Origin of the sequence: Halomonas sp. Cn5-12 (genome assembly GCF_021532545.1) — a bacterium.
GTDB lineage: Bacteria > Pseudomonadota > Gammaproteobacteria > Pseudomonadales > Halomonadaceae > Vreelandella > Vreelandella aquamarina.
The window spans coordinates 1-115,343 of record NZ_JAKGAY010000005.1; the positions used below are offsets into that span (position 1 = coordinate 1).

Annotated in this window: 100 protein-coding genes, 9 tRNA genes and 2 pseudogenes (1 of these 111 running past the window's edge); 50 read left to right on the forward strand and 61 right to left on the reverse strand. The window is 57.5% G+C overall.

The genetic code is table 11. The annotated features are described in order from the left end of the window. Window positions 1-238 precede the first annotated feature (238 nt). The 8 genes from L1249_RS04335 to L1249_RS04370 all read right to left on the reverse strand — a co-directional run bounded on the left by L1249_RS04335 (window position 239) and on the right by L1249_RS04370 (window position 6,478). Window positions 239-1,092 (reverse strand): IS5 family transposase gene (locus L1249_RS04335; protein WP_137095258.1). Its coding sequence is split into 2 segments (ribosomal slippage): window positions 239-750 and window positions 750-1,092, totalling 855 coding nucleotides; the frame shifts between segments, so codons are not numbered across the junction. Window positions 1,093-1,475: 383 nt separating this feature from the next. Beyond that, a complete protein-coding gene (locus L1249_RS04340; protein WP_058576897.1) occupies window positions 1,476-2,348 on the reverse strand; it encodes a GGDEF domain-containing protein in 873 nt (290 codons plus the stop codon). A gap of 178 nt (window positions 2,349-2,526) precedes the next feature. Beyond that, a tRNA-Ser gene (locus L1249_RS04345) sits at window positions 2,527-2,614 on the reverse strand. Window positions 2,615-2,721: 107 nt separating this feature from the next. Then, window positions 2,722-3,228: a YiiD C-terminal domain-containing protein gene (locus tag L1249_RS04350; protein WP_044630779.1), complete on the reverse strand. Its 507-nt coding sequence runs from the start codon at window positions 3,226-3,228 to the stop codon at window positions 2,722-2,724. A gap of 32 nt (window positions 3,229-3,260) precedes the next feature. Continuing rightward, on the reverse strand, window positions 3,261-3,821 hold the full coding sequence (locus tag L1249_RS04355) for a nitroreductase family protein (protein WP_044630778.1): 561 nt from the start codon (window positions 3,819-3,821) through the stop codon (window positions 3,261-3,263). Between the two features lie 29 nt (window positions 3,822-3,850). Next, on the reverse strand, window positions 3,851-4,684 hold the full coding sequence (gene queF, locus L1249_RS04360; RefSeq protein WP_044630777.1) for an NADPH-dependent 7-cyano-7-deazaguanine reductase QueF: 834 nt from the start codon (window positions 4,682-4,684) through the stop codon (window positions 3,851-3,853). A gap of 61 nt (window positions 4,685-4,745) precedes the next feature. After that, a complete protein-coding gene (locus tag L1249_RS04365) occupies window positions 4,746-5,519 on the reverse strand; it encodes an ABC transporter permease (RefSeq protein ID WP_044630776.1) in 774 nt (257 codons plus the stop codon). Next, window positions 5,516-6,478, reverse strand: a complete 963-nt coding sequence (locus tag L1249_RS04370; protein WP_044630775.1) for an ABC transporter ATP-binding protein — start codon at window positions 6,476-6,478, stop codon at window positions 5,516-5,518. Before L1249_RS04370 ends, L1249_RS04365 begins: the two co-directional genes overlap by 4 nt. Window positions 6,479-6,802: 324 nt before the next feature. Between L1249_RS04370 and L1249_RS04375 the strand changes: the two genes are divergently transcribed. Next, window positions 6,803-6,955 (forward strand): hypothetical protein, encoded by a 153-nt coding sequence (locus tag L1249_RS04375; protein ID WP_228169093.1) that lies wholly within the window; start codon window positions 6,803-6,805, stop codon window positions 6,953-6,955. After that, window positions 6,939-7,088: a hypothetical protein gene (locus tag L1249_RS04380; protein WP_228169094.1), complete on the forward strand. Its 150-nt coding sequence runs from the start codon at window positions 6,939-6,941 to the stop codon at window positions 7,086-7,088. Before L1249_RS04375 ends, L1249_RS04380 begins: the two co-directional genes overlap by 17 nt. Window positions 7,089-7,130: 42 nt before the next feature. Here L1249_RS04380 and L1249_RS04385 read toward each other — a convergent pair. The 6 genes from L1249_RS04385 to L1249_RS04410 all read right to left on the reverse strand — a co-directional run bounded on the left by L1249_RS04385 (window position 7,131) and on the right by L1249_RS04410 (window position 7,690). Continuing rightward, window positions 7,131-7,205 (reverse strand) — tRNA-Gly (locus tag L1249_RS04385). Window positions 7,206-7,240: 35 nt separating this feature from the next. Next, window positions 7,241-7,316: transfer RNA gene (locus L1249_RS04390), tRNA-Glu, on the reverse strand. A 4-nt stretch (window positions 7,317-7,320) separates the two neighbouring features. Next, window positions 7,321-7,395 (reverse strand) — tRNA-Gly (locus L1249_RS04395). A gap of 39 nt (window positions 7,396-7,434) precedes the next feature. Next, window positions 7,435-7,510 (reverse strand) — tRNA-Glu (locus L1249_RS04400). A gap of 4 nt (window positions 7,511-7,514) precedes the next feature. Next, a tRNA-Gly gene (locus tag L1249_RS04405) sits at window positions 7,515-7,589 on the reverse strand. 25 nt (window positions 7,590-7,614) lie between these two features. Then, window positions 7,615-7,690 (reverse strand) — tRNA-Glu (locus tag L1249_RS04410). 463 nt (window positions 7,691-8,153) lie between these two features. On the opposite strand from L1249_RS04410, the gene L1249_RS04415 reads away from it, so the two are divergent. The 8 genes from L1249_RS04415 to htpX all read left to right on the forward strand — a co-directional run bounded on the left by L1249_RS04415 (window position 8,154) and on the right by htpX (window position 16,628). Beyond that, window positions 8,154-9,257, forward strand: a complete 1,104-nt coding sequence (locus tag L1249_RS04415; protein ID WP_062373665.1) for a TRAP transporter substrate-binding protein — start codon at window positions 8,154-8,156, stop codon at window positions 9,255-9,257. A 1-nt stretch (window position 9,258) separates the two neighbouring features. Next, the gene (locus L1249_RS04420; RefSeq protein ID WP_062373662.1) at window positions 9,259-9,768 is read left to right on the forward strand and encodes a TRAP transporter small permease subunit; all 510 of its coding nucleotides are present in this window, start codon (window positions 9,259-9,261) and stop codon (window positions 9,766-9,768) included. Window positions 9,769-9,771: 3 nt separating this feature from the next. Further along, window positions 9,772-11,097, forward strand: coding sequence for a TRAP transporter large permease (locus L1249_RS04425; RefSeq protein ID WP_062373659.1), 1,326 nt, complete (start codon window positions 9,772-9,774; stop codon window positions 11,095-11,097). 27 nt (window positions 11,098-11,124) lie between these two features. Further along, window positions 11,125-12,711 carry a gamma-glutamyltransferase family protein gene (locus L1249_RS04430; RefSeq protein WP_062373656.1) on the forward strand — a complete coding sequence of 529 codons (1,587 nt, stop codon included), beginning with the start codon at window positions 11,125-11,127 and terminating at the stop codon, window positions 12,709-12,711. Between the two features lie 147 nt (window positions 12,712-12,858). Then, the gene (gene msrB / locus L1249_RS04435) at window positions 12,859-13,257 is read left to right on the forward strand and encodes a peptide-methionine (R)-S-oxide reductase MsrB (protein ID WP_044627782.1); all 399 of its coding nucleotides are present in this window, start codon (window positions 12,859-12,861) and stop codon (window positions 13,255-13,257) included. Between the two features lie 94 nt (window positions 13,258-13,351). After that, complete coding sequence (ylqF, locus tag L1249_RS04440; RefSeq protein WP_044627783.1) at window positions 13,352-14,305, forward strand: ribosome biogenesis GTPase YlqF; 954 nt, start codon at window positions 13,352-13,354, stop codon at window positions 14,303-14,305. 55 nt (window positions 14,306-14,360) lie between these two features. After that, a complete protein-coding gene (locus L1249_RS04445) occupies window positions 14,361-15,608 on the forward strand; it encodes a pyridoxal phosphate-dependent aminotransferase (protein WP_062359276.1) in 1,248 nt (415 codons plus the stop codon). Between the two features lie 114 nt (window positions 15,609-15,722). Continuing rightward, window positions 15,723-16,628 (forward strand): protease HtpX, encoded by a 906-nt coding sequence (gene htpX, locus L1249_RS04450; protein WP_062359277.1) that lies wholly within the window; start codon window positions 15,723-15,725, stop codon window positions 16,626-16,628. Between the two features lie 78 nt (window positions 16,629-16,706). Here htpX and pdxB read toward each other — a convergent pair whose 3' ends face one another. Continuing rightward, the gene (gene pdxB, locus L1249_RS04455; protein WP_058576907.1) at window positions 16,707-17,852 is read right to left on the reverse strand and encodes a 4-phosphoerythronate dehydrogenase PdxB; all 1,146 of its coding nucleotides are present in this window, start codon (window positions 17,850-17,852) and stop codon (window positions 16,707-16,709) included. 84 nt (window positions 17,853-17,936) lie between these two features. Here pdxB and L1249_RS04460 point away from each other — a divergent pair, with 84 nt between their 5' ends. Beyond that, the gene (locus L1249_RS04460; RefSeq protein ID WP_058576952.1) at window positions 17,937-18,218 is read left to right on the forward strand and encodes a WGR domain-containing protein; all 282 of its coding nucleotides are present in this window, start codon (window positions 17,937-17,939) and stop codon (window positions 18,216-18,218) included. Window positions 18,219-18,251: 33 nt separating this feature from the next. On the opposite strand, the gene L1249_RS04465 is transcribed toward L1249_RS04460, so the two are convergent. Then, a complete protein-coding gene (locus L1249_RS04465) occupies window positions 18,252-18,587 on the reverse strand; it encodes a glutaredoxin family protein (RefSeq protein WP_044627787.1) in 336 nt (111 codons plus the stop codon). Between the two features lie 34 nt (window positions 18,588-18,621). Then, window positions 18,622-20,832, reverse strand: a complete 2,211-nt coding sequence (gene rlmKL / locus L1249_RS04470; RefSeq protein ID WP_062373653.1) for a bifunctional 23S rRNA (guanine(2069)-N(7))-methyltransferase RlmK/23S rRNA (guanine(2445)-N(2))-methyltransferase RlmL — start codon at window positions 20,830-20,832, stop codon at window positions 18,622-18,624. Between the two features lie 388 nt (window positions 20,833-21,220). Here rlmKL and rmf point away from each other — a divergent pair, with 388 nt between their 5' ends. After that, complete coding sequence (gene rmf, locus L1249_RS04475; RefSeq protein WP_009722578.1) at window positions 21,221-21,430, forward strand: ribosome modulation factor; 210 nt, start codon at window positions 21,221-21,223, stop codon at window positions 21,428-21,430. Window positions 21,431-21,510: 80 nt separating this feature from the next. On the opposite strand, the gene L1249_RS04480 is transcribed toward rmf, so the two are convergent. The 5 genes from L1249_RS04480 to L1249_RS04500 form a co-directional block, all read right to left on the reverse strand. Next, entirely contained in the window at window positions 21,511-22,527 is a 1,017-nt protein-coding gene (locus L1249_RS04480; RefSeq protein ID WP_058576909.1) for a quinone-dependent dihydroorotate dehydrogenase, read from the reverse strand. Between the two features lie 154 nt (window positions 22,528-22,681). Beyond that, entirely contained in the window at window positions 22,682-27,505 is a 4,824-nt protein-coding gene (locus L1249_RS04485) for an NAD-glutamate dehydrogenase (protein WP_062373650.1), read from the reverse strand. Window positions 27,506-27,682: 177 nt separating this feature from the next. Further along, a complete protein-coding gene (gene trmA, locus L1249_RS04490) occupies window positions 27,683-28,810 on the reverse strand; it encodes a tRNA (uridine(54)-C5)-methyltransferase TrmA (protein WP_058576911.1) in 1,128 nt (375 codons plus the stop codon). A 57-nt stretch (window positions 28,811-28,867) separates the two neighbouring features. Then, window positions 28,868-29,665, reverse strand: a complete 798-nt coding sequence (gene murI / locus L1249_RS04495; protein WP_058576912.1) for a glutamate racemase — start codon at window positions 29,663-29,665, stop codon at window positions 28,868-28,870. Window positions 29,666-29,830: 165 nt separating this feature from the next. Continuing rightward, window positions 29,831-30,376, reverse strand: a complete 546-nt coding sequence (locus L1249_RS04500) for a hemerythrin domain-containing protein (RefSeq protein ID WP_062373647.1) — start codon at window positions 30,374-30,376, stop codon at window positions 29,831-29,833. Window positions 30,377-30,614: 238 nt separating this feature from the next. Here L1249_RS04500 and L1249_RS04505 point away from each other — a divergent pair, with 238 nt between their 5' ends. Further along, entirely contained in the window at window positions 30,615-31,940 is a 1,326-nt protein-coding gene (locus tag L1249_RS04505) for a replication-associated recombination protein A (RefSeq protein ID WP_062373644.1), read from the forward strand. Between the two features lie 47 nt (window positions 31,941-31,987). Here L1249_RS04505 and lolA read toward each other — a convergent pair whose 3' ends face one another. Both lolA and L1249_RS04515 read right to left on the reverse strand, forming a co-directional pair. Further along, window positions 31,988-32,644, reverse strand: coding sequence for an outer membrane lipoprotein chaperone LolA (gene lolA / locus L1249_RS04510; RefSeq protein ID WP_044627795.1), 657 nt, complete (start codon window positions 32,642-32,644; stop codon window positions 31,988-31,990). 148 nt (window positions 32,645-32,792) lie between these two features. Beyond that, the gene (locus L1249_RS04515; RefSeq protein ID WP_228168482.1) at window positions 32,793-36,020 is read right to left on the reverse strand and encodes a DNA translocase FtsK; all 3,228 of its coding nucleotides are present in this window, start codon (window positions 36,018-36,020) and stop codon (window positions 32,793-32,795) included. A 117-nt stretch (window positions 36,021-36,137) separates the two neighbouring features. On the opposite strand from L1249_RS04515, the gene aat reads away from it, so the two are divergent. The 3 genes from aat (at window position 36,138) to infA (ending at window position 38,006) form a co-directional block, all read left to right on the forward strand. Beyond that, window positions 36,138-36,884, forward strand: a complete 747-nt coding sequence (gene aat, locus L1249_RS04520) for a leucyl/phenylalanyl-tRNA--protein transferase (protein WP_044627797.1) — start codon at window positions 36,138-36,140, stop codon at window positions 36,882-36,884. Between the two features lie 30 nt (window positions 36,885-36,914). Next, on the forward strand, window positions 36,915-37,649 hold the full coding sequence (locus L1249_RS04525; protein WP_062359288.1) for an arginyltransferase: 735 nt from the start codon (window positions 36,915-36,917) through the stop codon (window positions 37,647-37,649). Window positions 37,650-37,787: 138 nt separating this feature from the next. Next, a complete protein-coding gene (gene infA / locus L1249_RS04530; RefSeq protein ID WP_007111068.1) occupies window positions 37,788-38,006 on the forward strand; it encodes a translation initiation factor IF-1 in 219 nt (72 codons plus the stop codon). 173 nt (window positions 38,007-38,179) lie between these two features. Here the strand turns inward: infA and clpA are convergent, their stop codons facing one another. The 4 genes from clpA to L1249_RS17430 form a co-directional block, all read right to left on the reverse strand. Further along, window positions 38,180-40,456 (reverse strand): ATP-dependent Clp protease ATP-binding subunit ClpA, encoded by a 2,277-nt coding sequence (gene clpA / locus L1249_RS04535; protein ID WP_058576915.1) that lies wholly within the window; start codon window positions 40,454-40,456, stop codon window positions 38,180-38,182. Window positions 40,457-40,610: 154 nt separating this feature from the next. Beyond that, the gene (gene clpS, locus L1249_RS04540; protein WP_044627932.1) at window positions 40,611-40,919 is read right to left on the reverse strand and encodes an ATP-dependent Clp protease adapter ClpS; all 309 of its coding nucleotides are present in this window, start codon (window positions 40,917-40,919) and stop codon (window positions 40,611-40,613) included. Between the two features lie 296 nt (window positions 40,920-41,215). Then, on the reverse strand, window positions 41,216-43,450 hold the full coding sequence (locus L1249_RS04545; protein WP_062373639.1) for an NADP-dependent isocitrate dehydrogenase: 2,235 nt from the start codon (window positions 43,448-43,450) through the stop codon (window positions 41,216-41,218). Between the two features lie 153 nt (window positions 43,451-43,603). Beyond that, the gene (locus L1249_RS17430) at window positions 43,604-43,726 is read right to left on the reverse strand and encodes a hypothetical protein (RefSeq protein WP_266100062.1); all 123 of its coding nucleotides are present in this window, start codon (window positions 43,724-43,726) and stop codon (window positions 43,604-43,606) included. Between the two features lie 38 nt (window positions 43,727-43,764). On the opposite strand from L1249_RS17430, the gene L1249_RS04550 reads away from it, so the two are divergent. From L1249_RS04550 to L1249_RS04590, 9 genes are all read left to right on the forward strand, one after another. Further along, on the forward strand, window positions 43,765-44,472 hold the full coding sequence (locus L1249_RS04550) for a pseudouridine synthase (protein ID WP_084812749.1): 708 nt from the start codon (window positions 43,765-43,767) through the stop codon (window positions 44,470-44,472). Next, the gene (locus L1249_RS04555) at window positions 44,469-44,933 is read left to right on the forward strand and encodes an NUDIX hydrolase (protein WP_062373636.1); all 465 of its coding nucleotides are present in this window, start codon (window positions 44,469-44,471) and stop codon (window positions 44,931-44,933) included. The genes L1249_RS04550 and L1249_RS04555 overlap by 4 nt, the downstream gene beginning before the upstream one ends. Before the next feature lie 73 nt (window positions 44,934-45,006). Then, entirely contained in the window at window positions 45,007-46,164 is a 1,158-nt protein-coding gene (gene mnmA, locus L1249_RS04560) for a tRNA 2-thiouridine(34) synthase MnmA (RefSeq protein WP_062373632.1), read from the forward strand. Beyond that, window positions 46,161-46,799 (forward strand): high frequency lysogenization protein HflD, encoded by a 639-nt coding sequence (gene hflD, locus L1249_RS04565; RefSeq protein WP_062373629.1) that lies wholly within the window; start codon window positions 46,161-46,163, stop codon window positions 46,797-46,799. Before mnmA ends, hflD begins: the two co-directional genes overlap by 4 nt. A 55-nt stretch (window positions 46,800-46,854) precedes the next feature. Continuing rightward, on the forward strand, window positions 46,855-48,240 hold the full coding sequence (gene purB, locus L1249_RS04570; protein ID WP_044627804.1) for an adenylosuccinate lyase: 1,386 nt from the start codon (window positions 46,855-46,857) through the stop codon (window positions 48,238-48,240). 50 nt (window positions 48,241-48,290) lie between these two features. After that, the gene (locus tag L1249_RS04575) at window positions 48,291-49,472 is read left to right on the forward strand and encodes a cupin domain-containing protein (RefSeq protein ID WP_062359291.1); all 1,182 of its coding nucleotides are present in this window, start codon (window positions 48,291-48,293) and stop codon (window positions 49,470-49,472) included. Between the two features lie 3 nt (window positions 49,473-49,475). After that, window positions 49,476-49,898, forward strand: a complete 423-nt coding sequence (locus tag L1249_RS04580) for a GNAT family N-acetyltransferase (RefSeq protein WP_228168483.1) — start codon at window positions 49,476-49,478, stop codon at window positions 49,896-49,898. Between the two features lie 381 nt (window positions 49,899-50,279). Continuing rightward, on the forward strand, window positions 50,280-51,878 hold the full coding sequence (locus tag L1249_RS04585; protein WP_044627807.1) for an isocitrate lyase: 1,599 nt from the start codon (window positions 50,280-50,282) through the stop codon (window positions 51,876-51,878). Window positions 51,879-52,150: 272 nt separating this feature from the next. After that, window positions 52,151-52,618 (forward strand): glycine zipper 2TM domain-containing protein, encoded by a 468-nt coding sequence (locus L1249_RS04590; protein WP_054641192.1) that lies wholly within the window; start codon window positions 52,151-52,153, stop codon window positions 52,616-52,618. Between the two features lie 137 nt (window positions 52,619-52,755). Here the strand turns inward: L1249_RS04590 and L1249_RS04595 are convergent, their stop codons facing one another. Further along, a complete protein-coding gene (locus L1249_RS04595) occupies window positions 52,756-53,034 on the reverse strand; it encodes a hypothetical protein (protein ID WP_054641193.1) in 279 nt (92 codons plus the stop codon). 177 nt (window positions 53,035-53,211) lie between these two features. On the opposite strand from L1249_RS04595, the gene L1249_RS04600 reads away from it, so the two are divergent. Beyond that, on the forward strand, window positions 53,212-53,694 hold the full coding sequence (locus L1249_RS04600; protein ID WP_044627810.1) for an FKBP-type peptidyl-prolyl cis-trans isomerase: 483 nt from the start codon (window positions 53,212-53,214) through the stop codon (window positions 53,692-53,694). 46 nt (window positions 53,695-53,740) lie between these two features. Here the strand turns inward: L1249_RS04600 and nikR are convergent, their stop codons facing one another. Next, a complete protein-coding gene (gene nikR, locus L1249_RS04605) occupies window positions 53,741-54,163 on the reverse strand; it encodes a nickel-responsive transcriptional regulator NikR (protein ID WP_044627811.1) in 423 nt (140 codons plus the stop codon). 106 nt (window positions 54,164-54,269) lie between these two features. Between nikR and L1249_RS04610 the strand changes: the two genes are divergently transcribed. From L1249_RS04610 to L1249_RS04630, 5 genes are read left to right on the forward strand one after another with little or no spacing between them, the layout of a single operon-like run. Then, window positions 54,270-55,853, forward strand: a complete 1,584-nt coding sequence (locus tag L1249_RS04610; RefSeq protein ID WP_058576918.1) for an ABC transporter substrate-binding protein — start codon at window positions 54,270-54,272, stop codon at window positions 55,851-55,853. Continuing rightward, a complete protein-coding gene (locus L1249_RS04615) occupies window positions 55,844-56,830 on the forward strand; it encodes an ABC transporter permease (RefSeq protein ID WP_058576919.1) in 987 nt (328 codons plus the stop codon). The genes L1249_RS04610 and L1249_RS04615 overlap by 10 nt, the downstream gene beginning before the upstream one ends. Beyond that, the gene (locus L1249_RS04620; protein ID WP_058576920.1) at window positions 56,823-57,620 is read left to right on the forward strand and encodes an ABC transporter permease; all 798 of its coding nucleotides are present in this window, start codon (window positions 56,823-56,825) and stop codon (window positions 57,618-57,620) included. Before L1249_RS04615 ends, L1249_RS04620 begins: the two co-directional genes overlap by 8 nt. 29 nt (window positions 57,621-57,649) lie before the next feature. Then, on the forward strand, window positions 57,650-58,471 hold the full coding sequence (locus L1249_RS04625; RefSeq protein ID WP_058576921.1) for an ATP-binding cassette domain-containing protein: 822 nt from the start codon (window positions 57,650-57,652) through the stop codon (window positions 58,469-58,471). Next, the gene (locus L1249_RS04630; protein ID WP_054641195.1) at window positions 58,464-59,099 is read left to right on the forward strand and encodes an ABC transporter ATP-binding protein; all 636 of its coding nucleotides are present in this window, start codon (window positions 58,464-58,466) and stop codon (window positions 59,097-59,099) included. The genes L1249_RS04625 and L1249_RS04630 overlap by 8 nt, the downstream gene beginning before the upstream one ends. Here L1249_RS04630 and L1249_RS04635 read toward each other — a convergent pair. The 4 genes from L1249_RS04635 to L1249_RS04650 all read right to left on the reverse strand — a co-directional run bounded on the left by L1249_RS04635 (window position 59,064) and on the right by L1249_RS04650 (window position 63,926). Further along, window positions 59,064-60,254, reverse strand: a complete 1,191-nt coding sequence (locus L1249_RS04635; protein WP_054645190.1) for an MFS transporter — start codon at window positions 60,252-60,254, stop codon at window positions 59,064-59,066. The two genes, L1249_RS04630 and L1249_RS04635, sit on opposite strands and share 36 nt — an antisense overlap. Before the next feature lie 41 nt (window positions 60,255-60,295). Beyond that, window positions 60,296-60,931: a C40 family peptidase gene (locus L1249_RS04640; protein ID WP_044627934.1), complete on the reverse strand. Its 636-nt coding sequence runs from the start codon at window positions 60,929-60,931 to the stop codon at window positions 60,296-60,298. Between the two features lie 105 nt (window positions 60,932-61,036). Further along, entirely contained in the window at window positions 61,037-63,502 is a 2,466-nt protein-coding gene (locus L1249_RS04645) for a DUF1266 domain-containing protein (protein ID WP_137093199.1), read from the reverse strand. A 181-nt stretch (window positions 63,503-63,683) separates the two neighbouring features. Then, window positions 63,684-63,926: a GlsB/YeaQ/YmgE family stress response membrane protein gene (locus tag L1249_RS04650; RefSeq protein WP_044627819.1), complete on the reverse strand. Its 243-nt coding sequence runs from the start codon at window positions 63,924-63,926 to the stop codon at window positions 63,684-63,686. A 117-nt stretch (window positions 63,927-64,043) separates the two neighbouring features. Between L1249_RS04650 and L1249_RS04655 the strand changes: the two genes are divergently transcribed. From L1249_RS04655 to L1249_RS04670, 4 genes are read left to right on the forward strand one after another with little or no spacing between them, the layout of a single operon-like run. Then, on the forward strand, window positions 64,044-64,913 hold the full coding sequence (locus L1249_RS04655; protein ID WP_058576923.1) for a D-hexose-6-phosphate mutarotase: 870 nt from the start codon (window positions 64,044-64,046) through the stop codon (window positions 64,911-64,913). 60 nt (window positions 64,914-64,973) lie between these two features. Next, a complete protein-coding gene (locus L1249_RS04660; protein WP_044627821.1) occupies window positions 64,974-65,165 on the forward strand; it encodes a hypothetical protein in 192 nt (63 codons plus the stop codon). A 49-nt stretch (window positions 65,166-65,214) separates the two neighbouring features. Further along, on the forward strand, window positions 65,215-66,603 hold the full coding sequence (locus tag L1249_RS04665; RefSeq protein WP_137093201.1) for a YcjX family protein: 1,389 nt from the start codon (window positions 65,215-65,217) through the stop codon (window positions 66,601-66,603). After that, window positions 66,600-67,637 carry a YcjF family protein gene (locus tag L1249_RS04670; RefSeq protein ID WP_058576926.1) on the forward strand — a complete coding sequence of 346 codons (1,038 nt, stop codon included), beginning with the start codon at window positions 66,600-66,602 and terminating at the stop codon, window positions 67,635-67,637. Before L1249_RS04665 ends, L1249_RS04670 begins: the two co-directional genes overlap by 4 nt. A gap of 240 nt (window positions 67,638-67,877) precedes the next feature. Here L1249_RS04670 and L1249_RS04675 read toward each other — a convergent pair whose 3' ends face one another. Next, window positions 67,878-68,675, reverse strand: a complete 798-nt coding sequence (locus L1249_RS04675) for a Cof-type HAD-IIB family hydrolase (RefSeq protein ID WP_235253419.1) — start codon at window positions 68,673-68,675, stop codon at window positions 67,878-67,880. Between the two features lie 180 nt (window positions 68,676-68,855). Here L1249_RS04675 and L1249_RS04680 point away from each other — a divergent pair, with 180 nt between their 5' ends. The 3 genes from L1249_RS04680 to L1249_RS04690 all read left to right on the forward strand — a co-directional run bounded on the left by L1249_RS04680 (window position 68,856) and on the right by L1249_RS04690 (window position 73,043). Beyond that, entirely contained in the window at window positions 68,856-70,796 is a 1,941-nt protein-coding gene (locus tag L1249_RS04680; protein ID WP_137093241.1) for an exoribonuclease II, read from the forward strand. Between the two features lie 134 nt (window positions 70,797-70,930). After that, window positions 70,931-72,049, forward strand: coding sequence for a glycosyltransferase family 4 protein (locus tag L1249_RS04685; RefSeq protein WP_044627826.1), 1,119 nt, complete (start codon window positions 70,931-70,933; stop codon window positions 72,047-72,049). Beyond that, the gene (locus L1249_RS04690) at window positions 72,027-73,043 is read left to right on the forward strand and encodes a lysylphosphatidylglycerol synthase transmembrane domain-containing protein (protein ID WP_058576927.1); all 1,017 of its coding nucleotides are present in this window, start codon (window positions 72,027-72,029) and stop codon (window positions 73,041-73,043) included. The genes L1249_RS04685 and L1249_RS04690 overlap by 23 nt, the downstream gene beginning before the upstream one ends. 85 nt (window positions 73,044-73,128) lie before the next feature. Here L1249_RS04690 and sucD read toward each other — a convergent pair whose 3' ends face one another. From sucD to sdhC, 9 genes are all read right to left on the reverse strand, one after another. Continuing rightward, entirely contained in the window at window positions 73,129-74,001 is an 873-nt protein-coding gene (gene sucD, locus L1249_RS04695) for a succinate--CoA ligase subunit alpha (protein ID WP_044627828.1), read from the reverse strand. Continuing rightward, a complete protein-coding gene (sucC, locus tag L1249_RS04700) occupies window positions 74,001-75,167 on the reverse strand; it encodes an ADP-forming succinate--CoA ligase subunit beta (protein ID WP_016914526.1) in 1,167 nt (388 codons plus the stop codon). The genes sucD and sucC overlap by 1 nt, the downstream gene beginning before the upstream one ends. A gap of 163 nt (window positions 75,168-75,330) precedes the next feature. After that, a complete protein-coding gene (gene lpdA, locus L1249_RS04705) occupies window positions 75,331-76,770 on the reverse strand; it encodes a dihydrolipoyl dehydrogenase (RefSeq protein ID WP_044627829.1) in 1,440 nt (479 codons plus the stop codon). A gap of 112 nt (window positions 76,771-76,882) precedes the next feature. Continuing rightward, window positions 76,883-78,427 carry a 2-oxoglutarate dehydrogenase complex dihydrolipoyllysine-residue succinyltransferase gene (gene odhB, locus L1249_RS04710; RefSeq protein WP_044627830.1) on the reverse strand — a complete coding sequence of 515 codons (1,545 nt, stop codon included), beginning with the start codon at window positions 78,425-78,427 and terminating at the stop codon, window positions 76,883-76,885. Between the two features lie 38 nt (window positions 78,428-78,465). Then, on the reverse strand, window positions 78,466-81,300 hold the full coding sequence (locus L1249_RS04715) for a 2-oxoglutarate dehydrogenase E1 component (protein ID WP_044627936.1): 2,835 nt from the start codon (window positions 81,298-81,300) through the stop codon (window positions 78,466-78,468). A 331-nt stretch (window positions 81,301-81,631) separates the two neighbouring features. Further along, the gene (locus L1249_RS04720) at window positions 81,632-82,342 is read right to left on the reverse strand and encodes a succinate dehydrogenase iron-sulfur subunit (protein ID WP_044627831.1); all 711 of its coding nucleotides are present in this window, start codon (window positions 82,340-82,342) and stop codon (window positions 81,632-81,634) included. Window positions 82,343-82,369: 27 nt separating this feature from the next. Continuing rightward, window positions 82,370-84,145 carry a succinate dehydrogenase flavoprotein subunit gene (gene sdhA / locus L1249_RS04725; RefSeq protein ID WP_044627832.1) on the reverse strand — a complete coding sequence of 592 codons (1,776 nt, stop codon included), beginning with the start codon at window positions 84,143-84,145 and terminating at the stop codon, window positions 82,370-82,372. A gap of 3 nt (window positions 84,146-84,148) precedes the next feature. Continuing rightward, on the reverse strand, window positions 84,149-84,496 hold the full coding sequence (gene sdhD, locus L1249_RS04730) for a succinate dehydrogenase, hydrophobic membrane anchor protein (protein ID WP_044627833.1): 348 nt from the start codon (window positions 84,494-84,496) through the stop codon (window positions 84,149-84,151). Beyond that, window positions 84,490-84,867: a succinate dehydrogenase, cytochrome b556 subunit gene (sdhC, locus tag L1249_RS04735; RefSeq protein WP_196781579.1), complete on the reverse strand. Its 378-nt coding sequence runs from the start codon at window positions 84,865-84,867 to the stop codon at window positions 84,490-84,492. Before sdhC ends, sdhD begins: the two co-directional genes overlap by 7 nt. A 487-nt stretch (window positions 84,868-85,354) precedes the next feature. Between sdhC and gltA the strand changes: the two genes are divergently transcribed. Together gltA and L1249_RS04745 are read left to right on the forward strand one after the other, a co-directional pair. After that, window positions 85,355-86,641 carry a citrate synthase gene (gltA, locus tag L1249_RS04740; protein ID WP_044627835.1) on the forward strand — a complete coding sequence of 429 codons (1,287 nt, stop codon included), beginning with the start codon at window positions 85,355-85,357 and terminating at the stop codon, window positions 86,639-86,641. A 92-nt stretch (window positions 86,642-86,733) separates the two neighbouring features. After that, on the forward strand, window positions 86,734-87,615 hold the full coding sequence (locus L1249_RS04745) for an NAD(P)-dependent oxidoreductase (protein WP_044627836.1): 882 nt from the start codon (window positions 86,734-86,736) through the stop codon (window positions 87,613-87,615). Between the two features lie 379 nt (window positions 87,616-87,994). On the opposite strand, the gene L1249_RS04750 is transcribed toward L1249_RS04745, so the two are convergent. The 3 genes from L1249_RS04750 to gltX all read right to left on the reverse strand — a co-directional run bounded on the left by L1249_RS04750 (window position 87,995) and on the right by gltX (window position 89,805). Continuing rightward, window positions 87,995-88,070 (reverse strand) — tRNA-Glu (locus L1249_RS04750). A 51-nt stretch (window positions 88,071-88,121) separates the two neighbouring features. Further along, window positions 88,122-88,197 (reverse strand) — tRNA-Ala (locus tag L1249_RS04755). Window positions 88,198-88,326: 129 nt separating this feature from the next. Next, window positions 88,327-89,805: a glutamate--tRNA ligase gene (gene gltX, locus L1249_RS04760; RefSeq protein ID WP_044627837.1), complete on the reverse strand. Its 1,479-nt coding sequence runs from the start codon at window positions 89,803-89,805 to the stop codon at window positions 88,327-88,329. A 287-nt stretch (window positions 89,806-90,092) separates the two neighbouring features. Here gltX and L1249_RS04765 point away from each other — a divergent pair, with 287 nt between their 5' ends. Beyond that, window positions 90,093-90,617, forward strand: a complete 525-nt coding sequence (locus tag L1249_RS04765) for a helix-turn-helix domain-containing protein (RefSeq protein WP_044627838.1) — start codon at window positions 90,093-90,095, stop codon at window positions 90,615-90,617. A gap of 19 nt (window positions 90,618-90,636) precedes the next feature. On the opposite strand, the gene L1249_RS04770 is transcribed toward L1249_RS04765, so the two are convergent. Further along, window positions 90,637-91,215 carry a hypothetical protein gene (locus L1249_RS04770; RefSeq protein ID WP_137093207.1) on the reverse strand — a complete coding sequence of 193 codons (579 nt, stop codon included), beginning with the start codon at window positions 91,213-91,215 and terminating at the stop codon, window positions 90,637-90,639. A gap of 395 nt (window positions 91,216-91,610) precedes the next feature. Here L1249_RS04770 and dusA point away from each other — a divergent pair, with 395 nt between their 5' ends. Continuing rightward, the gene (gene dusA / locus L1249_RS04775; protein WP_058576956.1) at window positions 91,611-92,630 is read left to right on the forward strand and encodes a tRNA dihydrouridine(20/20a) synthase DusA; all 1,020 of its coding nucleotides are present in this window, start codon (window positions 91,611-91,613) and stop codon (window positions 92,628-92,630) included. 91 nt (window positions 92,631-92,721) lie between these two features. On the opposite strand, the gene L1249_RS04780 is transcribed toward dusA, so the two are convergent. Both L1249_RS04780 and L1249_RS04785 read right to left on the reverse strand, forming a co-directional pair. Beyond that, on the reverse strand, window positions 92,722-94,176 hold the full coding sequence (locus L1249_RS04780) for a catalase (protein WP_054640939.1): 1,455 nt from the start codon (window positions 94,174-94,176) through the stop codon (window positions 92,722-92,724). 181 nt (window positions 94,177-94,357) lie between these two features. Next, the gene (locus L1249_RS04785) at window positions 94,358-95,389 is read right to left on the reverse strand and encodes a succinylglutamate desuccinylase/aspartoacylase family protein (RefSeq protein ID WP_044627886.1); all 1,032 of its coding nucleotides are present in this window, start codon (window positions 95,387-95,389) and stop codon (window positions 94,358-94,360) included. Window positions 95,390-95,632: 243 nt separating this feature from the next. On the opposite strand from L1249_RS04785, the gene L1249_RS04790 reads away from it, so the two are divergent. Next, window positions 95,633-96,244: a TetR family transcriptional regulator gene (locus L1249_RS04790; protein WP_054640938.1), complete on the forward strand. Its 612-nt coding sequence runs from the start codon at window positions 95,633-95,635 to the stop codon at window positions 96,242-96,244. A gap of 71 nt (window positions 96,245-96,315) precedes the next feature. Next, window positions 96,316-97,239, forward strand: coding sequence for an alpha/beta fold hydrolase (locus L1249_RS04795; protein WP_054640937.1), 924 nt, complete (start codon window positions 96,316-96,318; stop codon window positions 97,237-97,239). Window positions 97,240-97,248: 9 nt separating this feature from the next. Here L1249_RS04795 and L1249_RS04800 read toward each other — a convergent pair whose 3' ends face one another. From L1249_RS04800 to L1249_RS04835, 8 genes and pseudogenes are all read right to left on the reverse strand, one after another. Beyond that, window positions 97,249-97,923: a hypothetical protein gene (locus L1249_RS04800; RefSeq protein ID WP_044627889.1), complete on the reverse strand. Its 675-nt coding sequence runs from the start codon at window positions 97,921-97,923 to the stop codon at window positions 97,249-97,251. A 215-nt stretch (window positions 97,924-98,138) separates the two neighbouring features. Then, complete coding sequence (locus L1249_RS04805; protein WP_172416009.1) at window positions 98,139-101,327, reverse strand: efflux RND transporter permease subunit; 3,189 nt, start codon at window positions 101,325-101,327, stop codon at window positions 98,139-98,141. Continuing rightward, window positions 101,327-102,604, reverse strand: coding sequence for an efflux RND transporter periplasmic adaptor subunit (locus L1249_RS04810; protein WP_172416008.1), 1,278 nt, complete (start codon window positions 102,602-102,604; stop codon window positions 101,327-101,329). Before L1249_RS04810 ends, L1249_RS04805 begins: the two co-directional genes overlap by 1 nt. A 65-nt stretch (window positions 102,605-102,669) precedes the next feature. Beyond that, complete coding sequence (locus L1249_RS04815) at window positions 102,670-104,127, reverse strand: TolC family outer membrane protein (protein ID WP_172416007.1); 1,458 nt, start codon at window positions 104,125-104,127, stop codon at window positions 102,670-102,672. A 149-nt stretch (window positions 104,128-104,276) separates the two neighbouring features. Further along, on the reverse strand, window positions 104,277-106,232 hold the full coding sequence (locus L1249_RS04820) for a sigma 54-interacting transcriptional regulator (RefSeq protein ID WP_137093217.1): 1,956 nt from the start codon (window positions 106,230-106,232) through the stop codon (window positions 104,277-104,279). A gap of 242 nt (window positions 106,233-106,474) precedes the next feature. Then, window positions 106,475-106,758 (reverse strand): annotated as a pseudogene (locus L1249_RS04825) (FUSC family membrane protein); the annotation flags it as partial. Between the two features lie 177 nt (window positions 106,759-106,935). Beyond that, window positions 106,936-107,637 (reverse strand): outer membrane protein, encoded by a 702-nt coding sequence (locus L1249_RS04830; protein ID WP_323133902.1) that lies wholly within the window; start codon window positions 107,635-107,637, stop codon window positions 106,936-106,938. Between the two features lie 109 nt (window positions 107,638-107,746). Beyond that, window positions 107,747-108,999: pseudogene (locus L1249_RS04835) on the reverse strand (IS256 family transposase). Window positions 109,000-109,173: 174 nt separating this feature from the next. Between L1249_RS04835 and cynS the strand changes: the two are divergent. Beyond that, a complete protein-coding gene (gene cynS, locus L1249_RS04840; RefSeq protein ID WP_044627896.1) occupies window positions 109,174-109,614 on the forward strand; it encodes a cyanase in 441 nt (146 codons plus the stop codon). Between the two features lie 200 nt (window positions 109,615-109,814). Here cynS and L1249_RS04845 read toward each other — a convergent pair whose 3' ends face one another. Then, window positions 109,815-110,159, reverse strand: a complete 345-nt coding sequence (locus tag L1249_RS04845; protein ID WP_052509898.1) for a sigma factor-like helix-turn-helix DNA-binding protein — start codon at window positions 110,157-110,159, stop codon at window positions 109,815-109,817. 127 nt (window positions 110,160-110,286) lie between these two features. On the opposite strand from L1249_RS04845, the gene L1249_RS04850 reads away from it, so the two are divergent. Further along, window positions 110,287-110,598, forward strand: a complete 312-nt coding sequence (locus L1249_RS04850) for an NGG1p interacting factor 3 protein, NIF3 (protein ID WP_044627897.1) — start codon at window positions 110,287-110,289, stop codon at window positions 110,596-110,598. A gap of 6 nt (window positions 110,599-110,604) precedes the next feature. Here L1249_RS04850 and L1249_RS04855 read toward each other — a convergent pair whose 3' ends face one another. Beyond that, window positions 110,605-111,162, reverse strand: a complete 558-nt coding sequence (locus L1249_RS04855; protein ID WP_044627898.1) for an NUDIX hydrolase — start codon at window positions 111,160-111,162, stop codon at window positions 110,605-110,607. A gap of 93 nt (window positions 111,163-111,255) precedes the next feature. Here L1249_RS04855 and L1249_RS04860 point away from each other — a divergent pair, with 93 nt between their 5' ends. From L1249_RS04860 to L1249_RS04875, 4 genes are read left to right on the forward strand one after another with little or no spacing between them, the layout of a single operon-like run. Continuing rightward, window positions 111,256-111,927: a CoA pyrophosphatase gene (locus L1249_RS04860; protein WP_228168530.1), complete on the forward strand. Its 672-nt coding sequence runs from the start codon at window positions 111,256-111,258 to the stop codon at window positions 111,925-111,927. Further along, window positions 111,924-112,592, forward strand: a complete 669-nt coding sequence (locus L1249_RS04865) for a 2OG-Fe(II) oxygenase (protein WP_044627900.1) — start codon at window positions 111,924-111,926, stop codon at window positions 112,590-112,592. The genes L1249_RS04860 and L1249_RS04865 overlap by 4 nt, the downstream gene beginning before the upstream one ends. A 3-nt stretch (window positions 112,593-112,595) precedes the next feature. Continuing rightward, the gene (locus L1249_RS04870; protein WP_044627901.1) at window positions 112,596-114,125 is read left to right on the forward strand and encodes a PAS domain-containing sensor histidine kinase; all 1,530 of its coding nucleotides are present in this window, start codon (window positions 112,596-112,598) and stop codon (window positions 114,123-114,125) included. After that, on the forward strand, window positions 114,125-114,790 hold the full coding sequence (locus L1249_RS04875; protein WP_044627902.1) for a response regulator transcription factor: 666 nt from the start codon (window positions 114,125-114,127) through the stop codon (window positions 114,788-114,790). Before L1249_RS04870 ends, L1249_RS04875 begins: the two co-directional genes overlap by 1 nt. Before the next feature lie 7 nt (window positions 114,791-114,797). Here L1249_RS04875 and L1249_RS04880 read toward each other — a convergent pair whose 3' ends face one another. Beyond that, window positions 114,798-115,343 carry the 3' portion of a L,D-transpeptidase family protein gene (locus L1249_RS04880; protein WP_044627903.1) on the reverse strand. Its footprint extends 420 nt past the window's final position, so 546 of the gene's 966 nt are visible here — the last part of the coding sequence; its start codon lies off the right edge, out of view; it ends in the stop codon at window positions 114,798-114,800.

Here is a 115,343-nt window from a genome sequence, read left to right on the forward strand (position 1 = left end):
AGCTAACGGTTCCCGCTATCAGGGTCCGTAGGGGACTTTCACCCCCAAGTCATCCGGCCAACCACCACGGCGGACCGGATAGCGCCTAATTGGCGCTGCGCGCCATGCCTGGCGCACCATAAAAAAAACCCCGGCCATGCTTGGCCGGGGTAGTAGTAACTCCTCCGTAATCCTTCTTCACGAACCTCCAGTTCGTGCATCCCTGGTCTTGCAAGCGTTCCGTGCTTGCTCCTGCTCCTTAGGTTTTGTACGAAAAGTTGGCTCGCAAGCAACGGCCGATGCACGCCACGCATACCATCGCCTTAAAGCTACTTGCCAGCTTTTCATAGCGTGTGGCGATGCGGCGACATTCTTTAAGCCAACCAAAGCAGCGTTCTATCGCATTCCGTTGCCGATATTTGGGTTTGTCGAACCGCCTGGGTAGCCCAGGCCGGGTTCTTCGGTGCATGTTGCGCTGAGCAATCACGGATTTCATGCCGTGCCTGTCGCAATAATGACGCAGCTCATCGCTGTCGTATCCTTTATCAGCCACCATATAGCGACTACGTTTGCGAGGACGCCCGACGCCACCTGGTAGATGGATGCTCTCTAATGTCGCAACGAAGTGCCGAGAATCTGCCTCTTGACCAGGAGACAGCGTGAACGCCAGTGGCCAGCCATGACGATCACAAACCAAATGAATTTTGGTTGTTAAACCGCCGCGGCTACGGCCGAGCGCGTGGTCTAACGGTTCTTTCGAGCCCCCTTTTTACCGCCTCCAGCGGCAGCGCGTGTGGCTCGCACGGAAGTGGCATCGATCATCCACGTGTCTAGGTCCATAAGCCCATCTTCACGTAATTTGAGCTGCAAGCGAGAAAGTACCGCTTCAAAGGTGCCGTCATCACGCCACTTGCGGAACCGGTCATAAACCGTCGACCAAGGACCATATCGCTCGGGTAAATCACGCCATTTGGCGCCAGAACACAGCACCCAGAAGATACCATTGAGCATTTTTCGGTCATCCCGCCTGGGCCTGCCCATGGTTTGAGGAGGCGCCACGATATCTTCAATCTGTGCCCAGCCGTCATCAGAGATCTCGTAACGTCCGACCATTTTTTTCCCCTATGCTGCTTTTGCATAGGTAAAATTAGCAGATAAGGCTTTTCGTACAAAACCTAACACCTCTCCTTGTGTTACTGCCCACCTTGAACCTTATATGTGTCAAATACATTAACCCGAGATAGAAATAGCAGCACTTTGATTAATTTTTTTGGTCTGTGCATTTTCAAGGGCTGCGCTGAACCACGCACGCGGATAAAAATGTGCGAAACCGCTAGCCAGCAGCTAGGCTTAAGGCACACTTATTTCTCAGAGGAAGAGAACATGCCGTCTACCACTACCATCGTTGTTGTCGTTGTTGTGATTGCTGTGGCAATTTTTGGCTTTAGCGGTGGGCTACCGTTTTAAAAGTTACCGTTTTAAAGTCAGTAGCTTTACTAACGCGAACGACGCCTTTTCATTCGGTACATTTTCACATCTGCATAATTCAGTAGCGTATCAGCATCTTTGCCGTCTTCTGGGTAGGTGGCCACACCCACACTGCAAGACGGCATGCCGATATCCCGCATATCCGCCCCTGCTACCTCTGCCGCGAGCGGTTCAGAGAGCACCTCCAGTATTTGGGCAGCTTTTTCGATGGCGGCCTCTTTAGAGTGAACGTCGGTTAATATCACCGTAAATTCATCGCCCCCCATACGTGCCACCGTATCAGTCTCACGCACGCAGCCACTCAAACGGCGAGCTACCTCGCAAAGCACCGCATCTCCCACCGCGTGGCCATGCACATCGTTAATTCGTTTGAAGTCGTTTACATCTAAAAACAGCAGCGCAAAACGGTTTTGATAGCGCTTTGCCGTACTTAACGCCGCCTCCAAACGACCGTAAAACAATGAACGATTGGTCAGTTTGGTGAGCGGATCGTGATGTGCAAGAAAGCGCAGGTCGTCTTCCGCTTGCACCTGAGCGGTTACATCTCGAGCAACGCCAATTCTCACCTGCTCTTCATCCGACCAACGGGCCGACCAAAGCACATGCACCACGCTGCCGTTCTTATGTAGGTAGCGGTTACGAAAATCGAGATGGGGCTGCCCATTCATCACCCGCCTAATGGAGGCTTTGGTTATAGCCAAATCTTCCGGGTGCATATAGTGAGTAATTAGCGTGCCTACCAGCTCATCGGCACGGTAACCCAGCAGCGATTCGCAGGCATCGCTGACAAAAAGAATCTTATGATCCGCATCCACGACGAACACAGCGTCGAGCATCAAATGAATCAGCTTAGGATAAAGCGCCTGCAAATCAACGGACATGGGCAGCCTAGTCGGGTGACTTTTCTCGAGTATAGACGGATCGTGGGTTGTCAGGGCAACTCTTGTGTCGGTGGAGGAGGCATTCTGCACGCTAAGGCATGAGCGCTGTTTGTTTATTCGCGAAAATCTCGGACACAAAAAAGCCCGCTGATTGCTCAGCGGGCTTTTTTAAATTCTGTGGCGGAGAGGGAGGGATTCGAACCCTCGAAGCCTTTCGACTTACACACTTTCCAGGCGTGCTCCTTCGACCACTCGGACACCTCTCCACATTTTAGCTCTGCTGTTAGGCGCTGCCTTTCTCAACAGAACGGCGCATATTCTATGGTCTAAGCCGTGAAATAGCAAGCCTTTTTCCTGCTTAGCTTTTGCCTACTTAGGCGTTTGGCAGCACAGCGTAGCGGCCTATGGCTTCTAGGCAGAGCGAATCTCCGCAATAGAGCTGATGGGTTAGCTCGATGCTGCCCTTACCTCGCTCACTGAGTTTAGCAGCAAGCTGTGCAGGGCCATCCGGATGGCTAGGGGCACAAGTCATGCGATAATCACCCGTGACCGGGGCAAGAAAGCGTTGGCTGGCTTCAGCAACCACCACATCCTGCGCCCTGCCCTGCTGGCGAAGCCAGAGAGTGACCCAGCACCAGCCTTGTAGCGTGGCTTGTGCGCTCAGCGCGCCGCCAAAGCCGGTGCCTTTGTCGTTGAGGTTAGGTGTGAGCGCCAGTTGCCACGTGAGCGCGCCGCTGGCTTGGCTCATGCGGGTAATGCCAAGTGCCTCCACCATGGGAATGGCCGCTTCCAGCCAGTGCTGAAAGGCGACTAGGTCCTCCTCGCCTTCCGGTAGCGGTAAGCGGGGATGTGGAATGCCGGGTTGGCGGGGCTGACTCATGGCGACCTCCTTGGCATTACAGGGGCGTAGATTTAATCCCAGCGCTCGACAAAATCCGCGCTATTGTGGGTTGCCACTGGCTTGTGGCGACCCGCTAGGCTGCCCAAATAGATAAAGGCAACGACTTCGTCATCTTCATCCAGACCCAGGCCTTTGCGCACCACGGGATCAAACGCGTATTTTCCGCTGCGCCACATGGCTCCTAGACCTAGCGCGTGGGCCGCCAGCAAAATGCCGTGAGCGGCACAACCTGCTGAAATCACCTGCTCAATTTTCGGTACTTTGGGAAGGTCCGGCGTCACCTTGGCAATCACCGCGATAATCATCGGTGCGCGCAGGGGCTTTTTGCGCGCGGAGTTTAGCGTGTCGTCACTGGCGTGGGGGTCTTCCTGAAATTCGGCTTCAGCAAACAGCTCGCCCAGGCGCTCCCGGCCTTCGCCGGAGAACTCGATAAAGCGCCACGGGCGCAGCTCTTTGTGATCAGGGGCACGCAGGGCCGCTTGGTATATGGCGCTAAGCTGGTCGGCGCTGGGGGCAGGCTCGGTGAGCTTGCCCATGGAGCTACGTTCGTGAAGCAGCGTGAGGGCGTCCATGATAACTTCTTCTCCATTAAAGGTGAGCGTTACTGCCGGGCAAGGCGCAGCGGGCTGGGGGGTGTCAGCCCTGGGGTGGCTCGCCAGGGGCTGATATCTAGGCCGCCACGGCGCACGTAGCGGGCCAATACCAGCAGCTCTTCTGGCTTCGCTTGCTGCATCAAGTCCGTAAAAATATGTTCGACGCAGTGCTCGTGAAAATCCTGGTGCTGGCGGTAGCCAATTAGGTAGCGCAGTAGCCCTTCTCGGTCGAGCTTGGGGCCTTTATAGCGAATCAAGACGCTTCCCCAATCCGGCTGACCGGTCACCGGGCAGTTGGATTTTAGCAGATGCGAATGCAGCGTCTCTTCGACGATCTCATCACTGGCAGTAAGGTGCGTGGCACTTGGCGTGTAGTCGCTCACCTCGATATCCAGGTCGTCTAAGCACTCCCCCGGCAGGCGCTGAGGGGCCAGTTCACTATCGTCCACCCCCAGCAGCTTAACGCTTACGCTGGCACCGGCAGCGCTGCTGAGGTCACGCACTAGCGTCTCTTCTACCTTAGCTTGGCTGGCAAAGCGGGTTTGGTTGAGGCTGTTGAGATAGAGCTTCCAGGATTTGGACTCAATCAGATGGGGCGAGCTTGCTGGCAGACGGAAGCGTGCCACGGCGACAATCGGCTTGCCGCGGCCATTGAGCCAGGAGACTTCAAACGCGTGCCACTCATCTTCGCCAACAAACGGCAGTGCGCCCTCTTCAATGCCCAGCGGCGCACGATTGGCCGCACGGGGAATGGGGTACAGCAACCCTGCATCGTACTGCTCGGGGTAAGCAGAATCACGCCCCAAGGGCGCATGTTCTAAGGTATCGGGGCGGTGTACCATGAAAACTCTCTTAGTCGTGCCATCTTATAAGGGTATTTCAATCAAGGCTGTGAAGGCGACCCTAGCTACGTATGCCTTTGCCACGCTCTAGCATGGTCAGCGCCACCACAAACAGTACGACGATAAAAGCAAAAATAGCGGCCAATGCCCAGCCTACCGGAATATCAGAAACACCTAAAAAGCCGTAACGGAAGACATTCACCATATACAGAATCGGGTTGAGCATCGAGACACCCTGCCAGAAATCCGGCAGCATCGAAATCGAATAGAACACCCCGCCTAAATAGGTGAGCGGCGTCAGAATAAACGTTGGCACGATGGAGATATCATCAAACTTGTTCGCCAGCAGCGCGTTAATAAAGCCACCAATGGAGAATAGCGCCGAGGTGAGCACCACCACTAATACGGTAAGCAGCGGATGCTCAACCGTTAAGCGGGTAAAGAACAGCGACACCAGCGTCACGATCAGCCCCACACCCAAGCCACGAGCCATTCCGCCCAAAATAAAGCCCGAAAGAATGACACCATTCGGCATCGGCGACACCATCATCTCTTCAATGGAGCGCTGAAACTTATTGGAAAAGAAGCTAGAGGCCACGTTGGAGTAGCTGTTGGTGATCACCGACATCATGATCAGCCCTGGCACAATGAAATCCATATAGCTGAAGCCATCCATCTCACCAATGCGCGAGCCGATCAGGCTGCCGAAAATGATGAAGTACATGGCCATGGTGATCGACGGTGGCAGCAGGGTTTGCGGCCAGATTCGGGTGAAGCGCTTGATCTCTTTAAGCACTAGCGTCCATAAAGCCACGAGGGTTTGCATTGCATTCATACGCGGGCCTCCTGCTTTTCACGCTGGTCGATGGCCTGCTGACTGCTCTCTACCATGGAAACAAACATCTCCTCTAAGCGGTTGGCACGGTTACGCATCGAGACGACCTGAATGCCCTGCGCGCTTAACGCACTGAACACATCGTTCAACTGCTGGCCACGATGAATCACTAGCGCCAGCTGGGAGGGCTCGATTTGCTGCAGCTCAAAGCCTTCAATGGTGGGCACTTGCTCCACCGGCTCGGCGAGATCCAGTAGGAAGGTTTCGGTGTCCAGTTCCGCCAGCAGCTCGCGCACGCTGGTGTTCCGCACAATTTCGCCATGGTTGATGATGGCGATATTGCGGCACAGGCTCTCGGCTTCTTCGAGGTAGTGCGTGGTCAGAATGATCGTGGTGCCTTCATCACGGTTAATGCGGCGCATGTACTCCCACATGCTGCGGCGCAGTTCGATATCGACCCCGGCAGTGGGCTCGTCGAGAATCAGCAACTTGGGTCGGTGCATCAAGGCACGCGCAATCATTAGGCGGCGCTTCATACCTCCTGAGAGCATTCGCGCACTGCCGTTGCGCTTTTCCCACAGCCCTAAATCGGTCAGCAGCTGCTTGGCGCGAGGCAACGCTTCGCTGCGCTTCATGCCGTAGTAACCTGCCTGGGCCAGCACGATATCCAGCACTTTCTCAAACTGGTTGAAGTTAAATTCCTGCGGCACCACGCCGAGCTGATATTTCGCTTTGGCGAAGTCTTTATCAATGTCGATTCCAAAAATCGACACTTTACCCGCCGTTTTCTGTACCAGCGAGCAAACGACGCCAAGGGTGGTGGACTTTCCTGCGCCGTTGGGGCCCAACAGCGCAAAAAAATCGCCCTGCTGGACGTCTAAATCGATACCTTTTAACGCTTGGAAGCCGTTGCCATACACCTTGGTAAGGCCACGGATCGACAATGCCGGTTCGGCCATGAATATGTCCTGTCAGCAAGTGGGGAGCAAAAAGAGCTAGAAGGGAGGATATCGGGGCATGCATATATTTTTTCAAGTTTGCAGCTTATAACCTCTGAACCACCACTTCCATGCCCCTGATTTTTCTCTATTTAGCACTACATTAGGTGATACTTTGCCACGCTATTGCTGCGATAGCGCCTAGATTAATACTTTAGTATCAGCCTAGCGCCCGCCTGCCCAGGCAGCGGCACTTCAAGGGAACATGCTGACCATATAAGCGAGCCTAACCGATAGGGACGCTGATCTTCCAAACCATTCTGGATAATACGCAGCAAACCGGCAGTGGCTTTTGCGCAGGTCAGCAATGGTGCCGCCTTGGTAGATACCACCAAGCAGCGTATGCAGGATATTGATCAGCGAATTCAGCGCGTAAACGACCTGTTCTCAGACATTACCGCCGCCACCCACGAGCAAACCCGTGGCCCGTGGCATTGAGCAAATTAATGTGGCCATCGCCCAGTTAGATCAGGCGGCCCAAGACAACGCCTCAATGGTGCAGCAAACAGCCACCGCCGCCCAAACGGCACGCACACAAAAACGCCGCTTGATCAGCGGCAAATGGCAATAACTAGATTGGGGATCAAGCAGAACTTTAGAAAGGGGGTTTGCATGGAGCGGGAAAAGAGATTCGAACTCTCGACCCTCGCCTTGGCAAGGCGATGCTCTACCACTGAGCTATTCCCGCAACGCAAACAATACAGCGATACTTCATAAAGTGAGTGGCGTCCCATAAGGGGTTCGAACCCTTGTTACCGCCGTGAAAGGGCGGTGTCCTAGACCACTAGACGAATGGGACGTGCTGGAGCGGGAAAAGAGATTCGAACTCTCGACCCTCGCCTTGGCAAGGCGATGCTCTACCACTGAGCTATTCCCGCTTAACAAGCTATCACTCTACAAACTACTCACCATCGGAATGGCGTCCCATAAGGGGTTCGAACCCTTGTTACCGCCGTGAAAGGGCGGTGTCCTAGACCACTAGACGAATGGGACGTACTGGAGCGGGAAAAGAGATTCGAACTCTCGACCCTCGCCTTGGCAAGGCGATGCTCTACCACTGAGCTATTCCCGCAATTCCGATACCTTAACGATTTAAGTGGCGTCCCATAAGGGGTTCGAACCCTTGTTACCGCCGTGAAAGGGCGGTGTCCTAGACCACTAGACGAATGGGACGTTTCATTGCCTCGTCGAGGTGGCGCGTATGTTACCCAGACCTCATCTAGCTGTCAAGCACTCTGATATAGAAACGTTTATTGCCCCCTTGCCTGCATGGCAACACCCAGGTGCCGCCTGCAGAATACGCCCCCACTCTAGCGATGCGTCTAGGCGATGCGCAAACCTAGTGCCAGAGCACGCCTTTTAGGTTAATTATCGCCTCATTGCGGTGCACGCATGGCTACTCTGCCCGCGTCTCAGGCACTTCTTTCCTATAGCGCTCCCCTATCGCGCTCCTTATATACCTCATCGGCACGCTGCTAAGGCCTCACCGCAGGCCTGAAAAGTAACGACAAACCGCTAAAAATCTTTCATTTAAAATAAAATCGATTTTTTGGCACACCCCTTGCAACTTCATTGGTGATCAAACGGCGTGACTGATCCGCTAACTCTCGTTTCTCCTGACGGCTTGAGGTGCCCAATGTCCTTTACCCGACGCAAGTTTCTTACCACCGCTGCATTGACCTCCACGGCTGGCTTGGTGCTTGGCGCACCCAGCGTGGCCGCCGCTCAATCCGCCGAGCGCTTCAACTGGCGCATGACCAACGCCTACAGCCCCGGCTCGCCCTTCTATGTCGAAGGTCCCGGCAGCCCCACCGATGTGATCGCCAAAATCAATGCCATGTCTGGCGGGCGCTTGAACATTCAACACTTTTCCGCGGGCGAACTGATTCCTGCCCTGGAAGGCTTCGAAGCCGTACAAAGCGGCACCATTCAAATGAATGCGGCCAACAGCTACTTCTGGTCGGGAACCACGTTCGCTGCCCAGTACTTCACCACCGTGCCCTTCGGCATGAGCTTTATGGGCCACATGGCTTGGCTCTACCACGGCGGCGGTTTAGAACTGTGGGAAGAAGTCTATGCGCCCTACGGCATGATCGCCCTGCCGCTCAACAACACCGGCGTGCAGATGACCGGCTGGTTCCGTGAGCCGATTGAAGACATCGGCCAATTGAACGGCCTACGCATGCGCGTACCTGGCCTGGCAGGCAAGGTGTACTCAGCCCTGGGTGTCGATGCCCGCGTACTGCCCGGCGGTGAAATTTTCCCAGCCCTGGAGCGTGGCGTGATCGACGCCGCTGAATTCGTTGGCCCCTACCAGGACCGCCGTATGGGGCTGCAAAATGCGGCCAAGTTCTACCACACCACCGGCTGGCACGAACCTTCCACCACCGGCGAGCTGCTGATTTCCAAGCAGCACTGGGACGAACTGCCTGATGACTTGAAGATGATCGTGAAGAGCGCCTGTATGGCAGCTTGCCTGGAAAGCGTGACGTGGTCAGAAGCGGTGAACGGCGAAGCGATGACCGACCTTGTTGATAACCACGGCGTGACTGCCAGCATGCTTCCGGAACCCGTAGTGAACGCCCTGCGCGAAGCCACTATGGATACGCTCGCCACCGAAGCCAACGCCGACCCACTAGTGCGCAAAGTACATGATAGCTACATGGCCTTTAAGGCCAACCATGACCGCTGGGCAGGCGCCAGCGAACGTGCCTGGTTAAACGACATTATTGGGGTGTGATATGCAAGCCGTGGAACGTGTTGTCCACGGGATCGAGGCGGTGGTCCGGCTGTTTGGCTGGATCGCCGCTTGGACCTGCGTGGTACTAGTGGCCCTGGTCGCGGGCGATGTGGTGATGCGCTACTTTTTCAGCATTGGCGCCGTATGGCTTCAAGAGCTGCAGTGGCACTTAATCTCCCCCATTGCTCTGTTTGGTATGTCGTATCTGCTGTTTATGGGCGAACAAGTGCGGGTCGACGTGTTTTATGAGCGCTTCCCAGTGGCGCTACAGCGGGCAATTGAAGTGATTGGCGGCCTGCTGCTGCTCGCTATGGGGCTGTATATCGCTTGGCTCACTCTGCCCTGGGTGGAACAGTCCTACCTACGTAACGAAGCTTCTCCCAACCCTGGCGGCCTGCCACTTCGTTGGGTGCTCAAAGCTCTGATCCCCTTTGGCTTTCTCTTATTGGCAATGCAGGGCCTCGCCCACGCGCTGCGCCAAGGGTTTGCCCTATCAAGCCGAGGTGAATAACGCATGTCTCCTAATGAGTGGCTCGCGATCGGTATGATCGCCGCCTTTTTTGTGCTGCTTATCATTGGTATACCGGTGGCCATCAGCATTGCCGTCACCGCCTTTGTGTTTGGCTATTTGGGCTTTGGCCCAATGCTGTTCAACCTGTTGCCGTCACGCATTTATGGGGTAGTGACGAACTACACCTTTATGGCGATACCGCTATTCGTATTTATGGGGGTCATGCTAGAGAAGTCGAAACTGGCCGAAGAATTGATCGATGTGATTGGCCACCTGTTCGGCGGGATTTCCGGCGGTATGGGCGTGGCGATTATTTTCGTGGGTGTACTGTTAGGCGCGGCCACCGGTATCGTGGGCGCCACCATTGTCACACTTGGCCTGCTCACCCTGCCCACCCTGCTGCGCCGCGGCTATCCCAAAACCTTGGCCACCGGCATGATCTGCGCATCAGGTACGCTTGGGCAAATTATCCCACCTAGTTTGGTACTGATTCTCTTAGCAGAAATCCTCGGCGAATCTGTTGGTACTATGTTTGCCGCCGCGATGGTGCCTGGCTTGGCGCTGGCAGGCATCTACATCGTGGCAATTTTAGTGGTAGCCCAACTCTACCCTGGCATGATGCCGCCCATTCCCGCTGAAGAGCGGGCCCAGCTCAGCAAGAAACGGCTGCTGTATAAAGTGGTCACCGTGGTCGGCCCACCGGTAGGACTAGTATTTGCGGTCTTGGGCTCCATCATTGGCGGTATTGCCGCCCCAACCGAAGCTGCGGCGATGGGCGCGCTAGGGGCGCTGGTGTTTGTTGCCTGCTCGGGCCGCTTAACCGTATCGCTGTTAAGCGAAGTGGCCAAAGCCACCTTGGTGATCTCCGCCATGGTGTTCTTTATTTTGATCAGCGCTCAAGTGTTCGGGCTCGCGTTCCGGGGCTTGGGTGGCGAGCACTTGGTCGCACGGATGTTTGAGTGGGTGCCCGGTGGAGAAGTCAGCGCCCTGCTATTCATGCTGCTGCTGATGTTTGTACTTGGCTTTTTCTTAGAGTGGATTGAGATTAGCTATATCGCCCTGCCGCTCTTTTTACCCTTCTTCGTGCAGATGGGCGTGGATATGGTGTGGCTGGGCATTTTGGTGGGGCTGGTGCTACAAACGTCGTTTCTTACTCCACCGTTTGGCTGGTCGCTGTTTTTCTTGAAAGGCGTGGCGCCTAAAGAAGTCTCCACCCTAGATATCTACAAAGGGGCGCTGCCGTTTATCGGGCTACAGTTTTTAGCCGTGGCGCTGGTGTTTATCTTTCCAAGCATTGCCACGTGGCTGCCTAACGCCATTGGCTGGTAACCACAACCAATAACAAAGGACTTTTCAATGCTCCATACCCAACGTAGTTACGGCGGCAGCTGTGTCGCGCCGCATCATCTTGCCGCGAGCGCCGGTCGCGATGTATTAAAGCAAGGCGGCAATGCCGTCGAAGCCATGGTCGCCGCGGCGGCAGCCATCGCCGTGGTCTACCCGCATATGAATGCCTTGGGGGGCGATGGCTTTTGGCTGATTCACGAGCCGGGCAAAGCGCCGGTGGCCATTGATGCCTGCGGGCCCGCCGCACAGCTCGCCAACCGTGATTTTTATTCAGGTGAGTCGCAGATCCCGGAACGTGGGCCAAAAGCCACGCTGACCATGGCGGGCACTATTAGCGGCTGGCAGGAAGCGCTCAACGTAGCGGCGGGCTGGGGAAGCGCGCTACCGTTGCCCACGCTGCTGGCCGATGCCATTCGCCATGCCGATGAGGGCATTGCTGTTTCTCAAAGCCAGGAAACGCTCACTGCAAAACACCTAGAACGCCTGAGCCAAAGCCCCGGCTTTAGCGATGCGCTGCTGCTTAGCGGCCAAGTTCCCCGTGAAGGCGAGCGCCTGCGCCAGCCGCGCTTGGCCAATACGTTAAAGCGCTTGGCCAGTGCCGGGCTGGATGATTTCTACCGTGGCGAGCTTGCCGCCAGCATGGCGAAGGATTTAGAGGCGCTAGGCAGCCCCCTGCGCCTAGACGATTTTCACGCTTACCGCGCTCAGCAAGTCACACCGCTGCACGTACAACTCAATGACGCTACGCTGTATAACCTGCCCGCACCGACGCAAGGCATGGCGTCGCTGATGATTTTGGGCATTTACGAGCGTATTAAAGCCGCCGAACCCAACGGCTTTGACCACCTGCACGGGCTAATTGAAGCCACCAAACGCGCCTTTATGCTGCGCGACCGTTATGTCACCGACCCATACCGAGTGCCCACGCCGCTACAGGAGCTGCTCAGCGAAGAGCGTATTGGTGCAGAAGCCGCCGAAATTAACCCTGCCCAGGCGCTGCCTTGGCCCTATGAACCCGCGCCCGGCGATACTATTTGGATGGGCACCGTCGACAGCGAAGGCCGCTCGGTGAGCTTTATTCAGAGCATCTACTGGGAGTTTGGTAGCGGCGTGGTGCTGCCTGAAAGCGGCGTGCTGTGGCAAAACCGAGGCATTAGCTTTTCTCTCAACCCAGACGATTTACGCGGCTTAGCCCCTGGTCGCAAACCCTTCCATACGCTTAACCCGGCGCTGGCGCTGTTTAACGATGGACGCACCATGGTGTACGGCACCATGGGCGGCGAAGGCCAGCCGCAAACCCAGGCAGCGGTGTTCTCACGCTACGCGCTGCATGGCATGCCGCTGCAGCAGGCAGTTACCGCCCCGCGTTGGTTGCTAGGCCGCACCTGGGGCGAATCGAGTACCAATCTCAAGCTGGAAAAACGCTTCGATGATGAGCTGGTCGCGGCGCTGGCCACGGCGGGCCACGATGTCGAGGTTTTGCCCGACGCCTTCAGCGACACCATGGGCCACGCGGGCGGCATCGTGCGCCACCCAGACGGGCTGATCGAGAGCGCTCACGACCCACGCAGCAACGGCGGTGCCGCTAGCGTATAAAGCCCACTGGCGAATTTGGCGAGTTTCGCACATGCTGAACTTGGGCAGGCAGCCTATTGTCATTAGCCATAAGAAGGCCTAACGGTGATAGGCTAGTCTGCCAAGTAAGCCTCTGATTAACGGTAACCAGAGGGAGAGGAGACCCCCATGGCGAAAATAGAAAAATCCCCCGACGAATGGCGCAAGCAGCTCACCCCAGAGCAGTACCGGGTCGCACGGGAGAAAGGCACCGAACGGCCGTTTACCGGTGACTACCAAGTGAGCGATGCCCAAGGTATCTATCACTGTGTTTGCTGCCATGCACCGCTATTTGAAAACGAGCACAAATTCGATGCGGGCTGCGGCTGGCCAAGCTTTGACCGGCCGCTAGGAACGCGCTGCGTCGAGGAGCACCGCGACACCTCCCACGGCATGATTCGCACCGAAGTGGTCTGCTCTCACTGCGATGCCCACCTAGGCCACGTATTTCCCGATGGGCCGCCCGAGACCACCGGCTTGCGCTACTGTATCAACTCCGTCTCGTTAGAGTTTCACCCTGACGAGTAACCACTGAAAGGAAGCACGGCAAGGCGGGCACCATCTGCTAGAATGGTCGCCCGCTTTTTTTATGCTTGTATTTTTGTGCTTGTAGGAGAAACCCATGCTCGGCTGGTTCCCCGGACATATGAATAAGGCCCGCCGCCAGATCAAGGACGCGCTGCCAGAAATCGATGTGGTCATCGAGGTGCTCGATGCGCGCCTGCCCTACTCCAGCGCAAATCCCATGCTGGCCGAGCTGACCCGCCATAAGCCGGTGCTGAAAATTCTTTCCCGCGCCGACTTGGCCGACCCCGTTCGTACCGACGAGTGGGTGGCCTTTTTTGACGCCCAGGCAGACACTCGCGCCCTGGCGATTACCACCACCAATACCCGCGAGCTTAAGAAGATCCCCAAGCTCTGCCACGAACTGGCGGGAGCGGTGCGTGCCGACCGCGACGTGCGCGTGATGGTGATGGGCATCCCTAACGTAGGCAAATCGACGCTGATTAACGGCCTAGCCGGGCGCAAAATTGCCAAAACCGGCAACGAGCCGGCGGTCACCAAGCGCCAGCAAAAAGTACGCATTGATGGTCGAGTAGCGCTCATCGACACCCCTGGGGTGCTCTGGCCCAAAATCGAAGACCAAGCCAGCGCCTACCGCTTGGCGGCCAGCGGCGCAATTCGCGATACCGCCATCGAGTATACCGACGTGGCCATAGTTGCCTGCGCGGAGCTTGCCAAACGCTACCCCGCCGAGCTAACCGCCCGCTACAAGCTGAAAGCGCTGCCCACCTACGAAGCCCCCGTGGTGGAGGAGGTCGACGCCGACGGCCCGAAGAAGCCTGATTTCCTTGCTATTGCCGGGTATGACGGCCACGCCATTCTCAAAGAAATCGCCGGAAAGCGCGGCGGCCTGCGCCCTGGCGGCGAAGTAGACCTGCACCGCGGCGCGGAAGTACTGCTGCATGAGTTACGCGATGGCAAGCTTGGCCGCGTCACGCTGGAAACCCCGGCAGATATTCCGCCGCCGCCAGCGCAAAACGACCAAGACAGCCCGGCCTCATCCGACGCATAATGAGCCACACGTCAAACACTTCCACGGCACTGGACACTTTTGGATAACGCACCCCATGGACACCCCACAGCCTAGAGAATCACACACGCTGAAAAAATCACACAAGCTGCACAACGTTTGCTACGACATTCGTGGCCCGGTACTCGACCACGCCAAGCGCCTGGAAGAGGAAGGCCAGCGAATCTTGAAGCTCAACATTGGCAACCCGGCACCGTTTGGCTTCGAAGCGCCGGAAGAGATTTTGCAGGACGTGATGCGCAACCTGCCCACCGCCCAGGGCTACTGTGATTCCAAAGGCCTCTACTCCGCCCGCAAGGCGATTATGCAGGAGTGCCAACGTAAGCAGATTCCTGGGGTGGGTATCGAAGATATCTATATTGGTAATGGCGTTTCCGAGCTAATCGTCATGGCCATGCAAGCGCTGCTAAACGATGGCGATGAAGTGCTGATCCCCGCCCCGGACTACCCGCTATGGACCGCAGCCGCTCACCTTTCCGGCGGCCACGGCGTGCATTATCTGTGCGACGAGCAAGCCGACTGGGCACCGGATATCGCCGATATTCGCGCAAAAGTCACCAGCCGCACCCGCGCCATTGTGATTATCAACCCCAATAACCCCACCGGTGCGGTCTACCCGCCGGAAGTGGTGCGGGAAGTGTTGGATATCGCCCAAGAGCACAATCTGGTGGTGTTCTCCGATGAGATCTACGACAAGATTCTCTATGACGGCGTTGAGCACACCTCTACCGGCGCGCTGGCCGACGATGACCAGCTGGTGATCACCATGAACGGGCTATCTAAAAGCTACCGCTGCGCGGGCTTTCGCTCTGGCTGGATGAGCATTTCCGGCACATTGGCCAAACAGCGGGCGCAGGACTTCATTCAAGGTCTTACTATGCTGGCCTCAATGCGGCTATGCGCCAACGTTCCTGCCCAGCACGCCATTCAAACGGCGCTAGGCGGTTATCAGTCGATCAACGATTTAATTCTGCCGGGCGGGCGTTTGCTGGCCCAGCGCGACATTACCGTTGAGAAGCTCAACGCAATTCCTGGGGTCTCCTGTGTAACACCCAAAGGCGCGCTCTACGCCTTCCCGCGTTTAGACCCCAAAGTGTTCAACATCAAAGATGACCAACAGCTGGTGCTGGATCTGCTGTTGCAGGAAAAAATACTTCTGGTACAAGGCACCGCCTTTAACTGGCCAGAACCTGACCACGTGCGCATTGTCACGCTGCCCTGGGCCGACCAGCTCGGTGACGCGCTTGACCGCTTTGCCAATTTCTTGTCTCGCTATCGCCAGTAGTTATCGACATCAGTGATAGGCACACAACCAGCGACTTGAAACTGACATGAAAAGCACGTATCTAAGCCATCATTCTATTAACACTTGTTATGACCTTGAGGGAGATCTTAACCCATGATGCGAATCGTGCTGTTTTTAGCCACTAACTTAGCGGTGTTGCTGGTCGCCAGCATTACCCTGCGCCTGTTTGGCGTTGAGAGCTATCTCAACAGCCAAGGCATTAACTTCACCAGCCTACTGATCTTCTGCTTTGTGTTTGGTATGGCAGGCTCACTGGTCTCGCTGTTTATCTCCAAATGGATGGCGAAGCGCTCAACCGGCACGGTGGTTATCGAAACCCCGTCGAACGCCACCGAGCAGTGGCTGGTAGACACCGTGGCCGAGCTTTCCCGCGAAGCGGGCATTAAGACGCCGGAAGTGGGCATTTTCCCCGCCCAGCAGTCCAACGCCTTTGCCACCGGCTGGAATAAAAACGATGCCCTGGTAGCGGTATCGGCGGGCTTGCTCAACCGCATGCGTCCTGAAGAAGTTCGCGCGGTGCTGGCGCACGAAATTGGCCATGTGGCTAACGGCGACATGGTGACGTTGGCGCTGATTCAGGGCGTGGTGAATACCTTCGTGATGTTCTTCGCCCGCATTGTCGCCCACTTGGTCGATAGCTTCCTGAAAAGCCGAAGCGACGGCGAAGGTGGCCTGGGCTTCATGGGCTATTTTGCAGTGGTGATGGTGGCAGAAATCGTCTTTGGCATCGTCGCTTCCGCGATTGTGGCTTGGTTCTCTCGCTACCGCGAGTATCGGGCTGATGAAGCGGGTGCCCGCTTGGCAGGCACCGGTGCGATGGTCAACGCCCTGGCACGTTTGAAGGCCGAAACCGAGATGCCCGACCAAATGCCGGACACCCTGCGTGCGATGGCCATCACCAAAGGCCAGACCCGCTCGCTGGTCGAGCAGCTGTTCGCCAGCCACCCGCCGCTGGATGACCGTATTCGCGCCCTAAAAGAAGCCGCTTACCGTCAGTAAGCTGTGAACGCTCAATAAGATACGCCAAGAGGCCCGCCCATGCGGGCCTTGTGCGTTTAGGTAAACCAATGATGCGTGTTAGCCGCAGCGCACCTGAAAGCCTGCCGCCTGAAGCGACGGCTGCAATGACACAGCGTCGTTTTCCAGAAAGACGGTGAGCGTGGCGAACTCGCGGCGCAGCGGGTAGTTGGCGCGGCAGCTATCAAAGCCCTTGGCAATCCCCTGGTGCATCACCTGACGCTGCAAGGCATCGTGGTCACGGCGCACGTCATACACGGCCCGAACACACAGCCGAAGTGCCTCTTCCACCGGCAGTGCGCTCTGCAACGTTAGCGTGGCCAGGGCTGGCGGCGGGCAGAGCTCGCTAAACGGCATACCGCTGGGCAGGTTTAACTGCGCTGCCAACGCTTGCTGAATCATCCAGGTGCCGCGCAGCTTGCCATCCAGACTATGTCCGGCAATATGTGGCGTTGCTAAAGCGACCAAATCACGCAGCCCTGCATCAATGCCCGGCTCGTCTTCCCAAACGTCTAACACGGCGGTGATATCACCCTTCCCTGCCAAACGGCTGCGCAGCGCTAGGCCATCAATGCAGTCGCCACGCCCAGCGTTTAGCAGCAGCGTACCAGGGGCCAGCTCGTTGATGCGTTGAGTGTTCAGCAGTTGATAGGTGGCGTGAGGGCCAGCCTTCACCAGCGGGGTGTGCAGGCAAATCACGTCGCACTCATTAATCAGTTTATCGAGTGACACAAAGCCGCTTGCGCCCTCTTGTTCCGCCCTGGGAGGGTCACACACCCGTACCGCAACGCCGAGCGCCTGTAGGCGACGCTGCAAACGGCTACCCACATTGCCTGCCCCGACGATACCCACGGTTCGCTCCAGCAGCGGCCAGCCTTCTCGCTCACTCACCGTCAGCAGGCTGCTGAGCACATAATCGACCACCGCCTCCGCATTGCACCCCGGCGCGCTGGCAAAGCCAATATTGCGCTCTTTGAGATAATCGAGATCAATATGGTCGGTGCCAATGGTGCAGGTGCCCACAAAGCGCACCGGGCTATCGGTAAGTAACGCGCGATTCACTTGAGTGATGGAGCGCACGATCAGCGCATCGGCATTTTGCAGGTCAGCCGCTCGGATCTCGCGGCCCGGCAGGCGGTGCAACGTACCCACGCCCCCAAAACAGGCGTCGGCGGCGGGGATATTAGCGTCGATAACAAGTTTCATAGGCGTTTTGGTATCCGGGCTTTACAATACGCCCGCAATGGCTTGCTGTGCAGGCATGATCAAGAAGTCGTTAAGGAGATGGGTGTGATCGTACGCTGGGAAACCGACCATGACTATGTGTTGGTGCATATTCACCAGGATATGTTCGGCGACTGGATTTTCAGCCGCGCCTGGGGACAAATCGGCACCCAGTTTGGCGGATTGAAGCACCAGTTAGCGGATAGCCTGGAGCAAGCACAGATGTGGCTGGAGGATGAAGCAACGATTCAATCCTCCCGCGGATTCCGCAAGGTGCTGGAAGCCGCCGACCACACACCGGCAGGCCAGGAAGCGATGCGCCAGCTGTCGCTATTAGACGCACTCTGACGCATCACCTGTTAGCCAGATTCGCCCGTTTCGTTAACCTAAGAAACGCCGCCCATTGCGCTGATGCACCCCCACGGGGGGCGCTTGTTCCGGCGGCGTGGTGAGCGCGGCAAGTGCCGCCTCATCCAACCAGCCCCGCTCGTTCAACCAGTGGCTTAAACGCGCCACATCGAAGCCGCGATCCAGCTCAACGCCGTTGGCATCCACCAACACCGGAATTCGTGTGCCGTATTGCTCCACCAGTGCGTCGTCGTCGCTGATCTCGATGTGATGCAGCCTCACCTCTTGGTTGGCCAGTGTGGCCACCAGCGCCTCTAGCTGGGCGCACAAATGGCACCCCAGCGTCGTGTAAATCGATAGTTCAATCATCGCCCTTGCTCTTTATCGGCTCAGGAGGAGTGGATCATGACGAGTGGCGCAGCAAAAACACGTGATGCAGATTGGTGCGCCGCTGGAAATCTGGATCGAAGGTGCGCGTGGTGATCTCCTCTACCGCGTAGCGCTCGCTCAGCGCTTCATCCAGCTTAAAGCGCCGCTGGTTGTTGGAGAACACCAGCGTACCGCCAGGGGCTAGGCGTGCCATGGCCAGTTCCACTAAGCGCGGATGGTCGCGCTGCACATCCAGCGTGTCGCGCATCTTCTTCGAGTTTGAGAAGGTCGGCGGGTCCATAAAGATCAGATCAAACTGCGCGTTGGCGGTTTCCAGCCAGCGGAAGCAGTCATCCCGCACCACACGGTGCAGCCTTGGGTCGAGCTTGTTGAGCGCAAAGTTGTCCCGCGCCCACTCCAGGTAGGTGTTGGACATATCCACGCTAACGCTGTCGCTGGCCCCGCCCAGCGCGGCTTGCACAGTGGCCGTCGCGGTATAGCAGAACAGGTTGAGAAAGCGCTTACCGCTGGCCATCTCGCCGAGCATCCGACGTACCGGACGGTGGTCCAGAAACAGGCCAGTATCCAGATAATCGCGCAGGTTGACCCATAGCCGAGCGCTGCCCTCCTGCACTTCAAAACGCTCGCCGCTGGCTTCGCGCTTTTGGTACTGGGCCGCACCGGTTTGCCGCTCGCGGCGTTTGACATAAATCTTACTAGGGTCGACACCCAACGCCTCGGGCAGCACTTCCAGGGCATCAAACAGCCGTTTTTGCGCCTGCGCCGGGTTAATAGAGCTGGGCGCGGCGTACTCCTGCACATGCACGCGGTCGCCGTAACGGTCCACCGCCAGCGCGTATTCAGGCATATCGGCATCGTAAATACGGTAGCAGGTCTCACCGCTCTGCTTCAGCCACTTTTTCAGGCGTTTCTGGTTTTTCGCTAGACGATTGGCAAACATCTGCGCATTTTCCGACACCGCCGGTTTTGCAGTGCTGCTTGCCTGGGGCGCCACGCCCGCTTCTGACGGCTCACCGCTTTGCTGAGGCGCAGGACGAACACTGCCAATCTCCATTAACAGCAGTTTGGCATCCAGCGCGCCGTTTTTTAGCGCGTACTGTTTATGGGCACGCAGGCCTAAGCGGTGGCCAAGATCCGGGTTGCCAGTAAACATCGCTAGCGTCCAACCGGGGAACAGCGCCTTAGCTTTTTCACCGAGCTGGGCGTAAAGCTGCACCAGTTCAGGCAGCTCGCCCAAGCGCTCGCCGTAGGGCGGGTTGGTGATCAATAGCCCCTGCTCGGCGGTCAGGGTCTCTGGCCGGGTTAGTTGAGCAAGGCTCTGGCCGTGGAGCGTTATCAGCGCAGGAATGCCCGCCCGCATGGCGTTAGATTTCGCGGCGGTCAGCGCTGCCGGGCTTTGATCAAAGCCCATCAGTTCCGTTTTGCAGCGTTTGCGGCCAATCGAGGCGCGTGCTTCAGCTTCGCGTTTTAATTCACTCCATACGGCCTCTTGATGGCCTGCCCAGCCGTGAAAGCCAAACCGCTCGCGGTTCAGGTTAGGGGCTTGGTCAGCTGCCATCAGCGCCGCCTCAATCAGCAGCGTACCGGCACCGCACAGCGGGTCAATCAGTGGCTCCCCCGCTTTGGCCCGCTCTGGCCAGCCGGCCCGCACCAGCAGTGCTGCCGCTAGGTTCTCTTTAAGCGGCGCGTGGCCCACATCGCGGCGGTAGCCACGGCGGTGCAGGCTCTCGCCAGAGAGATCGATCCCTAGGCTCAGGTTGGCCCGGTGCAGGTGGGCGTAAATGCGCAGGTCGGGGGTTTTGGTATCGACATTGGGCCGTTCTTGACCGGCCAGCTGTAGCGCATCCACCACGCCATCTTTCACCGTTTGTGCGCCAAACCGCGTGTGGCGAATGTGGTCGCTGCGGCCATGAAAATCCACGGCCAGCGTCTTACCGGGGGCAAGGTGCTGGCTCCAGGAGATGCGTGCAACCACATCGCGCACCTGCTCTGCGGTCTCTATCATCGCTTCACGCGCCAGTAGCAAAATCACGCGGTTTGCTAAGCGAGACCACAAACATACCCGATAGGCGGTGGCTTGGTCGGCAGAAAAATAGACCCCTGCCACGGTGGTTTTACCCGGTTCGGCGCCCAGGGCCGTGAGTTCGTCCGCCAGCAAGCCTTCAATGCCTTTAGGGCAGGTCGCCAGGAGGTTTAGGGGGGCAGTTTGGCTCAGCTCGGTCATGGTGATCGCCGCGCGTAACCGCGCGATATTCCTGTATATGGCAAATGAATGTATGTCTTATGACAATTTGATGGTCGACAAGTGACCCCATCATGGTCTAACAATAAGAGGGTAGCTACTAAAAACGCATGTGTTGCTTGTCAGGGTCATTATTGTGCATGTTTCATAACACCGGTAACGACCCATGGCTTGTCTGAGCTTGCCGCTTCTTCCGTTCAGCACGTGAGTGCTAGGCATTAGCGCTGAGGCAGCAGCTCACTCTTGAACTTGAAGTCACTTCTCGAAGTGGTGTTGGCAATCTGGGTAAAGCACGCCTATGGGCCTGCTGTTACTACGTTGCCTTGTGACCTACTTCTTATCAAAGGCTTTCATGCAAAGAGGTTAGCCAATGAAACGACAAAAACGTGATCGCTTCCAACGGGCTTATGTTCACGGCTATAAAGCGGGCATTACGGGTCGCTCCCGTGATGATTGTCCCAGTCAAGATGTCAATTTACGCGAGTATTGGATGAGTGGTTGGCGTGAAGGTCGCGGCGACCAGTGGGATGGAATGACCGGCGTTTCCGGTATTCATAAAAACCCCATGGTTATGACCTAGTTTATTTACCTTTTATACATACATTTGGAGAACGGAGCCCGCTGCCAAGCGGGCTTTTTAATGCCCCAGCGGTAGCCGCTTCATTCACCCTGTTTGAGCGCTTTCGCACACTGCTGTACCAGCGCTGGGCCTTGGTAAATCAAGCCTGAATAGAGCTGTACTAAGTCCGCACCAGCGGCCATTTTCGCCTTTGCCGCTTCACCGCTATCAATACCGCCCACCCCAATAATTGGCAGCGTGGGGAGATGGGCGCGCAGCAGACGAATCACCGTGTTGGACGCCTCAAACACCGGCTTGCCAGAAAGCCCACCCGCTTCTTGAGCCTGGGGGTCATCACTGACCGCGTCCCGGGAAACGGTGGTATTGGTGGCAATCACGCCATCTAGCTCATTACGGGCAATGCTGCCTGCCACTAATGCCACTTCCTCTTCGCTCATGTCCGGGGCAATTTTCACCAGCAACGGCACGTTGCGGCCTGCTTGGGCATCCAGCTCGCGGCTTTTAGCGCGAATGGGTCCCAAAAGAGCATCTAACTGTTCGCCAAACTGCAGCGTACGCAGCCCTGGCGTATTCGGTGAGGAGATATTCACCGCAATGTAGTCCGCCACGCCGTGTACCGCGTTGAGGCAGGCCAGATAATCATTCAGGGCGTGCTCTACAGAGGTACTCAGGTTTTTGCCGATATTAATGCCCACAATACCGTTGTAGTGACGCTTTTTAACCTGGGCAACAAGGTGCTCTACCCCTTTGTTGTTGAAACCAAAGCGGTTGATGATCGCCTCATGCCCAGCTAGCCGAAACAGACGCGGTTTGGGGTTACCCGGCTGTGCTTTAGGGGTCACGGTGCCCACTTCTACAAAGCCAAACCCCAGTTCTCCCAGCGCATCGAGGTGGTCGGCGTTTTTGTCCAGCCCGGCGGCAAGCCCGACCCGGTTAGGAAAGCGCAGCCCCATGAGTTCGACAGGATCACTCACCGGCTCGCCATACACACGCTTAATACCGCCCACCTTATGCAGCGCGTCAAGCGCGTTCAGCGCCATGCTATGGGTAGTTTCGGGGTCCAGGCGGAATAGCAGCGAGCGGGCAATTGGGTACATCAGCAAGACTCTCCTGAGCGGTGGGCGAAGTGCGGGGCGGGCGCAGTATAACGCACATCGCCCCCTCTTCGCAGAATGAAAAAAGCCGCGTCCTGGTCTCCCAGAGCGCGGCTTTTCGTTAGAACGTAGCTTTTCTCATAGAACCCGTAAGGGCTTATGCTTTGCTATCGCTCTCCGCTAAATCCACCAACTCACGAACCGCGACGGCAAACAGCGCGAATCCGCCTTCGCTTCCGCCACGCACTTCGTCGATCAAGCGGCACCAGCGGCGGTGTAGCTCGGCGTGCTGCTCCAACCACTGGGCCACCCGCTCCTGGGTGTCGCGGCTGCCCGCCTCCAGCTTCAAGACGCTTGTCGTCAGCGCTAGCTGCTGGCGGTCGATATCATCGCGGAAGGTTTCCCGCGCCTGAGCCTGCCAGGAGTCGCGCACTTCAAGGTGCGTGACCTGCTGAATCATCCAGGGTAGCTCCAGGCGGCTGCCGATTTCATAGAACACCTCGGCTACCCGCTGGGGTTTCTCGTTGGTGATGCGGGCCGCTTGAATAATGCCCAGGCCAGCGTAGAGGCTCGGTGCCGCTGCCACGGTAGCAGCCAATGCTTCTGGCACACCAGCGGCTTGCAGCTCGTCGCAGCGCTTGCGCCATGCGGCCTGCTCTTCACCGCTCAGCAACTCGCCAATGCTCTCCTGCAGCTGCGCTAAGCGCGGACCGAAGTACTCAATGGTGTCCTGGGTCGAAAGCCCCAGGTGCTGACGCAGGAACCAGCGTGTTGCACGGCGAATCATGCGCATCAGGTCCAGCATCATGGAGTACTGCACACAGCTGGGCACTTGGTTATCCAGTGCTTCAATCTGTGCCCACAAATCGGTCAGGTTGAAGGCATCCCGGGCGACGACGTAGGCGCGGGCAATGTCGGCTCGGCCAGCACCGGTCGAATCCATCAAGCGGCGTACGAACACAATGCCCATGTGATCAACGAGGTCGTTAGCCACCTGCGTTGCCACGATTTCCCGCTTCAGGCGGTGGTCGTACATCTCGGCTTGATAGCGTTCGGTGAGCACGGCGGGGAACAAGCGCTCCAGATGACGGTGAATATAGAGATCGTCCGGCACGTCAGAGTTGATCAAGTCGCCCTTCAGGGTGCTCTTGGCGTAGGAGATTAGTACCGACAGCTCCGGCAGGCGCATGCCCTGGTTGTTGCTGGCACGCTCTTTCAGAACGTCATCGGCAGGCAGGAATTCAAGCTCGCGGTCTATTTGACCGGCGGACTCCAGCTCGCTGATAAAGCGACGATACGGCCCCATACCCTGATGGGAGAGAATTTCCGACAGATCCAGCGCCTGGGTCTGGCGGTAGTTATCCAGAATCACCAGATCGGCGACTTCTTCGGTCATATCGGCCAGCAGCTGGTTACGCTGCTTATCGGTCATATCGCCACGCTTGACCACTTCATCGATCAAGATTTTGATATTGACCTCGTGGTCGGAGCAGTTCACGCCGCCCGCGTTGTCGATAAAGTCGGTGTAGACTCGCACGCCGTTGGCGGCAGCTTCCATCCGGCCACGCTGGGTCAGGCCCAGGTTACCGCCCTCGCCGACCACACGGCAGTTCAGCTCTTTACCGTTGATGCGCAGCGCGTCGTTGGCTTTATCACCCACGTCCGCATCGGTCTCTTCTGAGCTTTTCACATAGGTGCCGATACCGCCGTTCCAAATCAGATCCACCTTCGCCTTGAGCATGGCGCGAATCAGATCGTTAGGAGACAAGCGCGTTTCTTCGATACCAAACACCTGCTGCATTTCCGGCGTGATGGTGATCGACTTGGCGCTGCGGCTGAACACCCCACCCCCCTGGGAGATCAGTTCGCTGCTGTAATCTTCCCAGCTGGAGCGCGGCAGATTGAACAGGCGCTTGCGCTCGGCAAAGGCCGCTGCGGCATCCGGGTTCGGGTCGACGAAGATGTGCAGGTGGTTGAAGGCGCCCACCAATTGGATCTTATCGGAAAGGAGCATACCGTTACCGAACACGTCCCCGGCCATGTCACCGATACCCACCACGGTAAACAGGTCCTGCTGGGTATTGACGCCCAGGTTGCGGAAGTGGCGCTTGACCGACTCCCAGGCGCCCCGTGCGGTGATCCCCATTTTCTTGTGGTCGTAGCCATTGGCGCCACCAGAGGCGAACGCATCCCCCAGCCAGTGGCCATACTCAATGGAAATTGCGTTGGCGATGTCCGAGAAAGTAGCGGTGCCTTTATCTGCGGCAACCACTAAGTAGGTGTCATCTTCATCGTGACGCACCACGTTTTGCGGCGGTACCACCTCGCCACCCACGAGATTATCGGTGACATCCAGCAGCGCGCGAATGAAGATTTGGTAGCACGCGATGCCTTCTTTCTGCTGGGTTTCGCGGTCGGCGTTTTCCGGCATGCGTTTGCACACAAAGCCGCCTTTCGCACCAACGGGCACGATTACCGCGTTTTTCACCTGCTGCGCTTTAACGAGGCCCAGCACTTCGGTACGGAAATCTTCAAGACGGTCCGACCAGCGCAGGCCGCCACGCGCCACTTTGCCACCGCGCAGGTGAACGCCTTCGACACGCGGCGAGCAGACGAAAATCTCGTAGGCCGGACGCGGCTTGGGCATACCCGTTACTTTCGACGGTTCAAGCTTGTAGGCAATGTAATCCTTGAAGCGGCCATCGCCAGTTTTCTGGTAATAGTTGGTGCGCAGCGTGGCCTGGATCAGCTCCATGAAACGGCGCAGCAGCTGGTCGTCATTGAGGCTGGCAACGCCTTCCAGGTGCTCGTTAAGGCGTGCTAAGCAGTCGTCTAGGTTACTGGGCTGTTGGGCCGGGTCGAAACGTAAGCGGAACAGCTCAACCAGGGTTTGGGTGATGGCCGGATAGTTGGCCAGCGTTGCAGCGATGTAGTCCTGGGACATGCCGAAGCGGATCTGTTTCAAATAGCGGGCATAGCCGCGCAACATAGCCACTTCACGCCAGTCCAGGCCAGCACTGATAATCAGACGGTTAAAGGCGTCATTATCGGCCTCGCCTGCCCAAATGCGCTTGAACGCTTCGCTGAAGGTGTCGCGCATTTCGCTCAGGTTGACGCCTTCGCGGCTATGCTCCAGCTCAAAGTCGTGAATCCAATAGCGCTGCTGCGGCGCATTGATATCGTAGGGGCGCTCGCCAATCACGCGCAGGCCGAGATTTTCCATCATCGGCAACACATCAGAGAGCGGAATTTGCGATTCGCGGTGGAACAGTTTCAGGTTCATGCCGCCCGCCTGCTCTTCCAGCGGGCGGTAGAGCGATAGCGACAGGTCATGGCCACTATCCAAGGTTAACAGGTGGTGAACGTCAAATACCGCCGTGCGGGCATTGAAGTCTTCCCGGTAACTAGCGGAGAACGCATCGTGGAACTGATCGATCAGATGGTTAGCACGCTCTTCACCAAAACCTTCGACCATGGCTTCCTGCAGCTCGTCGCGCCAGCTGCGCGCCAAGCGGGCGACTTTGCTCTCCAAACGCTTCAGGTCGTACTGGCTGGGGGCGTCGCCGTTAAAACGTAGAATAAGCTGGATACGCGCCAGCACCGACTCGGATAAGTAGGTATTGAAGTCGCCAAAGTGGGCATCCAACTCATCACACAGCATGCCCTGAATGCGCTGGCGCAGGTCGGTAGAGAACACGTCCCGTGGTACAAACACCAGGCAAGAGTAGAACTTACCGCTAACATCGGCGCGGATAAACAGGCGCACCTGGCGGCGCTCACGAATATTGAGAATACCCAACGCGGTGCTGGCCAGGGATTCCGTGCTGATCTGGAACAGATCATCGCGGGGGTAGACTTCCAACACCTGCAGCAGCTGCTTGCCGTTGTGGCCCTGGGGATTGAAGCCAGCGATATCCATCACGGCCTTGAGCTTGCGGCGCAGCAACGGAATATTGCGCGGCGACTCGTTGTATACCGTGGCGGTGAACAAGCCAAAGAAACGACGCTCGCCGATCACATTGCCGTCATCGTCGTAGCGGTCGACGGTGATGTAGTCTGGATAAGTGGGGCGATGCACGCGGGAGTGGTGCGCGCTTTTGGCGAACGAGAGCAGTTGCGGCACCAGCACGTAGTCGTCGTGCTCGCCGATGCCCTCTTCGGTACGGATACGCTCACGGTAGCGCGGCTGATCTAGGCGGAATACGCCCAGCACGCTGTTAGGATCGCGCTGCAGCTCGTTACCGTCCAGCAGGTACTCGTCATAGCCAAGGAAGGTGAAGTTATCCTTCAACAGCCACTCTAGGAAGGCAATGGCTTCTTCGTGGTCATCCGGGTCAATTTGCGGTGGGCAGTTCTTTTCCAGCTCTTGAATGGCGGAAGTAATCTGACCGCACATGGCATCAAAATCGCTCACGGCGGTACGCACATCGCGCAGCACTTCATGCAGATTGCGCTCAATTTTTGCCAGGAACTCAGCGTCGGTGTGGCGATCGACTTCGATCACAATCAGCGATTCACGGGCGTCCGGTGCATTCTCATCTTTGGGAGAGGTGAGCGCCTTCAGCTGATGCTGGCTATCACGGGCCACGGCGAACACGGCGTTTTGAATGGCGTGTACCGTTAGGCCGCGACGGTTGAGTTCGATGCGCACGGAGTCGACCAAAAACGGCATGTCTTCATGGAGCACCGCCACAAAGGTGTGGGTCGACTGCCAACCATGCTCTTCAAAGTCCGGGTTAAAAATACGCACTTTGGGGCTTTGCGGGTCATGGTGCTGTAAAAACTGCCAGATGGAGAGCGTCGCGCCGTAAAGGTCATCCAACCGACGGTCTACCAGGTCTTCCACCGGTACCGTGGCGTAAAAGTGGCGTGCAAAGGCTTCGATGGCGGCCGCCCTTGCTGGCTCCAGTCGCGCTTCCAATCGCTCTTTTAGCTGCTTTAAAAGATCCTGCCGACTCTCTTCAATCGCAACGTAATGCATCCATCACCTCGACTGCCTGGGGCCACTACATAGGCCAAAAAAACGAAGGACAATAGGCCTTTAGGCCACTCTACCTGTTAGCTTACGCTACCCAGGATCGCCACCCTAACCATCTGACAGGTTATTCATGGAGTATGCCGCTTGTGCATCATAAGCACTATTGACAAGTTCAGCGTATCAGCTTTGTGAGTCCACTTGTGGCTGCCGACGGGTCAGCAACACACCACACTCACAGTGGTGGGTAAACGGGAACTGGTCAAATAGCGCAAAACGCTCAATATCGTGGGTCTTAGTCAGTAGCGTTAAGTTTTCGGCAAGCGTGGCCGGGTTGCATGAAATATAGACGATTTGAGCGTATTCGCTGATTTGTTGGCAGCTTTGCTCATCTAGCCCGGCCCTGGGCGGGTCGACTAACACGGTTGAAAAGTCATACTCGTCCAGCGCCATCTCGGCCACGCGGCGGCCCTCTTTTTCCCCTTTCAGTGCCAGTGCAAACTCTTCCGCCGACATGCGGGCCACGTGGGCATTGGTCACGCCATTGGCTTCAAGGTTGACGTTGGCGCTAGCGACAGAGGTGCGCGAAATCTCGGTGGCCAGCACGCGGCGGAAGTTCTCAGCCAGCGCAATGGTGAAGTTGCCGTTGCCGCAATACAGCTCCACCAGATCTTCTGTTTGGCGGCCTTGCGTGGCTTCTTTAGCCCAGCTCAGCATGGTTTGGCAAATATGCGCGTTGGGCTGGGTAAAGCTATTTTCTACCTGCTGGTAGTGCAGCGTGCGGCCATCCACCGTGAGCCGCTCCCATACGTGATCCTGGGTCAGTACCAGACGCTGCTTACGCGAACGGCCTATGATCATGATATCTAGGGCTTTTTCCAGAGCACGGGCTTCGGCTTCCCAGGCATCGCCCAGCGGGCGATGGTAGATCAACGTGACCAGCGCTTGCCCCGAGAGCGTGGTTAAAAACTCCACCTGGAATAGACGACGGCGCAACTCGTCGCTGGCGAGAAAGGCGTCGCGCAGCTTAGGCATTAGCTCATTGATATGGGCGCTGGCCACCGGAAACTGATCTAACCGAACCACTCGTTTGTTTTTGGGGTTTTCCGGGTCGACCTCGAACATAGCGTAAAAGAGATCGTCCTCTTCATGCCAAATGCGAAACTCGCAACGCTGGCGATAATGGCTGGGTGGCGAAGGGTACACCTCCAGGGCAGGCGTATCGAACGCGGCAAAGGTGCTTTCCACATAGGCTTGCTTCTCAGCCAGCTGTTCGTCGTAGCGTGCTGGATCTACTGTAGGGATCGCCAAGGTGGCTCCTCATCACTCAATATTAAAATAGGAAAAAAGACGTTTATTCACCGCCGCCTAGCGGGCGCCGTGCAGTACGAGCGGCCGTGGTTCATGAAAGCCGTAGCGGGCGAAGCCATCGGTAAGCGCCTGAGCAGGCGCCGTGGTGAAGCAACGGCCATCGTGTGCACTGCTCACTAGGGTAGTGGCCACTTGCCCCACCCGGCGGGCAATGGCATCACCGGAGTCTACCCATGTGATAGGCGCTGGTGCCAGCGTGACTAATAGTGGTTGCAGCAACGGAAAGTGGGTGCAGCCAAGCACGACAGTATCTAGCGCGGGGCTCTCTAGGGTGGCTTGCCATAGCGGCGCTAGCGCTTGCTGAATGCGCGGTGCGTTGAGCGGCGTTCCGGCTAGCCACGCTTCAGCTTCGGTAACCAGGGCATCTGCCGCTATTTTGGTCACCACGCAGTCACTGGCAAAGCTGTCGATTAGCCCCTGGGTATAGGGGCGATTCACCGTAGCCGTCGTCGCCAACAAGCCAATATGGCGCGATGTGCTCATCAGCGCTGCCGGTTTAATCGCGGGCACGGTACCAATGACAGGAATTGAGAGCGTTTGGCGCAGCCCTTCTAGGGCAAGGGTGCTGGCAGTATTACAGGCAACCACCAGCACGCTGGCTTGGCACGCTTGGACTGCCGCCTGGCAAACCATCACAATCCGCTTAGCGAGGGTCGCATCGTCGCGCAGGCCGTAAGGTAGCCAAGCGTTGTCGCAGGCGTAGCACAGGGCAGCCGATGGATAGTGCTGGCGCAGCGCACGGGCAACGGAAAGCCCGCCCACGCCGGAATCAAAAATCAGTATAGGCCCTGACATCACCCTTCACCTGCACAGTCCGCTATGTAGAAACCCACCCCATTAATAGTGGCGCTACTGGCAACGGCCACCACGCAATGACTCAACTTTTCAGCCGCCCAATAAAAACGGGGCGCCAGTTTAACACGCCCCGTTCGGCTCTGAAGGATTCACATTTGACAGGAGTTACAGTGCTGGAACTTCCGCACCGCATAGTTCAGCGTAAAGCTCTGGGTAGGCGAGTTGCAGACGCTCCAGCTCTTTTTCGGCCCCTTCGGGCAGGGCCTGACGTAGCTCCTCCATATCCTCTTCGCTGAAGTGCTTATCGATCAGTGGGAAAAGCCCCTCGCGCTCGTGACGCAGATAGCCGCGGTGGGCTTCCAGGTACGCTTTGAGATCTTCGGCAAAGCGATCCATGGGCAGGATGTTATCCATCAGGATCATATCGATATCTTGGGACAGACGCATTAAGCGCGGCTTTAGCTCGCGATAGTCGTTAGTCATTTGCTCCATCAGCGGGAGGTGCTCTGGAGCCTGGGTTTTGAGCCGTTCAACGCAGATGCGCTCAAGGGGCGTAGCAAAACCGTCCATGTAGGACAAAATGTAATCGACCACCTCACGCATCAGTTGAAAGTCGGGCCGCTCGCCGTTGGCCAAGGTTTTATGCTTTAGCTGCAGCACATGGAGCATTCGCGCCATGTTGGCATGATCTAGACGCAGTTGGTTTAACATCGTGCCGTCTCCTTCGTAAGTGTCATGCCTGCCGCTCTCCCTACGGAGCATTAGGCACGCGATCATGAGCTGGGTTCTACTACACTAGCGTTAATCCCTGCCTTGCGCCTCTAAGATTACGAACGCTGGCGGGCGCTTCTTATTGTTATGCCACAAGGTAGTCTGACGTTACCCTATTTACCACAGACACTTATTAAGCGTTAATTGTTCAACGCCTCGATTTACAACGGAAGTTTATATGGATCTTTTTGAAGCCACTCCAGGTGAAGACGCTCCGCTTGCCTTTCGCATGCGCCCTTTGACGCTTGATGACTACATTGGCCAGCAGGCGCTTGTGGGGCCGGACAAACCGCTGCGCCGCATGGCGGAGTCGGGCGTAGTGCGCTCTATGATCTTGTGGGGGCCACCGGGCGTAGGCAAGACCACCCTGGCAGAGCTGTTAGCACGTGCGTCTGAAGCGCATCTTGAGCACCTAAGTGCGGTGATGGCTGGCGTAAAAGAGATTCGTGCGGTGGTAGAGCGCGCTCGCCAGCGCTCCTCGCCCACGCTTCTCTTTTTAGATGAGATTCACCGTTTGAACAAGAGCCAACAGGACGCCCTGCTGCCTCATGTGGAGTCCGGCCTGTTAACGCTGATTGGCGCCACCACTGAAAATCCCTCCTTCGAGGTGAACTCAGCGCTGCTCTCACGCGCGCGTGTTTATGTGCTAAAGCCACTAACCCAGCAAGAGCTTATTCAGGTGATGCAGCAAGCATTGGCACATGACCAGCGCGGCCTGGGCAAGCGACCAATTGACATAGAGCCTGGCGTACTGGAAGCCCTCGCCCATGCTAGCGCGGGGGATGCCCGGAGAGCCTTAGGGCTACTGGAAACGGCTTGTGATTTTACCGAACAGCAAGATGGTCGCGAGGTGCTACGCAAAGCGGTACTGGCGGATGTAGTCGGCCATCAGTCCAGCGCGTTTGATAAGCAAGGCGATGCTTACTATGACCTGCTATCCGCCATCCATAAATCGATCCGATCGTCGCGCCCTGATGCCGCACTTTTGTACATGGCGCGCTTTATCCAGGGCGGCGGCGACCCATTGGATATCGTGCGGCGCTTAACCGCCATTGCCTCGGAAGACGTAGGCAATGCCGACCCGCGCGCCCTGCCGCTCGTCATCGCCGCCTGGGATGCCTATTTGCGCCTGGGCGATTATGAGGGCCAACGGGCGATTGCCCATGCAGCGATTCATCTGGCAGTGGCACCTAAAAGTAACCGCATTGACCGGGCCTGGAAAAGCGCCCAGCAGTTTGTCCAGCAGCAGCCCCAGGTGGAAGTACCCACCTACCTACGCAACGCACCTACCAAACTGATGGAGCAGCTAGGCCATGGCGAGGGCTACCGATATGCTCATAACGAAGCGGATGGCTATCCAGCGGGCAGCACTCACGACTGTTGGCCGGAAGGCGTGCCGAAAACACGCTTTTACGAGCCGAGTCCGTTTGGCCAGGAGAAGCGGTTTGGGGAAATCATGGCGTGGCGGGAGCAGCGGGATCAGGAAGCAGATCAGGCACCCTAAAAGTGCCTGATAAACTGCGTTAACACGGTGAAGTAACCGCCAGAGATTTAAAGCTCTTCGCGGATAACGTCGGTGCCTTCAGGAATCTGGAAATCAAATAGACCACGATCAATGCTGCCATTGCGAGTAATGTCGCTGAAGGTGATGGCGGTGCGCTGGCCAGTGCTGTCCATCATCCACAGCTCGGTCAGGATCTGACCTTCAAAGACCATGCTCAGCTCTTCAAATAGCGTGTCTGCCAGCGTAGGAATCAGCGTAAACACGTCATCGCCGTCCTGCTGCTCGTAAAACACATCGTAGCTGGCGGTTAGCTCATCGGCGCTACCTGACAGCAATAGCGCGGGCGTGTGGGTAACACGGTCATCCATCGCTTGCACGGTCACTTGCTCAAGATCTGGATCGTAAAGGTAGACATCTTCACCATCAGAGACCACGGTTTGCGAGTACGGAGCTTCAACTTCCCAACGCAGCATACCCGGGCGCGATAACCACATTTCCCCACGGGCACTCTGAAGACGCTCACCGCCACCATCCAGAATCTGCTGTTCAAAAGTCGCGTGGTAGTTTTCCAGAGGATCCAGGCGCTCGGTAAGCCGCTCTGCGGCCTCATTGGCCCACGCTGTCATCGGTGCAGCAAAGGTTAACCCGAGCGCACTGGCGGCAAGCACCAACGCAGGTGAGCGACGGTTAGAGGGTTCGCGCATGTTCTTTCTCCCTAGGCATTCATTGCCGAATAGCGGACGAGGCAAGGAGCGATAAGACGTTCCGTATGCCTCTCAGACGTAAAAAGCGCCGCAGGGTTTCGCCTGCGGCGCGACTTTCACGCTTATTGCATGATTGGTGAGGCCACGCTTAGTGACCAACCGGCGGCGGTGCCAGCACTTCGCGAGCACCGTTGGTGCCCATAGAGGAGACAACGCCTGCGCCCTCCATGGCTTCAACTAAGCGTGCCGCTCGGTTATAGCCAATTTTAAATCGCCGCTGCACGGCAGAAATCGAGGCCTTACGGGTCTCGGTCACAAACTGCACCGCTTCATCGTAAAGCGCATCCTGCTCGGCATCGTCGCCATCAATCCCTTCCGCTTCAAGCCCAGTTAGTGCATCCGCAGAAACACCGCCGGAAAGAATCTCCTCAATGTACTCAGGCTCGCCGCGACGCTTCCAATCATCGACCACTCGATGGACTTCATCGTCGTCCACGAAGGCACCGTGAACCCGATTAGGCGGCCCGGAACCGGCGGGCAGGTAGAGCATATCCCCGTGTCCCAGCAGGCTCTCTGCCCCTCCTTGATCCAGAATGGTACGCGAATCGATTCGCGAGGAGACCTGGAAGGCCATTCGCGAAGGAATGTTCGCCTTGATCAAACCAGTCACCACATCCACCGATGGACGCTGGGTGGCAAGAATCAGGTGAATACCGGCAGCCCGCGCTTTTTGTGCCAGACGTGCGATCAGCTCTTCGACTTTTTTGCCGACGATCATAAACATATCGGCAAACTCATCGATGACCACCACGATGTAGGGCAGCTTCTCCAGCACCGGCGGCGTTTGGTGCATCTCCCAGGGCTGCGGCTCCCATAATGGGTCGGCCACCTGGGCGCCGGCACGCTCGGCTTCGTCTAGGCGGGCGTTAAAGCCGGCAATATTACGTACGCCCATCGCCGCCATCAGCTTATAGCGACGCTCCATTTCCGCCACGCACCAGCGCAGGCTGTTGGCCGCCTCTTTCATATCGGTGACCACCGGCGCCAGCAGGTGCGGAATACCGTCATACACCGATAGCTCCAGCATCTTGGGGTCGACCATGATCAGCTTGAGCTCATCGGGTTTAGCCTTGAGCAGCATGGAGATCAGCATCGCGTTGACCCCCACCGATTTACCCGAACCGGTCGTACCGGCCACCAGCAGGTGGGGCATTTTGCCTAGGTTCGCGACCACCGGCCCACCGCCAATATCTTGGCCCAGCGCCATCGTTAGCGGTGAGCTCTCCTGCTGATAGCGGTCAGAGTCGATCACTTCACGCAGGCGAATCATCGCGCGGTGCGGGTTAGGAATTTCGATCCCCACCGTTGGCCGACCGGGAATGACCTCTACTACGCGAACGCTTTTCACCATCAGCGAGCGGGCAAGGTCTTTCGCCAAATTGCTGATCTTAGAAACTTTCACCCCAGCGGCCGGCTTAATCTCAAAGCGCGTAATCACCGGGCCCGGCCAAGTATCCACCACTTCAGCTTTGACGCCGTACTCCCGCAGCCGCACTTCGAGAAGCTCGGCCATGTCCGCCAGCTGCTCATCGGTATAGTTAGGCTGATGCGGCTCTGGGGGCGTTAACAGCTGCAAACTGGGCACATCGCCTTCAGGCTCGGGCAGCGTTTCAAACGCTGGGCGCTGGTTCTGCAGATGCTCCACCGTCCACAGCGTGGGGCCGTTATCCGCTTCCTCCTCAACTTGCTCGGTAGAGAAGGTTGGCTCATGGCGCGAGCTGGCAGTAGCAGATGCGACAGGCCTGACGGATAACTCATCGTCATCTTCGTCACCCCACACTGGCTCTGGCACTACTTCCGGCACTCGCTCTCGGCGCGGTTCAGCCGCTATGGAGGGGGCTTGGTAGGCTGGCTGGCTATCTTCACTGCGCAGCGTTACTGGTTCGGGGTGCTCTGACTCCGGCTCTGGGCGGCTCGTAAACGCGGTGGATGCTGATGGCTCAGTAGCTTCCGGTTCCCGCTCATCGCGCGTTGCACGCAGCGGTACAGAAGCTGCATAGAGCTCACGCTCCTGCTCATCTTCAACCCGCAGCGGTGTATTGCTACCCAATTCATGGCTAGGCATCGGCTCGGGTGTTTCAGTTGGCGCAGGTGTTTCAGGCTTAGGCGCTGGAACTTTTTCAACTGCAGACTCAGGCTGTTGCGTTGGCTCCGGTTCTTTAGCGGATAACGACATTAGTGGTTCACTGGGCGCTTCTGGCTCCTGCGTCTTGGCAGGCGCTGGCGGAGTCGCTTCTGGCGCGGCCGTCCGAGGCTCTGAGGTGCTTTGCGGCTTCGCTCCATGGCGTTCGCTCAGTACAGTGGCTGCCTCCCAAGGAATGGAGGTATCCGTAGTAGATGTCTCTTCTTGCGTCTCTTCTACAGGTGCTGAGAAGCTTGGCTCACGCCGCTCGCGACGACTTGATGGTGAACGCTCACTAACGGCAGGGCGCTCCTGCGGCGCAGGCGATTCACTGGCGCGAGGTGCAGCATTGACGGCTGGCGTCTCTTCTTTCTCATCTACAGCGTCCGTACTGGTATCGCTAGGCTCTGCCCAGGAGCGCTGCTTCACTTTTTTAGACGCCGCTTTAGCAGCCGCACGCACGGCAGCGCGCTCAGCACGCTTTTCGCGACCTTTAGCACGGCGAGCGCTAAACCATCCGCCGATACGGCACAGCTTGCGTCCAACTTCATCGGCCACCTGTAACCACGACATGCCGCTGAATAACGGGAAGCCAATCAGAATTAGCGCGGCGGCAATCAAGCCCACACCGCCGCTACTCACCAACGGTTTCAGCGTACCGACGAGCCCTTCGCCTAAAATACCGCCTGAGGCATAGGGCAGAATGCTATCTGGATGATAAAAGTGCAGTGCGCCCAGCATGGTCGTACCGAACATTAGCAACACCAAACCGCCTGCGCGCACGGCAATGGCCACCGGATCCAGCTCGAAACGCACCTGGCGTGAGCGCATCAGCCACCAAGCGGCGTAACCAAACATTCCCGGCCACCACAGGGCACTGGCCCCGAGCAGTGAATAGAGCACGTCGGCCAGCCATGCACCAACCGGGCCCATCCAGTTACGCACATCGGTTTCAGGCCCTTGGTACGACCAGCCGGGGTCGGCTGGATGGTAGCTAAACAGCGCCAATAGCAAAAAGACGCAGAGCGCCAGCATCACAACCACCACCCCTTCACGGGCGGATCCTTGCAGGCGCAAGCCAAACCGGCGCGCCTTATCCTTTGCGGCATTCACCCGCGTCGATGAATTAGAACTAGATGGTGACTGACGCGACTGTCGCTGCGTTCGCTTGTCTACCGCCTTATTTACTTTCAAGCGATTCTCCCTTTACACCACACGGTGTCTTTAATCCACTTGCGAGTTTGCATCATACCGAGCATCCTTCCGCCGTCACAGCGCTTCTATAGAAGCTATCAGCAACAGGAGCAAGCGATGCTACCTTGGCTCTCATCGCCACACCCTTCATTTCCATCTACCGAACAGGCATTAGAGTCTCCCAACGGCCTCCTAGCCGCCGGTGGAGAGCTTACACCAGCCTGGCTGGTAGACGCTTACCGGAAAGGGATATTTCCTTGGTATAGCGACAAGGACCCCATTTTATGGTGGAGCCCTGACCCGCGCATGATACTGCTGCCTGCTCAGTTTAAACGACGCCGCAGTCTAGCTAAACGGCTGCGACATGGTGGCTTTAGCGTGACACTAGATCAACAGTTCATCCAGGTCGTTGAGGCATGTGCTGCTCCCCGTAAAAATGAACCGGGCACTTGGATTAACCCGGATATGCGTCGTGCCTATCAGCGCCTTCACGAACTTGGCATCGCCCACAGCATTGAGGTACACCGTGACGGCGAGCTGGTCGGCGGGCTGTATGGGCTGGCCATGGGGCCAGTGTTCTTTGGTGAGTCGATGTTTTCACGTCAACCCGACGCTTCCAAAATTGCGCTGGCCTACTTGGCAGGCGCCATGCAACGCCATGGTGGTGAACTCATCGACTGCCAAATGCACACGCCGCATTTAGCCAGCCTGGGTGCGACAACAGTCGCCCGTAGCACGTTCATCAACTACCTTGAACAATGGTTGCCAGAAAAGGCTTTTCGCTTACCACCTGCCCATCAGACGCCATCCGTGCCTGCCTCACCATGGCTGGCGGCGATACCCTCAGGCGCTGAAGCAGAGTGACCGCGCCGTTTTTCACCAAGGAGGCAAGCCGTGAGTAGTAACGCTCCTCGCCGCCCTGTGCGGGATTTGCGCTTCTTCCTAACCGTTCCTCATGCCTGCAGCTATCTTCCTGGCAAAGAGGCAACAACACTGTTTCTGGATCCTCAGGAGTCGCCGGTGCCTGGGGTGTACGACTCGCTGTCTCTGCTTGGCTTTCGACGCAGCGGACGCCACTTATACCGCCCTCACTGCGAAGGTTGCAATGCCTGCCGCTCAGTCCGCATCCCGGTGGACGAATTTAGCGCCAACCGTACTCAGCGAAAAGTTTGGCAACGCAATCACGATATTGAGACCCGCGTCATCGCCGCGCGCTTCGATGCCAACCACTACGCTCTATATGCTGACTACATTCGCCAACGCCATGCAGACGGCGACATGTATCCACCCAGCCGCGAGCAGTACCGTACCTTTCTGACGCTTGAAGAACCCTATGCGCACCTCATGGAGATGTACCTAGAAGGTGAGCTGGTGGCCGTGGCAGCGTTTGACCAGCTAGAGCACGGTCTGTCAGCTATTTACACGTTTTTTAAAGTCGATGAAGCGCTGGATAAGCGCTCACTCGGCACCTTTGCCATTTTAAAGTTGATTGCGCTCTGCCAAGAAAAACAGCTGCCTCATCTTTATCTTGGCTACTGGATTGAAGAGTGTCGTAAGATGCGCTACAAGCAGTCTTTTTCACCCATCGAGCTGCTGGACGGGCGGCATTGGCGACCTTTAATTCGCTAATCTGGTCAGCTTTTTTGCCTTGACGGCAGGCTTACGGCACAATATAGCGCTGTTTCTTAGGCGAGCAGGTTTGTGCCAGCGCTTATTGAGGCAATCATTCGACTATCCACGATGTAAAATAAGTGAGGATCTGCCTATATGGCACGCGAAGATCATATTGAAATGGAAGGCGTTATCGTTGACACCCTTCCCAACACCATGTTCCGGGTTGAGCTGGAAAACGGCCACGTTGTGACTGCTCATATCTCTGGCAAAATGCGTAAAAACTACATCCGCATTCTGACTGGCGACAAGGTCAAGGTAGAACTAACGCCCTACGACCTGTCCAAAGGCCGTATCGTTTATCGCTCGCGCTAAGCCTTGAGTGTGCCCTCAAGCAACGTCTGCTCACAGATCGCGTCCCACGGCTATTAGTAGCACCGCGTAACGACGGCGCCGCTCCCTGGAAACGACAACGCCCCGTCGAAGACAGGGCGCTGTGCGTGCTAGCGAGTATGCATTACTGCTTGTCGGTCATCTTAGCGCCCTTTTCAGGGCGCATCTGCCATTTCCGACTCTGTCGAAAGATGAAGCTCTCCCTCCTCCAGGCTAACATGGACGATACCACCGTGCTCGGCCAGCTCTCCAAACAGAATCATCTCTGCGAGTGGCTTCTTGAGCTTCTCTTGGATCAAGCGAGCCATCGGCCTTGCCCCCATATCCGGGTCGTAGCCTTTCTCTGCTAGCCAATCCCGGGCGACGTCGTCTACATCCAGCTGCACGCGCTTCTCGTCTAGTTGCGCTTGAAGCTCGATCAAGAACTTGTCGACCACGTTGCGCACCACCGTCGTGGGCAGCGCATGGAATTGAATGATGCCGTCCAGGCGGTTACGGAATTCCGGCGAGAAGGTCCGACGAATCACTTCCATCGCATCCGTCGAGTGATCCTGGCTCTGGAAACCGATAGAGCGACGCGATGCCTGCTCCGCCCCAGCGTTCGAGGTCATGATCAAAATCACATGGCGGAAGTCTGCCTCGCGGCCGTTGTTATCCGTCAAACGACCGTGATCCATGACCTGCAACAGCAGATTGAAAACTTCTGGATGCGCTTTTTCGATTTCGTCGAGAAGCAGCACGCAGTGCGGCTGTTTGGTGACGGCCTCGGTCAGTAGCCCACCCTGGTCATACCCCACATAGCCTGGAGGCGCACCGATCAAACGCGACACGGTGTGACGCTCCATGTACTCCGACATATCGAAACGCACCAGCTCAATGCCCATGATATGCGCCAGTTGCTTGGCTACTTCCGTTTTACCGACCCCAGTCGGGCCTGCGAACAGGAAGCTGCCCACGGGCTTATCGGGAGATTTCAGGCCCGCCCGGGAGAGCTTGATGGCCGCCGACAGTGAATCGATCGCTTCATCTTGACCAAACACCAACATTTTCAGGTCGCGGTCCAACTTCTCGAGCTGTTTACGATCCGAACTCGAGACGCTCTTCGGCGGAATGCGCGCAATGGAGGCCACCACGGCTTCCACCTGCTCCACGTCGATCGTCGTAGCACGTACCTCAGGGGGTAGCATCCGCTGATGCGCACCCGCTTCGTCGATCACGTCGATCGCTTTATCGGGCAGGAAGCGATCGTTGATGTAGCGATCCGCCAGACGAGCGGCACTCTCCAGCGCACCGTCGGTGTATTTCAGTTCGTGGTGCTCTTCGAAGCGCGAACGCAGCCCTTTGAGAATCTTGATGGTGTCCTCAACGGACGGTGCCAGCACGTCGACCTTTTGGAAGCGGCGTGCCAAGGCGCGGTCTTTCTCGAAAATTCCGCGGAACTCCTGGAACGTGGTCGAACCAATGCAGCGCAGCTCGCCTGAAGAGAGCAGCGGTTTCAACAGATTGGAAGCGTCCATCACGCCGCCCGAGGCAGCGCCCGCGCCAATGACCGTATGAATCTCATCGATGAACAAGATGGCATTGGGCTGTTTACGCAGCTCGCTTAACAGACTCTTGAGGCGCTTTTCGAAATCGCCACGGTACTTGGTGCCTGCCAGCAGTGCGCCCATATCCAGTGAGTAAACCACCGCGTCGGCAATGACTTCCGGCACGTCTTCTTCGACGATGCGCTTGGCTAAGCCTTCGGCAATAGCGGTTTTGCCCACACCCGCTTCACCCACCAGAAGTGGGTTATTTTTACGACGGCGGGCCAGAATTTGCACAACGCGCTCAAGCTCATGGTCGCGGCCAATCAGAGGGTCGATTTTACCCTGACGTGCCTGCTCATTGAGGTTGGTGGCGTAGCCAGTCAACGGATGAGCAGCGCCTTCAGCGCTCCCCTCTTCTGCGTCGTCACTCTCTTGAGAGGAAGGTGATGGCGACGGACCATGACCAGAGACTTTAGAAATTCCGTGGGCGATGTAGTTCACCGCGTCTACCCGCGCCACGCTTTGTTGTTTAAGGAAGTAAACCGCTTGACTCTCTTGCTCGGAAAAGATGGCCACCAGCACATTAGCGCCAGTCACTTCGCTTTTACCGGAAGATTGAACATGGAATACAGCACGTTGTAGCACGCGCTGAAAGCCCAGCGTTGGCTGCGTTTCACGGTCACCCTGACCTTCTGGGATCAGCGGTGTGGTCGAGTTAATGAAATCCTGCAGATCGGACCGCAGCTTGTCGAGGTTTGCCCCACACGCCTTCAGCACATCCACCGCAGAGGCATTGTCTAGCAGCGCCAGAAGCAGGTGCTCTACGGTCATGAATTCGTGGCGCTTTGAGCGAGCCACGGTGAAGGCCGTGTTCAGGGTCAGTTCAAGTTCTTTGCTCAGCATGGCAGTCCCCTTTTCGCTACTACCTAGGGTATATCGACACCTAGGGCTTGCGTCGGATCAGTTTAATCGACCGGCACTTTCAACATCGGGTACAAATGGCGTGGTTGCAAGCCCCTGTGCTACTTTTTTTCAACGCTACTCATTTCAAATAGGCTTAATCAGCAGCTTCGATGTCACTCATTAGCGGGTGCTCACATTCACGGGCATACTCATTCACTTGATAACTTTTAGTTTCAGCAATATCCCGGGTAAAAATGCCGCAGGTGGCTTTCCCCTGGGTGTGCACCGCCAACATCACCTGCACGGCTTTTTCGCTATCCATATTAAAAAAGCCTTGCAGCACTTCAACAACAAACTCCATGGGGGTGTAGTCGTCGTTATGCAACACCACTTTATATAAAGGCGGCTGTGCCAGCGCGGGCTCGGCCGACTGCACCGCTAAGTCATCATCGTGTTCTGGCATGCCTGGACGCGTCATGCCTGCCTGCAGAGTCGCGATCACGTCCAGAGGGTATGTATTAGGCATAAGTCACGTGCATCATCTTCTTGCTGCTGACAGTCAGGGCCTTGGATCAATTCAAAGACGAGGCTTTTACAGTCCAGGCTTCTACAGACTGTACACCTATGTATAAGACGCCTGCCATCAACAAGGGTTCATGAAAGGTAAAAAATTATCACACAGGAGAGAATAAAAATCCCTCGCCCGCAAGGCGGGCGAGGGATCGATCAGCCGCTAAAGCGCGACGGCTCAGCGGATAATCAGCCTTTGGACACCATGGCCAGCGCGTCGTTGAGGGTCTTGCTCGGGCGCATGGCCTGGCTGGCCAGCTCACGGTTGGGGTGGAAGTATCCCTGGATATCCACCGGCTGCCCCTGCACGCTGTTCAGCTCATCGACGATGGTGCTCTCGCTGGCTTGCAGCGTCTCGGCCAGACGGCCAAACAGGGATTTCAGTTCGGCGTCCTGGTCCTGAGCGGCCAGTGCTTCTGCCCAGTACATTGCCAGGTAGAAGTGGCTGCCACGGTTATCCAGCTCGCCGACTTTACGCGATGGCGACTTGTTGCTGTCGAGGAATTTGCCATTGGCTTCATCCAGCGCTTTTGCCAACAGCGTCGCGCGGGCGTTACCGAAGGTGCTGCCCAGGTGCTCAAGCGACGCCGCCAGGGCCAGGAACTCACCCAGCGAATCCCAACGCAGGTGGTTCTCTTCCAGGAACTGCTGAACGTGCTTAGGTGCAGAACCGCCAGCGCCGGTTTCAAACAGGCCACCACCGTTCATCAGCGGTACGATGGAGAGCATCTTGGCGCTGGTGCCCAGCTCCATGATCGGGAACAGGTCGGTTAGGTAATCGCGCAGCACGTTACCAGTGACGGAGATGGTGTCTTCGCCTTTACGGATACGCTCCAAAGAAACCTTCATCGCATCGACCGGCGCGAGAATTCGGATATCCAGGCCAGCGGTGTCGTGATCTTTCAGGTACGTCTCGACCTTCTTGATCAGTTGCGCGTCGTGGGCACGGTTAGCGTCGAGCCAGAACAGTGCCGGGGCACCGCTATCGCGAGCGCGAGTCACGGCCAGCTTCACCCAATCTTGAATCGGCGCGTCTTTGGTCTGGCACATACGCCAGATATCGCCTGCTTCTACCGTGTGGCTAAACACAGTTTGGCCTGAATCGTCGGTGACCACGACAGTCCCGTCGGCAGGCATTTGGAAGGTTTTATCGTGAGAGCCGTACTCTTCGGCTTTCTGCGCCATCAGGCCCACGTTAGGTACGCTGCCCATGGTGGTCGGATCGAACGCGCCGTGCTGCTTGCAGTCTTCGATCACCGCCTGGTAAATGGTGGCGTAGCAGCGGTCAGGGATAACAGCCTTCGCATCTTGCAGCTCGTCATTCGCGTTCCACATCTTGCCGGAATCACGAATCATCGCCGGCATAGAGGCATCGATGATCACGTCGCTGGGCACATGCAGGTTGGTGATGCCTTTATGGGAGTTCACCATCGCCATGGCCGGGCGAGTTTGATAAAGGGCCTCTACATCGCCTTTGATCGCCTCTTGCTGGTCGCTGGGCAGCTTCTCAATAGCGCTGTAAAGGTCGCCGATACCGCTGTTCGGATTGAAGCCAGCGCTCTTCAGCACGTCAGCGTGCTTCTCCAGCACCTCTTTATAGAACTCTTCTACCACGATACCGAACATGATCGGGTCGGAGACCTTCATCATGGTAGCTTTCAAGTGCAGCGAGAACAGCACGCCGCTCTCTTTGGCATCGCTGATTTGGCTGTCAATAAAGCTGCGCAGACGGCGGCTACTCATGCTGGCGGCGTCAATGACTTCGCCTGCTTGTACCGCAAGGCCCTCTTTTAGCACCACGTTGGTGCCATCTTTTTGCTGCAGCTCAATCTTCAGCGTGCCGGCTTTTTCCATCACCGCCGACTGTTCGCTGCCGTAGAAGTCGCCTTCGCTCATATGAGCCACATGGGACTTAGAGTCAGCGCTCCACTCACCCATGCGGTGCGGGTATTTGCGAGCGTAGTTCTTGACCGACTTCGGCGCGCGGCGGTCGGAGTTACCTTCGCGCAGCACCGGGTTTACCGCACTGCCCTTGGCTTTGTCGTAACGCGCTTTAACGGAGGCTTCTTCGTCGTTTTTCGGCTCTTCCGGGTAGTCAGGCAGCGGGTAGCCCTGGCTTTGCAGCTCTTTGATGGTTGCTTTTAGCTGCGGGCCAGAGGCGCTGATATTAGGTAGTTTGATAATATTGGCTTCAGGCGTCTTCGCCAGCTGACCAAGCTCCGCCAAGTCATCGCTCACGCGCTGCTCGTCGCTCAGAATATCCGGGAATTGTGCCAATACGCGGGCAGCAAGAGAAATATCGCGGGTCTCTACTTCGACACCGGCAGAGTCGGTAAAGGCATCAATGATGGGTAACAAAGAGTAGGTAGCGAGCGCAGGAGCTTCATCGGTGAGCGTATAAATGATCTTCGGCGTTTTAGACATTTTTGCGTTAACCTCTTTTTTTCGGTCGCTGTGATTATAAAGAATCCTGAGCTACGCGGCTCATTCAACGATTAGCCATGCCGCGAAGCGGGTGGAGCATCCTGTATGCGCTGCCCCTTTAGTCAGTCGGTGGTACTACTGGTCACTCGGTGGTTATTGCGGTAACGATGACGACAGATGAAAACGGTGGTCATCACGATGCCAACGGTTCATCTCAAACAGCTGCGCCAGATTATACCAGCGCTGCACTTTAACCGCATGAGCGATTGTCGACAAATCCTCCACCTCTAGTTCTTGGGACAGCTTGTGAGACGATGAGCACCTTATATTTACTGCACAAACCCTACCGTATGCTCTCCCAGTTTACCGATAGCCAGGGCAGAGCCACCTTGGCAGAAGTGATTCGCGCCCCAGAGGTGTACGCCGCTGGCCGCCTTGATTTTGATTCTGAAGGCCTGCTGCTACTGAGTGATGACGGGGGCCTTATTCACCGCATTGCCCACCCCAAACACAAGCAGCCAAAAACCTATTGGGTGCAGCTTGAAGGCCACATTACCGATGAGGCCATCCGCGCGCTCAAAGCAGGCATTACGTTAAAAGATGGCCCGACCCTACCCGCCAAAGCGCGCCGTATAGCGCCGCCTGCTATCGCTGAACGAGACCCGCCGATCGACCCCAAGCGCCACCCTCTCACCAGCTGGCTGGAACTCACCATTAGCGAAGGCCGCAACCGCCAGGTGCGCCGCATGACTGCCCACGTAGGCTTTCCCACGCTACGCCTGATTCGTGCGGCCATTGGCCCCTGGCAGCTTGGCCAACTAGCCCCCGGCGAATGGCGCAAAGAGACGCTGCACGCCCCGCGCCCAGACAATGCCAAGCAGCCTCGCGCCATGCCAAAAAAGGCTAAGCCAAAAAACGCCAAGCCGAAAAGCGCCTCACCAAAAGGCTCAGGTACCAATAAAGCGCGTGCCGCAAAAGCAGCCCCCAAACGAAGCACCAAATCCAGAGGCCCTAAAAAATGAAGACGTCTTCTCCTACTGTTCGGCCAACCATTCGCAGCACGGTGGCCTGTGTGATTCAGCAGGGCGAGCATTTTTTAATGGTGGAAGAGGATAAAGGCGGTGCCCACACGCTCTTTAATCAGCCAGCCGGGCACGTAGAACTTGGCGAAGGGCCGGTAGCCGCCATACAGCGCGAGGTGCAAGAGGAAACGGCGTGGCAGGTATCGCTCACCGGCTATTTAGGGCTGTACGTTTTTCACACCCCAGAGGGAGAAACGTTTCATAGTCATGGATTTACCGGCGTCCCTGAACAGCCGCTCACCACGGCGATTGATCCGGCCATTGTGGCTACCCATTGGTTAACACGTGATGAGATCGTCGCACTCGCGGCCGCGCAGCGGTTAAGAAGCCCGCTGGTGCTGAAACGCATTGACGATGCCCTGAACCACCGTCACTTCCCGCTTTCGGTGATCCAAGAGTGAAGCACTCGAAGCATCGAGCCCCCATCGTGTATAATCGCCGCCCAATTGCACACCACTTCAACTGAGGATGCCAATGACATCCACCGATGGCACAGCCACCCAGGACGCGTCAGACACCTACACCGCTGCCACCGGCAAAGTGATTGTCGGCATGTCTGGCGGCGTCGACTCCTCCGTTTCTGCTCTCCTTCTGCTCCAACAGGGGTACGAGGTCGAGGGCCTGTTTATGAAAAACTGGGATGAAGACGACGGCACCGAATACTGCACGGCGAAGGAGGATCTGGCCGATGCGGAAGCCGTGTGCGCCAAACTGGGCATCAAGCTGCACACGGCTAACTTCGCTGCCGAGTATTGGGACAACGTATTCGAGCACTTCTTGGCAGAGTACAAAGCAGGCCGTACGCCTAATCCTGACATCCTTTGTAACCGGGAGATCAAGTTCAAGGTCTTCTTGGAGTATGCCGAGATGCTGGGTGCCGATAAAATCGCCACCGGTCACTACGTGCGCCAAGGCATCCGCGACGGTCACCCGCGCCTGCTGAAAGGCCTGGATGGCAATAAAGACCAAAGCTACTTCCTGCACGCGGTGCCAGAAGCGGCGATTGCCCGCACGCTGTTCCCGGTCGGTGAGCTTGAAAAACCTGAAGTGCGCGCGCTGGCGGAGCAGCACGACCTCGTCACCGCGAAGAAAAAGGACTCCACTGGTATCTGCTTTATCGGTGAGCGTCGTTTCCGCGACTTCCTGCAGCAGTACCTGCCCGCCCAGCCGGGCACCATCGAGACCCCTGAAGGCGATGAAATTGGCCAGCACATGGGCTTGATGTACTACACCCTGGGGCAGCGTCAAGGGTTAGGTATTGGCGGTTTGGCCAACTACTCCGAAGACCCCTGGTACGTGGCGGCAAAAGATCTCGAGCGCAACGTGCTGATCGTGGTGCAAGGCAAGCATCATCCGCTGCTTTACACCAATGCACTCGCCACCGAGGCGATGGACTGGGTCGCCGGAAAGCCGCCGGTTCAGCAAGGCCGCTTTACCGCCAAAACCCGCTACCGCCAAAGCGACTGCCCCTGCGAAATTGTCGCCCAGGCTGATGGCAGCGTTGAAGTAATTTTTAACGACCCGCAGTGGGCGGTCACGCCCGGCCAGTCGCTGGTGCTTTACGATAACGACATCTGCTTAGGCGGCGGCGTTATTCGCGCCACCTGGAATGCCTCGGAGACCGCTGCATGAGCGCAACCCCTATTCACCGCGCGCCCGATACCCCCGCTGCCCGTCAAGCCCTCGCGCTAGCGGGGGTCTTTCAAGCAGCAAGCCTCGTCGATGAACTCGCCCGTACAGGACAAGTTGATACACGCGCGTGGGAAACGCTGATCAACGCGACGGTAGACACCAACCCGGAAAGTTTTGAAGCCATCTACGGCGGCCACCCCAACAACCTGCGCCGCGGGCTGGATACGCTGGAAGCACTCGTTGGCCGTAAGCAGGCCAACCCGGTGGTATTGCGCTACGGATTTTCGCTGCTGCTGCTAATGAATAAGCTGCGCACCGACCGCCAGATGATGGACGTGTTAGGCCAAAAGCTGACCCATGTTCAAGGGCAAGCAGAGCACTTTGGAACGACTCACGAAAACGTCATTGCCAGCCTTGGTGAAACTTACCAAGAGACCATTTCGACGTTTAAAACGCGCATTGTGGTGCAGGGCGACCCCTCGCTACTGCAAACCCGCATGATGCCGGAACGAGTACGCGCTTGCTTAATGGCCGGTATTCGCTTTGCGCTGTTGTGGCATCAGCAGGGCGGCCGCCGCTGGAAGCTGGTGTTTCAACGCAAGGCGCTACGCCGAGCGCTGGATAACTTTAGCTAGCCGCCAAGATACCTTACTTTCGACCTCCGACTTTGACCACTCTGGAAACCAAGCCATGCAACTCTCTGCTCTGACCGCCCTTTCTCCCGTTGACGGCCGCTACGGCGCCAAAGCCGCCGCGCTACGTGAACACTTCAGCGAATTCGGCCTGATCCGTGCGCGCGTGATCGTGGAAGTGCGCTGGCTGCAGCGCCTTGCTGAGCACGGCCAGATTGTCGAAGTCCCGCCGCTTTCCGCAGAAGCCACCGCGTTTCTAGAGCAGCTTATTCGTGACTTCTCAGTCGATGACGCGGAGCGTATCAAAGAGATTGAGCGCACCACCAATCACGACGTTAAAGCGGTGGAGTACTTCCTAAAAGAGAAGATTGCAGGCCAAGCCGAGCTAAACGCCGTTACCGAATTTATCCACTTCGCCTGCACCAGTGAAGACATCAACAACCTCTCTTACGGCGTGATGCTGGCAGATGGCCTAAAAGCTATGCTGCCAACAATGCACGAAGTCGCCGATGAGATTGCCAAGCTGGCGATTGCCCATGCAGGCCAGCCGATGCTGTCACGCACCCATGGCCAAACGGCTAGCCCCACCACGCTAGGTAAAGAGATGGCTAACGTGGCGTATCGCCTCAAGCGCCAGCTCAAGCAGATCGAAAGCGTGGAGATTCTGGGCAAAATCAACGGTGCGGTCGGCAACTACAACGCCCACCTGACCACCTACCCAGATATCGACTGGGAAGCCAACGCGCGCACCTTTGTTGAAGGCTTGGGCTTAAGCTTTAACCCCTATACCACGCAAATCGAACCCCACGACTACATTGCCGAACTGTTCGATGCGATCTGCCGCTACAACACGATCCTGATCGACTTTGACCGCGACGTATGGGGCTATATTTCCCTGGGCTACTTCAAGCAGCGCACCGTAGAGGGCGAAATTGGCTCTTCCACCATGCCGCACAAGGTCAACCCGATTGACTTTGAAAACTCAGAAGGCAACCTGGGCCTCGCCAACGCGGTGATGAGCCACCTAGCACAGAAACTACCGATTTCTCGCTGGCAGCGCGACCTGACCGACTCCACCGTACTGCGTAACCTAGGCGTTGGCTTGGCCTATGGCCTGATTGGCTACCACGCCAGCCTTAAGGGCATCAGCAAGCTGGAAGCTAACCCGTCGCGCTTGGCAGAAGACCTGGATAACAGCTGGGAAGTACTGGCCGAGCCGATCCAAACCGTGATGCGTCGCTACGGCATTGAAAAGCCCTACGAGAAGCTCAAAGAACTTACTCGCGGCAAGCGTATTGACCAAGCGGGCTTTGCGGCCTTTATTGATACCCTTGAGCTGCCCGAGACGGTGAAAAATGAGCTGAAGGCGCTCTCGCCCGCCAGCTATATTGGTAATGCGAAGGCCCAGGCCGAAGCACTCAACCAGCGGCTTGCTGCACTCTAAACGACGCCCTGCGACACTAACGTAGCGCTCACTTGAACTAGGATAACGCCATGAGTCATCACGATAAGCCACTCACCCTGCTGGGCGATTTAACGCCCGCAGACTTCTTGGCCAACTACTGGCAACAGAAGCCACTGCTGATTCGTGGCGCTATCCCTGATTTCGTCAGCCCCATCGACCCCGACGAGCTGGCAGGTCTTGCCTGCGAACCGGGCGTCGAAGCGCGGCTGGTCGAAGAGAACGGCCCCGACGGCCCCTGGCAGGTCTCGCACGGGCCGTTCGACGACGCCACTTTCGAGCGGCTGTCGGAAGGTCACTGGAGCCTGCTAGTACAAGCGGTCGACCACTATGTGCCCTCTATCGCTGCGCTGATGGATGAGTTTGATTTCCTACCCCGCTGGCGGCTGGACGACATCATGGTGAGCTATGCACCGCCCGGCGGCAGTGTTGGCCCGCATATCGACCAGTATGATGTGTTTTTACTGCAGGCAAGCGGCCACCGTCGTTGGCAGCTTGGCGGCAAGCAGCCAGGTAATGCTCCCATCATTCAGGGCATTGACTTGCGCATTCTGCAGTCTTTCGAGATTGAAGCAGATTCCGACTGGACCCTGGCACCCGGCGACATGTTGTATTTGCCCCCCGGCTGGGCACACCACGGCGTCAGCCAAACCGACGACTGCATGACGATTTCGGTGGGTTTCCGGGCGCCCTCGGCCGACGAAGCCATCACCTCGTATGCCGATTATGTCGGCGAACAAATGTCGGACTCCCAGCGTTATAGCGATGCGGGCATGGCCCCTGCCGAGGAGGTAGGCGAGCTCGACGATGCCGCCGTCGAACGCATGCGCCAGTTTATTCTCTCCACCCTGGATAATCCTGAACAGGTTGCTCAGTGGTTTGGCCGCGTGATGACCCAGCCCAAATATATCGATCAAGTCGTTCCCCTCGAAGAGCCGATGAGCGAAGCCGACCTTGTTGCTCAACTACAAGACGGTGAGCCACTGTTCCATATGCCGGGTTCTCGCTTTGCATGGCGTAGCGATGCGTCAGGCACCACGCTATTTGTCGATGGCGACGGGCATAGCTGCTCAGAGACTCTGGCAAAACGCCTCGCTGACCCAACGCCGATGTACGAAGAGGTGCTGGAAATTGACGGCGCTAAAGCGCTGATTACACAGCTCATCAACAGCGGCAGCCTTGGTTTTATGGGCGAAGGAGACGACGAGGAGTAAGACGTGGAAGCGGTAACGGTAAAAAGTGGTAGTTGGGCATTACTGGGTGAGCCAGCCTCGCTGATTCGCCGAATCGTCTTTATCGACGAGCAGCAAGTTCCTCAAGAAGAGGAGTGGGATGGTCTCGATACGGAGTGCCTGCACTTTTTAGCCACTCTCAATGGCGAGCCGGTAGGCACCGCGCGACTGCTGCCCGATGGCCACATTGGCCGCGTTGCGGTACTTAGCAGCGCCCGAGGCACGGGCATTGGCTACCAGCTAATGGAGGCGGCCATTAAAGCCGCCCGCGAGGCCGGCCACTCTTATGCAGCGCTTAGCGCCCAGTTACATGCCCTCGCTTTCTATGAACGCCTGGGGTTTGTTGCCCACGGCGACGTGTTTATGGATGCAGGCATTCCCCATCGTGAGATGACGCTGTTTTTGTAGTGATTCAGTGCCAATGTCGCCAAGCGCCACCCCGTGTGGCGCTTTTTTTGTGTTCGTAGTCAAAGCCATGACGAAAAACGACTACACAAACAGGGCGTTTGGCGTAGTCGCTGTCGTCGGACTACAACGCCGCATGCCCCCAAGTGACAATTGTTGGATCTCCTTGCCTAGTCGATAGTTATTGCACTGCAGCGTTAAGGACTCTCCTCTTTGGAGACACCGACACTGTGAAACGCAAAGCGCCACACCGCGACGTTTTATTAAGAGACGATGGGTGTAGAGACAGCGTCGCGAATTTGAATAATGCTGGAATCTATCTCGCAGGTGCAGCATAAGAACAAGCTAACGTGCGAACGACGATAACTCTGGAGGAATCAGCTCATGACAGGACTGCTCGACGATATCAAAGCCATGGCCCACCTTCGCGAAGCCCAAGGCGGCAAGTGGTCAGCCATCAAACCTGAATATGCTGCCCGTATGCGCGCTCAAAACCGTTTCCATACCGGTTTGGACATCGCTCGCTACACGGCCAAGATCATGCGCGACGACATGGCCGCCTACGATGCCGACACCTCCCAGTACACTCAGTCGTTGGGCTGCTGGCACGGTTTCATCGGTCAGCAAAAGCTCATCTCGATCAAGAAACACTTCGGCACCACCAAACGCCGCTACCTCTACCTCTCTGGATGGATGGTGGCAGCCCTGCGCTCCGAGTTCGGCCCGCTTCCCGACCAATCCATGCACGAGAAAACCTCGGTCTCGCACCTGATCGAAGAGCTCTATACCTTCTTGAAGCAAGCGGATGCCTGGGAACTCAACCACCTGTTCCGCGCCCTGGACGACGCCAAGGCGGCAGGCGATAGCGCTAAAGAGCAAGAGCTGATCAGCAAGATCGACAACTACGAAACGCATATCGTGCCGATTATTGCCGATATCGACGCCGGTTTCGGTAACGCCGAAGCCACCTACCTACTGGCCAAAAAATTCATTCAAGCGGGCGCTTGCTGTATCCAGCTCGAAAACCAGGTCTCCGACGAGAAGCAGTGCGGCCACCAGGATGGCAAGGTCACCGTTCCCCACGAAGACTTCCTGGCGAAGATCAACGCCGTGCGCTATGCCTTCTTGGAGCTGGGCGTAGAAGATGGCGTGATTGTAGCCCGCACCGACTCTCTGGGCGCTGGCCTGACCCAGAAGATCGCCGTCACCAACGAGCCGGGCGACCTGGGCGACCAGTACAACAGCTTCTTGGATGGGGACGTCATCGAGAACGCGGCAGACATCAACAACGGTGACGTCGTCATCAAGCAAAACGGCAAGCTGGTCAAGCCCAAGCGTTTAGCCTCGGGTCTCTACCAGTTCAAGCCGGGCACGGGGGAAGATCGCGTGGTGCTGGACTGCATCACCAGCCTGCAAAACGGTGCCGACCTGCTGTGGATCGAGACCGAAAAGCCCCACGTTGGCCAAATTGCTAGCATGGTGAACCGTATCCGCGAGGTGGTGCCGGATGCCAAGCTGGTCTACAACAACTCGCCCTCCTTCAACTGGACGCTCAACTTCCGTCAGCAGGTCTTCGATGCCTGGGAGAAAGAGGGCAAGGATGTCTCGGCTTACCAGCGCGACAAGCTGATGAGCGTGGAGTATGACAACACCGAACTTGGTCAATTGGCCGACGAGTGGACGCGTAACTTCCAGCGCGATAGCTCTCGCGAAGCAGGTATCTTCCACCACCTGATTACACTGCCCACGTACCACACCGCAGCGCTCTCTACCGACAACCTGGCTAAGGGCTACTTTGGCGACGAAGGTATGCTGGCCTATGTGGAAGGTGTGCAGCGTCAAGAGATCCGCCAAGGTATCGCCACTGTTAAGCACCAGGACATGGCAGGTTCTAACATCGGTGACGATCATAAAGAGTTCTTCCATGGCGACGCAGCGCTGAAAGCGGGCGGCAAAGACAACACCATGAATCAGTTCGGTTAATCAACCTTACTCGCAATACCTCCAGGAGGCTTCGGCCTCCTGTTTTTTGCCTTCCGTTTAATACTTTGCAATTAACCCAAACGCGTGCAAAATTTTTGCACACTGCTTTCTTAATGCCTGTCTACACTTTACTTTATGACCTTTTTTCTGGATGGCTGGTCAAAGCTGTACGATTCCGTTATCTTTTAACGAACGCTGTTCTAAAATAAATTGTACGCAACGCCTTGCGACCGATTCACGGCCATAGATGCTGATACCCACTGGAGGTTTTAATGAAACGTTTACTACCTGTTGCCGCGTTAAGCATTTTGACACTGGCTGGCTGCGCCAATACCGCGCCCTACTCCGGCGATGTTTACCGTGGTAACCAAGCGCAAACGGGGCAGAGCGTCAGCTATGGCACCATCGTGGCCGTTCGCCCCGTGCAAATTCAGGCCGATAGCCGCACCGGCAATTTGCTGGGTGGTGGCGGCGGCGCCGTGATTGGTGGCCTGCTGGGTAGCCAAATTGGCGGCGGTTCTGGCCGTCAGCTTGCCACCGTTGCTGGTGCCTTGGGCGGTGCCGTTGCCGGTACGGCCGCAGAAGATCGCGCCAACCGGATCAACGCACTGGAAATGGAAATTCGTCGTGATGATGGGACGGATGTGGTCGTCGTGCAAAGCGCCGATCGTCAGTACCAAGCAGGCCAACGGGTTCGTTTGATTGGCAGCGGTGCCAACCTGAGCGTTGCGCCTTACTAGCACCAGAGGTGCCCACTATTCGCCCGACGCTATACGCGTCGCGGCTCGTCAAAACAACAGCCCGGCCGATTTGGCCGGGCTGTTGTTTATTCAGCTATTTGACGATTCGAACCCAGGAGTGGACTCGATGGCGCGACTTAGTGGGCTATTCTGCTTGCCCAGTTGGCAAGTTTCATCACTACCAATGCAATCACCGCGAGCAAAATCGCCACCAGCAGCACATCTACAGGGCGAATCAAAGTTGTAGCACCCAATACGGCCAACGCAACCACCCACAAATAGCGGTTGCCGCCATGGGTTTTCAGCACGCTTGGCAGCATTTTATCTAGCCCCTGGCTAACGCCGTTTTCCCAACGCTTATTAGCAAAATAAGCAATCAGTACAAAGGCGATAACCCAAATTAAGAAGATAGTCATAACAGGCTCCGGTGAGTGTTATTTCAAGAGAAAAATTAATTGCTGTAGGGTATCCCTGCACACCCCCCGGCGCAATAGCGCTAAAGGCGTGGAGGTGGAAAAAGCCCGCTTACCCCCTGACAAGCTGGCCCACACGCGTTACCATGTTGGGACATGCACTCACCGAAAGGTTATTCAATGCAAATTGCGCAAAACTCGGTTGTCGCGTTCCACTACACCCTGACCAACGATGCAGGTGAGGTGCTAGACAGTTCTGAAGGCCGCGAGCCGCTGACGTATCTCCACGGCGCTGGCAACATCATCCCAGGCCTGGAAAAAGAGCTTGAAGGTCGTGTTGCTGGGGACAAACTGAACGTTAAAGTTTCCCCTGAAGAGGGTTACGGCGAAGTTCAAGAGCAGCTGCTGCAAGAAGTACCGCGTGATGCCTTCCAAGGTGTTGAAAGCATTGAGCCAGGTATGCAGTTCCAAGCGCAAACCCAAGGCGGCCCGCTCATGGTTACCGTCAAGAAAGTTGAAGGCGACACCGTTGTGGTTGATGGCAACCACCCGCTGGCGGGTCAGCACCTCAACTTTGACGTTGAAATTGCGACCGTACGCGAAGCAAGCCAGGAAGAAGCCGAGCACGGCCACGTGCACGGCGAAGGCGGCGTAGAGCACTAAGCTCTTGCATGCCACAAAGGGCGGCCAATGGGCCGCCCTTTTTATTTTAATGGCCGCTATGTGATGCTGACTCTTCTGGAATCAACACAAGTTGGCCATAACGCACGCTACGCGATGATGTTACCTCATCGGCAAACTGCTTCAGTGCACTCCCCTGCCCCTTTAAGAGTGCGACTTCCAAGCAGCTATCGTGATTGATATGCACATGCAGCGTTGAGAGCGTTAAATCGTGATGGTCATGAGAGTGACGAGTCAGGCGCTTAGAGAGATCTCGCGCCGCGTGGTCATACACATACACCAGCGCTCCCATACACGGCGCATTGGGCGCAACCTCCTCTTTCACCTGCTTTAACCCGTTGCGGGTCAAGTCACGAATGGCCTCTGAGCGATTTTGATAGCCGCGCAGCGCCATCAGCGCATCGACCTCGCTTAACAGCTCCTCATCCAGCGTTACCGTTACCCGCTGCATACCCTCTCCTTCACTGGTCTGATGTTGTGCGTTGCCGCAACTTCCAGTGCTATTAGTATGATGTTATTGTAAAAACATCATACCAATAGCCTGAAAAAGGTGTCCCATGCGTCGCCCTATCATACTGGCTCTCGCAGCCACATGCGTAGCGCTAAGCGCGCCAGCGTTGGCCAAAGACCAGCTAGTGCTTGCCATTGGTGGTGAGCCGGAGCAAGGGTTTGATCCGCTGTTGGGCTGGGGTCAGTACGGCAGCCCTCTATTTCAGTCTACGCTGCTTACCCGTGGCCAGGACTTAACCCCACAACCAGGCCTAGCCACAGAATGGTCCCTTTCTGAAGATCGCCTGACCTGGACGCTGACTTTACGTACGGACGTACGCTTTTCTGACAATACTCCGCTTACCGCTGAGGATGTGGCCTTCACCTTTAATGCTGCTGCTGAGGCAGGTGGCCGTGCCGATCTCAGCGCACTGGAAAGCGCCCGTGCTATCGATGGTAATACGGTTGAGCTGACGCTCAAAACACCGCGCATCACTTTTATCGACCAGTTGATGACACTGGGTATCGTGCCCAACGCCGAGCGAGAAAACGGCTATGGCGACGAGTATGGCAGGCAGCCGCTGGGGTCAGGCCCTTACCGGTTAGTGGAGTGGCAAGAGGGTGAGCAGCTGATTGTTGAGCGGAACCCCTACTTTTACGGCCCCGCGCCGGTCTTCGAGCGTCTGGTGTTTCTGTTTACCGATGAAGCCGCCACTCTAAGTGCAGCTCACGCAGGCCAGGTGGATCTCGCTGCGGTGCCACCAGCGCTGGCAGAGAACATCCCTGAGCAGATGCAGCGGGTCATTATGAACAGTGTGGACAACCGCGGCATTCTGTTTCCCATGCAGCCTGATGAAGGCGAGCAAGCGGCCAACGGCGCGCCCATCGGGAATAACGTCACGGCTGATCTCGCTATTCGCCAAGCGGTGAATCTAGCCTTAGACCGAGAAACGTTGGTGGACGTAGCACTCAACGGCTTTGGACGCCCGGCCTTTGGGCCAGCGGACGGCCTTCCGTGGAGCCAAGAAGGCGAGAAAGTGGCAGCGCCGAATTTAGCCCGTGCGAATACGCTTCTAAAGGAGGCAGGCTGGGAGCGCCAAGAGGAGGACGGACTGCGCTATAAAGGCGACCAGCCCGCACGCTTTCGTCTCACGTACCCCTCCAGCGACGCCACGCGCCAACAGCTAGCCCAAGTGAGTGCCGAGATGGTGCGGCCGCTCGGCATTGAGATGCAGCCCACTGGCCGCCACTGGGACGAGATTCAGCGGGAAGCCCTCCATCAAGATGCCATTGTGTTTGGTTTTGGTAGCCATAGCCCGCAGGAAGTGTTCTACCTCTTTCATAGCGAGCATGCTGGGTTCGGTTTTTACAACAGTGGTTACTACGCCAACGAGGCGGTCGACCAACACCTGGATGCCGCCCAAGCGGCGGCTAACACCGAAGAAGCCAATCAGCATTGGCAAGCCGCCCAATGGGACGGCGATACCGGCTATGGGGTACAGGGAGACACCAGCTGGGCCTGGATGGTCAACCTTGCCCACGTGTATGCCACCAACCGCTGCCTCGACCTGGGCGAACTGGGCGTTGCCCCTCACGGCCACGGCTGGCCGGTCACCGCCAACTTGCTTGAGTGGCGCTGGACGTGCGATTAACGGCTTGGCTAGCGAGCCGCCTACTTCGGCTGTTGCTGGTACTGCTGAGTGTCGCAGCGGTCTCTTTTGGGCTAATGATGCTATCTCCCATCGACCCGGTGGATGCCTATCTTGGCCCGCAAATGGCCCAGGTCAGCCCTGAGCAGCGCACGCTGATTGCCGAACGCTGGGGGTTTAACGCCCCGGCCAGTGTGCAGTTTCACCACTGGCTGCAACAGTTGCTTAGCGGAGAGCTTGGCTGGAGCCATATCTACAACCAGCCGGTGAGCGACGTCATTAACCAGCGCTTCCAGCGCTCGTTTTTTCTGCTGTTGAGCGCTTGGCTGCTCTCGCTGATACTTGGCGTAGTACTCGGCATCGCCGCAGGAAGCAAAGAGGGCTCCCTGCTGGACCGCTTGATCAGCGGCTATGCTTATATCACTGCTTCGACGCCCACGTTTTGGCTCGCCATGCTGGCGTTGCTACTTTTCTCCGTCACCTTGGGCTGGACCCCCACCTGCTGCGCAGGGCCCACGGGCGTGCTGAGCCAAGAAGTAACGCTGCTCACGCAGCTGCACCATCTTCTTTTACCTACTCTCACCCTCGCCCTGTTAGGCGTTGCCACCATCACGCTACATACCCGGGCCAAGATGGCGGCGTTTATGCGCTCGGATACCGCGTTGCACGCCTTTGCCCAAGGCGCCAGCCGTTTCGATATCGCCTGGCGCCACGGTCTGCGCCACGCCAGCCTGCCAGCGGTCACTTTGGCGTTTGCCTCTCTCGGCGAGCTATTTGGCGGCTCCCTTCTGGTTGAGCAAGTCTTTGCTTACCCAGGACTTGGGCAGGCGACCGTCGCCGCTGGCTTGCGAAGCGATGTGCCGCTACTGCTCGCCATAGCGCTATTTACCGCGCTATTTGTGAGTGTTGGCAACCTCATCGCCGATGGCCTTTACCAGTGGGCCGACCCACGTATCGCACGGGACCGCACTAATGAATAGCCAGCCGCGCCTGGTCGCAGCAGGCTATGCAGGTGTGTTTGGCCTGCTGGTATTACTGTTGCTCAGCAGTTCTCTATGGCTGGGAGATAGCCCACTGCACATGCAGTTCGAGGCCCGCCTCATGCCTCCCAGCGCCGAGCACTGGCTGGGCACCGATGCCCTAGGGCGTGAGCTTTGGGCCCGCACGCTGGCGGGGCTTGCCTTGAGTTTTGGGGTAGGGCTGAGCGCGGCACTGTTGGGCACGCTGATTGCTTTAAGCTTGGCGAGTCTCGCCATGCTCTCGCCCATACTGGATGCGCTGGTGAGCTTACTGATTGATACGCTGCTGAGCGTGCCACACCTGATTTTACTATTGCTGATCGCCTTTGCCCTGGGCGGCGGCACCCAGGCTGTCATTATCGCTGTTGCGCTGACCCACTGGCCAAGCCTTGCCCGCTTGCTCAGAGCCGAACTACTCAGCTTGCGAAACTCCCCTTATGTGGCGATTTCGAAAGGGTTTGGCAAACGCCAAGGATTTATTGTTTGGTACCACTTGCTGCCCCATGTGCTGCCTCACTGCTTGGTCGGCGCACTGCTGCTGTTTCCCCACGCCATTTTGCATGAAGCGGCCCTGACCTTTTTAGGCGTTGGCTTAGACCCTACCCAGCCCGCCATCGGCGTATTACTGGCCGACGCCATGCGCTACCTTACCGGCGGCTACTGGTGGCTAGGGGTGTTTCCTGGGCTGGGTTTACTGCTGATGGTACTGGCGATTGAACGCTTCGCCTCGATGCTGCGCAAAGCGCTGTAAAGATCGCGATGTTTAACAAGGAGCTTGCCATGCTGACCATTGACCGGCTAACCCTGCAACTCCCCTACTACCCCCGCTGGTGGCGACGGGAGTGGACCACCTGTATCGAGTCGCTCTCGCTGCACCTTCAGCCGGGCGAAGTGCATGCTGTGGTGGGTGCGTCAGGCGCAGGTAAAAGCCTGCTGGCCTACGCCATTATGGGGCTACTGCCCCAAGCGGCGCGGGTCGCAGGAGAGCTGCGCTTCCAGGGGGAGGACTTAACACCAGCGCGCCAGCGGCAGCTGAGGGGGCATCAGTTGGCGCTCATTCCTCAATCGTTGAATGCTCTTGACCCGCTCGCCCGCAGCCAGCATCAGGTACGCTGGGCGGCCCAACGGGCAGGATTTGGTCGCTCAGCCGCCCATCAGCGCGCCGATGAGCTATTGAGCCGCTATCAGCTTAGCCACGCGTCTACCCACTACCCTCACGAGCTGTCAGGCGGCATGGCGCGGCGGGTGCTCATCGCTATGGCCCAGGTGAGCAACGCACGTCTGGTGATTGCCGATGAGCCCAGCGTAGGCCTTGACCCCAACCAGCGCGACCGTGTGCTGGCAGCACTAAAAGCTATCGCCCTAGAGGGCAAAGCGGTGATGCTGATTACCCACGATCTGCGCCATGCTCTTACCATTGCCGACAGGGTTTCCGTGATTCGCCAGGGCCAAGCGCTGGAAACCGCACCGGCCCAGGCTTTCCAAGGCCAGGGCGAGCAGCTTATGAGTTGCTATGCGCGAGACTTGTGGCAGGCGCTACCGGATAACGCGTTCAGCACACACCCCTTCCATCCGACGCATCAGGAGCCAGCGCTTGCTTGAAACCCACCAGCTATCGTTCCACTTTGCGGCAGGCACGCCGCTGTTGGCGGATATCTCCCTACGCCTTGCGCCCGGTGAGTGGTTAGGAATCAGCGGTGACTCTGGATCGGGGAAATCAACGCTTGGCAAGCTATTGTCAGGCCAGCTAACGCCTTCCCAAGGCAGTGTTCAGGTAGATGGTTCGCCGCTGCCCACACGCGGGCTGCGGCCAGTGCAGTGGCTGCCCCAGTCGCCTGAATTGGCGGTGAATCCGCGCTGGCGGGTAGGAAAGATATTAAGGGAAGCGTGGACACCGCCAGATACGCTGATGGCGGCGTTTGGCATTGAAGATGAATGGCTAAAGCGCTTTCCCAGCGCACTCTCCGGCGGCGAGCTACAACGGGTGTGCGTGCTGCGCGCCCTCGCCCCCGGCGTCCGCTATGTGGTGGCCGATGAGATCTCCACCATGCTGGACCCCATCACTCAGCTGTCGCTGTGGCAGGCGCTTAAAGCGCACACTGAACACTATCAGCTTGGCGTCATCGTGATTAGTCACGACACAGCACTACTCAACCGGCTGTGCCATCAACAGTGGCATCTGGCAGGTGGCAGCTTACGTATTAGCAGCACGGCGCTCAAAGCGCCATAAGCCAACACCAATGGCCAACGTCACGCACAGCAGCAGCCACGAGCCTATCGCCACACCCTGCCACTGCGTCCAGCGCCAGAAAGGCTCCAGCCAAAAACCGCCAATGCTGGCACCGAGGTAGTAAAATACTAGGTAGAGCGCCGAGGCACTGCCCCGTGCCCCTTGGGCGTAGCGCCCCACCCAGCTAGACGCCAATGAGTGCGCCATAAAGAAGCCGAAGGCGTTAATGGTTAAGCCGAGGATGATGAGCGCCAGCGAGTCCGCCAGGGTGATGGCGGTGCCTAACATGAGAATCACAATGCCCGCACTTATGCAGCGGGCGGGGGAAAAGCGCCCCGCCAACTTGCCCGACACTGTCGAGCCAAAGGTGCCACCTAGGTAGGTGAGAAAGATCAGCCCCAGGCCACTGGCCGCCAGTTGATATGGCGCATCCGCCAAACGGAAAGTAATATAGTTGTACTGATTAATAAAAATCAGAAAGTTAATGCCGCCAAGGAAGTAGGCAGCGAGCAGCACCGGCGAGCGTAAATGGCCGAGCAGGTCCCCCACCGCTTGGCGTAATTGAAAGCGCTTAGGCGTAAAGGCTTGGCTATTGGGCAGTAGCCGCCAAAAAATGATACAGCCCACCACGGTCATGGCACCCACCGCGAGAAACGCAGCGCTAGGCCCACCAATGGCCGCCGCCCCGCCCCCAACAATACGCCCGCTAATACCGCCTAACGAATTGGCCCCAATATAAAGCCCCACGGCACTCAGCAAGGCGGTTTTATCGAACTCGTCCCCCATCCAGGCAATCGCTACGGCGGGCAAGCCGCCGAGCACGAAGCCTTGCAGCAAGCGCAGAAACAATAAACTCTCGAAGGTAGGAGCAAAAGCTAAAGCGAGCGACAAACCACCCGCCAGGAGCAGCGTGATACGCATAATCCCTTCGCGGCCAATGGCATCGGAGAGCGGCCCAAACACCAAAAGCGCCAAGGCCAAAGAGAGCGTAGATACCGACATCAGCAGGCTGACGCCTAAGGTGGAAACCCCGTAAGCCTCTTTCAGGCCCGGCAATAACGGTTGCGGCACATACAGGTTAATAAACACCAAAAACGACCCTAAACATAGGGCCGCCGTCGCGCGCCACCAGGCGCGCGTTTTTGCTTCAATCATTGATGGCCTTTCCAATGTTGACCGACGCGCACGGCCGACACTTACGGCGTATAACGACTGCTGAGCTGGGCCAGATTGGTCGGCTCTAGGGCACGACGCGACTGCCAGTAGTAGCGCTGCCAGTAGCTATTATCCAGGCTGGAAATAATCACGCCTTTCGACGTGGACGCATGGAGAAAATAGCCATTGCCGACGTAAATGCCCACGTGGTTGTAGCGTCCGGGTGGGCGGAAGAAAACCAGATCGCCCGCCTGCAGCTCTTGGCGGTCGATCGGGCGTCCCTCATGCACTTGATCTTGGGTAGAACGGGGTAACTCAACGTCAAAGGTATCGCGGAAAACGTTTCTTACCAGGGCAGAGCAGTCGATCCCTCGATCCGTCGTCCCCCCAATCCGATAAGGCGTTCCTGCCCACCGCTGATGCTGCTCTAACAGCGCTTGGCGAACGACCGTTGGCGGGGGCGTCTGCAGGTTACGCAGGTGAGCACTGATAGGATCAACGGGCGACATTTGGGGAGTGACTCCCTCCATGCCAGGAAGCGACATCGAGAAATAATTCTCGGGGGCTTCCATGTCCTGGCGTGAGGCAGAGCCTGCACAGCCAGCTAACAAAGCAACGACGACACAAACACTTACAACACGGACAGCGGTCACAGCGGGGTGTGGCGACGCAACCATGCGATTAACCTCGTAACAAAATGGAAATTGAAAAAAACCAAGCATGAGAAAACTCATTTTTTACAACCCCTGGACTATAAGCTAGTTATCCTATGCTTGGCGAGTCTAATGTAAGATTCGTTGATCACCCGGCAACGTGTCGATATGCAACGGCGCAAAATGCCGCGGCTTGTTACCCGGAAAATCCAGACTTGCCCAGGGGCCGGCCAGCACTGGCGCGCCGCATAACCAAGCCACCAGCGCTTGACGAAAACCGGCCAAGAAGCTCTCTCGTTCCGGGGTGTCGCCCATAAAAAACGAAAACCCTGCGTACATGCCCGCCGCATACTCCTGCCAACCCGAGTAATGATCCGCCGCCAACTGATAGGCGCGGTCGAGCACGTTCGCGAATGCTGACTTGTCGAGCCAACCTAGCTGACGTGCCGCAATGGCAAGATCCACGAGCTGGGCAATGTCCCAAGCGGCCATGTCCACGTCATTACAATCATCTTCATTGGTACTCACACGGCGCAGGCGCAACAAGTGGTGACGCTCCTCTTCACCGCAGTCGCCGGACTCCAATATAGCGATCTCAGCCGCCAACCGCTCCGGGTTCAGCGTGTAGGGCGCGTAGTTGATCTGGTACTCCTGCCGATCTCCCGCCTCCAACATGAAGGTCAAAAACTCCTGCATGTCGTCGGCGCTAGAGAGGTGATAGTGGCTCTCTACCCATTCGCGAATGTCGGCGCACTCACGAGGACTTTCCAACTGTGGCTCGCTCCACACCGCACTGTTCAGCGGCCCCACCAGCGACATCGCCGTGAAGTGGGTCAATGTAGGTCTCTCACCCGGTTCGCACCACGCACCTGGCCGCCAATCTAGCCAGTGGAACAGGCTGCCGTGGTCTTCCAGGTGCCAAGCAATTTCATTAATGAGCGAGTCGTGCTCTGGCTCCGGCAGGCAGCTCTCCCAGGCAAACCAGGCTTCTAGCAGGCGCTTGGGAGTCGCATAAAAACGGCATAGGCAGCTCCGTAGGGCGCTGGCGTGCTGCATGAGCGGTTCGCGCTCGAACAGGCCGCTATCGAGGGCCATGTGCAGGTAGAAGGCAAACTTCTCGGCCATGTGAATTGTCGCGGCGTGGCGGCTCACGCCTTTTACCGCGTTGCGCTGTTTGAGCTCATCGAGGGTCGGCTGACCAAAGCGCGTCTGCGACGGTGGCAATACGCCATGGGCGGCATCCGCAGCCAGCTGGTTGAGATGGTGCGCCTGGGCGGGTAGCCAATAGCGCGCCAGCACTTGATGGCCTTCATCCGCATGCAGGCCAAGTGAATCCTGTAGGTAGACGGCGGCATCAGCGCGGCGCTGCTCGGCAATCGGGGCCGAGGGATTGAGCTGACGCAGCATGACATCCGGCTCGCGTACGCCAGCCAAGGCGAGCAGCCAATGGTGCGGCGTGTTGCGCCACGCTTTGATACGCGTACGCGAGGCTTGGCGAGTCGGCTCGTCCAGTAACGCACCCAGCGAGTGCTTCCAGGGGCTATGGGCAGCGTGCATTAACAGCTTGTGGCGGGCGCTGGGTGTCATCCCCCGGCGATCAACGCCCTCGAACAGGCTTTGCCCGCGCATGTAGGCTTTCAGTACTGCGTGCCAGTCGTGGTAACGACGACCCATGAGGTCAGCCGCATGGGCCGCTAGGTCGTCCGCTTCCGCCTGGCTTAGCCAGCCGCAGCAAGCACCAGCCCAGGCGAGCTCTACTAACCGCAGCCAATCCCAGGCGGCCCACTCCAACGGCTCGCCCTGATTGACGAACGCAGTGAGCACGGGCGCGTAGGGAGCATCCTTCACCGCACCCCGCTGCCACTCTTGGCGCTGGGCGCGATCCATGGTCAGCAGCTCGCGGGCTTCAATATCCCAGCGCTGGCGCTCACCCTGGGCGCTTAGCCATAGCATCACTTCTAATAGTTGCTCGCGGTCATACACTTGCCAGATGTGCCCTAACCACTCGCTGGCATCGGGCCAGTCGGCGGCGCTAGCCGGGTAGCTCACCACTGGGCGAAACAGCGCGCCCAACCGCCAAGGCTGAGCTTCTGGGGCTTGCGGCCATAACGAAGCCGGTGCAGGGCGTTGCGCTAGCTCAGTATCCAGGGTTTGCCATGTGATACCTTCACCTTCACTCTCTAGATCTGCCAATGCTTGGCAGGCGTCGATAAAACGGTCATCTGCGCCAGTTTCCCAACCTTTGCCCCCCAGCGCACGACGTAGATCCGACAGCCACGCTCGCTGATCGCTGTAGTCAGAAGTGATGCGCCGTGTTAAGTGGTGTGCCCAGTTCGTCGCCTGAGCCTGGCTTAGCCAACCCGCCGCCCCGGCGAGTGCTGCCCACTCCAGCGCGCCCAACAGCTGATCGGCGCTGCCTGACGGTGCGCCGAGTGCAAAAAACAGCTGGTCTGCCAACGCGCCACGATCTGTAATACCCAGTTCTAGCAGGCGTTGCTCCGCCGCGACCGCATCCACCGCCAGTGGGTGCGGTGTAAAAGCCCAATCACACAGCACCAGCTGTTGAGCCCACCAGGCATTTAGTGCGTCGAACAAAAGACACCTCGAAGAAACAGAAAGCGATCAATAAAAGCCATAACCAACCAGAGCAGACCAACGAGGCCGCCAAAAGCGGCATAGTGTAACGGAATCTGCTGCCAAGACCGATAGCAGCCGCACAAAACAGCGCTGCCCGGCACAAAGGCCGGGCAGCGATTACCGCAAAGAGCAGCGTGCGCTAAGCGCTTTTGACTTTACTAATGACCCATAGCAAGACCACCGCCCCCACGGTTGCCGTGACCAGCGAGCCGATAAAGCCACCCGCCTGTAAACCCAGCAAACTAAATAAGAAGCCCCCGACGAGCGCGCCAACCACACCCACGCCGATGTTGCCTAAAATACCAAAACCACCGCCACGCATGATGTTGCCAGCAATCCAGCCAGCTAAACCACCAATGATTAACCACGCAATAAAGCCCATACTACCTCCTTGGTTTCACTCAGCTTGGGGTTTTACCTTCCATCTATGCTTGTCCTACCATAGCACACGGCGCTACTGTTCTGCCCATTTGTTGCCTTTTCCCACAAGGATCCTCTTATGATTCCCGACTCCCTTAAACAGCTACTTAGCCATGTTGATGGTCATCAACGCGCCACCTGGGAGGGCCGTGACGTCGCACTCTTCAACATGGCCTGGGGGGAAATGGTCATTAGCCTGCAAGGCGCACAGGTGCTGCACTTTCAGCCAACAAACGACACTGGCTGGCTATGGGTAACGCCAACGCCGCAGGCGCTGCCGGGCGCGATTCGTGGCGGCATTCCGCTTTGCTGGCCCTGGTTTGCCGACGAGCGCTACGCTGACGAAAGCCCCGAGCGTAACGGCCCCTTCCATGGGCTTGCCCGCCACGCCATGTGGCGTCTGGACGCCGTTGACGACCACGCCGAAGGCATCGAGGTCCATCTCTCGCCGGAAGAGTGTCTGCATAGCCAGCTCACCGCCCGCGTGGTCATTCAAGCCAACGCCCAGCGGCTAAACGTTGAGATCATCAGCGAAAACATTGGCGATGCTCCGATCAAAACCAGCGGCGCACTGCATACCTACCTGGCCGTTAATGAGGTGCATCAATGCCGCTTAGAAGGCCTAGCAGGCGCGCGCTATTTGGATAAGCTGCGTGACTTTGCGGAATCTGAGCAACAGGGCACGCTGGCGATTCGTGGCCCGGTCGACCGTATTTATCACACCAATGAAGCGGTGCTGCTCAACGACGGCCAGCGCACGCTGCGCATCGGTAAGCAGTCCAGCGACTCCACGGTGGTCTGGCACCCGGATAGCGACCTGCCCAGCGACACACCCGCCGACGCCGCCAAACACTTTTTATGCGTTGAAGCCGCCAATACTCGCCTTGACCCCGTTTGGTTAGTACCAGGGGCACAGCACCTGCTAGGGACGACAATAAGCCGCGGTTAATGATCGGTTCATCAAGGCTTTGCTATGATCAAGCCATTGATACACCCCCAAGGAGCGACGATGGATCCACAACAATGGCTGGAAGCAGCCACGCTTGCCTTTAACCTGATCGGTATGGTGGTGTGCTTGGTTGGCTTAACGCTTGCACAAAAAATGCAGCGCCGCTGGCCCGGCTATAGCCTCGCGGTCGTCGGTTTTATCATTGCGACCCTGCCCATGCTCTCTCAACTTGTCTTTATGTGGCAGCGCTAACGTTCCACCACCTCGCCAAGATGCCCCACCCGATGAAGGAAGCGACAGGATGCGCCAGCCGTTAAGCCGCGAATTGAGCAATTTGTTAGAGCGAAGCCGAGACCGGCAGCTGCGGCTGGCGGTGACAGGCCTTTCGCAAGCGGGTAAAACGGCGTTTTTAACCTCGCTGGTGAACCAACTACGCCATGCAGGCGTAGAAGCACAGTTAGACCTGCTACCGGTTGCCCGTGAAGGTCGACTGCTAGGCGCGCAGCGTTTAAATCAGCCGGACTTAGGCGTGCCACGCTTCCCTTATGACCCCGGCATGGCATCGCTGAGAGATACACCGCCGCGCTGGCCCGAGCCCACCCGCGGCATTAGCGAGCTGCGTTTACAGCTGCGCTACCGCCCTGCCCAGCAGGGCTGGTTTACGCCGGATATCGCTCACCTGACGCTGGACCTGTTCGACTACCCCGGCGAATGGCTGCTGGATTTGCCGCTGCTCCAGCACGACTTCTACAGCTGGAGCCAGAGCCAAGCTCAGCACGAAGGCCCACACCGCCGGGCACTGTTTAGCGAATGGCTGACCGAGGCAGAGCAGCTAGACCCTACGGCAGAAGCCGATGAAGCACAGCTCGCCACGCTGGCCGAGGCCTACGCATTGGGCCTGCGTCGCGCCAAGCAGGCGGGCTTTTCTGACCTGCAGCCGGGGCGTTTTTTACTGCCCGGCGAGCTGGATGGCGCACCGGTGCTGCAGTTCTTCCCGCTGCCCGGATTAGATACTCCCAAAGAAACCCTCGACGCCCTGCCCGAATCGAGCCTCTACGCCACCCTGGCGGCGCGTTTTCGCTACTATCAGCAGCAGGTGGTGCGCCCCTTCTACCGCGACCACTTCCGCCGCTTTGACCGCCAGATTGTGCTGGTAGACGTGTTGGGCGCGCTTAACGCCGGGCCGGAGCGCTTCGAGGATCTTTCCCGTGCGCTGCAACAGCTGATGAAGAGCTTTGATTACGGCAAGCGCAGCCTGCTGACCCGATTGTTCGCTCCCAAAATTGACCGCCTCGCCATTGCCGCTACCAAAGCGGACCACGTGACGCCCGACCAACACACCCACGTGGTGCAGCTGTTAGAAGCGCTGCTGGCGGAGCCATTGAAAGACTTACGCTTTGCCGATATCCCGGTGAAAGCGCTGTCGCTGGCGGCCATTCGCGCCACCGAGGCCCGCGAAGTGCTTCATGATGGCAAGCGAACACCAGCGCTGAAAGGCACCACGTTAGAAGGTGAAGACGTGCTGGTGTACCCCGGCGATGTGCCCAGCCGCCTGCCCAAAGCCGATTTTTGGCAGCAGCAAGGGTTTGATTTCCCCAGCTTCCGCCCGAGGCCCGCCGATAGCGAGGCACTGCCCCACATCCGTATGGACGCCGCGATTGACTGGCTGATTGGAGACAAACTGACATGAGCAACCCTCAGCCCCGCCGCGACTTCCAAACCGAAGCGCCGCCCGAACCTACCCAGGAAACCCTGCGCCAGCATGAACGCTTTGCAGCGACTGAATCACACCAGCCGCTGGCGACCCAAGCCGAACTCAAAGCGCTGCCGGAAGAGACCCTTGGCGCGCCCCGCAAGCGCCGTTGGGGGTTAATGTTCGCCTTGGCAGGCGGTGCCACACTCGGCACGGTAGAGCTGGCAACCGGCATTCCTGACGCGCTGTCCCAGTCCCAGTGGATGGCGATGGCGTGGCAGCTGTTTGGGATTAGCCTGATTGGCTTGGGCGGCGTATCGCTCCTCAAGGAGCTGGGCCGTTTGCGGCGCTTAAAGCGGCACGACCAACTGCGGGCCAACCTAGCCGAGCTTCCCCAGCGCTCCAGCCAGCAGGCCCAGGCGATGGCCGTTCAGTTAAAACAGCAGCTTGCACTGAGCAACGACGACCCGCACTGGCTGGCCTTTCAGCGGGCGTGCCAGCCTCACCATAGCGGTGAAGAGATTCAAACCCTGCTGCGCTACCACCTGCTAGCCCCTCGTGATCGGGAAGCTCAGCGGTTGATTACGCGCATGTCGGGGGAAACCGCCATCATGGTAGCGGTTTCCCCGCTAACCCTGGTGGATATGGCGCTGGTGGCGTGGCGCAGCCTTGCCATGGTGGATAGGCTAAGCCGCCTGTACGGCCTGGAACTTGGCTACGCCAGCCGCCTGCGGCTATTTCGCCACGTGCTGCATAACATGGCGTTTGCAGGCGCCAGCGAACTGGCTACCGATGCCAGCATGGACATGCTCTCGCTGGACTTGGCAGGCCGCCTTTCGGCGCGAGCAGGCCAGGGCTTGGCGACCGGGTTGCTGAGCGCCCGCCTGGGACTGCGTGCCCAGCGGCTGTGCCGCCCCGTAGTGTTCACGCCAGAGGAGCAGCCCAAATTAGCCGACCTCCGCCAAGACCTCTGGCGGCAGATCAAGCGGCTCGACAAAGAGCCCGCCCCCGCCGCGCGTCACCGCGATTAATACCGCTCAGCCGCACATCCTCTTCGCTGAAGTGCTCGGGCCGTAGACCCAGAACCACCGGCTGTAACAGGTCGTTCCAGCCTTCGGCATCCGCCACTTCATTTAAGTCACCTAGCAGGCCAAGCTCGCCCCACTCCTGAAGGTTATTATCGTTTTAGGGGCTAGATGATGGTGGAGCGTATCGCCTACCACAAGCGGCTCTCGACTAAGGTGGCAGAGCGAAAATGACAGCGACAAATGCTAAAGCCCAAAGCGCTGCTTCAGGAATAACGCCACCGCTGCTTCGCCGTGGTGGCCGATCCGCCGGGCTTCTGGCACGCGATCGAACAGCGCCGGATGAGCGTTGGCCATCACCTGGGCCTCGCCTGCCAAGGTGAGCATTTCGGTGTCGTTGAGGTTATCGCCAAAGGCTAGGCAGTCGGCGGCGGTGAGCCCAAGCGACTCCAGCAACGCCGCGAGCGCCACGCCTTTATTCACTCCGCCCGCCATGATCTCTAGCGAGTCCACCGTGGAGTAGGTAATGTGCAGCCCATCGCCATGCGCCGCTTGGGCCTGAGCTTCCAGCTCTGCCAGCGCATCCGGGTCGCCCAAATAGAGCACTTTACCTACGCCGTTGACGTCCATCTGCTCCGGTGGCACGACCTCATAGCGAAAGCCCGTCGAGGCGTGCAGTGAAAGCAGGTGTGGCGCTTCGGCGTCCACATGCCAGCCCGCTTCGCGGTAAAGGTTGAGGCGCACCTGTGGCGGCCGGGGTAAATGAATCAGCGCGTGAGCGTGATCCGGGTTAAGGTGCGACGCGCTAACCAAGCCATCGTCTGGGTCGTGGGTGTAAGCCCCGTTGGTGCTAATCAGGTGAGCAGGCACGCCCAGCTCATCGCGGAAGACGCGCATATCGTGGTAGTGGCGGCCCGAGGCCAGCGCCAGGTGGTGCCCCTGCCGAACCAACTCTCGGAGCACCTCCACGGTGCTGTCATGTAACCGGTGGTCGCTGCCCAGCAACGTACCGTCAAGGTCGGAAACGATCAGGCGAGGGGTCATCAAAGCGCTCCTTGTGCGTTAGCAGAGTAACGTTGCAGTTCGCTCAGCTTAACCGATTCAGCCAACCGTAAGTAAGTCATTGACCTGCCGTCGCCGTCGCCACTTCCCCAGGGGCAACGATTGGCGCAGCCAGTGGGAATCCGTATAGTGGCAACCTACTCTCGCCAACTGATTGAACACATGCTTCAAAACAACTCCCTGCTTGCCCAGCTCAAGCAACAGATCCGTGAAACCACCCCGCGCGCTGAAGGGGTGATCAAAGCCACAGAAAAAGGCTTTGGTTTTCTTGAAACTGATAGCGGCGAATCCTATTTCGTGCCGCCCCCCGCCATGAAACAGGTGCTGCACGGCGACCGTGTGGAAGCCGTGATTCACGAGAACGGCGATAAAAAGTCGGTTGAGCCTGAAAAGCTTATTGAAGCCGGTTTAGACCGCTTCGTTGCTCGCGTGCAAAAGCGCGAAGGCCGCCTCGCGGTGGTGCCGGATCACCCCTCGATTCGCAACGTTCTAAAAGCACGCATCAAAAATAGCCTGGATGAAGACTCCATTGCCGACGGCGATTGGGTCGTGGCGCGTTTGGTGCGTCACCCGCTAAAAGAGAACGACCGCGGCTTCTTCTCCCAGATCGATGAGTTGGTGGCCAAAGCCGACGACCCCGCCGTGCCGTGGCGCGTGACGCTTGCTCGCCACGCGCTGGAGCAAGAGTGCCCGGATGCCGGCAGCGATTGGCCGCTACGCGACGAGGGACTGACGCGGGAAGACCTCACCGCACAGCCCTTCTTTACCATCGACGGCGAAAAGACGCGAGACATGGACGATGCCCTACATGTGGTGGCCCGTCCCGAAGGCGGCTGGCAGCTGAGCGTGGCGATTGCCGACCCCACCGCTTATGTGGAAGAGGGCCACGCTGCTGACCTGGAAGCCCGCGTCCGTGCATTTACCGTGTACCTGCCGGGCCAGAACGTGACCATGTTGCCCGAGCAGTTGGCGGATGATCTTTGCTCGCTGCGGGAAGGCCAAGAGCGCCCTGCCCTGGCCTGCACGCTGAACATTAACGCCGACGGCAGCCTGGGCGACTACCGCTTCTTCGCGGCCAACGTGAAGTCCCACGCTAAGCTAGTGTACGAGCGCGTCTCTGATTGGATTGAAGGTCAAGGCGACTGGGCACCGGCAGATAATATTGCCGAGCAGCTACACGCCCTGCGTGAGCTGACCGAAGCGCGTACCGCGTGGCGCAACGAGCACGCGCTGGTATTTAAAGATCGTCCTGATTACGTGTTTGATCTGGATGAAGCGGGCAACGTGCTGGGGATTCATACCGAAGACCGCCGCATTGCCAACCGTATGATCGAAGAGTCGATGATTGCTGCCAACGCCTGCTGCGCGGATTTCCTGGCTAGCCATATCGGCCACGGAATCTTCAACGTACACCGCGCTTTCGAGCCGGAAAAAGCTGAAGCGGCACAAGAGTTCCTGGCGACTCAAGACATCGAAGTGGCCCAGGAAGCACTTACCGAGCTTGCCCACTATAAGGAGCTGAAGCGTGCGCTTGAAAGCCGCGACGACGCTTGGCTGGATGCGCGCCTGCGCCGTTTCCAGGGCTTCACCAGCATGTCGGCTCAGCCTGGCCCGCACTTCGGCCTGGGGCTGCCCGCCTACGCCACCTGGACCTCGCCGATTCGTAAGTATGGCGATATGGTCAACCACCGCTTGATCAAGCGCGTGCTGAAGGGTGAGCAGGCTCCGGCAGAAGCCAGCCAGCAGCTCACCGAGCAGCTCACCGAGCGCCGCCGTCTGAACCGTATGGCCGAGCGCGACGTGAAAGATTGGCTTTACGTGCGCTACCTGACCCCGGCGGCGCAGAATCAGGACACCTTCGACGCCGAAATCATGGCAATCAACCGTGGCGGTATGCGGGTTCGCCTGATAGAAAACGGCGCGACGGCGTTCGTGCCTGCCCCCTTGATGCACAGTGACCGCGATAAAGTGGTCATCGATGACAAAGAGGGCCGCATTCAGATCGAAGGCGAAGAGCGCTTCAAGCTGGGCGATAGCCTGCGCGTATCACTCACGGAAGCCCGTGAAGAGACACGATCGCTGGTCGCCAAACCTGCTGACTAAACGCAGCCAACACGTGTTCGCGCCACGGCTTTGCCGTGGCGTTTTTATTTCTGCTCCAAGGTGACGTTGTCGCAGAACTGACTTATTTCTACCCTAAGGTAATTCGATGACACTCATGTGGCTCGGAGGTTACCTTGCACATCGCCGATGTGACCATGTTCCACGCCCCGGCAAGTGGCGGCGTTCGCACCTATTTACAGGCCAAGCACCGCGTCCTCTCGCGCACACCCAACCTCCGTACCAGCCTGCTGGTGCCAGGGGCTGAGCGTGATAGTTTGGGCGACCACCACACGCTACCAGCGCTGCATCTGCCTCTTGGACAAGGCTATCGATTCCCGCTGCGCCGCCGCCCTTGGCGTGATGCTTTGGTAGACCTCTCCCCCACGTTGATCGAAGCAGGTGATCCGTATGTGACCGCCTGGGCCGCGCTGGAGGCTGGCCAGCGGCTAGGTGTGCCAGTGGTGGGGTTCTACCACTCCGACTTACCTAACTTAATGGGGGACCGTTTTGGCCGCCATGTTCGCCAACGGCTAATTCGCTACGTGGTGGACCTGTACCAGCGCTTTGATAGCGTGCTTGCTCCCTGCCATGCGATGGCCAACCGACTCACCGAGTGGGGCGTGCCCAACGTGCGCGTGCAGTCGTTAGGGGTTGATTTAGAGCAGTTTCACCCTTCACGACGCGACCCCGGCTTCCGTACGGCCATGGGTATTCCTGCGGATAAAAAGCTGCTGATCTTTGTTGGCCGCTTTTCCCGAGAAAAGAATATCGACGTACTACTCGCCACCATGCGGGCGCTTGGCAGCAACTACCACCTGCTGCTGATGGGGCCGGGCATGCCGACTCAAGTACCTAGCAATGTCACGGTGGTAAACCGCTGCTGCGGTAGCCATGAAGTGGCCCGAGCGCTTGCCAGTAGCGATGCGCTGCTGCATGCGGGCACCCGCGAAACCTTTGGGCTGGTGGCCCAGGAAGCGATGGCCAGCGGCCTGCCGGTGATTGGCGCGCGGGCAGGCGCGCTGATCGAGAACGTACCGCTGGGCGCGGGCGTGCTCTGCCAGCCGCTTGACCCTGACGCGATGGCGGACGCCTGCTCCGCGCTGTTTAGCAACGATATTGCCGCCAGCGGACGCTACGCGCGCCATTTTGTTGAGCGCCAGTTTAGCTGGGATAGCGTCATTGGCTCGCTGCTGACGCACTATGTCGACCTCTGTGGACTCGAACAGCCCGATGCCCGTGTCGTCCGTCGCTAAACCTCAACGGCTGCTGCGCTTTCGTCCGCTACACGCCGTTCTACTGCTGGCTGCTCTGGTAGCGCCACTGGTGCTCACATCGCTTGCAGGGGGCAGCAAAGCGTTTGAGCATGTGGCGCAGTTTCCCATTAGCCTACTGGTTCTGATGATCGCCATGGCGGCGCTATGCTGGAACTTGAACGCCGCCCGGCTGCGCCTGATGCTCAACGGCCGAGCTGGCCAGCTTGGGCAGCGCGGCGCGCTGGGCATCGAGCTGGCGGCGAAGTGCGCGCTCTGCGCAACGCCAGGCGGTAGCGGCGGCCCGGCCACTCTGCTGTTATTACTTGCCCAGCGGGGATTTTCGCCCTCAAAAGGCACCGCCGTGTTTCTCATCGACCAGGGGTGCGACCTGCTGTTCTTTCTGCTGATGCTGAGCGGTTTGGTGGCGATGTCGGTTTTCGGGGATGCCCAGTGGCCACACCAGGGGCTGGTACAGCTCTCGTTACTGGGATTGGCGCTGTTAGCGGTGGGCGTCTCGCTGATGATGGGGTACTTACCCAAGCTGCTGCGTACTCAACGCCAGTGGCTAGCCTGGATACGCCCTAGCCGCAGGCGCTGGCTGGTTAGGCGACTGTTACGCTGTCGCCATGCGCTGCGTATGACGCTGGCGCTACCCAAAGCCACGTTGGCAGCGATGCTGGCACTCACGACCCTACACTGGCTGCTGCGCTACAGCTTGCTGTACCTAGCGGTGATTGGCATCGGGGGGCATGCCGACTGGCTCTGGACGTTTTTAACTCAGATGCTAGCTATGGCCGCCAGCCAATTCAGCTTTCTCCCTGGCGGCGCAGGGGCGGCTGAAGTGGGGGTGGGAAGCCTGTTGCTGCCCTTGATGGGCCGGGAGCAGGCCGTGGCCGCCGTGCTGGTCTGGCGGCTGATTAGCTACCACTTGTATCTTGCCGCCGGTGCGCCGCTGCTACTGCTCTACAGCGCGCGACTGCTGCGTCAGCGCTAGCCGCCTCACCGCTTTACTTAACCTCCTCAAATGCAAAAAGGGCACCCAAGGTGCCCTTTTCAGCGTCACGAAGAAAGTGCGCGGCTTACCAGCCGGTTACTTCTTTCAGCGCGTCGCCAATTTGCGCCAAAGAACGAACGGTTTTCACACCGGCGTCTTCAAGAGCCGCAAATTTCTCATCGGCAGTACCTTTACCGCCAGAGATGATGGCGCCAGCGTGGCCCATACGCTTGCCAGGAGGTGCTGTCACACCGGCAATGTAGGAAACCACCGGCTTGGAAACGTTGGCCTTGATGTAAGCCGCGGCTTCTTCTTCGGCAGTGCCGCCGATTTCGCCGATCATCACGATCGCTTCGGTTTTCGGGTCCTTCTCGAACATCTCCAGGATGTCGATGAAGTTAGAACCCGGAATCGGGTCGCCGCCGATACCGACACAGGTAGACTGACCGAAACCGTGGTCAGTGGTCTGCTTAACGGCTTCGTAAGTCAGGGTACCAGAGCGGGAAACGATACCAACGCGGCCCGGCTGGTGGATGTGACCCGGCATGATACCGATTTTGCACTCACCGGGAGTGATCACGCCCGGGCAGTTCGGGCCGATCAGGCGTACGCCCAGCTCGTCGCATTTTACTTTTGCGTCGAGCATATCGAGGGTCGCGATGCCTTCGGTGATGCACACGATCAGCTTGATGCCAGCGTTCGCAGCTTCAAGGATCGAGTCTTTGCAGAACGGTGCCGGTACGTAGATCACGCTGGCTTCTGCGCCGGTTTTCTCGACCGCTTCTTTCACGGTGTTGAAAACAGGCAGGCCCAGGTGCGTCTGGCCGCCTTTGCCCGGCGTAACACCACCGACCATTTGCGTGCCATAGGCAATCGCCTGCTCGGAGTGGAACGTGCCCTGGCCACCGGTGAAACCTTGGCAGATGACCTTGGTGTTCTTATCGATCAGGATGCTCATTACTTGCCCTCCGCTGCTTTTACAACCTGCTGAGCCGCGTCGGTCAGACTGGTAGCAGCGATGATGTTCAGACCGCTAGACGCCAGTTTTTCAGCGCCCAATTCAGCGTTGTTACCTTCCAGGCGAACGACCACCGGGACGTTAACGCCCACTTGCTCAACGGCACCGATGATGCCTTCAGCAATCATGTCGCAACGAACGATGCCGCCGAAGATGTTCACCAGAACAGCTTTCACGTTGTCGTCAGACAGGATGATCTTGAACGCTTCTGCGACGCGCTCTTTGGTCGCGCCGCCGCCAACGTCCAGGAAGTTAGCGGGTTTGCCGCCACTCAGGTTGACGATATCCATGGTGCCCATAGCCAGGCCTGCGCCGTTGACCATGCAACCGATGTTACCGTCGAGGGCGACGTAGTTAAGTTCCCACTTCGCCGCGTCGGCTTCACGCTGATCTTCCTGGGAAGGATCGCGCATGGCCTGCAGGTCCGGGTGACGGTACAGGGCGTTGCTGTCGAGGCCCAGTTTGGCATCCAAGCAGTGCAGGTTGCCTTCGTCAGTGATGACCAGCGGGTTGATCTCAAGAAGTGCCAAATCCTTGTCGTGGAACAGCTTGGAGAGACCCAGGAAGATCTTGGTGAACTGCTTCACCTGATCGCCTTCCAGACCCAGCGCGAACGCCAGCTCACGCGCCTGGTAGGGCTGTGCGCCGACCAGCGGATCGATTTCAGCTTTGAGAATCTTTTCCGGCGTCTCTTCGGCGACGGTTTCAATCTCAACACCGCCTTCGGTAGAGGCCATGAAGACCACACGGCGGGTAGTACGGTCAACGACCGCGCCCAGGTAGAGCTCGTCGGCGATGTTGGTGCAGGTCTCTACCAGAATCTTGGCAACCGGCTGACCTTTTTCGTCAGTCTGGTAAGTGACCAGGTTCTTGCCCAGCCACTGCTCGGCGAAGGTTTTGGCTTCTGCCGGGTCCTTGATCAGCTTGACGCCGCCCGCTTTACCGCGGCCGCCAGCGTGAACCTGGGCTTTGACGACCCACATGTCGCCGCCGATTTTTTTGCACGCTTCTACTGCTTCTTCGGGAGTGTCCACGGCAAAGCCTTTGGACACTGGCAGACCATAATCAGCAAACAGCTGTTTGCCTTGATACTCGTGAAGGTTCATCGATTCATGCCATTGGTTGCATGTGACTCGAACGATGATCAGTCGCCCTGAAGAACATCTTGCAGGTGCTGGTCATCCCCGTGCTTTCATGACGGCGAGTTGCCCACGCCGCCATGAAAGTGTTGCGCCACCTGACGGTGGCGCTTGGTTGTTGCTTAGCGAATTACTTGCGCTTCTTGCGGTTGGCCATGTGAATGGCATGACCTTCTACCGCCAGAGCAGCTTCGTGCACGGCTTCCGACATGGTCGGGTGCGCGTAGCAGGTCAATGCCAGGTCTTCGGCGCTGGAGCCGAACTCCATGGCGATCACGCCCTGGGCGATCATCTCACCGGCGTGCTGACCCACGATGTGCATACCGAGAATACGGTCGGTTTCCGCATCGGCAATGATCTTAGCGCTGCCTTCGGTGGCGTTGTTGGCCATGGCACGGCCGCTGGCTGCGAAGGGGAAGCTACCGGTCTTGACTTCGATACCCTTGGCCTTGGCGTCCTGCTCGGTCATGCCGACCCAGGCCACTTCCGGGAAGGTATAGATGACGCTGGGGATAGTGTCGTAGTTCATCTCGGCCTTGTGACCGGCGATGATGTCCGCCACCATGATGCCTTCTTCAGACGCTTTGTGCGCCAGCATCGGACCGCGTACACAGTCACCGATGGCGTAGACGCCCGGCACGTTGGTGCGGCACTGGTCGTCCACGAAGATGAAGCCACGCTCGTCCAGCTCGACGCCCACGCCATCGGCCACAACGCCTTTGGTATAAGGACGACGGCCGACACATACGATCAGCTTGTCGAAGGTCATCTCTTGATCGCCGTTGGCATCGGTGTACTTGACGACGACTTCGTCACCGTTCGCTTCCGAACCGGTCACACGGGCACCCAATTTGATGTCCAGCCCCTGCTTCTTGAGCAGTTTCTGGGTCTCTTTGGCAATCGCGGTGTCGACCATCGGCAGGAAGGAGTCCATCGCTTCCAGCACGGTGACTTCAGAACCCAGACGGTTCCATACGCTGCCCAGCTCCAGGCCGATGACGCCCGCGCCAATGACGCCAAGACGCTTCGGCGTTTCCTGGAATTCCAGTGCGCCGGTGGAATCGACGATTAGGCCTTCGGTCAGCGGCGTGGGCGGAATTTCCACCGGCACGGAGCCTGCCGCGATGACGATGTTGTCGGCGTCGTAAGTGGTGGTGTTGCCGTCGAGGTCGGTCACCTCAACCTGCTTGCCAGACACCACTTTACCGGTACCTTCGATGGCGGTCACGCCGTTGGCCTTGAACAGGCCAGAGATGCCGCCGGTCAAGTTCTTAACGATCTTGTCCTTGCGCGCCATCATCTTCTTGACGTCCATGGTCACGTCGCCGGCTTCGATACCCATGTCGTCGAAATCGTGCTTGGCTTCGACGAACTTGTGCGAGGCTTCAAGCAGCGCTTTGGACGGGATACAGCCTACGTTCAAGCAGGTACCGCCGTGAACGACGTTACCTTCTTTACCGATCCATTTTTCAACACAGGCGGCTTTCAAACCCAGCTGCGCAGCGCGGATAGCCGCTACGTAGCCACCAGGGCCTGCACCAATAACGATCACGTCAAACTTGTCAGCCATGTTGGCTCCTTTAGCTTGGTGGCCTCCTCCCGGGTGGATGACAGCGGGTAGGAGGCTGTGTGCGATTAACTCAGCGTGCTCAGCACTAGCGAAGGCGGTTCAGCGCGCTTCGTTATACGTCTAGCAGCAGACGGGCCGGGTCTTCCAGCAGCTCTTTAATCGTAACCAGGAATTGTACCGCGTCTTTGCCGTCGATCATGCGGTGGTCGTAAGAGAGTGCCAGATACATCATCGGGCGAATTTCGACCTTACCGTTCACCGCCATCGGGCGTTCCTGGATCTTGTGCATCCCCAGGATAGCGGTTTGCGGCGGGTTGATGATCGGGGTCGACATCAGCGAGCCAAAGATACCACCATTGGTGATGGTAAAGGTGCCGCCCTGCATTTCGTCGATGCCGAGCTTACCGTCACGCGCACGCTTGCCAAAGTCGACAATCGTCTTCTCGACGTCGGCAATTTTCATGTTGTCAGTGTCACGCAGAACCGGCACCACGAGACCACGATCCGTCGACACGGCAACACCGATGTCCTGGTAACCATGGTAAACGATATCGGTGCCATCGATGGAGGCGTTGACATCCGGGAAACGCTTGAGAGCTTCGGAGGCGGCTTTCACGAAGAAGCCCATGAAACCAAGCTTGGTGTCGTGGGCCTTCAGGAAGGTATCTTTGTACTGGGCACGCAGCGACATCACCGCACCCATGTCCACTTCGTTGTACGTGGTCAGCATGGCAGCGGTCTGCTGTGCCTGAACCAAACGCTTGGCGATGGTTTGACGCAGACGGCTCATCGGTACGCGCTTCTCGGCACGCTCACCCTCGACCGCTGGCGCAGCAGCGGCTTTGGCGGGTGCAGAGGACTTGGCCGCTTTCTTGGCCGAACCATCCTTGACGGCTTTCTGAACGTCTTCTTTCAGAATGCGACCGCCTTTGCCGGTACCTTCGATCTTGGAAACGTCCAGATCGTGCTCGGCAACCATCTTGCGAGCAGCCGGTGCCAACACTTTGCCACCCACCTTCTCATCGGCGCCTTCATCGTCAGCGTCGCTGGAAGCGCTGCTGGAAGAAGAAGCGCTGGCCTGGTCACTGCCACCGCCCTCTACGAAGGTTGCCAGAATCGCTTCGGACTCAACCTGGCTGCCTTCTTCTGCCTTGATTTCCGCCAGGGCACCATCGGCAGGCGCTACGACTTCCAGCACGACCTTGTCGGTTTCGATGTCGGCTAGCACTTCGTCACGCTTGACCGCTTCGCCTACTTTCTTGTGCCAGGTCGCCACGGTGCCTTCCTGAATGGACTCGGGGAAGCTAGGCGCCTTCACGTCGTGCTGCTTGCCTCCGGCTGGCTTGGCGGCTTCTTTGGACTCGGCCTTCTCGGCGCTGTCATCGCTGGCGGCACTCTCTTTCTTGCTGCCAGCACCGCTCGCTTCGCCGATCTTGCCCAATACCTGCTCGGACTCGACGGTATCGCCTTCTTCGGCCATCACGTCGGTCAGGGTTCCCGCTTCCGGTGCGACGACTTCAAGCACCACTTTATCGGTCTCGATTTCAACGATCAGCTCGTCGCGTTCGACGCTGTCACCCGGCTTTTTGTGCCACGCGGCCACGGTGCCTTCGGCAACGGATTCCGGAAAGGTTGGCGCTTTGATCTCAGTAGCCATGTCGTTTCCCTTATGTGTTCTCTAAACCCGGTGGGCGCTTATAGGTTAAAAGCGTCTTCCACCAGCTGGCGCTGCTGTTCAGTGTGGACGGACATGTAGCCCGCTGCCGGAGCAGCCGAGGCAGGACGCCCTGCGAATTTCAACTCACGTCCAAGGCCATCTTTCAACATATCGGCCACGGTACGCATGTGGTGCTGACTGGAGTACCAGGCGCCTTGGTTCAGCGGCTCTTCCTGACACCATACGATGTCTTCCACATTAGCATACGCCTGGAGCACTTCCAGAAGCTCTTCTTTCGGGAAGGGATAGAGCTGCTCTAGACGAATGATCGCCGTGTCGTCACGCTCGTTTTCAGCGCGCCAGTTAACCAGATCGTAGTAGACCTTGCCTGCGCACATAATGACGCGGGTGACGTTGTCGGCGTCGAGATTCGCTTGATCCGGCAGTACCATGTGGAACTTGCCGTGGGCGAGATCTTCCAAGCTCGACACGGCTTCTTTGTGGCGCAGCAGCGACTTAGGCGACATGACCACTAGCGGTTTACGCAGCGGACGAATCACTTGGCGGCGCAGCAGGTGGAAAATCTGCGCTGGCGTCGTCGGTACGCACACCTGCATGTTGTGCTCGGCGCACAGCTGCAAGAAGCGCTCTAGACGGGCAGAAGAGTGCTCGGGCCCTTGGCCTTCATAGCCATGAGGCAGCAGCATGGTCAAGCCGCATAGGCGACCCCACTTGGTCTCACCGGAAGAGATGAACTGATCCACTACCACCTGAGCGCCGTTGACGAAGTCACCAAACTGCGCTTCCCAAATAACCAAGTCATTCGGGGCGGTGGTCGAGTAGCCGTATTCGAATGCCAGCACGGCTTCTTCTGATAGGAAGGAGTCGTGAATGGTAAAGCGCGGCTGACCGTCGGCCATATTCTGCAGCGGTACATAGGTCGACCCGTCTTTCTGATTGTGCACGACCGCGTGACGGTGGGAGAACGTCCCACGCCCCACATCCTGCCCGGTGATGCGGATAGGATGACCTTGGTCGAGCAACGTGGCGTAGGCCAGCGTTTCGGCAAAGCCCCAGTTGAGCCCCATGCCACCCGCCTGCATTTTACGCCGGTCTTCGTAGATTTTGGCGACCTGACGCTGAACATCGACACCGTCCGGTATTTCACACATCTTCGCCGCCAGCTGTTGCAGGCGTTTCATGTCGAAGGTGGTGTCGGCATTGCCGGTCCACTCATGGCCCAGGTAGGGAGCCCAGTCGACGAACAGCGACTTGTTGGGTTCCTGAACCAGCGCGTTGGCCACGTGATTGCCTGCCACGAGATCATCGCGGTAGGTTTCCACCATGGCTTTGGCGTCGTCTTCGGACAGCACGCCCTGCTCGATCAGGCGCTGCGCATACAGCGTGCGTGAGGAGGGGTGGTCCTTGATCTTGGCGTACATCAGCGGCTGGGTGCCCGATGGCTCGTCGGCCTCGTTATGGCCGCGACGGCGGTAGCACACCAGGTCGATGACGACGTCTTTCTTGAACTGCTGACGGTAATCCAGGGCCACTTGGGTGGCGTGAATGACCGCGTCCGGATCATCGCCGTTGACGTGGAAGATCGGCGCCTGAACCATCTTGGCAATGTCAGTACAGTATTCGGTGGAGCGTGCATCGGCCGGGTTGGAGGTCGTGAACCCCACCTGGTTGTTGATGACGATGTGTACCGTGCCACCGGTCTTGTAGGCGCGGGTCTGAGACATCTGGAATGTCTCCATGACCACACCCTGCCCCGCGAAGGCGGCATCGCCATGAACATTGATCGGCAGCACTTTGCTTCCGTCAGCGTCATTGCGGCGATCCTGGCGGGCACGTACCGAGCCTTCCACCACCGGCGCGACGATTTCGAGATGCGACGGGTTAAACGACATGGCCAGGTGGACTTCGCCACCAGGCGACATGACGTTGGAGCTGAAGCCCTGGTGGTATTTCACGTCACCAGAACCACGCTCGATGACTTTCTTGCCATCGAACTCGTCGATCAGATCCGCAGGGTTCTTGCCCAGGATGTTGACCAGCAGATTCAAGCGGCCACGGTGGGCCATGCCGATCACGACTTCCTTGGTGCCATAGCCGCCGGCGCGCTGAATCAGTTCGTCCATCATCGGTACGAACGACTCGCCACCTTCCAGGCCGAAACGCTTGGTACCCGGGTACTTGGAGGCCAGGTAATTTTCCAGACCTTCCGCAGCCGTCAGGCGTTCCAGTACGTGCTTGCGCACGTCATCGCTGAACTTGGGCGCGCTGCGTACCGATTCGAAACGACGCTGCAGCCAGCGCTTCTCTTCGGTATCCACGATGTGCATGATTTCGCAGCCGATGGAGCGGCAGTAGGTCTGCTCCAGCGCGTCGACGATCTCGCGCAGCGGTGCTTTATCAATACCCAGGAAGAAAGAACCTGTCTGGAACTCGGTATCAAGATCAGCTTGGGACAGCTGATGGAATGACAGGTCGAGGTCGGGGACGGGGGTGGGATTACGCAGACCAAGCGGGTCGATATTGGCCTTTTGATGGCCACGGAAGCGATACGCGTTGATCAGCTGCAGAACTTTGACCTGCTTTTTGTTTTCACCGCTGTCGGACGCGGCGACTACCCGGCCTGGGCGCCTTTCACGGCCAAGCTGGTAGAACTGATCACGAATGGGGCTTAGTGGAACATCGTGGGAGGCACTGCCTTCAGCACGCGGCAACTGATCGAAATAGCTGCGCCACTCGTCTGAGACAGAATCAGGATCGGCGAGGTACTGCTCGTAAAGCGCTTCCACGTAGTGGACATTGCCACCACTAACGTGAGAGGAACGCCACATCAACTCCATTATGCCTTGTTGCATCTCTCGGTCACCCTGCACTGATGGGGTGGTATCGGCATCGCTGCATGCGTGCAACGACATCGCTATTGCCCTGCCGGCGGGGCGGGACGTTTGCCGGCGGCGCCGACCTGAGGCCGGTAGCCCTTTTCATACACGTATGATGACGCGTTTCATTACCAGTTCATGCTCAAAAGCCGGTACTCGTCGCACCGGCTTTTAAACTTGGCTGATCCATGGTGCGGCGCGTCGCCGCACCATGACAGCCCCTATGATAACAAGCGAAGCGCCACGATTTAAGTAGCTTTGTGATGCAACTTACGTGGTAGTCGCTTTTTTTCACAGGATTAATGAGTTACGTCGCATCTGCGAGCAACATTTCACGAATTTTACCAATTGCACGGGTCGGATTCAGACCTTTCGGGCATACCGCCACGCAGTTCATGATGCCGCGGCAACGGAACACCGAGAACGGGTCTTCCAGGCTGGTCAGACGCTCACGCGTGGCGGTATCGCGACTGTCGGCCAGGAAGCGGTATGACTGCAGCAGACCCGCCGGGCCCACGAACTTGTCCGGGTTCCACCAGAACGACGGGCATGAAGTCGAGCAGCACGCACACAGAATACACTCGTACAGACCATCCAGTTTGTCGCGCTCTTCCGGCGACTGCAGACGCTCAATGGCTGGCGCTGGCGTATCGTTCTGCAGGTACGGCTGAATACGCTCGTACTGCTTATAGAACAGACCCATGTCAACCACCATATCACGGATGACCGGGAGGCCAGGCAGCGGGCGCAGCGTCAGTTTGTTGTTTTTCACAACATCGGACAGCGGCGTGATGCATGCCAAGCCGTTTGTGCCGTTCATGTTCATGCCATCGGAACCGCATACACCTTCACGGCAGCTACGGCGATAGGCTAAACCGCTGTCTTGCTCTTTCATCAGGTGCAAAACATCCAGCACCATCAGATCACGGCCTTTGGTATCGACCTGAAACTCCTGCATATAAGGCGCGGAGTCGGTTTCCGGATTGTAGCGGTATACGGATACCTGAAGATTGGACATGGTGACTCCCTCTCGTCAGTGCGGAGATTAGTAGGTGCGAACCTTAGGCTCGAACATATCAACAGTTTTCGGCTTGAAGTTGACGTCGCGCTTCTTCAGCTCTTTAGTTGCTGGGAAGTAGAGCGAGTGTTTCAGCCAGTTGACATCATCACGGTCTGGGTAGTCGTAGCGCGAGTGGGCACCACGGCTCTCTTTACGCTCAAGGGCAGCAATCGCCGTCGCTTCTGCCACTTCCATCAGGTTGTCCAGCTCCAGCGCCTCAACACGAGCAGTGTTGAATACATTGGATTTGTCCGGCAGGTGCGCATTAGCAATACGGCCACGCAGTTCCGCTAGCTTTTTGACACCTTCCTGCATGTTTTTCTCTTCACGGAATACACCGAAAGAGTTCTGCATGATGTCTTGAAGCTCGGCTTTCAGCTCAGGAATGCTTTCGCCGCCCTCTTCAGACTCGTTCCAGCGCGTAATACGCTTCATGGCGAATTCGATGTCTGACTCGGAAGCGTCCAGATACTCGATACCTTCGTTCAGCGCGCCTTCGATGAACATGCCCGCAGCGCGACCGAAGACCACCAGATCCAGCAGCGAGTTACCGCCCAAGCGGTTAGCACCGTGTACCGATACACAGGCAGCTTCGCCACACGCGAACAGACCGTTGACGATCTTGTCGTTACCGCTCTCGTCCTGGGTGATCGCCTGACCATGAATATTGGTCGGGATACCGCCCATCATGTAGTGGCAGGTCGGGACGACCGGAATCGGGTCTTTCGCCGGGTCAACGTGAGCGAAGGTTTTAGACAGCTCTACGATACCCGGCAGACGCTTACCAAGCACTTCTTCGCCCAGGTGATCCAACTTCAGGAACACGTGGTCGCCCTTCTCGCCACAGCCGCGGCCTTCGAGGATTTCCATGACCATGGAACGCGCCACGACATCACGGCCCGCCAGGTCTTTGGCGTTGGGCGCATAGCGCTCCATGAAACGCTCGCCATCCTTGTTGACCAGGTAGCCACCTTCACCACGGCAACCTTCGGTGACCAGCGTGCCCGCACCGTAAATACCGGTCGGGTGGAACTGCCACATTTCCATGTCCTGCATCGGGAAGCCGGCGCGCAGCGCCATGCCGATACCGTCACCGGTGTTGATCAGGGCGTTAGTGGTCGACGCGTAGATGCGTCCGGCACCGCCGGTCGCCAGCACGGTGGCTTTCGACTTGACGTGCACTACTTCACCGGTTTCGATACACATGGCGATACAGCCCACCACGTCACCGTTGGCGTTCTTGACCAGATCCACCGCGTACCACTCGTTCAGGAACGTGGTGTTGTTCTTCAGGTTGTTCTGGTAAAGGGTGTGCAGCAGCGCGTGACCGGTACGGTCGGCGGCGGCGCAGGTACGTGCGGCCTGACCACCTTCACCAAAGTTCTTGGACTGACCACCGAACGGACGCTGATAGATGCGGCCATTGTCGAAACGCGAGAACGGTAGGCCCATGTGCTCGAGTTCGAAGACGGCCTTGGGGCCTTCCGAACACATGTACTCGGCAGCGTCTTGGTCAGCGATATAGTCGCCGCCCTTGACGGTGTCATACATGTGCCAGCGCCAGTCGTCGTTCGGGTCGGCGGAGGCAATCGCACAGGTAATACCGCCCTGAGCAGAAACCGTGTGAGAGCGTGTCGGGAACACTTTGGACAGCACGGCTGTCTTCTTACCAGATTTTGCCAGTTCAAGCGCAGCACGCAGGCCAGAGCCACCACCACCGATGATAATGGCGTCGAATGTCAGGCTACGAAGGTTAGACATGTATCAAGCTCCCCACAGAATTTGAATGCCCCACACCAGGTACACGAAGATGGCCAGAATGATCAGCGTCTGGGCACCCACGCGCAGGCGAGTGGACTTGAGGTAATCGGTGGTGACGGTCCACAAACCGATCCAGGCGTGCGCAGCGATAGAGACAAACGCCAGCAGCGAGAAAATGCGCATCCACGTTTGCTCGAACAGCCCGCTCCAGGCGTAGTAGTCCAGGTTTGGATTAAACAGCAAGTAGGCAACAACGAAAACCGTGTAAAGGGCCAGGATGACCGCAGAAACGCGCTGCATCAGCCAGTCGGACAGCCCGCTACGGCCAAAACTTGTGATATTGGTTACCATACCCAAACTCCTGCCAGAATAATCAGAACTGCACTCACTACCACAGTAGCCTGTGCTTTTTTAACGCCACCTTCTAAGGTCACCCCAATATTGGCGTCCATCAGCAGGTGCTTGATGCCTGCCACAAAGTGGAATGCCAAGGCAGACAGCAGCCCCCACGCAACGAGCTTGGCAAAGAAGTTGTTGGCTAAGGCACTGCTGACAGCATCGAAGCCAGCCGGAGATGACAGGGATTTACCCAACGCCCAAAAAGCGAAAATCAGGCCAACGAACAGGATCACACCCGTGATACGGTGTGTAATCGACGTTAGCGCCGGTAGTGGGAAATGTATCGTCGTTAGATCTAGGTTTACGGGTCGTTTGCTATTCACGGCGTTATACACACTCTCTTGGCCCGCTCAGCGACAGGTCGGGCATAGCCCGAGCGGGCAGTGGTTGCTGGAAGGGGCTCGGCCGTTGCCAAGTCGGGCACGACCACCTACCTGCCGGTCGCGCGCCGTGGATTATAAGAACCTTAGCCCCTGCTGACAAACCGAACTCAGACTTAACTCGACCATGGTGCAAGAAAATAGCCAATGGTCTGAGTCGATTTTGCGATGCAGCATGGTTATAGTGACATTAGATGGACGGCTTGATAAGCCTGTTAACGTATCGTCAACCCTCTGTCACTTCGGTACTATAGATCCCAGTTAATCATATACAATTATTATCCAAAACCACATGCCCCGTACAAGCATGTCTAGCATTACGGCTAATTGACAAAATGTCGCACGCTTCTATAGTGGGCAAGCCTTTTCGCCGGCGCGGCATGCGAAACAACGACTTTACGTCCCAAACCGAACTCGAAAGGAGGCCATCATGGCTGACAGGAAAGCGACATTGACGGTAGACGGTCTCGACAAGACGATCGAACTACCCATGTATTCCGGCACACTAGGCCCCGACGTCATCGACGTGCGCGGCCTAGGTGCTGAAGGCCTGTTTACCTACGATCCCGGCTTCATGGCCACCTCTTCCTGCCAGTCCGCAATCACCTATATCGATGGCGGCAAGGGCGTACTGCTGCACCGCGGCTACCCCATTGAACAACTGGCGAAAGAGTCGAACTTTGTAGAAGTTTGTTACACCCTGCTGTTTGGCGAGCTTCCCAATGATGAGCAGTATGCTGATTTCGAATCTCGCATTCGCAATCACACCATGGTGCATGACCAGATCAACAACTTCTTCAAAGGGTTCCGCCGCGATGCGCACCCGATGTCGATTCTGTGTGGTGTGGTAGGCGGCCTTGCCGCTTTCTACCATGATCACATGGACATTACTCAGGAAGAAGACCGCGTCATCAGCGCTATTCGCCTCATTGCTAAAATGCCGACCCTGGCAGCAATGTCGCACAAATATAACGTTGGCCAACCGTTCAACTATCCGCGCAACGACCTGAGCTATGCAGAGAACTTCCTCTACATGATGTTCAGCAACCCGTGCGAAGAGTACAAAATCAATCCGGTATACGCGAAAGCCATGGACCGCATCTTTATGCTGCATGCGGACCACGAGCAAAACGCCTCTACCTCGACCGTTCGTCTGGCAGGCTCAACTGGCGCCAACCCGTTTGCCTGTATCAGCGCGGGCATTGCGGCCTTGTGGGGTCCGGCGCATGGCGGTGCCAATGAGGCCGTGCTGAACATGCTCGACGAGATCGGTGACGACTCAGAAGAGAACATTCAGCGCTTCGTCGACAAAGCGAAAGACAAGAACGACCCATTCAAACTGATGGGCTTCGGTCATCGCGTCTACCGCAACTTCGACCCACGCGCCAAAGTGATGAAAGAGACCTGCGACGAAGTACTGGCCGAACTCGGTATGGCCGATGACCCGCAGCTCAAAATCGCCAAGCGCCTGGAGCAGATCGCCCTGGAAGATGAATACTTCATCGAGCGTAAACTGTACCCGAACGTTGACTTCTACTCAGGCATCATCCTGAAAGCCATGGGTATTCCGACCAATATGTTCACTGTGATCTTTGCAGTATCGCGCACCATTGGCTGGATCTCTCACTGGCACGAAATGCTCAGCGAAAGCTACAAAATCGGCCGCCCGCGCCAGCTGTATATCGGTCACGCAAAACGTGACTATCCTACCAAGTGATTGGCGGCTAACGCGCTAATGCACGCATAGGATGACAAAGGCCACCCACGGGTGGCCTTTTGTTTGCTTCCTACCAACAACAAAGGTGTTTTATGCGATCTATTACCACCGTTGCTTTTATTGGCCTAGGCGTAATGGGCTACCCTATGGCCGGCCACCTTGCCAAACAAGGCCTTACCACTCGCGTATACAACCGTACTGCCAGCAAGGCAGAGGCATGGGCCAAGGCGTTTGGCGGCACGGCTCATTCAACACCCGCCGAAGCGGCTGAGGGCGCTGATTTAGTGTTGGTATGCGTGGGAAATGACAACGATGTTCGCCAAGTAACCACCGGGCCAGACGGCGCTCTCAGCACCATGATGAGCGGTAGCTACCTAGTAGACCACACCACCGCGTCGGCCGATCTGGCCTTGGAGCTGGACGCAGCTTGCCGAGAGAAAGGCGTTGCATTTATTGATGCACCGGTGTCTGGCGGCCAACAGGGGGCCGAGAACGGCGCGCTAACGATTATGTGCGGCGGCGAGCAAGCGCATTTTGATGCCGTCGCCCCTTTCCTGAATCATTACGCACGTGCCGTCACGCTCATGGGCGCTGCCAGCAGTGGTCAGCTCACCAAGATGGTGAACCAAATCTGCATTGCAGGCTTGGTACAAGGCTTGGCGGAAGGCCTGCACTTTGCTGAGCAAGCCGGACTCGATCAGCACCAAGTCATCGACGTCATTTCCAAAGGCGCTGCAGGGTCTTGGCAGATGGAGAACCGTCATAAAACCATGATTGCTGATGAGTATAACCATGGTTTCGCGGTGGACTGGATGCGTAAGGATTTGGGCATTTGCCTAGAGCAAGCACGTAGGCTAAATGCCACCCTCCCCGTTACCGCCCTAGTCGACCAGTTTTATGCGGATGTACAGCGCATGGAAGGTGGCCGCTGGGACACGTCATCGCTATTAAAACGGCTGCGCAAGCCTGAATAACGCTTGACTTTTTAGCACTGCCAGCCTGGACAGGGTTTTCCACACTATCTGTGGATAACCCTGTTTACAACCACTAGAAAACGTCCCGCAATCGCCATGAACAGTGACCCAGCCTTAAATTGATCATTTTTTGATCTACCATAAACTACTGATTTTAAAGAAATTAAGCTAAATCGCTGATTTTTTGCTTCATATTTATGTGGTTGTGCACAACCTGCCCCTCGGAGACATAAAAGTGGACAAGTCAAGCACAATATTGACAAAAAACGCGTGAAATAGACGCAAGTTCTAGACGGCGGGAATGCAAAAAGAGCAAGTGAGAGAACTCATTGCTATTTGCTAATGATAATATTTTGGACGTGCGGATATAGATATGAGGTGGCGTCCCATAGGGGGTTCGAACCCCTGTTACCGCCGTGAAAGGGCGGTGTCCTAGACCACTAGACGAATGGGACGTATCTAACCTGGAAGCATCTTTGACAAGGCAACATCAGTGCTACTGATATTGGTGGAGCCTAGCGGGATCGAACCGCTGACCTCAACACTGCCAGTGTTGCGCTCTCCCAGCTGAGCTAAGGCCCCACATGTCGCGAAGACGGAGCGTATATTACTGATTCGCCTGATCTTCGTCAAGCCTATTTCCCGAAGAAAACGCCACGCGTTCATAACTAGACCGCGCGACGCTCTCTCCATTTTCATAGCAGGGGTCAATTACAGATCGCGGTACTCTTTTTCAAACCGCTTCGCCTGCTTTTTGGACACGCCACCCAATACGGCAATCGCATGGCGAAGCCGTGCACGCGTCACGTCAGAGCCAAGAATAGCCATCGCATCCATCACCGAGGTGCTTGAGGTACTGCCTGTAATGGCAATAAACACTGGTGCCAGGAAGGCCTTCATTTTTAGCTCAAAGTACTCTGCCAGACTTTTGACTTCCTCCAGCAACGCTTCTTTATGCCAAGCAGAGACGCCTTCAAAGCGCCATACCAGGAACTGCAGCAGCTTCACTAGCTCTTCGTTGTCCAGCTTCACGCTGTCAAAATCATCTTTAGTGATTGTGGGCAAGCCAGAGAAAAAGTGGCCCGCCAGCGGAACAACCTGGGAGAGCGTTTCTACCCGAGGGCGGACTTGCGGCAAAATCTGCTTCACGTAGGCATCATTGAACGCCCACTCACGCAGCGCCTGCAGCAGTGCGTCGTCGTCCAAGTCTTCACGGATATAAACACCGTTCAACCACGTCAATTTCTCTAGGTCGAACACGGGCCCGCCGAGTGAGACACGCTGAATATCAAATTCTGCCATCATCTCTGACAAGCTGAATTTTTCACGCTCATCAGGCATCGACCAACCCATACGGCCCAGGTAATTGGTCACGGCCTGGGGTAAAAAGCCCATGCGGCGATAGTAATTGATCGACGTTGGGTTTTTACGCTTGGAGAGCTTGGACTTATCCGGGTTACGCAGCAGCGGCATATGGCAAAGCTGCGGCATTTCCCAACCAAAGTACTCATACAGCAGTTGATGCTTCGGCGCGGAATTGATCCACTCTTCACCACGCAGCACGTGGGTAATGCCCATTAAATGATCGTCCACCACGTTAGCTAAGTGGTACGTAGGCATACCATCTGATTTCATCAGAATCTGAGCATCAACCTGCGCCCAATCCACTTCAATCGTACCGCGCAGCATATCGCTAACCACGCACACGCCTTCGCTGGGCACGTTCATACGAATCACATAGGGCCAGCTTTCCTGCTCACGACGTGATTGCTCTTCTGCGTCCAGGGCTAAATCAGTTGGCTTCAATGCCAAATGCAGGCCTGCCTCTTTGCGTGACTCGCGCAGCTCATCAAGCTCTTCGCTGGTGCGGTAACACTTAAAGGCATGCCCGGCGTCTAGCAACTGCTGGGCATACTTCGCATAAATATCGCCCCTCTCGCTTTGCCGATACGGCCCGTGGGGACCACCTACATCCGGGCCTTCATCCCACTCAAGCCCCAACCAACGCAATGAGTCGAGAATCATCTGCTCTGACTCAGGAGTGGAGCGTACTTGATCGGTGTCTTCAATACGCAAAATGAACTGACCGCCGTGCTGGCGAGCAAAGCAGAGATTAAACAGTGCAATATAGGCCGTGCCTACATGAGGGTCTCCAGTAGGAGAAGGCGCGATACGAGTACGTACGGTCATCAACAGTTCCCTTTAGCAGTTAAGCGTGGCGCCATTATACGCACCCTAAGAACAACCAACAGCATTGGAAAGGGAACGAGTTTGACTTAAAAGCGTCTGATCGAAAGCTCTCAGAACATAGATAGGAAGATGCGCGTTAAAGCACAATCGCTTAGTATGGTGTAGTACCTATGATTCGTGTTCATAAATGAGAATGGGTTGCACCTTTCTCTGCATGATCAGAGCGCCGTCTTAACGGGCGGAAGTACATTCAACGAGCTGATTTAGCTCATCGATAGGAAAATGAAATGGAATCGCTAGGCTCACGTATCAAGCAACTGCGGCTTAGGGCCAAGCTCAACAAAGCTGCCCTTGCTCGTAAAGTTGGCGTGTCAGATGTCACCATTTCTTACTGGGAGTCCGGGGCGATCAAACAGATCGGCCACGAGCGCTTAGTGGCGCTCGCCGATGCCCTTGATTGCTCGCTGGCGACCCTTTTGGAAGGTGACAGTGCGCCTCAACTGTTGACCCTGACCCATACTGGTCCCCTCCCCTGGGAACAGGTTCAGGCAACGACCATTACCGTACCGCATCATCTGCCGTTGAAGATTGACTGGAAAGCACCTTGCGTGATGGCCACCCCTGGCAAAGAAACGGATTTTTCACCAGTAGCCTCTGGTGATTTGCTGTTGCTTGGCCCAACGCATGTGTTTCATAAAGCAGGCCACTATCTCATCCAGCGTGATGGCCGATTTGTCATTGAGCACTTCTCCAAAGCGCCCACTGACACCTCGATTCATGCGGTGTTGTTAGCACACTGGTGTCCTGCCTAAAGCATCTACCTCCCCATCCCTACTTGTCCTCAATAACGTCCACCTGGTCGCGGGTCCGTCTTGGTTCACTGCCTACCAAGAAACGGCGCGAGTAGGTGGCTACCTGCCCTAACCCATGGCGGGACTGGCTGATGAGCTCTCCCGCCAAGTATTCACCCTGGGTACCAATGCGCGCCTGCACGCTTTCTGGCTGAACGGCAGCTTCGCCTAACTGCACGGTGACAAGATAACTGCCATCCGGTAAGCCACTGCCAGAGCCTAGTGGGCCAGCTTCAAATTTACCATTCACCACACGTGTACGCTCTTGCCAGCGTACGCGGCTAATTTCTCGCTCTACCACTACTTGTAGCTGGGCATCATTTGGCAGATTGGTTTCGCCTTCCACCATCAAACGCCGGTCTGGACGTAAAAAAGCAGCGGTTAAAATCATTACATTGAGCGGCTCAACCTGTTGTGCAGGCGGCTCAGGTTCAGAAGCACGCTCTTCGGCCACTGAGTGTGGCTGGTGTTGTGCGACCTCTTCCTCAGGCCCGCTACAGCCGTACAACAGCAGGGTACCCACTAACGCCACGCCAACATAACCTAGCGTTTTCCCCATAATGACTCCTCATCTTCTGTAATAGGCGTAATGCTGCCTCTCTCGGGCTCTCACCATACCGCTTTTGACCACAAAATACGCAAAGTGATGCAGGGGTTTATAAGAGCTGATGAGGGCTGCGCGATAATTGAGACAGACCCCTCACCCCTTCTTAGAGACGCCATGCCTCTCCAATGGGGTCCACAGTGTTAGGACCTCAACAGTCGTACAGAGATAGCTTAGCTTTGTACTGTTCATAGCTTCTTGCGTACAATCGCACGTCAACGATGCCCCTTCGAATACATAGCCATGGTGCACCACCGCTTTTCGCTACACGGCAAGAAACTTGCTATTAGTACATTAGTGGTACATAGAGCATGACTTATAGATAGCATCTTATGATGCAAGTGATTGATATGAAGAAACAAAGCCCAGCAGACATGGCACGCCGATTCTCCGTCGCCCCGATGATGGATTGGACGACCCGAGATTACCGTGCCTTCGCACGCACGTTAACCAAGCGGGCGCTGCTATATACCGAGATGGTGACCACCGGTGCGGTACTGCACGGCTCCCCTCGCGAGCGCTTTTTGGGCTATAGCGAGGTGGAGCATCCGATTGCTTTGCAGTTGGGGGGCAGCGATGCGGGTGAGCTGGCGGAGTGCGCAGCGATTGCGCAGGCGTGGGGCTATGATGAGGTCAACTTAAACGTTGGCTGCCCCAGCGACCGGGTGCAGAACAATATGATTGGCGCGTGCCTGATGGGCCATCCCGAAAAAGTGGCGGCGGCGGTGAAGGCCATGCAGGCGGCGGTGTCGATTCCGGTCACGGTGAAGTGCCGTATTGGTATTGATGACCAGGATGAAGACGCGGATTTAGCGCGGTTTATTGATATTGTGGCCTCAGCAGGCTGTGAAGTATTTACCGTGCACGCCCGCAAGGCGTGGCTTCAGGGGCTATCGCCGAAAGAGAATCGCGATATTCCGCCGCTGAATTACCCAAGAGTGCACCGGCTAAAGCAGAGCCATCCTGAGCTGCATATTGGTATCAACGGCGGGATTAAAACCCTGGCGGAGTGCCAAGCGCAACTTGTGCAGGTGGATAGCGTGATGGTGGGTCGTGAGGCGTACCAAAATCCGTGGTTATTGGCAGGCGTGGATGAGCAGCTCTTTGGCGAGCCGGGCCCGGTGCGTACACGCTTGGAAGCGGCCACGGCGTTTCGCCCATACATTCAGCAGCGGTTGGATGAAGGTGCCAAGCTGAACCATATCACTCGCCACTTGCTGGGGCTTTTTCAGGGCTGCCCTGGCGGGCGTCGGTTCCGTCGTCATCTCTCGGAGCACGCACATAAAGAGGGTGCAGGCTTACGCTTGTTTGATGATGCGCTCGGCTTGGTTCGTGAGCCTGAGTTCGAAGCGGAGCCTCTCGACGAGTAAACAAACCGCCAGCCCGTGACCTAACGACCAACAGGCTGGCGGTTTAACGAACGCCCAGCGATTTTATCGTTGGGCGTTTTCTTTTGGGAGGCTACTGCGCGCGAACGCCTTGCTCAATACGCTCGCCTACTTCTTGATCGATGTTGCGCCAATACTCAAACGCGCGCTCCAGCACCGGCTCGGTGACGCCACCGGAAAGGTGCCCCACCACGTTGGAAACCAACCGGTCACGCTGGGCATCGTCCATCACCTCACGCACCAGGGTGTGCGCTTGGCTCCAGTCGTCGTCATCTTTGCGCAGCGTGTACGCGGTGCGTACGAATTGCCCATCCGTCGACCACACCGCATCTTCCGGGTAACGCTGCCCATCTGCCTTGGGGCCGCCTTTGCTATTGGGCGTGTACACCGGGTCGGTAGAGTGACGAATGCGCATCGCGCCGCCCTGGGTATAGCTATGCACGGGGCTCTTGGGCGTATTAACCGGAATATGCTTGTAGTTCACCCCTAACCGCGCACGGTGGGCATCGGCGTAGGAAATAGAACGAGCCAAGAGCATTTTATCCGGCGACAGCCCGGTGCCGGGCACCATGTTGTTGGGTTCGAACGCGGCCTGCTCGATTTCGCTATGGAAATCGGTAGGGTTACGGTCGAGCGTCAGTTTACCCACTTCGATCAAGGGGTAATCTTTGTGTGACCACACCTTGGTCAGATCGAAGGGATTAACGCGGTAGGTCTTGGCATCCTCAAACGGCATGATCTGCATGTGCAGCGTCCAGGTGGGGTAATCCCCGCGCTTGATCGCCTCAAACAGGTCGCGGCGGTGGTAATCCGCATCGCTGCCAGCCATCTGGTCAGCCTGTTCCTGGGTCATGCATTTGATACCTTGATCGGTTTTAAAGTGATACTTCACCCAAAACCGCTCGCCTTCTGCGTTTACCCACATATAGGTATGGCTGGAGTAGCCGTTCATGTGCCGCCAGGTGGCGGGAACGCCGCGGTCGCCCATGAGCCAAGCCACTTGGTGAGCAGATTCAGGCACCAGCGTCCAAAAATCCCACTGCATGTCGTGGTCGCGCAAGCCATTATCGGCGCGACGCTTTTGGGAATGGATAAAGTGCTGGAACTTCATTGGGTCGCGAACAAAGAACACGGGGGTGTTGTTACCCACCATGTCGAAGTTACCTTCTTCGGTGTAGAACTTGATCGAGAAGCCGCGCGGATCGCGCCATGTATCCGGGCTACCGCTCTCCCCTGCTACAGTGGAAAAGCGAATGAGGACATCGGTCTTCGCGCCTGGCTGCAGAAATTTTGCTTTGGTGTATTGGCTAACGTCTTGAGTGATTTCGAAGTGACCAAAAGCGCCACTGCCTTTCGCATGGGGCTGCCGATCGGGAATCATTTCCCGGTTAAACGCCGCCATTTGCTCCATCAGGTAGTGATCGTGCATCACGATCGGACCATCCGCGCCTACCGACAGCGAATGCTCATCGCTCGCTACCGGAATACCTGCTTCATTGGTGGTGGGATGCTGGCTACCACTGCTCATTGCTCTTCCTCCTTGTCACACTCGACATGGCACGGTCTGTACCACTGAAAATCACCGCTACTGCTTTTTAACGTAAGCTAAGACGGCCCCATACAGGTATAGTCAACAAGCCAGCGTCGCGCCATCCATGGCGCTGGTTATAGGGATATTGCTTTAATAGTTGATAGCTATAGAAGTAACGTCAATACAGCGCGTCTGGTGGAGGCGTCAGGCTGGACTGGAAGCTTTCGATGGCTGTCTCGGCTTCTTCGATCTCGTCGAAACGGGCAATGTGGTAAAGCGCCTCTCCTTCGTTGGCAAGCGGTAAGCGGCTCATGCCGATGACAATGCCGTCCGCCATGGCGCGCACTTCGTCTTCATCGTTGCCGAATGGATCTGCCACTTTGCCAAGCACCTCGCCTTTGGCCACTCGCGCCCCCAAGCGCACCTTGGGGCGCAAGATACCGTCGATGGGTGCGCGCGCCCAGCTTGAGCCATTGGCCAGTTCGGCCGGAGCCGGGGCACGGCGACGCTGCTCGCCTGTGAGCATGCCCAAGCGGCGCATGACGCGCAGCACGCCTTGCACCCCTGGGACAATGGCCCATTCATCGAAGCGCAGCGCTTCACCCGCCTCATAGGTGAGCACCGGAATACCGCGGCTTTGGGCGTAATGACGCAGGCTGCCCTCACGTAGTTCCGCATTCAAAATAACCGGCGCACCAAAGGCGTCTGCCATGCGCTCGGTTTCGCTGCCCGTACTTAGCTGTGCACGGATTTGCGGCAAGTTCGTGCGGTGAAGGGCGCCGGTATGCAGGTCAATGATATGGGTGGCGTGATCAACGATCTCATCGCGAAACAGCGCCGCGATTCGGCCGCCCAGCGAACCTTTTTCGCTACCAGGAAAACAGCGGTTCAAGTCGCGACGGTCAGGCAGGTAACGCGTCTGTTGGAGAAAGCCGAAAACATTGACCACCGGCACCGCAATCAGCGTACCACGTAGGCTATTGATCGTCTTCGAGCGCAGCAAACGGCGGACGATCTCCACACCATTGATCTCATCGCCATGAATCCCTCCACACACTAACATTACCGGCCCCTCTTTGCGGCCATGAACCACTTCGACCGGAATATGCAGCGGCGTATGGGTATACAGGCGCGCCACCGGCACGTCGATCTGTAAACGTTGCCCAGGCATCACGGTATGCCCAGCGAGGGAGAAAGGAGCTCGCGCCATGGCCATTCCTTATACATGCAGGGAGACATAGCCTGATACGCCATTTCTAAGTGGCGCCAGGGCTTTGAAAGGTTTTAAAACAGCGTTTCAAAATGAAATCATATCCGTTTCCAACCATTAAGTAACGTGCTTGATAACCTAGATTATCAACTTAGACCCATTATCCATACAGTTTTGAATGTAAAAAGGCACCACATCAGATAAAATAACGCCATTGTGTATCGAGAGTGAGGTAATGGTTTCATGGCAAGAAAAACCAAAGCGGAGGCTGCGGCAACTCGCGAAGCGCTGTTGGATGCTGCTGAAGAGGTGTTTTTCGCAAAAGGCGTTGCGCGCACGTCATTGGAGCAAATTGCTCGCCATGCTGGCCTTACCCGAGGTGCCGTTTATTGGCACTTCAAAAACAAGGGTGACCTCTTCATGGCGCTGGTACAGCGGGTGCGCATGCCATTTCAGTCGTTGATGGAAGAGGTCAATAACGCCGACCCCACGGTATCACCACTCGATGCCATCCGTCTTGCCTGCCATGCGGGCCTGAACCGTTTGGAGCAGCCCTCTCACCAGCGCATCCTATCGATTCTGCTGCATCGCTGTGAGTTCTTTAGCGACATCAATCCCATCGAAATGCAGGATGAAATTGCCGAAGAATGCTTCGACGAGATGCTTCTGGTGTTTCAGCTCGCCCAACAGCAGCAGCTATTACGCGATGATATAACACCGGAGATTGCCACGAGGCTCATGCAGTCTACTCTTGGCGGCCTGTTTCACGACTGGCTACGTAATCCCGATGCGTTTTCCCTACGCGAGCGCGGCGGAGTGTTGATTGACGCTTTAATGGCCATGCTCCACCGCTGAGATGACTTTCCTTCTCTGTTGCACTGCAACAAATCGCCTATACTGGAGCTATCTCATGAAAGGAGCCCAGTATGGATGCTTTGGAATTTATCCGCGTGCGCGAGTTGGACGTGGCCGTACGCATTTGGAACCCAAAAGCAACGCGCACTCTGATCGCTTGGCACGGGCTTGCCCGCCACGGCGGTGATTTCGCCGCGCTGGCGAGAGAGCTGGGCAGCGAGTGGCGCATCATCGCCCCAGACACTCCGGGTCGCGGACTCTCCAGCTGGTCGCTGTTTCCCGCCCATGACTATCTCTACAGTCACTACATCACCATTGCCGTTGCGTTGCTGGATCATTACGAGCTCGACCAGGTGGACTGGCTGGGGACGTCCATGGGCGGCCTGCTGGGCATGTTGATCGCAGCAGACACACAGCACCGCTCGCGCATTTCACGGCTGATACTCAACGACGTGGGGCCCGAGCTGAATAAAGAGGGTCTGATCGCCCTGTCGAGCTACTTTGGCGTGATACATCGGTTCAACAACTTTGCCGACTTAAAAGCAGAACTTACCCAGCATTACGCCAGTTTTGGTATCACCTGCGAGGAGGAGTGGCGAGAGCTGGCCTTGAACAGCGCTCGCCGCCTACCCGACGGTAATTGGACCTACCACTTCGACCCGCGTATCGGCGAACAGTTTATCCACGACACACCCAGAGACACCTGGGCCGACTGGGCCAACATTCGCTGCCCGCTGATGGTGATTCGCGGAGAGACATCGACCCTATTGGATGCCGAGACGCTACCCAAGATGGCCGAGGTCCAGCCTACCTTGACGACCTTGACCGTCACAGGATGCGGCCACGCTCCGATGCTCAACACGCCCGAACAGGTCACGCCCATACGCCACTTCCTCGACGCGCCTGCACGCACACATCGCGAACGGGCCGCCACCGCTGCGCCCACCCTATTGACCTGGCTGACGAGACAGTGGCAGCGCTGGTTTCATCGCTGAAGGCAGCCGTTAGGTGGAGTATCCGTTAGGATGCTGCTTGTGCTGCAAACGAAGCTTATTGATACGCACCCGTGTATCCAGATAGTGCTGCTCTAGCACGCTGCGGTATGCCCCTTCCTTAGCTAGATACTTCACCAACACACGGCGCTCACCCGGCTGCGGGCAGTCCCCGGCTTTACAGTGCAATGTGACCGTACTGCTGGGCTCATTGAGCAGCGTAGCGCTGGCAGATTCGTCGTTTTGGCGCTCTGCCACCACGACGGTAGCGCCCAGCAGACAGCGACGTTTGAAGGGTTGATAACGGTGCAGCGCACGCTGCAGCGCATGGCATAAAGCGGCAGCGATGGGGGAAGCTACCGCGAGCGCAGCCCACACGACCAACACCCCGACCGGCACCCTGAGCAATCCAAGCGGCATCCATCGCAGAGCGAGCAGCTCGACGGCTAGTGATAACGCACCGGCAATGAGCATCAAGAAGCTGAGCGCCAGCGTGGCGGGAACCCCGGCAAACCCAAGCGATACCAACGTGCTGGCCATATGATCATCGCGTAAGCTGTCGCGCTCGAAAAGCTCTAGAGGGGCTAGTCGAATGAGTACCAGCAGCCAATAGAGCGCGATCAGCGCCAACAGGAAGGTAAATACGATGGTAGGAAACTGCAGAGCAGCCGATATGAGAGTTTGCATGGCGTGTTCTCCTCCAGGCATATTGCCCAGTGTTGTTTTCGCCTGACCTAAGCTTTATTTATTAGCGTTTATTAGCACAAGCTGAAAACGGTGGTCTCTACTAGCGTAGCGCATCTTATCGGCTTATGAAGTCCTTCATTTGACTCGTGTCAGGCCCCCATACAAAAAACGGGCGCCCTGTTAAAGGGCGCCCGTCGTAGGCCTAGCAAGAACGCTTAAGCGTTATCGTGGCCAAGCTCCGCTTGCTCTTGGCGATCCTGGTTCGGATGGCGCTTGCGGTAGAGCCAATCCGAGACCGACGCGATCATGGCGTAGAAGCTGGGAATAAACAGGCTGCCCAGAATCGCCACTGACGCCATACCCATCGCCACTGTGGTACCGATATGGTGGCTACTCACGTCACTTGCGCCGGTCGCCAGCGCCAACGGCAAAGTGCCGAAGATAAACGCCAGCGAGGTCATGACGATTGGCCGGAAGCGCAGCTCTGCGGCGGTAATCGCCGCTTCGCGAATCGACTTACCCTGCTCTTTACGCTGCAGCTCGGCAAACTCGACGATCAAGATAGCGTTCTTCGCCGCCAGGCCAACCACCACCAGCATGCCGATCTGCACGTAGACACTGGTATCCAATCCGCGTAGCACGATACCCGCGATGCCGCCAAGGAAAGCAAAGGGCGTTGCGGTAAGTACCGCCAGCGGCAGCGACCAGCTCTCGTACTGCGCCGCTAGAATCAAGAACACCATCAGAATACCGAACACAATCGCAAGTGTTGCGGTATTACCCAGGTTGGACTCCTGATACGCCGTTCCGGTCCAGCCCATGCCCCAGTTATCGCCCAGCGTCTCTTGCACCACTTCTTCCATGGCCTCGATGGCTTGGGCCGAGCTGTAGCCCGGTGCCGGGTTACCCTGGAACTGGGCCCCCGCGTAGACCCCAAACCGTGACACCACCGCAGGCCCCGTTTGGCGCTCAAGGGTCACGAACTCAGAGAGCGGGATACGCTCGCCATTACCGCCGCGCACGTAGACGTTGTTGACGTCTTCCGGCGTTTTACGGAACTCGTCTTCGTTCTGCAAGTACACCTGGAAGTTACGGTTTTGGTAGCTGAAGTAGTTCACGAACCCGTTACCAAAGGTGTTCGCCAGCGCCGAATTGATATTCTCAAGCGCGACGCCGTAGCTGAGCGCTTTTTGCTGGTCGATCTCCGCCCGGTAAGAGGGCACGTTCACGTTAAACGTACTGAACACTCGGTTAAGCACAGGGTGCTGATTCGCGGCCTGCATGATTTTCAGCGAAGCTTCATACAGCTCACGGGTGGAGGCACCATCGAACGACTGCAGGTAACCGGTGAAACCACCCGTGGTGGATAGCCCCATGATCGGCGGCACGTTGAAGGCCATCGCCGAACCGCCATCGATACTGGCACCCAGCTGCATGATGCGGCCAACCAGCTCATTGGCAGTGAGCTCACGCTCCGCCCATGGCTTCATGTTGATGAACATGATGCCGCGTGCGGTATTCACCGCGCTGGACAGAATGTCATAGCCCGCCACCGCAGAAGAGTACTCGACCCCTGGAATCGCTTCGATCTGCTCGCTCAGCTCCGCCATGTATGCCTGGGTACGGCTCAGCGAGGCAGCATCCGGCAAGGAGATACTCGCCAGCACGATCCCCTGGTCGGTCTCGGGCACCAGTGTCGAGGGCGTATTGGCATACAGCCAATAAGAGCCCGCCCCTACTGCCACAGTCAGCGCCAGCGCCAGCACCCAGAAGCGCACCAGCTTCTTCACGAACCACATGTAGAGCGCCGTGAAGCCTGCGAAGAAACGATCGAACAGGCGCAGCGGCGTGGTAATCGCACGCTTGAAAGCGGACTGACGGGTCTTGTGCAGGTTGTGCTTGATGAAGATCGCGGACAGCGCCGGGGTGAAGGTCAGTGCCATCAGCGCCGACAACGCCACCGAGATCGCCACGGTAATCGCGAACTGCTGGTAGATCTGGCCCGTGAAGCCGCCCATGAAGGCGACCGGCACGAACACCGCCGCCATGATCAACGACGTGGCGATGACCGGCCCACCGACCTCTTTCATGGCGCGAATGGTGGCATCGCGAACGCTGATATCGTCCTCTTCGCTGAGCACCCGCTCGACGTTCTCCACCACCAGAATCGCGTCATCCACCACGATACCGATCGACAGCACCAGCGCGAACAGCGTCAACAGGTTGATCGAGAAATCGAACAGATAGAAGCCCGCAAAGGTACCAATCACCGACACCGGCACCACCGACATCGCGATGACGGTAAAGCGCCAGTTCTGCAGGAAGATAAACAGAATCACGATAACGATCAGGAACGCTTCGATGAACGTCTTGAGCACCGTCTCGACGGACGCATCGATGAACAGCGTCGTATCGTAAGGCGTCACGTACTCGAGCCCCGGCGGGAAGCGTTCAGCCAGATCTTCCATGGTCGCCCGAACCGAGTTGGCCGTCTCCAGCGCGTTGGCGCCCGGCTGCTGGTTGATGATGATGGGCGTCATGGTCGCGCCGTTCAACCGCGCATCCACGCCGTAGAAAGAGGCGCCCAGCTCGATCCGCGCCACGTCTTCCAGGCGCAGTGAAGAGCCATCGGCATTGGTGCGCAGGAAGATGTTACGGAAATCATCCGGGCTGGAAAGACGCCCGCCAGCGGTAATGGTGTAGGTATAGGCACGCGGCTCGCTCTGGGGCGTCGCGGCAAGATTACCGGCCGGAATTTCGGTGTTCTGAGCGCGAATGGCACTGGCCACTTCGCTCGGGGTCAGGTCGTACTGGGCCAGCTTGTCGGGATCCATCCATATCCGCATGGCAAACTCGCCGCCCCCCAGCACCTCGGCGTTGCCCACCCCAGGCACCTGGCGCAGCTCATCGAGAATGTTGAGCGTGGCATAGTTCTGCATGTAGACGTTGTTGTAGTCACCGCTGGGCGAGGTCAGCGCCACCAGCATCAGAATGGAGTCGGAACGCAGCTCCACGGTGACACCCTGAGACTGAACGGCCTCTGGCAACTGGGACAGGGCCCCCTGCACGCGGTTGTTAACGTTGATCGTGTTGATATCACCATCGGTGCCGATGTTGAACGCCACGCTCAGGCTCATGGTGCCATTATCGGCGCTGTTGGAGGTCATGTACAGCATGTCCTCCACGCCGTTGATGGCTTCCGCCAGGGGCGCGGCCACGGTTTGTGCCACGGTCTCCGCATCGGCACCGGGGAACTGCGCCTGTACCGAGACCGTAGGCGGCACCACGCTGGGATACTGCTCGATGGGCAATATCCGCATCGCCATCGCGCCTACCAGCGTCAGGATAATCGCCAGCACCGTGGCGAATATCGGACGACTGATAAAGAAGTTAGAGAAATTCATTATTGGGCACCCTCTTCCCCTTCCGCGGGCGCATCACCGGCGCCTTCGGACATCTCGGCAGCCGCTTCGGCCTGCTCCTGCTGCTCCTGCGCTTCGGCTTCTTCCACGTCATCGACCAGCTGTTCTGCATCGCCATCGAAACGCACCGGGTCGATCTCCATGCCCGGCTCGATACCCGCCGGGTCACCTACCACAACGCGCTCGCCAGGCTCCAGGCCATCCAGGATGATCTGCCAGGGACCAGCCACATCGCCCAGTTGAACCGTCCGCTCACGCGCCTTGCTTTCGTCGTCCAGCACGAAGACACGAGGGCCCATCAACCCTTGGGTAACGGCAATTTCAGGCACCGCCATGACGTCGAAGCGCTTCAGGCCTTCAAGGCGTACGCGCACGAACTGGCCCGGCAGTACTTCCCCGTCAGGGTTGTCGAACGTGGCCGATGCTTGCACCGTACTGGTGCCGGTATCCACGCGGGAACCGAGGAAATTCAGGCGGCCCGCCAGCTCACCACCGGCGCTACCCGCTAACCCGGGCACGCTGAGATGGGCGGTAATGGAGGACATGTCACCGGCGCTGTCGGCCAGCTGACGACGCAGCTCGAAGGCATCACGCTGGGGTAGCTGAAAGCGCACTTCCAGCGGATCCAGAGGCGTGATCGTGGCAAGCTCGGTGCCCGACGTCACCAAGTTGCCCACGTTGATCTGGCTCAAGCTGATCATGCCCGACACGGGCGCGGTGACGTTGGAGTATCCCAGGTCCAGATTGGCACTGGTGAGTGCGGCTTCCGCCTGTGCCACGCTGGCCTGCGCGACCCGCTGCTCTGCCAGCGCCTGGTCGTACTGCTGGCGGCTGACCGAGTTCTGGCTCAGCAGCTGCTCGAAACGCTGCGCATCCCGCTGGGCGCGTGCCAGCTCTGCCCGGGCGCTCTGCAGGTCTGCTTCACGCTGGTTCACCGTGGCCTGGTACAAGTCCGGCTCGATGGTGTAGAGGCGATCTCCCTCCTCGACCATTTGCCCGGGTTCGAAGTGGCGCTCTTCCAAAAAGCCGCTGACGCGTGCCACGAGCGTCACTTCAATATCGCTGCGCAACAGCGAGGGGTAGGATTTATCCAGCGGTATGTCCCGACGCGCTATCTCAGTGACCTCCACCGGGTGGGGCGGCGCTTCCTGCTGCTGGCTTTGCTGCTCCTGTGGCTGCTCCTGTCCACACGCCGTGAGCGCTAACGCGGCGATCAGCGTCACTAGACTCGCTCTACCTAAGTGAATCACTCTTTTCATGCGTCGAATTCCCATTCATTTTTCTAAACATTGACTGATCGCCAAGAAGGCATGCACAGCGTACGTCAAGCACCTGGAGTGGGCGGTGCACCAATATCCATTGCACGCTGATACGCGTCGGGCTCATTGCTTTCCGGTAGGATAAAGTGGATGTCCTCGCCGGTGAGCCACGCGTTCACTTCTTCGATGGCCTCGACATCGAGCAGCCCTGCCTGCTGACGCAGCGACAGCAGATTCACGACATAGTCGTAACGCGCCTCGGCATAATTGGCGATGGCGTTATAGAGGCTTTGCTCGGCATTGAGCACGTCGACGATATTGCGCGTACCCACTTCGTAACCCGCGCGGGTCGCTTCCAGGGCGCTGCGGTTGGACACGATGGCCTGCTGGCGCGCTTCGACCGTTTCGACGTTGTTGCTGACCTGGGTATAGAGCGAGCGAACCTGTTGAATCGTAGTGCGGCGCTGAGACTCGAAGTCGTACTGGCTGCTCTCCAATTGGAAAGTGCCTTGTCGAATGCTGGCGCTGGTGCTGCCACCGGTATAGATCGGCACGTTTGCAGACACACCTGCAGACACACCGACCTGAGCGGAGGTCACGTAACCGCTGACCAGCTCGCTATCGCTGTCAGCGTACTGATAGTTGGCAAACGCTTGTACTGTGGGCAGGCGGCCAGCACGCGCCAGCTCGACACCCACGCGGGACACTTCAATACCCGCCTGCTGGGCGAGCACCTGGGGGTTACGCTCAATGGCTTGCTCAACCCAGTAGTTACGATCGGTGGGAGAAGGCACCGCGATGGGCATGCTGTCACCGAGCGCCTCGATGCTGGCATAGCGCTGGCCGGTAAGTTGCTCCAACACCTCAAAGGCTACCTGGAGGTTGCTCTCTGCGGCAATACGGTCCGCCCGGGACTGGTCGAAGCTCGCCCGCGCCTCTTCCACCTCGGTGATCGCAATCAAGCCCACCTCAAACTGCTCACGAGCCTGCTCCAACTGGCGTCCGATGGCACGCTCTTGGGCTAGCCGTGCTTCCAACACTTCATAGGCACGCAAGATATCGAAGTAGGCGCTGGCCACATCAATCAGCAGCTGCTGTTCGGTGGCAGCCAGCAAATAAACCTGTTGATCAATCTGGCGCTCTGCCTGAGTTACTTCCTGGCGCGTCACGGCATTGAACAGCGCTTGCGTGGCTTCCAGCGTTAATGAAACGGTGTTGTAGCTGTCATCACCACCACCTGCGCCTGTGTTACGGGCAGCCCCCTGGCTCTCAAACTGCTCGTTATGCGTGGCGCTACCGGAGGCATTCACCTGGGGCAGCAACCCACCCCGCGCTACGTCTCGCGCCGCTTCTACACCGGAAAACTCTGACCGGGCTGATGCCAATGCCGCATTGTTGTTCAGCGCATCACGGGTGATGGTCACAAGATCCGCCGCTTGAGCTGGCAGGATAAAAGAAGACGTGAGCACTGCTAACAACAGGGGGCGAAAGGGGGCATTGACTGCCCAGTGTGCTAGTCGCATGGGATTGCCTCTAGGTGTCAACGTAAGACGGCGCAGCACGGCACCATTATGAAAGAGTGGCATTATAGTTACATTCATGTATGTATGCTAGACTTGAAGTTGCCTGATTTGTGTGTACAACACTGATGTCAAGCGGATCCTTCCTTACCTTAGTCCAAAGCATCGTTGGTGGGCGCACTTTTGCGACCACGCTGGCGATATTGCCGCGGATCGACGCCCCATTTCTGTAGCCGTGAGGTCAGCGTCGTCGGTTTCATCCCTAACAGTTCCGCCGCCCCTCCCGCCCCAGACACCTTTCCGTTTGCGGCTTTCAACGCTTTTAGTGCATTGCACCGCTGCTGATGGCACAGCGCTTGCTCGGTGAGCAGGTGGTCGGGCAACTCGCTACTATCGTGCGACGTTTCGTTGAACGCCGTGTGACGAGATAGTGGCTCTACCAACAAAAGGTCATCGAAAGAGAGCCGCTGATCTTGCGTCACGATTACCTGACGCTCGATGACGTTCTCCAACTCGCGAATATTGCCGGGCCAGGGATAACGCGTGAGGACATCAAGTTGCGCAGGCGGTATTCGTACCCCAGGTTTGTTGAACTTCAGGCAGGCGCGATGTAAGAAGTGGCGGGCCAGCAGCGGCACGTCTTCGATGCGTTTGCGCAGTGGAACGGAGTCGATGGGAAAGACGTTCAATCGGAAGTAGAGATCTTCGCGAAACTGCCCGGCATCGATCATCTCTTTTAACTCACGATTGGTCGCCGCAATCACCCGCACATCCACTTCGCGGGTACGATTATCCCCCACCCGCTCGAACTGCTGATCCTGCAATACGCGCAGCAGCTTGCTCTGCAGTTCTAATGGGATTTCCCCTACTTCATCCAGGAACAGCGTGCCGCCATGGGCCAATTCAAAGCGTCCCGGACGGTCCTGCACCGCGCCGGTAAAAGCGCCTTTCACGTGACCGAAGAACTCACTCTCGAAGAGGTCACGGGGAATCGCGGCACAGTTCACGCGGATCAACGGCCGGTCGCTGCGAGTACTACCTGCGTGAATTGCCCGGGCAATCAGTTCTTTGCCAGTACCTGACTCGCCGCTAATCAGCACGTTAGCGCTGGTCGGCGCGACCATGGCAATCTGCTGAGTCAGCTTGGCCACCGCCGGGCTGTTGCCGACGATATTGCGGTGGTTCACTTCGGCCTTAATCTCTTCTTGCAGGTACTGGTTCTCAAGTTCCAACCGGCGTTTGAGCGACTCCACCTCTTCCAGCGCATCGCGCAGCTGCTGTTCGGCGCGCTTACGCTCGCGAATATCGCGAAACAGGACCACCGCTCCCACTAATCGGCCCATTTCAAAAATCGGTGTGCTGGTGTACTCCACGGGAATGGCCTCGCCATTTTTATGCCAGAACACTTCGTCATCCACATGGTGCACCTGGCCATCGCTAAACGAGGCGTGAATAGGGCACTGCTGTACCGGAAAGTGGCTACCATCGGCGTGGGTGTGGTGAAACATTAAATGCGCATCATGACCCACCATATCCTCGGTGCTCCAGCCGAGAATGCGCTCAGCGGCTGGATTAACGAAGGTCGTTTTACCCTCCGCATCCAAGCCGTAAATACCCTCCCCGGCGGCGCTTAGAATCAGCTGGTTCTGCTTTTCGATTCGCTCGAACACCTGCTCGACTCGCTGCCAACCCACCTCCCCCTGGCGGTGCTGGCGGCTAAGCTCCGCCTTAGCGCGGCGCTGCTCGGCTTTATTGCGATCAATCACCGTCAGCAACAGCTTTGAGGAGTCGTGTAAGCGTTTCCCATAGACCTCAACATGGCGAGGCTGGCGCACGCTATCCAGCAGCACCAAATCATCCGACCATCCTTGGCCGGTGGTCAGCACCTCATCGGTAAAGCTGACCCATAGCGGCAATGAAGCGCTTAAACGGTGGCTAAAAGGGGTCGTAAGCGGCTGCTCATGAATCAGCAGCAGTTGGCACGCCGCTGTATTAGCGTCAATTAACCGGTCGCTGAGCGGGTCAATAATCACCATGGCCAGCGGCGTGTGGTGCGCCATCAGCGTTAAGGTCGGGTGAGCATCATCTTTCAGGGTGGCAGCGTGCATCGCAGGCTCCTCATTTGCCAGCAGGATGTCGCTTACTCCATACAAACAACGGGCCAATCACGAACTTTCGTTATTTAAACAACGAAATATCGTTATTAACGAAATTTCGTGAGTTTTTGCTATTCAAAAAATGCCGCCAACCAAAATAGTAAACATTTGATTTTATGCAATTAAATCCAAAACAAGACGTTATGGCACGTAAGTCGCTATCTACTAAGTAGCGCCCAGCTCTCCTCCGGCGCAACACCACTCTGCTGACCGATGCTAATCATGATGTAAAGCGACAGGATCAGCGCACCCGACGCAATGGTGGCGTAGCGCTGACCGATGGCACCCAGCATGATCAGCACAAAGGTCGCCACGCCCAGACCCAGGGCAAACAGCCACGGCCAGGGAAACAGCCAGTGCACGATCAACGAGGCAGCGCTGAAACAGAGCAGGGTCACGATCAGCGAGCGGAGCCGCGCAGGCTGTAAGCGAACTTGTCCAGCGTCCACAAACGCCGCAGCGAAAGCGAAAGCGAAATAAAGCCCACACGTATCGTTGAGTGACCACGGCCATTCTATCCGATAGCAGCCTTATGTAGCGGGCGGTTCGGCCAGTAATTAAGGACAGGTGACAGCACGGCGCTATGAGCAAGCGCAAAAAGCCCGGCGGTCAAACCGACGCCGGGCAAAAATGGGATCGAAATCAGCGCAGTCGGTTAGAACTTGAACGCGACGCCTACCTGGAAAAGGCTTTCAGTCGGATCGTAGGTCAGGGTACCGCCGAACCCATCATCAAATGATTCGCTGGAGTAGTCGGTGTAGGACCAATCCAGGCGTAGCGCAACGTTTTCGGCGACTGCGGTCTCCATGCCTACGCCAACACGAACGCCACCGAACGTTTTGCTCTCACTTTCAGAGAAGGATGGGACTCCGATGCCGCTTTCGCTATATGTTGCTTCAAACTTGGTCCACTGATAACCCAAACGACCGTAGACGCTGGTGGCGTCGGTAATGTTGTAACCGGCCAAAGCGGCGAGACCATAGGTCTGCTTGGCTTCAACCTCAGCGGAAGAACTGAAGCCTCCACTACTGTAACTCTCACCGCCATCAGCGTTGCTATAACCGAAGTTGAGCTCAGGAGCCAAATAGAATTCAGGGGTAATATCGAATTTAGCACCAGCAAAAATGCCACCCGCCAGTCCAGTACCAGAATAGTCTGTGGACACAGAGCTCCAGTTATTTGAAGATGTTTCTTCCACATCAATATTTTGGTAACCGGCTTGAGCACCGGCATAGAACTGCGGAGCCGCCATGGCAGCGGAAGAGGCACCGGCTAGAAACGCGGCGGAGGTCAGAAGAGCGAGCTTATGCTTGATGCTTGATGCTTGATGCTTGATGCTTGATGCTTGATGCTTGATGCTTTCATTTTTAGTTCCCTAGTGTACTGAAATACATAAATACAAACCCTTGATGGGAGCCAGCATTATAATTTTAATTAGAGTTATAGTCAAACTTGGTGGATGGCGGTCAGGCGACAGTCCTGTCTGACTGATCGGTTACCTGCTCTCCATCCTGAAACCGGACGTTGTTCACGACCAGTTCCAGCTTGCTGAACCCCTTGATGCGCTTCCAGCGCTTCTCGGCGCTCTGGAGCAGTTTGAAGACCATCGCCAGGGTCGTCGCTCGGGAGCCGCAGTTCCGGCTCCGCTTGCTCCGCAGGCGCACCGTGGCGAAGGTCGACTCGATCGGGTTGGTGGTGCGGATATGCACCCAGTGCTCTGCCGGGTAGTCGTAGAACGCCAGCAGCTCGTCTCGATCCTTGGCCAGGCACGCCATCGCCTTGGGGTACTTGGCCTCGAAGCGCTTCAGCGTGCGATCAAAGGCCTTGTGCGCATCAAAGCGGGTCTCGGCCATCCAGATGTCATGGAGGTCGGCCTTGACCTTGGGCTGTACCGGCTTCGGCAGCTTGTTCAGCACGTTAGCGGTCTTGTGGACCCAGCAGCGCTGATGGTCGGTCTCTGGGTAGATCTTGCTCAAGGCCGCCCAGAACCCCATGCACCGTCGCCTACCGCCAGCGTGGGAGCCTGGGTCAGACCACGCTCTCGCAGACCTGTCAGCAGGGTCTCCCAGCTGTCCGCCGACTCGCGGAAGTCGTCCTCGACGGCCACCAGCTCCTTGCGGCCCTGCTCGGTGACCCCGATGATCACCAGCAGGCACAGGCGGTCATCCAGACGTACGTTGCTGTAGACTCCGTCGGCCCACCAGTAGACGTAGCGACGGTCGGCCAGGTCTCGCTTTCGCCACTCGGCATGCTCGTCTTTCCACTGCTTCTTGAGCCGCGACACCGTGTTGGCTGACAACCCCTTGGCCTGGTCGCCCAGCAGCGCCGCCAGGGCTTCCTGGTAGTCGCCGGTGGAGATTCCCTTCAGGTAGAGCCTGGGGATCAGCTCCTCGATGCTGCGGGCCCGCTTCAGGTAGGGGGGCAGCAGGCTGCTATTAAAGCGAGCGCCTCCACCGCTGCGGTCTCGCACCTTGGGCACCTGCACGCTGACATCCCCGATGCCAGTCTGGACCGTACGCTCGGGCAGGTACCCGTTGCGGACCACGGCCTGGCGTCCATCGTCGAGCCGCTGATCGGCATACTGCGCCAAGAAGGTAGCCAGTTCGGCCTCGACAGCCTTGGCAATCAAGTCACGGGCACCTTGGCGCAGCAGCTCGTGCAGCGGGTCAGCGACCTGAGGTTCTGGTTGTGAAAGAGCCCGGAGGGTAGAATCGGTCATGGCGTATCCACTCTGTTGGTTGAGATCCTGGTCGTGATCAATCAACAGGATACGCCACCCTTCCTACCTCCCCCCATACACCAGACTTGAGCTTAACTCCTGATTCAACCCCGGCATCCCCTGCCACCGAACCCCAAGAAAACCTAGTGAAGTTCACTCCCAAGGAGATCCGTCATGGATAAGCTCGAAATGCGTCATACCCTGCTGGCTGCCAAAGCCCGTAAAAAAATGAGTTGGGACGACATTGCCAGCGCTGTGGGCATGTCACCGGTGTGGGTTGCCTCTGCGTGTTACGGCATGAATAGCGCCAGCGCAGATGTCGCCCATAAGCTTTGCGACGTTCTAGAAGTAGAGAGCGATGTGGCCACCGCGCTCACGGCCTTCCCAACAAAGGCGTGGGATGAAGCCATCCCCCAAGACCCCTTCATCTACCGCCTGTACGAAGTGGTCGGCGTATACGGCGAGACACTGAAAGATGTGGTGCAAGAAAAATTTGGAGACGGCATCATGAGCGCCATCGACTTCACCATGGAAGTGGACAAAATCGAAGACCCCAAGGGCGACCGCGTGCTGCTCACCTTGAACGGCAAGTTCCTGCCTTATAAATCCTGGTGAGCCGCCTGGGTCCACCCCGCCCTGCTGCCACGTCAGCGCCTGTCGATGAGACAGGCGCTGACGTTATGGTGCATAGAGTGAACGGCATTTGCAGCAATGGGTATTAAAGCGAGTGACGCTGCGACAACAGCGCCAGGTAGCGCCGATACGCCTCATGGTACGCATCAGATGTTTGCCAAAGCGTTCAAGCGGCAGGCTAGTCACGCGCCGGGTGATCGAGCAGTCCACCACCTCGCCACGTCGGCAATCGCTTTGAACAAACGCTGCGAGAGCATGGCCTCTTTTTCCGCCAGCGACTCCGCCACCACGGGGGCAGGCAATAAAAAACGCTCACGCAGCGTGCTGCCCAGCGCCATACAGGTGGAAATGGGGTGATCGATATGCACTTTCACCAACCCCTCTTGGCGCGCCAGGGCTAGTAAGCGTTGGACGCCAGGGCGTGAGACGCCAAGCTGAGTGGCAATCTCATCCTGGGTCATGCCGCCCACATAGGACATCCAGGCGGCCCTGGCTGCTTGGTCGAGCTTTACTTCAAACTTATCCATGGAGGGGGTAGCCGCCTTGTCGTTAAAAAAACCTCATCATACAAAGCCTGCGCCAAGACCAGTAGTGTGCTATCCGCTAACATTGGCAGTACAGCGTTACGTCATTACCCAAGGGAGGCCTCTGATTATGTATAAGCTCGCGTTTTTTGTTCCCATTGAAAGTGCTGAAAGCGTTAAAAACGCCGTATTCGAAACCGGCGCGGGGCGGATTGGCGATTACGAACACACCTGCTTTCAAACGCGTGGTACTGGCCAGTTTCGTCCCCTCGATGGTGCAGAGCCACATATTGGTCAGATCGGTAAGCTGGAAACCGTTGAGGAGTTCAAGGTCGAGCTGGTCTGCGCCGACGAGCATATTCAGGCCGCTATTGCCGCGCTCAAACTGGCGCATCCCTATGAAGAAGTCGCCTACGACGTATGGCAGCTTGCCGACCTATAGAACAAGCTAGGCGCTACCCACATAGCGCTCGCGATCTTCAGGCGTGATTTTGCTGATATGCAGCGGATACGCAGCGTTTTCACGGTCGGCAAAATAGTGGCGCAGCGTGCGCTCAATGGTAGGAAAAGCCAGCGCATTCCAAGGGATCTCGTGCTCCTCAAACAGCTCCACTTCCAAGCTCTCTGGCCCGGGGCCAAAGTCACCTATCAAGTCGGCAAGAAAAATCATATACACTTGGTTGATATGCGGTAGATCAATCAGCGTGTATAGACCGCCTAAAGTGACCTCGGCAAACGCCTCTTCCCAGGTTTCCCGCGTGGCGGCCTGCTGGGTGGTCTCAGCGTTTTCCATGTACCCCGCCGGTAGCGTCCAGTACCCTTTTCGAGGGGAGATCGCGCGCTTGCAGAGCAGTACTTTGGAGCCGCTCACCGGCAGCGTACCCGCCACGATACGGGGGTTTTGGTAGTGGATCGTGCCGCAGCCGTCGCACAGGTAGCGGGGGCGGTCGTCCCCCTCGGGAACGGCAAACCGGACTTTCTCACCACACTGACTACAAAAGTTCATCGCGTTTTCTCTACGGCTGGTGGGTCGAGGCATCAACGTGCTTGACGATGATCACCGTGGCTGGGTAAAAGAGAGCAAAGTAAAGAGACACCTATGTTAGAGAAACTGCGCAAACGGCTGCAACAGCATACCCCTCAACGGCTAGACCACATAGCGCTGCCGGAGGCGGCCGTGCTTATGCCCATCGTCGAGCGTCCTGCTCCTACCCTGCTGTTCACACGCCGGGCCAGCCACTTGACGACCCACCGAGGTCAGGTCGCTTTTCCAGGCGGCAAACGCGAACCGGACGATGCCGACCTATACGCCACCGCCTTGAGAGAAGCAGAAGAAGAGATTGCGCTGGCGCCTGGCCAAGTGCAACCGCTCGGGCGACTGTCGGATGTGATTTCGCTTCACGGCATTCGCGTGACGCCCTGGGTGGGTATTATTCCACCGGATCTACCGCTGGTGGCAGACCCAGCGGAGCTGGACGCTATTTTTGAAGTCCCGCTCAGCCACTTTTTAGACGACCAGCGCACCCATACCGATGTGATTACCGTCGATGGCGTCGCCCACTATGTGCCCAGCTATCACGTCGATGGTCACGTGATTTGGGGATTATCTGCCATGATGTTGGTGGAGCTGTTGGCCGAGGGTTTTGGAATGGAGATTGACCTTTATCAGCGCCCGCCCGGCGCCCTACGCCACTACCCCGAACGACGCACCCCCACAAGCAGTCGCTCGGCCAAAGCCGAACGCGCGCCCGTTACGAGAATCACGAAATGATCGCTTTATCTGAACTGGACTCTCCCGCCCTTGACCCGCAAGCCCATTTGGAGCTGGTCGACGCGCTGGTGGAACAAGGTTGGTATGTGGGGAAAGGGGTGATCGACTCGGCTCTGTGTCAAGCGCTGCACCGCGAGATCCACCACCTCGCCGAACACGACGCGCTGGATGAGGCTGGCATTGGCCGAGGCCAGCAGCACCACTTACGTAAAGATATCCGGGGTGATGCTATCCATTGGCTAGACCGAGAGAGCGACGCTCAGCGCCGATACCTGGATGCTATGGCAGAGCTACAGCAGTCTCTCAACCAAGCGCTATTTCTTGGCCTGTTTGAGTACGAAGCCCACTTTGCTCACTACCCTGCCGGAGCCTTCTACCAGCGCCACTTGGACAGCTTTCGCGGGCGGGCCAACCGCGTGATTTCCACCGTCGGCTATTTGAACCCCGACTGGCCGAGCGACGGCGGCGGTGAAATGGTGATTTATCACCCGGACGACCCAACCCTGGAAGTGGCCCGCGTGGTGCCCGAAGCCGGTACGTTTGCCTGCTTTTTATCGGAAACCATTCCCCACGAAGTGCTACCCACCCGCCAGCCTCGCGCTAGCATTGCGGGCTGGTTCCGCCGCAACGCATCCATGGGCGGCGTATTAGATCCTGCCCGCTAATTTATGAGCAATAAGAGAGAGGCAACCCTAGCAGCAAAATTGGCCACCTTAGAAGCGCGCAACGCCGCACTCGAGGAGGAAAAGCGCCACTATCAGTGGCTGGCCGAGAGCACCACCGACCTGATCTCCCGCCACGCCCGAGACGGCACGTTTTTGTATGCCTCTCAGGCCGCGCGGGAGCTGCTGGGCTATGAACCCGACGAACTCATCGGCGTCTCCGCGTATCAGCTTTTTCACCCAGCGGATTTGAACGACCTGCTCAACAAGTCACCGCGGGTTTACTACCACGACGGTTTCTATCAGCAAACCTACCGTTTCCGCGCCAAAGCGGGCCATTACGTATGGTTTGAAACCACCAGCCGCACCCGGCGGGATACAGAGACCGGCGAATTGATCGATATCCTGTGCGTCTCCCGAGACGTTGGACGTCGTATTGAGGCTGAAGCCACTCGCGAGCGTTTGGCGCAGGTGGTCGAATCCACCACCGACTACGTGCTGTTTTTAGGGCCAAACCAGCAGGTATTCAGCGCTAACGAAGCCGCTCGCCGCTGCTTTGCCTTGCCCAACGAAGCGTCTACTGCACTCAGTGAGCTATACCAAGCCGACTCGCTGCGCTTATTAAATGAGGTGGTATTTCCCGCCGTGGAGCGTTACGGCTCATGGAGCGGTGAGCTGGAGATGCGCACCGCAAGCGGCAGCGTGCCGGTGCTCAGTGTGGTACTGGCCCACCGCAGCCGGGGGGCAGAGCCTGGTCACTTTGCCTTGGTGAATCGCGATATTAGCGCCCGCAAAGCCGCAGAAGCCCAGGCGCGTCGCCACCAAGAGCAGATTGCCCACGCTAACCGGCTAGCTGCCGCAGGCGAACTTGCCTCCAATATCGCCCACGAGCTGAATCAACCCTTAGGCGCCATTGCCAACTACACCAGCGGCGCGTTGCTAAAGTGCCAGCAGCAACCCACGCCCCTCGCCAGCGAGCTTCAACTACCTCTAGAGCGCATCGACGAGCAGGTACAGCGCCTCGCCCAGCGTCTGCGGCATCTGCGCAGCTTCGTCCGAAAGCGTAGCCATCAAGTACGCCCACTGGTGTTGGCTGACGTAGTGACAGCCGCCTGCGGGCTCTGCGACTGGCAGTACCAACAGGCAGCGGTGGGTCTAACGGTAGAGCTTCCCGCTGGGCTGCCGCGGATCTACGGCGACGCGATTGCCTTGGAACAGGTCATCGTTAATTTATTGCTGAATGCGCTGACTGCCAGCCGTCGAGTGGTTGATGCCAAAACAGTGCGCGTCAGCGCACGGCGAAGCGGCCAGCGACAAATCACGCTAAGCGTGGAGGACGAAGGGCCGGGGGTCGACCCGAGGTATCAGCCCATGATTTTTAACGCTTTTTTTACCACCCGTGATGAAGGGCTTGGCATGGGGCTAGCCATTAGCCGCACACTGGTGGAAAGTATGGGAGGCACCCTCTCCCTGCGCACCGACAGCGCTAAAGGTGCCTGTTTTGACGTATTTCTACGCACGGAGACCGACGTTTGATGCCCTCGGCTAATGCGCCTACGACTACCTCTTCGCCCAAGACTAGCGCCATCGCGGTGGTCGATGACGACGACGCGCTTCGGGAATCGCTGGTGTGGCTATTGGAATCGGTAGGGCTCACCTCCCGCGCTTTCGCCAGCGGTGACGCCTTTTTAACCACGGAGCACGAAACCTTTGGCGCGCTACTGCTGGACGTTCGCATGCCGGGTATGAGTGGTCTTCAGGTGCAACAACAGCTCGTTGACCAGGGCAGCCGCCTGCCCCTCATCATGATGACCGGTCACGGCGACGTTCCCATGGCGGTGGCAGCATTGAAGAACGGCGCATTCGACTTTATCGAGAAGCCCTTCAATCATCAGCAGCTCATCGATGTAGTGCAGCAAGCACTCAGCCATACCGAACAGCAGCATCAACAGACCCAGGCACTGGCACGATTACAAACAGAGTTCGACGCCCTGCGCCCCAAAGAGCAGCGCATCGTGCAGCATGTTGCAGAGGGCATGACCAGCCGTGAAATCGCCGATCACATGGGCATCAGCGCCAAAACCGTCGAGGTGTATCGACTGCGGGCGATGAAGGCGATGGGAGCGGCCAATGTGGCCGCCTTAGTGCGTCAGGCGGTAGCGCTCTCGCTGGTCCCCGCGTTGCCGCCTGATGCCGAGTGAACATTGGTTAGCTAAGTGGCACGATCTGGCCGCTGGCTTCTTCCAACACGCGGCTCACCTGCTCGTAGTTGGCACGACCTTCCCCTTTATGCTCTTCGATCAGGCTCACCACGTTCAACAGCGTTTCCATGCCAAAGGCCTGCTCATCGGTCGCCGTGAACGCCTGAATGTAGGCCTCGCCGTCGGCTCCCCACCCCAGCTTGATCGGCGCATCGATGATGTTCACTTGGGTGCCCACTGGCACACGCCAGAAGACTGACTCAATATCCTCGGGGTGCATGCGAATACAGCCGCGACTGGCGCGCATACCAATCCCGTCAGGTTGATTGGTGCCATGAATCAGATAACCGGGAATATCCAACAAAATGGCATATTGACCCAGCGGGTTATCCGGTCCAGGCGGTACGACCGCAGGCGGCGGGTCACCACGCTCGGCGGCCTCGCGGCGGATCGACTCAGGCGGGTACCATGCCGGATTTTCCAAGCGCATGGTGGTTTCGGTGATACCCAACGGCGTATTGTAGGCATCGCGGCCAATGCCGATGGGATAGGT

Bases quoted from the DNA above. Each gene is read 5' to 3' on its own strand.
- L1249_RS04340 (WP_058576897.1), bottom strand. From the start codon at position 2,348: ATGTCCGTTGATTTGCAGGCGCTTTATCCTAAGCTGATTCATTTGATG.
- L1249_RS04350 (WP_044630779.1), bottom strand. From the start codon at position 3,228: ATGAGTCAGCCCCGCCAACCCGGCATTCCACATCCCCGCTTACCGCTA.
- L1249_RS04355 (WP_044630778.1), bottom strand. From the start codon at position 3,821: ATGGACGCCCTCACGCTGCTTCACGAACGTAGCTCCATGGGCAAGCTC.
- queF (WP_044630777.1), bottom strand. From the start codon at position 4,684: ATGGTACACCGCCCCGATACCTTAGAACATGCGCCCTTGGGGCGTGAT.
- L1249_RS04365 (WP_044630776.1), bottom strand. From the start codon at position 5,519: ATGAATGCAATGCAAACCCTCGTGGCTTTATGGACGCTAGTGCTTAAA.
- L1249_RS04370 (WP_044630775.1), bottom strand. From the start codon at position 6,478: ATGGCCGAACCGGCATTGTCGATCCGTGGCCTTACCAAGGTGTATGGC.
- L1249_RS04415 (WP_062373665.1), top strand. From the start codon at position 8,154: ATGTCCTTTACCCGACGCAAGTTTCTTACCACCGCTGCATTGACCTCC.
- L1249_RS04420 (WP_062373662.1), top strand. From the start codon at position 9,259: ATGCAAGCCGTGGAACGTGTTGTCCACGGGATCGAGGCGGTGGTCCGG.
- L1249_RS04425 (WP_062373659.1), top strand. From the start codon at position 9,772: ATGTCTCCTAATGAGTGGCTCGCGATCGGTATGATCGCCGCCTTTTTT.
- L1249_RS04430 (WP_062373656.1), top strand. From the start codon at position 11,125: ATGCTCCATACCCAACGTAGTTACGGCGGCAGCTGTGTCGCGCCGCAT.
- msrB (WP_044627782.1), top strand. From the start codon at position 12,859: ATGGCGAAAATAGAAAAATCCCCCGACGAATGGCGCAAGCAGCTCACC.
- ylqF (WP_044627783.1), top strand. From the start codon at position 13,352: ATGCTCGGCTGGTTCCCCGGACATATGAATAAGGCCCGCCGCCAGATC.
- L1249_RS04445 (WP_062359276.1), top strand. From the start codon at position 14,361: ATGGACACCCCACAGCCTAGAGAATCACACACGCTGAAAAAATCACAC.
- htpX (WP_062359277.1), top strand. From the start codon at position 15,723: ATGATGCGAATCGTGCTGTTTTTAGCCACTAACTTAGCGGTGTTGCTG.
- pdxB (WP_058576907.1), bottom strand. From the start codon at position 17,852: ATGAAACTTGTTATCGACGCTAATATCCCCGCCGCCGACGCCTGTTTT.
- L1249_RS04465 (WP_044627787.1), bottom strand. From the start codon at position 18,587: ATGATTGAACTATCGATTTACACGACGCTGGGGTGCCATTTGTGCGCC.
- rlmKL (WP_062373653.1), bottom strand. From the start codon at position 20,832: ATGACCGAGCTGAGCCAAACTGCCCCCCTAAACCTCCTGGCGACCTGC.
- rmf (WP_009722578.1), top strand. From the start codon at position 21,221: ATGAAACGACAAAAACGTGATCGCTTCCAACGGGCTTATGTTCACGGC.
- L1249_RS04480 (WP_058576909.1), bottom strand. From the start codon at position 22,527: ATGTACCCAATTGCCCGCTCGCTGCTATTCCGCCTGGACCCCGAAACT.
- L1249_RS04485 (WP_062373650.1), bottom strand. From the start codon at position 27,505: ATGCATTACGTTGCGATTGAAGAGAGTCGGCAGGATCTTTTAAAGCAG.
- murI (WP_058576912.1), bottom strand. From the start codon at position 29,665: ATGTCAGGGCCTATACTGATTTTTGATTCCGGCGTGGGCGGGCTTTCC.
- L1249_RS04500 (WP_062373647.1), bottom strand. From the start codon at position 30,376: ATGTTAAACCAACTGCGTCTAGATCATGCCAACATGGCGCGAATGCTC.
- L1249_RS04505 (WP_062373644.1), top strand. From the start codon at position 30,615: ATGGATCTTTTTGAAGCCACTCCAGGTGAAGACGCTCCGCTTGCCTTT.
- lolA (WP_044627795.1), bottom strand. From the start codon at position 32,644: ATGCGCGAACCCTCTAACCGTCGCTCACCTGCGTTGGTGCTTGCCGCC.
- aat (WP_044627797.1), top strand. From the start codon at position 36,138: ATGCTACCTTGGCTCTCATCGCCACACCCTTCATTTCCATCTACCGAA.
- infA (WP_007111068.1), top strand. From the start codon at position 37,788: ATGGCACGCGAAGATCATATTGAAATGGAAGGCGTTATCGTTGACACC.
- clpA (WP_058576915.1), bottom strand. From the start codon at position 40,456: ATGCTGAGCAAAGAACTTGAACTGACCCTGAACACGGCCTTCACCGTG.
- clpS (WP_044627932.1), bottom strand. From the start codon at position 40,919: ATGCCAGAACACGATGATGACTTAGCGGTGCAGTCGGCCGAGCCCGCG.
- L1249_RS04545 (WP_062373639.1), bottom strand. From the start codon at position 43,450: ATGTCTAAAACGCCGAAGATCATTTATACGCTCACCGATGAAGCTCCT.
- L1249_RS04550 (WP_084812749.1), top strand. From the start codon at position 43,765: ATGAGCACCTTATATTTACTGCACAAACCCTACCGTATGCTCTCCCAG.
- L1249_RS04555 (WP_062373636.1), top strand. From the start codon at position 44,469: ATGAAGACGTCTTCTCCTACTGTTCGGCCAACCATTCGCAGCACGGTG.
- mnmA (WP_062373632.1), top strand. From the start codon at position 45,007: ATGACATCCACCGATGGCACAGCCACCCAGGACGCGTCAGACACCTAC.
- hflD (WP_062373629.1), top strand. From the start codon at position 46,161: ATGAGCGCAACCCCTATTCACCGCGCGCCCGATACCCCCGCTGCCCGT.
- purB (WP_044627804.1), top strand. From the start codon at position 46,855: ATGCAACTCTCTGCTCTGACCGCCCTTTCTCCCGTTGACGGCCGCTAC.
- L1249_RS04575 (WP_062359291.1), top strand. From the start codon at position 48,291: ATGAGTCATCACGATAAGCCACTCACCCTGCTGGGCGATTTAACGCCC.
- L1249_RS04585 (WP_044627807.1), top strand. From the start codon at position 50,280: ATGACAGGACTGCTCGACGATATCAAAGCCATGGCCCACCTTCGCGAA.
- L1249_RS04590 (WP_054641192.1), top strand. From the start codon at position 52,151: ATGAAACGTTTACTACCTGTTGCCGCGTTAAGCATTTTGACACTGGCT.
- L1249_RS04595 (WP_054641193.1), bottom strand. From the start codon at position 53,034: ATGACTATCTTCTTAATTTGGGTTATCGCCTTTGTACTGATTGCTTAT.
- L1249_RS04600 (WP_044627810.1), top strand. From the start codon at position 53,212: ATGCAAATTGCGCAAAACTCGGTTGTCGCGTTCCACTACACCCTGACC.
- nikR (WP_044627811.1), bottom strand. From the start codon at position 54,163: ATGCAGCGGGTAACGGTAACGCTGGATGAGGAGCTGTTAAGCGAGGTC.
- L1249_RS04610 (WP_058576918.1), top strand. From the start codon at position 54,270: ATGCGTCGCCCTATCATACTGGCTCTCGCAGCCACATGCGTAGCGCTA.
- L1249_RS04620 (WP_058576920.1), top strand. From the start codon at position 56,823: ATGAATAGCCAGCCGCGCCTGGTCGCAGCAGGCTATGCAGGTGTGTTT.
- L1249_RS04625 (WP_058576921.1), top strand. From the start codon at position 57,650: ATGCTGACCATTGACCGGCTAACCCTGCAACTCCCCTACTACCCCCGC.
- L1249_RS04635 (WP_054645190.1), bottom strand. From the start codon at position 60,254: ATGATTGAAGCAAAAACGCGCGCCTGGTGGCGCGCGACGGCGGCCCTA.
- L1249_RS04640 (WP_044627934.1), bottom strand. From the start codon at position 60,931: ATGGTTGCGTCGCCACACCCCGCTGTGACCGCTGTCCGTGTTGTAAGT.
- L1249_RS04650 (WP_044627819.1), bottom strand. From the start codon at position 63,926: ATGGGCTTTATTGCGTGGTTAATCATTGGTGGTTTAGCTGGCTGGATT.
- L1249_RS04655 (WP_058576923.1), top strand. From the start codon at position 64,044: ATGATTCCCGACTCCCTTAAACAGCTACTTAGCCATGTTGATGGTCAT.
- L1249_RS04660 (WP_044627821.1), top strand. From the start codon at position 64,974: ATGGATCCACAACAATGGCTGGAAGCAGCCACGCTTGCCTTTAACCTG.
- L1249_RS04665 (WP_137093201.1), top strand. From the start codon at position 65,215: ATGCGCCAGCCGTTAAGCCGCGAATTGAGCAATTTGTTAGAGCGAAGC.
- L1249_RS04670 (WP_058576926.1), top strand. From the start codon at position 66,600: ATGAGCAACCCTCAGCCCCGCCGCGACTTCCAAACCGAAGCGCCGCCC.
- L1249_RS04675 (WP_235253419.1), bottom strand. From the start codon at position 68,675: ATGACCCCTCGCCTGATCGTTTCCGACCTTGACGGTACGTTGCTGGGC.
- L1249_RS04680 (WP_137093241.1), top strand. From the start codon at position 68,856: ATGCTTCAAAACAACTCCCTGCTTGCCCAGCTCAAGCAACAGATCCGT.
- L1249_RS04690 (WP_058576927.1), top strand. From the start codon at position 72,027: ATGCCCGTGTCGTCCGTCGCTAAACCTCAACGGCTGCTGCGCTTTCGT.
- sucD (WP_044627828.1), bottom strand. From the start codon at position 74,001: ATGAGCATCCTGATCGATAAGAACACCAAGGTCATCTGCCAAGGTTTC.
- sucC (WP_016914526.1), bottom strand. From the start codon at position 75,167: ATGAACCTTCACGAGTATCAAGGCAAACAGCTGTTTGCTGATTATGGT.
- lpdA (WP_044627829.1), bottom strand. From the start codon at position 76,770: ATGGCTGACAAGTTTGACGTGATCGTTATTGGTGCAGGCCCTGGTGGC.
- odhB (WP_044627830.1), bottom strand. From the start codon at position 78,427: ATGGCTACTGAGATCAAAGCGCCAACCTTTCCGGAATCCGTTGCCGAA.
- L1249_RS04715 (WP_044627936.1), bottom strand. From the start codon at position 81,300: ATGCAACAAGGCATAATGGAGTTGATGTGGCGTTCCTCTCACGTTAGT.
- L1249_RS04720 (WP_044627831.1), bottom strand. From the start codon at position 82,342: ATGTCCAATCTTCAGGTATCCGTATACCGCTACAATCCGGAAACCGAC.
- sdhA (WP_044627832.1), bottom strand. From the start codon at position 84,145: ATGTCTAACCTTCGTAGCCTGACATTCGACGCCATTATCATCGGTGGT.
- sdhD (WP_044627833.1), bottom strand. From the start codon at position 84,496: ATGGTAACCAATATCACAAGTTTTGGCCGTAGCGGGCTGTCCGACTGG.
- gltA (WP_044627835.1), top strand. From the start codon at position 85,355: ATGGCTGACAGGAAAGCGACATTGACGGTAGACGGTCTCGACAAGACG.
- L1249_RS04745 (WP_044627836.1), top strand. From the start codon at position 86,734: ATGCGATCTATTACCACCGTTGCTTTTATTGGCCTAGGCGTAATGGGC.
- gltX (WP_044627837.1), bottom strand. From the start codon at position 89,805: ATGACCGTACGTACTCGTATCGCGCCTTCTCCTACTGGAGACCCTCAT.
- L1249_RS04765 (WP_044627838.1), top strand. From the start codon at position 90,093: ATGGAATCGCTAGGCTCACGTATCAAGCAACTGCGGCTTAGGGCCAAG.
- L1249_RS04770 (WP_137093207.1), bottom strand. From the start codon at position 91,215: ATGGGGAAAACGCTAGGTTATGTTGGCGTGGCGTTAGTGGGTACCCTG.
- dusA (WP_058576956.1), top strand. From the start codon at position 91,611: ATGAAGAAACAAAGCCCAGCAGACATGGCACGCCGATTCTCCGTCGCC.
- L1249_RS04780 (WP_054640939.1), bottom strand. From the start codon at position 94,176: ATGAGCAGTGGTAGCCAGCATCCCACCACCAATGAAGCAGGTATTCCG.
- L1249_RS04785 (WP_044627886.1), bottom strand. From the start codon at position 95,389: ATGGCGCGAGCTCCTTTCTCCCTCGCTGGGCATACCGTGATGCCTGGG.
- L1249_RS04790 (WP_054640938.1), top strand. From the start codon at position 95,633: ATGGCAAGAAAAACCAAAGCGGAGGCTGCGGCAACTCGCGAAGCGCTG.
- L1249_RS04795 (WP_054640937.1), top strand. From the start codon at position 96,316: ATGGATGCTTTGGAATTTATCCGCGTGCGCGAGTTGGACGTGGCCGTA.
- L1249_RS04800 (WP_044627889.1), bottom strand. From the start codon at position 97,923: ATGCAAACTCTCATATCGGCTGCTCTGCAGTTTCCTACCATCGTATTT.
- L1249_RS04805 (WP_172416009.1), bottom strand. From the start codon at position 101,327: ATGAATTTCTCTAACTTCTTTATCAGTCGTCCGATATTCGCCACGGTG.
- L1249_RS04810 (WP_172416008.1), bottom strand. From the start codon at position 102,604: ATGAAAAGAGTGATTCACTTAGGTAGAGCGAGTCTAGTGACGCTGATC.
- L1249_RS04815 (WP_172416007.1), bottom strand. From the start codon at position 104,127: ATGCGACTAGCACACTGGGCAGTCAATGCCCCCTTTCGCCCCCTGTTG.
- L1249_RS04820 (WP_137093217.1), bottom strand. From the start codon at position 106,232: ATGCACGCTGCCACCCTGAAAGATGATGCTCACCCGACCTTAACGCTG.
- cynS (WP_044627896.1), top strand. From the start codon at position 109,174: ATGGATAAGCTCGAAATGCGTCATACCCTGCTGGCTGCCAAAGCCCGT.
- L1249_RS04845 (WP_052509898.1), bottom strand. From the start codon at position 110,159: ATGGATAAGTTTGAAGTAAAGCTCGACCAAGCAGCCAGGGCCGCCTGG.
- L1249_RS04850 (WP_044627897.1), top strand. From the start codon at position 110,287: ATGTATAAGCTCGCGTTTTTTGTTCCCATTGAAAGTGCTGAAAGCGTT.
- L1249_RS04855 (WP_044627898.1), bottom strand. From the start codon at position 111,162: ATGAACTTTTGTAGTCAGTGTGGTGAGAAAGTCCGGTTTGCCGTTCCC.
- L1249_RS04860 (WP_228168530.1), top strand. From the start codon at position 111,256: ATGTTAGAGAAACTGCGCAAACGGCTGCAACAGCATACCCCTCAACGG.
- L1249_RS04865 (WP_044627900.1), top strand. From the start codon at position 111,924: ATGATCGCTTTATCTGAACTGGACTCTCCCGCCCTTGACCCGCAAGCC.
- L1249_RS04870 (WP_044627901.1), top strand. From the start codon at position 112,596: ATGAGCAATAAGAGAGAGGCAACCCTAGCAGCAAAATTGGCCACCTTA.
- L1249_RS04875 (WP_044627902.1), top strand. From the start codon at position 114,125: ATGCCCTCGGCTAATGCGCCTACGACTACCTCTTCGCCCAAGACTAGC.